The 115,343-nt window shown below is 49.1% G+C and carries 108 protein-coding genes, 2 pseudogenes and 1 riboswitch (2 of these 111 only partly in view); of the genes and pseudogenes, 37 read left to right on the top strand and 73 right to left on the bottom strand.

Annotation, left to right across the window (positions count from 1 at the left end):
• From metG to E6W40_RS24235, 3 genes are all read right to left on the bottom strand, one after another.
• On the bottom strand, window positions 1–361 hold the 5' end (the start) of the coding sequence (gene metG / locus E6W40_RS24245; RefSeq protein WP_136608098.1) for a methionine--tRNA ligase. It extends 1,274 nt beyond the left edge of the window; only the first 361 of its 1,635 coding nucleotides appear in the window; its start codon is at window positions 359–361; its stop codon lies off the left edge, out of view.
• A gap of 433 nt (window positions 362–794) precedes the next feature.
• Window positions 795–2,018, bottom strand: coding sequence for a DUF4179 domain-containing protein (locus E6W40_RS24240; protein WP_136608097.1), 1,224 nt, complete (start codon window positions 2,016–2,018; stop codon window positions 795–797).
• The gene (locus E6W40_RS24235; RefSeq protein WP_136608096.1) at window positions 2,015–2,542 is read right to left on the bottom strand and encodes an RNA polymerase sigma factor; all 528 of its coding nucleotides are present in this window, start codon (window positions 2,540–2,542) and stop codon (window positions 2,015–2,017) included. The genes E6W40_RS24240 and E6W40_RS24235 overlap by 4 nt, the downstream gene beginning before the upstream one ends.
• Before the next feature lie 511 nt (window positions 2,543–3,053).
• On the opposite strand from E6W40_RS24235, the gene E6W40_RS24230 reads away from it, so the two are divergent.
• Window positions 3,054–3,365, top strand: coding sequence for a hypothetical protein (locus E6W40_RS24230; protein WP_168929028.1), 312 nt, complete (start codon window positions 3,054–3,056; stop codon window positions 3,363–3,365).
• Here the strand turns inward: E6W40_RS24230 and E6W40_RS29610 are convergent.
• The 3 genes from E6W40_RS29610 to E6W40_RS24220 form a co-directional block, all read right to left on the bottom strand.
• A complete protein-coding gene (locus E6W40_RS29610; RefSeq protein ID WP_168929027.1) occupies window positions 3,362–3,523 on the bottom strand; it encodes a hypothetical protein in 162 nt (53 codons plus the stop codon). The two genes, E6W40_RS24230 and E6W40_RS29610, sit on opposite strands and share 4 nt — an antisense overlap.
• Window positions 3,524–3,526: 3 nt before the next feature.
• Complete coding sequence (locus E6W40_RS24225; RefSeq protein WP_136608094.1) at window positions 3,527–3,901, bottom strand: hypothetical protein; 375 nt, start codon at window positions 3,899–3,901, stop codon at window positions 3,527–3,529.
• A gap of 150 nt (window positions 3,902–4,051) precedes the next feature.
• The gene (locus tag E6W40_RS24220; protein WP_136608093.1) at window positions 4,052–5,746 is read right to left on the bottom strand and encodes a DUF4127 family protein; all 1,695 of its coding nucleotides are present in this window, start codon (window positions 5,744–5,746) and stop codon (window positions 4,052–4,054) included.
• Between the two features lie 380 nt (window positions 5,747–6,126).
• On the opposite strand from E6W40_RS24220, the gene E6W40_RS24215 reads away from it, so the two are divergent.
• Window positions 6,127–6,765 carry a flavin reductase family protein gene (locus E6W40_RS24215; protein ID WP_425464953.1) on the top strand — a complete coding sequence of 213 codons (639 nt, stop codon included), beginning with the start codon at window positions 6,127–6,129 and terminating at the stop codon, window positions 6,763–6,765.
• A gap of 20 nt (window positions 6,766–6,785) precedes the next feature.
• On the opposite strand, the gene E6W40_RS24210 is transcribed toward E6W40_RS24215, so the two are convergent.
• The gene (locus E6W40_RS24210; RefSeq protein WP_136608092.1) at window positions 6,786–8,003 is read right to left on the bottom strand and encodes a YhgE/Pip domain-containing protein; all 1,218 of its coding nucleotides are present in this window, start codon (window positions 8,001–8,003) and stop codon (window positions 6,786–6,788) included.
• A 57-nt stretch (window positions 8,004–8,060) separates the two neighbouring features.
• A complete protein-coding gene (locus tag E6W40_RS24205; RefSeq protein ID WP_168929026.1) occupies window positions 8,061–8,684 on the bottom strand; it encodes a TetR/AcrR family transcriptional regulator in 624 nt (207 codons plus the stop codon).
• Between the two features lie 174 nt (window positions 8,685–8,858).
• On the opposite strand from E6W40_RS24205, the gene E6W40_RS24200 reads away from it, so the two are divergent.
• Both E6W40_RS24200 and E6W40_RS24195 read left to right on the top strand, forming a co-directional pair.
• Window positions 8,859–9,533, top strand: a complete 675-nt coding sequence (locus E6W40_RS24200; RefSeq protein WP_136608090.1) for a M50 family metallopeptidase — start codon at window positions 8,859–8,861, stop codon at window positions 9,531–9,533.
• 356 nt (window positions 9,534–9,889) lie between these two features.
• A complete protein-coding gene (locus E6W40_RS24195) occupies window positions 9,890–11,269 on the top strand; it encodes an Nramp family divalent metal transporter (RefSeq protein ID WP_211147085.1) in 1,380 nt (459 codons plus the stop codon).
• Window positions 11,270–11,410: 141 nt separating this feature from the next.
• Here E6W40_RS24195 and gndA read toward each other — a convergent pair whose 3' ends face one another.
• The 3 genes from gndA to zwf form a co-directional block, all read right to left on the bottom strand.
• Window positions 11,411–12,829: an NADP-dependent phosphogluconate dehydrogenase gene (gndA, locus tag E6W40_RS24190; protein WP_136608088.1), complete on the bottom strand. Its 1,419-nt coding sequence runs from the start codon at window positions 12,827–12,829 to the stop codon at window positions 11,411–11,413.
• A gap of 33 nt (window positions 12,830–12,862) precedes the next feature.
• The gene (gene fsa, locus E6W40_RS24185; protein WP_136608087.1) at window positions 12,863–13,528 is read right to left on the bottom strand and encodes a fructose-6-phosphate aldolase; all 666 of its coding nucleotides are present in this window, start codon (window positions 13,526–13,528) and stop codon (window positions 12,863–12,865) included.
• 63 nt (window positions 13,529–13,591) lie between these two features.
• A complete protein-coding gene (gene zwf, locus E6W40_RS24180; protein ID WP_136608086.1) occupies window positions 13,592–15,139 on the bottom strand; it encodes a glucose-6-phosphate dehydrogenase in 1,548 nt (515 codons plus the stop codon).
• A 147-nt stretch (window positions 15,140–15,286) separates the two neighbouring features.
• Between zwf and E6W40_RS24175 the strand changes: the two genes are divergently transcribed.
• Entirely contained in the window at window positions 15,287–16,165 is an 879-nt protein-coding gene (locus E6W40_RS24175) for a LysR family transcriptional regulator (protein WP_136608242.1), read from the top strand.
• Between the two features lie 144 nt (window positions 16,166–16,309).
• Here the strand turns inward: E6W40_RS24175 and E6W40_RS24170 are convergent, their stop codons facing one another.
• From E6W40_RS24170 to E6W40_RS24160, 3 genes are all read right to left on the bottom strand, one after another.
• Window positions 16,310–17,884: a sigma-70 family RNA polymerase sigma factor gene (locus E6W40_RS24170; RefSeq protein ID WP_136608085.1), complete on the bottom strand. Its 1,575-nt coding sequence runs from the start codon at window positions 17,882–17,884 to the stop codon at window positions 16,310–16,312.
• A gap of 206 nt (window positions 17,885–18,090) precedes the next feature.
• Window positions 18,091–18,993 carry a hypothetical protein gene (locus E6W40_RS24165; RefSeq protein ID WP_246073157.1) on the bottom strand — a complete coding sequence of 301 codons (903 nt, stop codon included), beginning with the start codon at window positions 18,991–18,993 and terminating at the stop codon, window positions 18,091–18,093.
• On the bottom strand, window positions 18,990–19,547 hold the full coding sequence (locus E6W40_RS24160) for an RNA polymerase sigma factor (RefSeq protein WP_136608084.1): 558 nt from the start codon (window positions 19,545–19,547) through the stop codon (window positions 18,990–18,992). The genes E6W40_RS24165 and E6W40_RS24160 overlap by 4 nt, the downstream gene beginning before the upstream one ends.
• A 394-nt stretch (window positions 19,548–19,941) precedes the next feature.
• Here E6W40_RS24160 and E6W40_RS24155 point away from each other — a divergent pair, with 394 nt between their 5' ends.
• From E6W40_RS24155 to E6W40_RS24145, 3 genes are read left to right on the top strand one after another with little or no spacing between them, the layout of a single operon-like run.
• The gene (locus tag E6W40_RS24155) at window positions 19,942–20,736 is read left to right on the top strand and encodes a DUF6492 family protein (protein WP_136608083.1); all 795 of its coding nucleotides are present in this window, start codon (window positions 19,942–19,944) and stop codon (window positions 20,734–20,736) included.
• On the top strand, window positions 20,733–21,842 hold the full coding sequence (locus E6W40_RS24150; protein ID WP_136608082.1) for a glycosyltransferase family 4 protein: 1,110 nt from the start codon (window positions 20,733–20,735) through the stop codon (window positions 21,840–21,842). Before E6W40_RS24155 ends, E6W40_RS24150 begins: the two co-directional genes overlap by 4 nt.
• 47 nt (window positions 21,843–21,889) lie before the next feature.
• The gene (locus E6W40_RS24145; RefSeq protein ID WP_246073175.1) at window positions 21,890–23,221 is read left to right on the top strand and encodes a sugar phosphate nucleotidyltransferase; all 1,332 of its coding nucleotides are present in this window, start codon (window positions 21,890–21,892) and stop codon (window positions 23,219–23,221) included.
• Window positions 23,222–23,753: 532 nt separating this feature from the next.
• Here E6W40_RS24145 and E6W40_RS24140 read toward each other — a convergent pair.
• The 22 genes and pseudogenes from E6W40_RS24140 to E6W40_RS24035 all read right to left on the bottom strand — a co-directional run bounded on the left by E6W40_RS24140 (window position 23,754) and on the right by E6W40_RS24035 (window position 47,026).
• Window positions 23,754–26,138 carry a hypothetical protein gene (locus tag E6W40_RS24140; RefSeq protein WP_136608080.1) on the bottom strand — a complete coding sequence of 795 codons (2,385 nt, stop codon included), beginning with the start codon at window positions 26,136–26,138 and terminating at the stop codon, window positions 23,754–23,756.
• Between the two features lie 44 nt (window positions 26,139–26,182).
• Complete coding sequence (locus tag E6W40_RS24135; protein WP_136608079.1) at window positions 26,183–27,067, bottom strand: carbohydrate ABC transporter permease; 885 nt, start codon at window positions 27,065–27,067, stop codon at window positions 26,183–26,185.
• Between the two features lie 16 nt (window positions 27,068–27,083).
• Window positions 27,084–27,974: an ABC transporter permease gene (locus tag E6W40_RS24130; protein WP_136608078.1), complete on the bottom strand. Its 891-nt coding sequence runs from the start codon at window positions 27,972–27,974 to the stop codon at window positions 27,084–27,086.
• 86 nt (window positions 27,975–28,060) lie between these two features.
• Window positions 28,061–29,680, bottom strand: coding sequence for an extracellular solute-binding protein (locus E6W40_RS24125; RefSeq protein ID WP_136608077.1), 1,620 nt, complete (start codon window positions 29,678–29,680; stop codon window positions 28,061–28,063).
• 308 nt (window positions 29,681–29,988) lie between these two features.
• Entirely contained in the window at window positions 29,989–30,765 is a 777-nt protein-coding gene (locus tag E6W40_RS24120; protein WP_136608076.1) for a helix-turn-helix transcriptional regulator, read from the bottom strand.
• A 211-nt stretch (window positions 30,766–30,976) separates the two neighbouring features.
• Window positions 30,977–31,318: pseudogene (locus tag E6W40_RS30175) on the bottom strand (response regulator); the annotation flags it as partial.
• Window positions 31,319–31,379: 61 nt separating this feature from the next.
• Window positions 31,380–33,134, bottom strand: coding sequence for a sensor histidine kinase (locus E6W40_RS24110; protein WP_136608075.1), 1,755 nt, complete (start codon window positions 33,132–33,134; stop codon window positions 31,380–31,382).
• Between the two features lie 594 nt (window positions 33,135–33,728).
• A complete protein-coding gene (locus E6W40_RS24105; RefSeq protein WP_136608074.1) occupies window positions 33,729–34,109 on the bottom strand; it encodes a hypothetical protein in 381 nt (126 codons plus the stop codon).
• A gap of 196 nt (window positions 34,110–34,305) precedes the next feature.
• The gene (locus tag E6W40_RS24100; RefSeq protein ID WP_136608073.1) at window positions 34,306–35,601 is read right to left on the bottom strand and encodes an ABC transporter permease; all 1,296 of its coding nucleotides are present in this window, start codon (window positions 35,599–35,601) and stop codon (window positions 34,306–34,308) included.
• Window positions 35,594–36,496 (bottom strand): ABC transporter ATP-binding protein, encoded by a 903-nt coding sequence (locus tag E6W40_RS24095; protein WP_136608072.1) that lies wholly within the window; start codon window positions 36,494–36,496, stop codon window positions 35,594–35,596. Before E6W40_RS24095 ends, E6W40_RS24100 begins: the two co-directional genes overlap by 8 nt.
• 2 nt (window positions 36,497–36,498) lie before the next feature.
• A complete protein-coding gene (locus E6W40_RS24090; RefSeq protein WP_136608071.1) occupies window positions 36,499–37,413 on the bottom strand; it encodes an ABC transporter ATP-binding protein in 915 nt (304 codons plus the stop codon).
• Complete coding sequence (locus tag E6W40_RS24085) at window positions 37,414–37,824, bottom strand: GntR family transcriptional regulator (RefSeq protein ID WP_136608239.1); 411 nt, start codon at window positions 37,822–37,824, stop codon at window positions 37,414–37,416.
• A gap of 135 nt (window positions 37,825–37,959) precedes the next feature.
• Complete coding sequence (locus tag E6W40_RS24080) at window positions 37,960–38,679, bottom strand: hypothetical protein (RefSeq protein ID WP_136608070.1); 720 nt, start codon at window positions 38,677–38,679, stop codon at window positions 37,960–37,962.
• 230 nt (window positions 38,680–38,909) lie between these two features.
• On the bottom strand, window positions 38,910–39,785 hold the full coding sequence (locus E6W40_RS24075; protein ID WP_136608069.1) for a DUF4850 domain-containing protein: 876 nt from the start codon (window positions 39,783–39,785) through the stop codon (window positions 38,910–38,912).
• A 312-nt stretch (window positions 39,786–40,097) separates the two neighbouring features.
• The gene (locus tag E6W40_RS24070; RefSeq protein ID WP_136608068.1) at window positions 40,098–40,562 is read right to left on the bottom strand and encodes a DUF420 domain-containing protein; all 465 of its coding nucleotides are present in this window, start codon (window positions 40,560–40,562) and stop codon (window positions 40,098–40,100) included.
• A 31-nt stretch (window positions 40,563–40,593) separates the two neighbouring features.
• Window positions 40,594–41,505: a cytochrome c oxidase assembly factor CtaG gene (gene ctaG, locus E6W40_RS24065; protein WP_136608067.1), complete on the bottom strand. Its 912-nt coding sequence runs from the start codon at window positions 41,503–41,505 to the stop codon at window positions 40,594–40,596.
• A gap of 99 nt (window positions 41,506–41,604) precedes the next feature.
• Complete coding sequence (locus E6W40_RS24060) at window positions 41,605–41,928, bottom strand: cytochrome C oxidase subunit IV family protein (protein ID WP_136608066.1); 324 nt, start codon at window positions 41,926–41,928, stop codon at window positions 41,605–41,607.
• Between the two features lie 3 nt (window positions 41,929–41,931).
• Complete coding sequence (locus tag E6W40_RS24055) at window positions 41,932–42,558, bottom strand: cytochrome c oxidase subunit 3 (protein ID WP_136608065.1); 627 nt, start codon at window positions 42,556–42,558, stop codon at window positions 41,932–41,934.
• Window positions 42,555–44,405 (bottom strand): cytochrome c oxidase subunit I, encoded by a 1,851-nt coding sequence (gene ctaD / locus E6W40_RS24050; RefSeq protein WP_136608238.1) that lies wholly within the window; start codon window positions 44,403–44,405, stop codon window positions 42,555–42,557. The genes E6W40_RS24055 and ctaD overlap by 4 nt, the downstream gene beginning before the upstream one ends.
• A gap of 81 nt (window positions 44,406–44,486) precedes the next feature.
• Window positions 44,487–45,530 carry a cytochrome c oxidase subunit II gene (gene coxB / locus E6W40_RS24045; protein WP_136608064.1) on the bottom strand — a complete coding sequence of 348 codons (1,044 nt, stop codon included), beginning with the start codon at window positions 45,528–45,530 and terminating at the stop codon, window positions 44,487–44,489.
• Window positions 45,531–45,898: 368 nt separating this feature from the next.
• Window positions 45,899–46,648: a type I methionyl aminopeptidase gene (gene map, locus E6W40_RS24040; protein WP_136608063.1), complete on the bottom strand. Its 750-nt coding sequence runs from the start codon at window positions 46,646–46,648 to the stop codon at window positions 45,899–45,901.
• Window positions 46,649–46,837: 189 nt separating this feature from the next.
• The gene (locus tag E6W40_RS24035; protein ID WP_036651115.1) at window positions 46,838–47,026 is read right to left on the bottom strand and encodes a hypothetical protein; all 189 of its coding nucleotides are present in this window, start codon (window positions 47,024–47,026) and stop codon (window positions 46,838–46,840) included.
• Window positions 47,027–47,384: 358 nt separating this feature from the next.
• On the opposite strand from E6W40_RS24035, the gene E6W40_RS24030 reads away from it, so the two are divergent.
• The 4 genes from E6W40_RS24030 to E6W40_RS24015 all read left to right on the top strand — a co-directional run bounded on the left by E6W40_RS24030 (window position 47,385) and on the right by E6W40_RS24015 (window position 50,378).
• Window positions 47,385–48,407: a serine hydrolase domain-containing protein gene (locus E6W40_RS24030; protein ID WP_136608062.1), complete on the top strand. Its 1,023-nt coding sequence runs from the start codon at window positions 47,385–47,387 to the stop codon at window positions 48,405–48,407.
• Window positions 48,408–48,512: 105 nt separating this feature from the next.
• Window positions 48,513–48,797, top strand: coding sequence for a transposase (locus E6W40_RS24025; protein WP_136608061.1), 285 nt, complete (start codon window positions 48,513–48,515; stop codon window positions 48,795–48,797).
• A 246-nt stretch (window positions 48,798–49,043) separates the two neighbouring features.
• A complete protein-coding gene (locus E6W40_RS24020; RefSeq protein WP_136608060.1) occupies window positions 49,044–49,385 on the top strand; it encodes a DUF4870 domain-containing protein in 342 nt (113 codons plus the stop codon).
• Window positions 49,386–49,481: 96 nt separating this feature from the next.
• Window positions 49,482–50,378: a diacylglycerol/lipid kinase family protein gene (locus tag E6W40_RS24015; RefSeq protein WP_136608059.1), complete on the top strand. Its 897-nt coding sequence runs from the start codon at window positions 49,482–49,484 to the stop codon at window positions 50,376–50,378.
• 68 nt (window positions 50,379–50,446) lie between these two features.
• Here the strand turns inward: E6W40_RS24015 and E6W40_RS24010 are convergent, their stop codons facing one another.
• Window positions 50,447–51,814: a nucleobase:cation symporter-2 family protein gene (locus E6W40_RS24010; protein ID WP_136608058.1), complete on the bottom strand. Its 1,368-nt coding sequence runs from the start codon at window positions 51,812–51,814 to the stop codon at window positions 50,447–50,449.
• A 69-nt stretch (window positions 51,815–51,883) separates the two neighbouring features.
• On the bottom strand, window positions 51,884–52,456 hold the full coding sequence (locus tag E6W40_RS24005; RefSeq protein ID WP_136608057.1) for a xanthine phosphoribosyltransferase: 573 nt from the start codon (window positions 52,454–52,456) through the stop codon (window positions 51,884–51,886).
• A gap of 144 nt (window positions 52,457–52,600) precedes the next feature.
• Window positions 52,601–52,701, bottom strand: a riboswitch (purine riboswitch).
• Window positions 52,702–52,948: 247 nt separating this feature from the next.
• Here E6W40_RS24005 and mscL point away from each other — a divergent pair.
• Window positions 52,949–53,419 carry a large conductance mechanosensitive channel protein MscL gene (gene mscL / locus E6W40_RS24000; RefSeq protein ID WP_246073156.1) on the top strand — a complete coding sequence of 157 codons (471 nt, stop codon included), beginning with the start codon at window positions 52,949–52,951 and terminating at the stop codon, window positions 53,417–53,419.
• A 43-nt stretch (window positions 53,420–53,462) separates the two neighbouring features.
• Here mscL and E6W40_RS23995 read toward each other — a convergent pair whose 3' ends face one another.
• Window positions 53,463–53,768 (bottom strand): hypothetical protein, encoded by a 306-nt coding sequence (locus E6W40_RS23995; RefSeq protein WP_136608055.1) that lies wholly within the window; start codon window positions 53,766–53,768, stop codon window positions 53,463–53,465.
• A gap of 133 nt (window positions 53,769–53,901) precedes the next feature.
• Between E6W40_RS23995 and E6W40_RS23990 the strand changes: the two genes are divergently transcribed.
• Window positions 53,902–54,537: an NUDIX hydrolase gene (locus E6W40_RS23990; RefSeq protein ID WP_136608054.1), complete on the top strand. Its 636-nt coding sequence runs from the start codon at window positions 53,902–53,904 to the stop codon at window positions 54,535–54,537.
• Window positions 54,538–54,578: 41 nt separating this feature from the next.
• Here E6W40_RS23990 and E6W40_RS23985 read toward each other — a convergent pair whose 3' ends face one another.
• Both E6W40_RS23985 and E6W40_RS23980 read right to left on the bottom strand, forming a co-directional pair.
• Window positions 54,579–55,418 carry a TrmB family transcriptional regulator gene (locus E6W40_RS23985; protein ID WP_136608053.1) on the bottom strand — a complete coding sequence of 280 codons (840 nt, stop codon included), beginning with the start codon at window positions 55,416–55,418 and terminating at the stop codon, window positions 54,579–54,581.
• Between the two features lie 128 nt (window positions 55,419–55,546).
• Entirely contained in the window at window positions 55,547–56,356 is an 810-nt protein-coding gene (locus E6W40_RS23980; protein ID WP_136608052.1) for a zinc ribbon domain-containing protein, read from the bottom strand.
• A gap of 308 nt (window positions 56,357–56,664) precedes the next feature.
• Between E6W40_RS23980 and E6W40_RS23975 the strand changes: the two genes are divergently transcribed.
• Together E6W40_RS23975 and E6W40_RS23970 are read left to right on the top strand one after the other, a co-directional pair.
• Window positions 56,665–58,815, top strand: a complete 2,151-nt coding sequence (locus tag E6W40_RS23975; RefSeq protein WP_425464959.1) for an ATP-dependent helicase — start codon at window positions 56,665–56,667, stop codon at window positions 58,813–58,815.
• A 91-nt stretch (window positions 58,816–58,906) separates the two neighbouring features.
• Window positions 58,907–59,275: a hypothetical protein gene (locus E6W40_RS23970; protein WP_136608050.1), complete on the top strand. Its 369-nt coding sequence runs from the start codon at window positions 58,907–58,909 to the stop codon at window positions 59,273–59,275.
• Here E6W40_RS23970 and E6W40_RS23965 read toward each other — a convergent pair.
• A complete protein-coding gene (locus E6W40_RS23965) occupies window positions 59,248–59,448 on the bottom strand; it encodes a hypothetical protein (RefSeq protein WP_136608049.1) in 201 nt (66 codons plus the stop codon). The two genes, E6W40_RS23970 and E6W40_RS23965, sit on opposite strands and share 28 nt — an antisense overlap.
• A 159-nt stretch (window positions 59,449–59,607) precedes the next feature.
• On the opposite strand from E6W40_RS23965, the gene E6W40_RS23960 reads away from it, so the two are divergent.
• Window positions 59,608–60,225: a GTP pyrophosphokinase gene (locus E6W40_RS23960; RefSeq protein WP_136608237.1), complete on the top strand. Its 618-nt coding sequence runs from the start codon at window positions 59,608–59,610 to the stop codon at window positions 60,223–60,225.
• A gap of 70 nt (window positions 60,226–60,295) precedes the next feature.
• Here the strand turns inward: E6W40_RS23960 and E6W40_RS23955 are convergent, their stop codons facing one another.
• From E6W40_RS23955 to E6W40_RS23930, 6 genes are all read right to left on the bottom strand, one after another.
• Complete coding sequence (locus E6W40_RS23955) at window positions 60,296–61,126, bottom strand: M15 family metallopeptidase (protein ID WP_136608048.1); 831 nt, start codon at window positions 61,124–61,126, stop codon at window positions 60,296–60,298.
• A gap of 113 nt (window positions 61,127–61,239) precedes the next feature.
• Window positions 61,240–61,980, bottom strand: coding sequence for a hypothetical protein (locus E6W40_RS23950; RefSeq protein ID WP_136608047.1), 741 nt, complete (start codon window positions 61,978–61,980; stop codon window positions 61,240–61,242).
• Window positions 61,981–62,021: 41 nt separating this feature from the next.
• The gene (locus E6W40_RS23945; RefSeq protein WP_136608046.1) at window positions 62,022–65,108 is read right to left on the bottom strand and encodes a DEAD/DEAH box helicase; all 3,087 of its coding nucleotides are present in this window, start codon (window positions 65,106–65,108) and stop codon (window positions 62,022–62,024) included.
• Window positions 65,109–65,455: 347 nt separating this feature from the next.
• Complete coding sequence (locus E6W40_RS23940; RefSeq protein ID WP_136608045.1) at window positions 65,456–66,748, bottom strand: ABC transporter substrate-binding protein; 1,293 nt, start codon at window positions 66,746–66,748, stop codon at window positions 65,456–65,458.
• Window positions 66,749–66,935: 187 nt separating this feature from the next.
• The gene (locus tag E6W40_RS23935) at window positions 66,936–67,772 is read right to left on the bottom strand and encodes a carbohydrate ABC transporter permease (protein ID WP_136608044.1); all 837 of its coding nucleotides are present in this window, start codon (window positions 67,770–67,772) and stop codon (window positions 66,936–66,938) included.
• Window positions 67,772–68,653 (bottom strand): carbohydrate ABC transporter permease, encoded by an 882-nt coding sequence (locus E6W40_RS23930; RefSeq protein ID WP_136608043.1) that lies wholly within the window; start codon window positions 68,651–68,653, stop codon window positions 67,772–67,774. The genes E6W40_RS23935 and E6W40_RS23930 overlap by 1 nt, the downstream gene beginning before the upstream one ends.
• Before the next feature lie 150 nt (window positions 68,654–68,803).
• On the opposite strand from E6W40_RS23930, the gene E6W40_RS23925 reads away from it, so the two are divergent.
• Together E6W40_RS23925 and E6W40_RS23920 are read left to right on the top strand one after the other, a co-directional pair.
• Window positions 68,804–70,609 (top strand): cache domain-containing sensor histidine kinase, encoded by a 1,806-nt coding sequence (locus tag E6W40_RS23925; protein WP_136608236.1) that lies wholly within the window; start codon window positions 68,804–68,806, stop codon window positions 70,607–70,609.
• Window positions 70,606–72,222, top strand: coding sequence for a response regulator (locus E6W40_RS23920; RefSeq protein WP_136608042.1), 1,617 nt, complete (start codon window positions 70,606–70,608; stop codon window positions 72,220–72,222). Before E6W40_RS23925 ends, E6W40_RS23920 begins: the two co-directional genes overlap by 4 nt.
• A gap of 30 nt (window positions 72,223–72,252) precedes the next feature.
• Here E6W40_RS23920 and E6W40_RS23915 read toward each other — a convergent pair whose 3' ends face one another.
• The 3 genes from E6W40_RS23915 to E6W40_RS23905 form a co-directional block, all read right to left on the bottom strand.
• On the bottom strand, window positions 72,253–73,533 hold the full coding sequence (locus E6W40_RS23915) for an ABC transporter substrate-binding protein (RefSeq protein WP_136608041.1): 1,281 nt from the start codon (window positions 73,531–73,533) through the stop codon (window positions 72,253–72,255).
• A gap of 75 nt (window positions 73,534–73,608) precedes the next feature.
• A complete protein-coding gene (locus E6W40_RS23910) occupies window positions 73,609–74,442 on the bottom strand; it encodes a carbohydrate ABC transporter permease (protein WP_136608040.1) in 834 nt (277 codons plus the stop codon).
• Window positions 74,442–75,323: a carbohydrate ABC transporter permease gene (locus E6W40_RS23905; RefSeq protein ID WP_136608039.1), complete on the bottom strand. Its 882-nt coding sequence runs from the start codon at window positions 75,321–75,323 to the stop codon at window positions 74,442–74,444. Before E6W40_RS23905 ends, E6W40_RS23910 begins: the two co-directional genes overlap by 1 nt.
• A gap of 160 nt (window positions 75,324–75,483) precedes the next feature.
• On the opposite strand from E6W40_RS23905, the gene E6W40_RS23900 reads away from it, so the two are divergent.
• On the top strand, window positions 75,484–76,242 hold the full coding sequence (locus E6W40_RS23900; RefSeq protein WP_136608038.1) for a tryptophan-rich sensory protein: 759 nt from the start codon (window positions 75,484–75,486) through the stop codon (window positions 76,240–76,242).
• Window positions 76,243–76,705: 463 nt separating this feature from the next.
• Here the strand turns inward: E6W40_RS23900 and E6W40_RS23895 are convergent, their stop codons facing one another.
• From E6W40_RS23895 to E6W40_RS23880, 4 genes are all read right to left on the bottom strand, one after another.
• Window positions 76,706–77,086 (bottom strand): RidA family protein, encoded by a 381-nt coding sequence (locus E6W40_RS23895; protein ID WP_136608037.1) that lies wholly within the window; start codon window positions 77,084–77,086, stop codon window positions 76,706–76,708.
• Between the two features lie 45 nt (window positions 77,087–77,131).
• On the bottom strand, window positions 77,132–77,860 hold the full coding sequence (locus E6W40_RS23890; RefSeq protein WP_246073154.1) for an oxidoreductase: 729 nt from the start codon (window positions 77,858–77,860) through the stop codon (window positions 77,132–77,134).
• A gap of 39 nt (window positions 77,861–77,899) precedes the next feature.
• The gene (locus tag E6W40_RS23885; RefSeq protein WP_136608036.1) at window positions 77,900–79,315 is read right to left on the bottom strand and encodes an ATP-binding protein; all 1,416 of its coding nucleotides are present in this window, start codon (window positions 79,313–79,315) and stop codon (window positions 77,900–77,902) included.
• A 150-nt stretch (window positions 79,316–79,465) separates the two neighbouring features.
• Window positions 79,466–79,669 carry a CsbD family protein gene (locus tag E6W40_RS23880; protein WP_136608035.1) on the bottom strand — a complete coding sequence of 68 codons (204 nt, stop codon included), beginning with the start codon at window positions 79,667–79,669 and terminating at the stop codon, window positions 79,466–79,468.
• 218 nt (window positions 79,670–79,887) lie between these two features.
• On the opposite strand from E6W40_RS23880, the gene E6W40_RS23875 reads away from it, so the two are divergent.
• The 11 genes from E6W40_RS23875 to E6W40_RS23825 all read left to right on the top strand — a co-directional run bounded on the left by E6W40_RS23875 (window position 79,888) and on the right by E6W40_RS23825 (window position 90,981).
• Entirely contained in the window at window positions 79,888–80,517 is a 630-nt protein-coding gene (locus E6W40_RS23875) for a TetR/AcrR family transcriptional regulator (protein WP_136608034.1), read from the top strand.
• Between the two features lie 56 nt (window positions 80,518–80,573).
• Window positions 80,574–81,923 carry an MATE family efflux transporter gene (locus tag E6W40_RS23870; protein WP_136608033.1) on the top strand — a complete coding sequence of 450 codons (1,350 nt, stop codon included), beginning with the start codon at window positions 80,574–80,576 and terminating at the stop codon, window positions 81,921–81,923.
• 224 nt (window positions 81,924–82,147) lie between these two features.
• A complete protein-coding gene (locus tag E6W40_RS23865) occupies window positions 82,148–82,555 on the top strand; it encodes a GntR family transcriptional regulator (RefSeq protein ID WP_136608032.1) in 408 nt (135 codons plus the stop codon).
• The gene (locus E6W40_RS23860) at window positions 82,552–83,265 is read left to right on the top strand and encodes an ABC transporter ATP-binding protein (protein ID WP_136608031.1); all 714 of its coding nucleotides are present in this window, start codon (window positions 82,552–82,554) and stop codon (window positions 83,263–83,265) included. Before E6W40_RS23865 ends, E6W40_RS23860 begins: the two co-directional genes overlap by 4 nt.
• Window positions 83,265–84,041 (top strand): ABC-2 transporter permease, encoded by a 777-nt coding sequence (locus E6W40_RS23855; RefSeq protein WP_136608030.1) that lies wholly within the window; start codon window positions 83,265–83,267, stop codon window positions 84,039–84,041. Before E6W40_RS23860 ends, E6W40_RS23855 begins: the two co-directional genes overlap by 1 nt.
• Before the next feature lie 75 nt (window positions 84,042–84,116).
• Entirely contained in the window at window positions 84,117–85,028 is a 912-nt protein-coding gene (locus tag E6W40_RS23850) for an ABC transporter ATP-binding protein (protein ID WP_136608234.1), read from the top strand.
• 39 nt (window positions 85,029–85,067) lie between these two features.
• A complete protein-coding gene (locus E6W40_RS23845) occupies window positions 85,068–86,207 on the top strand; it encodes an ABC transporter permease (protein ID WP_136608029.1) in 1,140 nt (379 codons plus the stop codon).
• A gap of 329 nt (window positions 86,208–86,536) precedes the next feature.
• Window positions 86,537–87,430: an FMN-binding protein gene (locus E6W40_RS23840; protein WP_136608028.1), complete on the top strand. Its 894-nt coding sequence runs from the start codon at window positions 86,537–86,539 to the stop codon at window positions 87,428–87,430.
• Between the two features lie 71 nt (window positions 87,431–87,501).
• Entirely contained in the window at window positions 87,502–89,379 is a 1,878-nt protein-coding gene (locus E6W40_RS23835) for an FAD-dependent oxidoreductase (protein WP_136608027.1), read from the top strand.
• A gap of 107 nt (window positions 89,380–89,486) precedes the next feature.
• Window positions 89,487–89,930, top strand: coding sequence for a hypothetical protein (locus tag E6W40_RS23830; protein ID WP_136608026.1), 444 nt, complete (start codon window positions 89,487–89,489; stop codon window positions 89,928–89,930).
• Between the two features lie 64 nt (window positions 89,931–89,994).
• Complete coding sequence (locus E6W40_RS23825) at window positions 89,995–90,981, top strand: polyprenyl synthetase family protein (protein ID WP_342774731.1); 987 nt, start codon at window positions 89,995–89,997, stop codon at window positions 90,979–90,981.
• 106 nt (window positions 90,982–91,087) lie between these two features.
• Here E6W40_RS23825 and E6W40_RS23820 read toward each other — a convergent pair whose 3' ends face one another.
• The 11 genes from E6W40_RS23820 to E6W40_RS23770 all read right to left on the bottom strand — a co-directional run bounded on the left by E6W40_RS23820 (window position 91,088) and on the right by E6W40_RS23770 (window position 103,115).
• Complete coding sequence (locus E6W40_RS23820) at window positions 91,088–91,969, bottom strand: UbiA-like polyprenyltransferase (RefSeq protein ID WP_136608025.1); 882 nt, start codon at window positions 91,967–91,969, stop codon at window positions 91,088–91,090.
• Complete coding sequence (locus tag E6W40_RS23815; protein ID WP_246073153.1) at window positions 91,947–93,311, bottom strand: aspartate aminotransferase family protein; 1,365 nt, start codon at window positions 93,309–93,311, stop codon at window positions 91,947–91,949. The genes E6W40_RS23820 and E6W40_RS23815 overlap by 23 nt, the downstream gene beginning before the upstream one ends.
• A 33-nt stretch (window positions 93,312–93,344) precedes the next feature.
• Complete coding sequence (locus tag E6W40_RS23810; protein ID WP_136608024.1) at window positions 93,345–95,291, bottom strand: peptidase U32 family protein; 1,947 nt, start codon at window positions 95,289–95,291, stop codon at window positions 93,345–93,347.
• Between the two features lie 25 nt (window positions 95,292–95,316).
• A complete protein-coding gene (locus E6W40_RS23805) occupies window positions 95,317–96,117 on the bottom strand; it encodes an energy-coupling factor transporter transmembrane component T family protein (protein ID WP_136608023.1) in 801 nt (266 codons plus the stop codon).
• Window positions 96,110–96,994 carry an ATP-binding cassette domain-containing protein gene (locus E6W40_RS23800; RefSeq protein WP_136608022.1) on the bottom strand — a complete coding sequence of 295 codons (885 nt, stop codon included), beginning with the start codon at window positions 96,992–96,994 and terminating at the stop codon, window positions 96,110–96,112. Before E6W40_RS23800 ends, E6W40_RS23805 begins: the two co-directional genes overlap by 8 nt.
• Complete coding sequence (locus tag E6W40_RS23795; RefSeq protein ID WP_246073152.1) at window positions 96,970–97,926, bottom strand: ATP-binding cassette domain-containing protein; 957 nt, start codon at window positions 97,924–97,926, stop codon at window positions 96,970–96,972. The genes E6W40_RS23800 and E6W40_RS23795 overlap by 25 nt, the downstream gene beginning before the upstream one ends.
• Window positions 97,927–97,954: 28 nt before the next feature.
• Window positions 97,955–98,503, bottom strand: coding sequence for a Gx transporter family protein (locus tag E6W40_RS23790; RefSeq protein WP_136608021.1), 549 nt, complete (start codon window positions 98,501–98,503; stop codon window positions 97,955–97,957).
• Entirely contained in the window at window positions 98,490–98,882 is a 393-nt protein-coding gene (locus E6W40_RS23785; RefSeq protein WP_136608020.1) for a NusG domain II-containing protein, read from the bottom strand. The genes E6W40_RS23790 and E6W40_RS23785 overlap by 14 nt, the downstream gene beginning before the upstream one ends.
• Window positions 98,883–99,093: 211 nt before the next feature.
• Window positions 99,094–100,635: an HD domain-containing phosphohydrolase gene (locus E6W40_RS23780; RefSeq protein WP_246073151.1), complete on the bottom strand. Its 1,542-nt coding sequence runs from the start codon at window positions 100,633–100,635 to the stop codon at window positions 99,094–99,096.
• 255 nt (window positions 100,636–100,890) lie between these two features.
• The gene (locus tag E6W40_RS23775; RefSeq protein ID WP_136608019.1) at window positions 100,891–101,580 is read right to left on the bottom strand and encodes an ArsR/SmtB family transcription factor; all 690 of its coding nucleotides are present in this window, start codon (window positions 101,578–101,580) and stop codon (window positions 100,891–100,893) included.
• 536 nt (window positions 101,581–102,116) lie between these two features.
• Complete coding sequence (locus E6W40_RS23770; RefSeq protein ID WP_246073150.1) at window positions 102,117–103,115, bottom strand: polysaccharide deacetylase family protein; 999 nt, start codon at window positions 103,113–103,115, stop codon at window positions 102,117–102,119.
• A gap of 97 nt (window positions 103,116–103,212) precedes the next feature.
• Here E6W40_RS23770 and E6W40_RS23765 point away from each other — a divergent pair, with 97 nt between their 5' ends.
• Window positions 103,213–103,551, top strand: a complete 339-nt coding sequence (locus tag E6W40_RS23765) for a L,D-transpeptidase (RefSeq protein WP_136608018.1) — start codon at window positions 103,213–103,215, stop codon at window positions 103,549–103,551.
• Window positions 103,552–103,633: 82 nt separating this feature from the next.
• On the opposite strand, the gene E6W40_RS23760 is transcribed toward E6W40_RS23765, so the two are convergent.
• Complete coding sequence (locus E6W40_RS23760; RefSeq protein ID WP_136608017.1) at window positions 103,634–104,356, bottom strand: glycoside hydrolase family 73 protein; 723 nt, start codon at window positions 104,354–104,356, stop codon at window positions 103,634–103,636.
• Between the two features lie 188 nt (window positions 104,357–104,544).
• Here E6W40_RS23760 and E6W40_RS23755 point away from each other — a divergent pair, with 188 nt between their 5' ends.
• A complete protein-coding gene (locus tag E6W40_RS23755; protein WP_246073149.1) occupies window positions 104,545–105,102 on the top strand; it encodes a GNAT family N-acetyltransferase in 558 nt (185 codons plus the stop codon).
• 307 nt (window positions 105,103–105,409) lie between these two features.
• Window positions 105,410–105,889 (top strand): annotated as a pseudogene (locus E6W40_RS23750) (C40 family peptidase); the annotation flags it as partial.
• Between the two features lie 213 nt (window positions 105,890–106,102).
• Here the strand turns inward: E6W40_RS23750 and E6W40_RS23745 are convergent.
• From E6W40_RS23745 to E6W40_RS23735, 3 genes are all read right to left on the bottom strand, one after another.
• On the bottom strand, window positions 106,103–107,494 hold the full coding sequence (locus tag E6W40_RS23745; RefSeq protein WP_168929024.1) for a sensor histidine kinase: 1,392 nt from the start codon (window positions 107,492–107,494) through the stop codon (window positions 106,103–106,105).
• 11 nt (window positions 107,495–107,505) lie between these two features.
• Window positions 107,506–108,195 (bottom strand): response regulator transcription factor, encoded by a 690-nt coding sequence (locus E6W40_RS23740; RefSeq protein ID WP_136608015.1) that lies wholly within the window; start codon window positions 108,193–108,195, stop codon window positions 107,506–107,508.
• 201 nt (window positions 108,196–108,396) lie between these two features.
• On the bottom strand, window positions 108,397–109,851 hold the full coding sequence (locus E6W40_RS23735) for a SulP family inorganic anion transporter (RefSeq protein ID WP_168929023.1): 1,455 nt from the start codon (window positions 109,849–109,851) through the stop codon (window positions 108,397–108,399).
• A 634-nt stretch (window positions 109,852–110,485) separates the two neighbouring features.
• On the opposite strand from E6W40_RS23735, the gene E6W40_RS23730 reads away from it, so the two are divergent.
• The 3 genes from E6W40_RS23730 (at window position 110,486) to E6W40_RS23720 (ending at window position 113,434) form a co-directional block, all read left to right on the top strand.
• A complete protein-coding gene (locus E6W40_RS23730; RefSeq protein ID WP_136608013.1) occupies window positions 110,486–110,860 on the top strand; it encodes a hypothetical protein in 375 nt (124 codons plus the stop codon).
• A 229-nt stretch (window positions 110,861–111,089) separates the two neighbouring features.
• On the top strand, window positions 111,090–112,292 hold the full coding sequence (locus E6W40_RS23725) for a glycosyltransferase family 2 protein (RefSeq protein ID WP_246073148.1): 1,203 nt from the start codon (window positions 111,090–111,092) through the stop codon (window positions 112,290–112,292).
• A complete protein-coding gene (locus E6W40_RS23720; protein WP_136608012.1) occupies window positions 112,289–113,434 on the top strand; it encodes a glycosyltransferase family 4 protein in 1,146 nt (381 codons plus the stop codon). Before E6W40_RS23725 ends, E6W40_RS23720 begins: the two co-directional genes overlap by 4 nt.
• A gap of 106 nt (window positions 113,435–113,540) precedes the next feature.
• Here the strand turns inward: E6W40_RS23720 and E6W40_RS23715 are convergent, their stop codons facing one another.
• The 3 genes from E6W40_RS23715 to E6W40_RS23705 all read right to left on the bottom strand — a co-directional run.
• Window positions 113,541–114,416 carry a DUF4097 family beta strand repeat-containing protein gene (locus E6W40_RS23715; RefSeq protein WP_136608011.1) on the bottom strand — a complete coding sequence of 292 codons (876 nt, stop codon included), beginning with the start codon at window positions 114,414–114,416 and terminating at the stop codon, window positions 113,541–113,543.
• A 152-nt stretch (window positions 114,417–114,568) separates the two neighbouring features.
• Window positions 114,569–114,865, bottom strand: coding sequence for a YolD-like family protein (locus tag E6W40_RS23710; RefSeq protein ID WP_168929022.1), 297 nt, complete (start codon window positions 114,863–114,865; stop codon window positions 114,569–114,571).
• A gap of 171 nt (window positions 114,866–115,036) precedes the next feature.
• Window positions 115,037–115,343: the 3' portion of a 2-thiouracil desulfurase family protein gene (locus E6W40_RS23705; RefSeq protein ID WP_136608009.1), read on the bottom strand. Its footprint extends 167 nt past the window's final position; 307 of the gene's 474 nt are visible here — the last part of the coding sequence; its start codon lies off the right edge, out of view; its stop codon occupies window positions 115,037–115,039.

Below are 115,343 nucleotides of genomic sequence, written 5' to 3'. Positions count from 1 at the left end.
CCGTCTTCGGATACAAGTACCCTTGCTCCAGCAGCTTTACAAACAATTCCTGAACCGTCTCATGATGCTGCGGCTGATCCGTGCGCGTATACAGGTCATAGCTGAATCCAAGCTGCTTGAAGCATTCGCTAAACTCCTGGTGATACCGCCCGGCAAAATCTCCCGGCGCTATTCCTTCCTGCGCCGCTTGAACGGCAACAGGTGTCCCATGGCAGTCGCTGCCGGAAACATACAGCACATCCTCTCCCTTGGAACGGTAATAGCGCGCCAGTACATCACCAGGCAACAGGCTCGCGAGTCTGCCTAAATGAAGCGAACCATTGGCATAGGGCCATGCCCCGCCGATAAAAATATGTGCCATTTTAAAACCTCCCTTTTTCAGTAGAAACGCAAAAAAGCCCTCATCCCCAAAAGGGACGAGAGCATCAATCTCACGTGTTACCACCCAAATTCATTCATGCCTCGCGGCACTCACCTTATCAGGTACGCCGCAGAAAAGCCACGGTTATACCTTAGCACGTTAACGGATGCGGGGTTCCGGCACAGCCTACATCCGTAACCGGATTCGGTGCGCAGCTCCAAGACCATGTTCCCGTGGGTTTTCCTTTGCTCCTTTTCAGCTTCCGGAGCTCTCTGTTCAAAGGCGTCGCCGCGGTACTCTTCTTTTCATCGCTTTTATTTCGCGTTTGAAGTTATTGGAAATTATACACAGCTGCAATTCTCAAGTCAATAGGGTGAGCCGATAAACCTTTTGAAGTGAAAACCTCTATTATATATCCTGCCGTCTTTTGTTCCTATTTAACCGGTACAACCATTACCAGCTCCGGGACGTAATCCTTCTGCCAATTGCCGTCTTGATCTAATACAGGCTTGCCGTCTGCCTTCGTTAGCAGGTAATAAGGCTTCACCGTAATCGTCTTCGGCGTCCCCGCAAAAGGCGTAAACAACATATTCATCTTGACTGGAATCGTGGTAGAACCCGTTTGTCCAGATCCGCTGACGAGATTAACGATATTCCCCTTGTCATCGACCAAATCATAATGCAGTGATCTAAGGTACACTCGGGTTTTGGGCTTACCAGTCACGGGATCTATTAGAATTGGGCCGCTTCTGTATCTGGCCGGTAAATCCTTGGTTGGACCTATCTGTGTGAGAGTTGTAGCAATATTGATGGTGACCGAGGTCATTTCAATACGATCAACAGAGAACCTGACAAATTCATTGGATTTCGCAATACCCGGTGCCAGAACCATTTTCTCCCCTGGAGATTTTTTGACTACAGTATCCAGTTTGAATGGTTCCGGAATACCGTTCAGACTCGCTTGTACCCTTACTTGCAGTTGGTCCGTGTTAGACTGTGCCTCGCCAATAAGCTTCCCGGAATATTGAATAATGATGGATTGATCGTCTTTACCAGGACCCGATGTCAGCATTGAAAACGCATCTTGACTGGCCAGGGCCGACTTTCCGTTGATCATAACATCCAGACTCTCTAGGAGGTCATCATCCTTTAGGTTTTGACCATCCACATAACTCGAATACAGCGGAGGCCTTAGTCCATCGCTCCCCTCGCGTTCAAGGGCTAAGGCAAGACGCGTCCCATCATATGCCGCTTGGGTTATGCGTAATTGGATTCCATCATGTGTATCACTGCTGCCCAGAGCGGCGGCCAGCCCTTTCTCATCAGCTGTCTGCAGCCCCAGATCTCCGGCAAGCTTGAATACACTTCCAACGAGCGGAACTTGCTTGAGCGCATCGGCCATTCCTGGAGAGATAAATGCACTGGCCATAACCGTCACGCCGATAAAGATTGCGGCCGCACCGGCTGCAACAGCTCCGTGCCGGAATCTTCTTGCCCGCTTATGGCGAAGTGAGTCAGGATAAACGGGAATGCTGCCCGATTCAATTTGCGCATAGAATTCTTCCAAGCGGCCGCGAATCACTTCAGGCATCCCTCCCCCCTCATCTATTCTTTCTTTTTCACATTGTATTTCCGTATCCAGGTTCAACATGCTCATTGAAACTCCACCTTCCCTTCGCCGTTATATTGAAGTGCTTCAATTAATGCCTTCCGAGCCCGGTATAAGCGTGTCTTGACTGCTCCCTCCGAGAGTTCAAGCAAGCTGGAAATTTCTTTGACCGGCATGTCCCGGAAATAGTGCAGAGATATGACCGTCCGCATCGGTTCATCCAAGTGCTCGACGGCCTCCCTCAGTTCAATTTTGTCATATCCTCCGTTCACAGAAGGTTCCAGGACAGACGGATCGATCGGCAGGGTTCGGGATTGTTTGCTGAATATCCGGTTGCATTCATTAATTAGAATACGAAAGAGCCAGGTTTTGAAATAAGCCGTTTCCCGGAGCGACGGCAGAGACTTATATGCATGGAGCATCGCTTCCTGCATGGCATCGGCACAGTCTTCATTATTACGGAGAATGGAACGCGCCATGCTGTATAAATCTCCTTCAACATGTCTCATGGCAGTGACGAAGGCTTGGCGATCCCCTTGCTGGGCTCTTTTTACGTAAAATTGCAGGTCCAAGTCTGGTTTCTCCTTTCAGGTACAGTTTCTGCTCGGTTTCTATATCAATCCATATGCACACACGATTAGTGACCGTAACGGATTCCTATATATTGGTTAGATATCAATGATGCTGCAAAAGGTTACAACCTAATCATGGGGCTATGACCAAGTATCCTCATACTTCTATATTTTGTGAAGTGATTTGCATAGATGGTCCAATATCATAAAATCTTAAAAAGTTTCTAAACAAGAGTGTTTAGGGCGTGGTTCATATGGGTGCACTGGTCAGCAATAAAATGATGAACCGCAGTCTCGGCCTATGCAGAACGTCAGCCTGGAGCACAGGCCGCCCCATACAAATAGTAAAAGGGATTCCGCACGTCTGTTTATTGACGCTCGTGAATCCCTTTTCTATAATCAGCCAAAAATCCGACTTAACATAAGAACATATGTTTGGTATAATCATTTAAGAACAAAGAGGCCCTTTTACGGAAAACGAATGTCGAGCGAATGACTGGAGGGTATCGGATTGAAGATGATGTATCCAAAAATAAGCTCTGCCGCAGGACTTGCTGAACTCAGTTACCAGCTTCCTCATCAAATCAGACAAGCTGCCATCATGCTGATTGAAGCCGATTCCAGCTCGGATTATTTCTACAAGCTGTTTATGGATGACGATCAAATTCAGCTTTTGCTGATTGAGGAAAATGCCAATGAGGATTTCACCGTATGCCACTGCTTTTCTACAGATCAATGGGATCATGAATATGCTTATGAAAGCTTGTCACTCTCTAGCATCCAAATGTTTTGCAAAATGGCACAGGAGCTTAAGATGACTTAGCGTCCTTCTTTTGCCTTCACACGCTCGTATTCTTCTTCAATCGTCTTGGAAAGCAGCTCAGTAGCCGTCATATTCAATTTTTTAGCGGTGTCTGCAAGCATTTGTTTAATATAAACCGGAACATCATAATGAAACTTCACCTTATTACCGTATGCCATGATTTAACCTTCCTTCCCAAACACACTTTGATGCTTTCTTTCAATCAGACGAATAAGCAGCTGGGTAGCAGACATCTCCTGCAGTTCAGCGGCTTCAATAAGTTTTTCTTTAATATCCGGCTGGAATTCATAGGGCAGTTTCAGCTTGGGTTCGCTAAGATGGCCGCTCATGCCCTTCTCAATCTCAATCGCATCCTGAATCAGGCTCTCCAGACGATCCTTCGGGCCGGGCTCGCGTCCATACTTCACCAGAACACGCAGCAGGTAGGCACGTAGTGAAGTCTGGTCTTCTTCTGCTATTTCAATATGCATTTTCCCATCCGGAAAAGTAACATGGCAGTCAATGGTATATCCAAATAAATTGAGATTATATTTCATGATATAACTCCTCTCTTCCGGTTTGTATTATAGTATGCTTTGTACCGTTACGCAATATACTATTCAGCAGATTTGATAAACACAAAAAATAAGAGCAGCCCACCGAGTATACACACGGGCTGCTCTTATTCAATTTCCACGGTTCTCAATTTAGTGTAATGTCACGCCGGGTCCAAGCGTAATTTCAAAAGCACGGTTCCAGATGAAGTCCGGATTCTCGTAATCCAGTGCTGCGCTGGCATATTTCGAATAGTTCCATCCTGACCGTTTGATTTGGCGTATGCTGCGGGATGTGCCCATCAGGAAAGCATTTTTCTCCGCAAGGGTCTGCGTATTGGTCTGCATCCGGTCCCGCAAAAGCTTCACTAGTACTTCATAGTCCTCCGGCGTGTTGAAAAGACGCATATTCTGGTCTGCATATGGAACATTCGTAAACAGAGCATGTGCTCTTGAATAAGTCCGGACTTCAGCAATCGTTAACTTCTTATAGTAGTAATCCTTCAGGAATCGTTTGAACAGCAGCGAGCCATGAGCGTTAACGGCAGCGGCAAGGGACGGTGGCCGATTCTCTGTTATCAAAAAGGTAAAGCGGCAATGGGCCATCCCCAGTGCTAAACCGATCTTATTCCCGGCCGTATTCCAGCCGCTGTACCCCAGGAGTCCCCCGGTCGATTTGCTGTTCAGCAATGCCTGCGTGACCGTTTCATCAGCCGCACCGCCGCCAACAAAATCAATTACGATGGTAGGCATATGATTCATATCATTCGCTTCGACATGACTGACTCCGTCTGCTGCCTGGCTTGCGCTTGTAATCGCAACGATCTCCACGTCATACGGACCGGAAGTGACAAAACGGCCGCCGATCATATCGACATGATGTTGGATATTTTCATGCACGCTCATATACTCATAGGGATTAATAATCGTTGAGCCGTCCGGGCCGAAGTATTTCACGCTGTATCTCGGCTTGGAACCGCAGCGGTGTAAATGGCTCGCCATACGGCCCATAAGGGAATATCCCAGTCCGTCCGCATCGGGAAGAATAATCACACGGTCGGGATTTTGCCCGTCGCTTCCGCCAAGACGTTCATTCACATAACCTTCGAGAAATGCAATCTCATTCGCCTGTACCCCTTGCGTGTAAGAATCATCGACACCAATCGCAAGGAAGTCAATGCAGCCTGCATGGAGGAGCTGGTCCAGAATGTAATAGTTCGATTTGAATTTATGGCGCCGTGCGTTGTAATACTGTTCCTTGTCAAAATGGATCGGGATTCCGAAATTCGTGCCGTAAGGCTTTGTGTCATACCCTTCCAAAATAGCTTCGAAATCCGAAACCGCCAACCGCGGCTGCTGCGCAAAAGCACGCGCCTCGTCATAAGCGCTTTGGGTCAGTCCCTCCACAAAAACCGTCGTAGCCAATCGCATAATCGTATCCAGCACATAAACAGGCTTATGTGGACAAGATTGCTTGATTTCCCGAATGACGTCCAGCAATTCTGTTGCAGCTGGATCATAGTCAGGATAAGTTCCGCCGCCGCTAGTGCGAAAGCGCCTGCTTCCAATCAGTCCTCCGTAAGCGAGCATATCGGTTGAAATGATAAATCCGTCTACCGAAGACTTATGATTCAGAATGAACTGACGGAGTTTCGCTGTGTTGCCAAAGACCGGTGCATAGGTGTTCACCAGCGTAGATCCCGTAGAGGTTGCCTCGGTATCCAGGCGGTTCTTCACATCCTCCGCATCCGGCGTGATAACATGGATTCCTGCTGCTCTCCCTTGTACAATGACATCATCCAGATTCACCGGGCGGTCATCGAGTGGCACATACAGAACTTTTTTCATATCATTAACTCCTTTTTAAATGAAATATTATATTCCGTTACGTAACGCCATATTCATAACTAAAAAAATATATAAGACCATACAGGCTGCCAATTTGACGGGATGCATCACCAGATTTCCGGACATCTGGTACCGCCAAATACGAAGGTTCAGGCAATATTTGGTTATCCTTCTTGAAAATATAGTATCATATACCGTATGGATACGCAATATAAAAATAAGAACTAGTGTTCCTATTTTTGATGATAAAAAACCCAAGGCTGCTTATCTATGGACCGCAGACTTGGGCGAAAGTTTTATTTTGCATTACATCCATACTTCGATGAAATTTTAAATATTACTCATTTACTATAAACAAAGGAACCTATTACCCGAAGGGAATGTTCAACATGACACATATGAATAGTGAAAAAGCTGCTTATGAAATCGAAATGATCAAACCCAAAATCCTTTATTACGGCACCCCCGTGATCCTGCTCAACACGCTAAATGAAGATGGGACGGTTAATATCAGTCCGATCTCTTCCTCATGGGCACTGGGCGAATACATTATCCTCGGCATTGGCATAGGCGGTAAGGCATACGAAAATCTAAAGCATCATCCGGAATACGTCATCAATATTCCTGATCCATTCTTGTGGGAAAATGTCGAGAAACTTGCCCCCTATACAGGCAAGGAACCTGTACCGGATCACAAGAAAAGCCTAGGCTTCGCATCAGGCAAGGACAAGTTTAAGATCAGCGGGCTAACCCCTATCCAATCTGCCACCGTGCAGCCAAGCCGGATTAAGGAATGCCCTTTGCAGATCGAAGCGAAGGTGATGAATATTCGGATTCCAGCCTATGATCCCTTTTTTGCAATTGTGGAGACAGCGGCCATTCAGGTTCATGCCCATAAGAACATTCTGCACAGTGAGAATCATATCGATCCCGATAAGTGGAGCCCGCTGATATATAACTTTCGCCACTACTTTGCATTAGGCGAATCACTGGGAAAGACGTTTCGAAGCGAGACCTAATGTTATTTAAACGACAGTCGTTACACCCCGCTAGGCTGGGCTAAATCTGTTGCTGCCTGCTGCTTAGGTTTGGACTGTTTCAAGACCGAGCATAAAGTCAATACAAGACCGACAGCTCCAAGAATACCCAAGGTCCACTCTGCATCACTCAGATTCAAACCTTGGCGGAAATAGAACAAATCACGCAGTCCTTCAACAGAGAACCGCAGCGGGATCCATGAATACAGCCAATCTCTGCTAAATTGTGGCAGCAGCTCTGCCGGCAGTGTCAGAATGGGCAGCCCGAAAAAGAACACCAGAATGAACAACGGCATCCCGGCAAAGCCAAGCCAGCTGATCACGGCCGTCTGGATCAGGAAGAACATAAAACCCGCAAAGAACAGGAACAAACCAATGCCGGTATAATCGGGAATGGACAACCCAAGCCAACCTCCTGTAATCAGAAGTATGCTTAGAGATGCTATCGCCGTTGTGACAGCTCCCATAACGATTTGAGAGAATCGGATGCTTAAACGATGCAGGCTGCTGCCTGACTGCGTTGCTTTCCCTGCCGCCATAAAGAGTACAATGGTTGAGACCATCGCTCCAAACCACACGAGTTGTGTTAATACGACAGGCGCATTACCATTCGAGCTATGACTGCCCACCGCATTAATATTTTTGGTATTGATGACAATAGGATTGGCAAATGCCTTGGCTTGATCAACATTCAAGGTTCCACCCTTCTGATTCAGCTGACCCAGCATCTGATCTCTGATTTGGCTGCTTGCCCCGGTAAGCATTTGGGATAATATCTGATTGACCATATTGGCTCCCGTATAATTCATGCCCTGGTTCACATATACCGTAATCTCCGGATTTTGCGGCTGCGGAGACATCAAGCTGGACAGCTTCTCCGTAAAGTCCGCAGGAATCATGACGGTCGCATAAGCTTGCTCATGATTCATGACATCCAGAGCATCTTTCTCCGTTTTCATGTTGTCCCACAGCAGCGGAGCGGAATCATCCCCGCTCTGCGGTTTGAAGCCGGTCACTTTATCCCCGATCAGCTTCCCATAATTCATTTGCTGCCCGTTAGGCAGCTTTGCTCCTTGATCATTTTGGACCAGGATAACCGGCATTTCCTTTGGCACCGGATTGACGGATGAGCCAAGCTGGGCAACGCCAAGCAGCAGCATCACGGCAAATACCATAATAACGGCCAAATACGGATGCTTTTGTCTAAAAAAATGTTTCATAATAACCACTCCTCCATTTTCACTAAACGTTCGGTGAATAAAATAACCAAAAAAAGCTCAAGGACGCCAGAGATCGACTGTGAAATGAACCATCTTACGCAGATACGTCTCCAGATCCATCTGGATCACTTTGATAAAGGACACTTCCTTAAATATGGTCGTTATCCCCACTGACATGATCTGGTAGGCTGCAAGCGTGTAATCCATCTCTTGGATTTCCCCGGTCTTCCCGCGTTTTTCTAAGATTTCTGCTAATGCCTGTTGGCGCTGCTGGATCATCTCCGACATAAAATCCTTTTGGTCCGACAGAATGGTCGCGGAATCACGGAACATGATCTGAATAAAATCCCTATCCCCTGTCATTGTCTTTACCATACCCGAAATAAACAGATACAGCCCCTCTTCCAGCGGTAAATCGGGATGTATGGATGCAATCAGCCGGTCCATGCTGGCCATTCTCTCTTCCTGGGATTCATGAAAAATCGTCTCCAGAATTTCCTGTTTTCCCCCGGGAAAATAATGATACAAAAGTCCGTCTGTAATGCCGACATGCTTATTGATCGTACGCACAGAAGTGCCATGAAAACCGTGAAGAGCGAACAGTTCCTTTGCTCCCTGCAGAATTTGTTTTTTTCTCTCTTCTGCTTGAAGATCACGTGATGTCTTTGAAATTCGCTTCAACGCTAACACTCCCTTTTCATTATACGATCGTTCAACGAAATAATACGTGTTTTTTTATCATAAGTCAAATTCATTACAGCCTTTGAATCTGTCTGGTATTTTCTGGCGGGGGCAGGTAAGATATAAATCAAAACCAACAGAAATGAGGGGGAAGCTATTCAAGCTTGGTTAAAAATGATCCTGGTTGTGGTGCTGACCAGCATTTTGACTCGTTTTCTGCCATTCTCCGCGTTTTTCCGCAATGTGGACACACTTGTCCATGAACTGTCGCATGCGCTGGTTACGCTCGTATTGTCGGGTAAGGTCATGGTCATTTATCTATATGGCAATCAGAGCGGAGTCACGCTTTCCTCATTTGCTGAGAACTGGATGTCGATCCCGATTTCTCTTGCCGGATACATTGGCTCCGCCCTGTTCGCCCTGCTGCTGTTTTTCCTCTATGCCAAAAGAAAAGAACGCGCCGGACTTATCGTGGTGACGGTGCTTGCAGCCATCGCCGCAGCACTGTTTGTCCGTAACGGCTACGGCATATTCTGGTGCGCGGGTTTTGCCGTTTTGACTGCCCTCGTTGCTTATATGGCGCCACCCTGGCTGCGAAACGGCTATTATATGCTTATTGCTTTTATCTGCCTGGTCGAATCCGTTGTCAGTCCCTTCGTGATCTTATCTTTATCCCTCTACAATCCGGGCGCTGCGGGGGACGCTGCGAATCTGGCTCAAGTCACGCATATCCCTGCATTGATCTGGTGTCTGGTCTTTGCCGCCATCTCCTTATGGATCGCAAAGCTCTCAACATCAATGCTGTTCAAGCGGGGCTTCGGCGACAAGGCGCAGGCATCAGGCCGGTGATCTACAAGGTAGCAACGAACCTCTACATGACGTTCGTTGCTACTTTTTTTCATGTATGGAATTTTAAATGCTCGCATCGTAAAATCTACGGCTGAGCATTCCATCAAACTCAGTTTGCTTTAACTTTATAAGGGTAGCCGTGGATAGCCAAGCGCATCCATGCCTACCCTTTTCTTCTTACTGCTGCTGTTTTTGCATGATGACTTCCAGCATATACAACGGACAAGGTTTGCTCTAGAGCAATTAATTTTTATCAATAAAAATATATTAGCCATTGACAAAAATGTTTACCTAGGGCAAAATATGATTACAGTATGATTCGGAAACCAAATTTAAAGATGATAGAAGGGATAATGATGGAAAATCCAACTCCACTCAACCAAACACAGCCACGTAAACATCAAATACTCAGCTCCGCAAATGGTCTGAGCCTTGAAGAAGTCAATAACACGGTTTCACTTCCAAAAAATGCAGGATTCTGGAAAAAGCTTGCCGCCTATAGTGGCCCGGGCGCTTTAGTCGCTGTCGGATATATGGATCCGGGAAATTGGATTACATCCATACAAGGCGGGGCACAATTTGGTTATACGCTTCTCAGCATCATTCTACTGTCCAGCCTGATTGCCATGCTGCTTCAAGGCATGTGCGCCAAGCTTGGTATTGTTACCGGAATGGATCTGGCTCAGGCTACACGCCAGGCTACCAGTAAACCGGTTGCCACTGTCCTTTGGATACTGACCGAGCTTGCCATTATGGCGACGGACATTGCAGAGGTCATCGGGGGTGCGGTAGCACTGCAGCTTCTGTTCAAAATTCCGCTTTTGATCGGTGTGCTCATCACCACATTGGATGTTCTTCTTCTTCTGCTGCTGGCTAAAGTCGGTTTCCGGAAAATCGAAGCCATTGTAGCTACGCTCATAGCAACCATATTTATCGTTTTCTTATATGAGGTCATTTTATCGAATCCAAGTATGGGACCTCTGCTTCAAGGCTTCATTCCCAGCCCTGAGATCGCGACCAATAACGGAATGCTGCTGATCGCGCTTGGCATCGTTGGTGCGACCGTCATGCCCCACAATTTGTATTTGCACTCTTCCTTGGTACAAACGCGTCAATTCGAACGTAATCTTGAAGGCAAAAAAGAAGCTGTTCGTTTCTCGACCATCGATTCAAACCTTCAGCTCAGTGTCGCATTCGTCATTAACTGCCTGCTGCTGGTGCTCGGGGCTGCGATGTTCTTCGGGACAACGAGTGATTTGGGCCGGTTCACGGATTTGTACAACGCTCTGGCCGATAACGCCATTGTCGGTGCGATTGCGAGTCCATTATTAAGCACCTTGTTTGCCGTAGCCCTTCTTGCCTCCGGCCAAAATTCCACCATTACGGGGACTTTATCCGGTCAGATCGTCATGGAAGGCTTCATCCGAATGAAAATTCCAACTTGGCTGCGCCGAATGATCACACGGATCATCGCCGTGATTCCTGTCATCATTTGCGTCATTGTATACGGCGGCCGGGAGAATGCGGTAGAACAACTGCTTCTTTACACTCAAGTATTTCTTAGCGTACAGCTGCCGTTTGCTATCATTCCTTTGACCATATTTACGAGCGACAAAAAAAGGATGGGCGAATTCGCCAATCCCCCTTGGATCAAGTATCTGTCTTGGACCATCGCTATTATTTTGTCCCTGCTAAACATATTCCTGATCTACGGCACCTTTGCAGGGATAGGCTAAGCGGTTGAACATCCAGCCGCCGGTTCTGTTTCTCCTGCACATGACGGGAATCATTCACATCAAATAAGAAAAAGGCAATCTCTTGGCCCTGTCATGGACAGAACCGTATAGAGATTGCCTTTTTGATTTGGCTCCTAATTCTTATTCACCAGACTCCATCCATTGAAAATGGAAGGTGCCTTCTTTGTCGACACGCTGGAACGTATGCGCTCCGAAGTAGTCGCGCTGGGCCTGCAGCAGGTTGGCTGGCAGCCGCTCCGTACGATAGCTGTCGAAGTAGGCCAACGCCGATGCAAATGCCGGTACCGGGATGCCGCGCTGCATCGCGATGGACACGACGTTTCTCCAGGCTTCCTGATAGTTGTTCACGACCCAGCCGAAATAATCGTCGAGCAGCAGGTTTTTCAGACCCGGGTTCTTGTCATAGGCCTCCTTGATATTTTGGAGGAAACGAGCACGAATGATGCAGCCCCCTCTAAAAATCATCGCGATGCTGCCAAAGTTCAAATTCCAGTTATACTCCTCAGAGGCGGAACGGAGCTGGGCGAACCCTTGGGCATACGAAGCGATTTTGCTGGCATAGAGCGCTTTGCGCACCGCTTCAACGAACTCTCTTGAATCGCCTGCATATGGAGTCGTCTTAGGTCCGCTCAGAACTCGGCTGGCCTGCACACGTTCTTCTTTCATCGCGGACAGAAACCGGGAAAATACCGATTCGGTCACGATGGAAAGCGGTACCCCGAGATCCAGGGAGCTTTGGCTCGTCCATTTGCCTGTTCCCTTTTGCCCTGCGGCATCCAGAATGACGTCGACCATCGCTTCGCCGGTCTCGGGATCCTTTTTGGAGAAAATATCCGCCGTGATCTCGATCAGATAGCTGTCCAGCTCTCCCCGGTTCCACTCTGTAAAAATGTCATGCAGCTCTTCTGTGCTGAGATTCAGCACATCCTTCAGCAGGTGATAGGCTTCCCCGATCAGCTGCATGTCACCATATTCAATGCCGTTATGCACCATTTTAACGTAGTGCCCTGAACCGCCTTCTCCGATATAAGTCGAGCAGGGATCTCCGTTCACTTTCGCGGAAATGGCAGTCAGGATCGGTTCCACCAATTCATAGGCATCCTTCTGCCCGCCAGGCATTATGGCAGGACCCTTAAGAGCCCCTTCTTCACCACCGGATACTCCAGCTCCGATAAACCGGAGTCCTTTGGCTTGAAGCTCCTTGTATCTCCGCTCCGTGTCAGGGAAGTAGGCGTTGCCGCCATCAATCAGAATATCCCCCTCTTGCAAATGCGGCACAAGCTGCTCAATCAGTGCATCGGTTGGCTGACCCGCTTTGACCATCATCATGATTTTACGCGGCGTCTGAAGAGACTGTACAAATTCCTCGATACTGAACGTACCGACGACGTTTTTCCCTTCGGCCTCGGCCAGGAGTTCTCTCGTCTTTTCAGGCGAACGGTTATATAAAGCGACAGAGAAGCCCTTACTTTCCATATTTAAGGCCAGGTTTTTCCCCATGACGGCGAGTCCGGCCACTCCGATCTGTTGTTTGCTCATCGTTTCTCTTCTCCTCCTAAGTCTCTTGGCTGATTATTTAACGCTATTTTTCCAGTCGGCTGCAAATTTCGCAAGTCCTTGATCCGTCAGCGGGTGTTTCGCGATTTGTTCAATGACGGCAAATGGAACCGTGGCGATATGAGCGCCTGCCATTGCGACGCGGGTCACGTGATCCGGATGACGGACGGATGCGGCGATAATTTGCGCGTCCAGTTGATGCGTGCGGAACAGCTGCGCGATTTTGTCCACCAGCAGTACCCCGTCCTCCGAAATATCATCCAGACGGCCCAGAAAAGGCGATACGTACGTTGCACCGGCGCGGGCCGCAAGGAGTGCCTGGTTGACGGTAAAGATCAGCGTTACGTTGGTTTTGACGCCTTTGGCCGACAAATAACGGCAGGCTTCCAGACCCGCGAGGGTCATCGGCAGCTTGATCGTAATATTAGGATCATGATTGTTGATTTTGATCAGTTCATTGGCTTGGGCAATCATTTCTTCTGCTGTTTCCGCATCCGGGGTCACTTCAGCGGAGACCGATTCCACTTCCGGGACCAGCTGCAAAATTTCAGCGATACGATCCTCAAATTTCACGCCTTCTTTGGCTACCAGGGAAGGATTCGTTGTCACGCCGGACAGTACCCCAATTTTGTAAGCCGATTGAATATCCTGTACATTAGCGGTATCAATAAAAAATTTCATTTAAAAAACCTCCAGTAAATGAATTCGATTTTGATTGCATGGTAGGATCACTGAATAGGAAAATTAGTTGACAGGCACGGGTTCTATTTGTTGATCCTGTACTTGCTCTGCTTGGTTCACCGCTGCAGGAGCAGCAGGCTCGGACGGTTCGTCAAACCACCAGTGGAATCCATCATCAGCAAGCAGCGCATCGGCGGCTGCCGGCCCGTGAGAACCCGCTTCATACGGGTACAGCGGCACCTCATTCGCAGCAAAAGCTTCAAGGATCGGCTGAACCCACTGCCAGGAAAGCTCGACTTCATCCCAGTGAACGAAAAATGTAGAATCGCCGTTCAGCGCGTCATGAATCAGCGTTTCGTAAGCCTCCGGCGCTTCTTCCCGATCCGGATACATATCGATATGTACCGGCTTAAACTTCTCTTTGTGATGCGGATCCCGGGTATTTAATTGAAGCGTAATCCCTTCATTGGGACCAATCTCAATGACAAGCATATTCGGGACAGTCGTCTTATCGGGATGCAGGGAAGAACTAAGCGGTTCTTTGAATTCGATCACGATCCGTGTGTGTTTGGATTGCATGCGTTTGCCCGTCCGGATATAAAATGGAACCCCGCGCCAGTGGTAATTATCGATGTTCAGCTTGGCGGCGATAAACGTATCGTTCATCGACTCGGGCGAAATGCCGGGTTCGGAGGTATAGCCTTGGACCTCTTTTCCTTGAATCGTTCCTGAAGCGTATTGCCCGCGTACGATACGGCTGTGTACATCCTGTCTTTGGAGAGGATCCAGCGCTTCGAGAACTTTTCTTTTCTTGAGTCGTACATCCTCCGCCGAGGCGATGTTATGGGGTGAATGGATGGTCAGCATCATGAGCAGCTGGAGCATATGGTTCTGGAACATATCCCGAACGGCTCCGGCCTGATCGTAGTAACCAGCCCGCTCTTCCACACCCACGGTTTCGTCTGCGGTTATCTGGACGTTAGCGATATAACGGTTGGTCCACAGCGCCTGAATGACGGGGTTCGCTTCCTTCAGCGCCTCAAGCTGCTGTACCATCGGCTTGCCGAGATAATGGTCGATCCGGTAAATCTCCTCTTCGGTAAAAGCTTGGCTGAGCTGGCTGTTCAGCTCCCGCGCGGAAGCAAGGTCATGACCGAAAGGCTTCTCGATCACGAGCCGCTTCCAGCCTGCTGCACTGCCGAGTCCGCTTTCCTCGATTTGGGATGCAATCGTGCCGAAGAAGTTCGGGGCAACGGACAGGTAGAACAAACGGTTTGCCGTTCCTCCTACCTCCTGTTCCCATTTTTCCACCCGTTCGTTTAACTGGACAAAGTGAGATTGTTGATCGATATGAAGGACGTTAAAGCCGAACAAGCTTAGAAAAGCTTGCAGGGTATCATTTTCTTGGACTTCCAATCGGTAAAAATCATGAAGAGACTGCTTCACATGAGCCTGAAAAGTTTCGTCCGAAAGTTCCTTTCGCCCTAGACCAATCACGGAGAAAAATTTCGGCAGCTTTCCATTCATATATAAATGATACAAGGCGGGGTATATTTTCCGTTTGGCCAGATCCCCGGTTGCTCCAAACAATACAAAAGTTATAGGATTCATTTCAATTGCTCCTTCCATCAGGGTTTTATAGCGAGCATGGTGATTTCCGCCCGCAAAACTCTGGTTTCTTTTTCTTTGATTCACTATAATACAAATATGTGGCATACATGTAATCAATATATTTCCGAGGAGCTATAGACCGTGTCTATGACCAATAATGACGAACTGTATAAAGTTTTCTATTGGGCTGCCAAAATGGGAAGTTTAACACAGGCAGCCAAAGCATTATACCTCACCCAGCCCAGCGTTAGTCATGCAATCAAACAGCTTGAAGAACGGGTTGGCGTAACCCTTTTTTACCGCAATGCCAAAGGGGTAGCCCTTACTCAGGAAGGTAAGATTCTTTTTTCATATATTGAGCAGTCCCAAATTCTCATTAACTTGGCAGAAGAAAAAATGGTAGCGCTGAAAAATCTGGACAGTGGCGAGCTGCGGATCGGCGGCAGCGATTCGTTGTTTAAGCATTATCTGCTCCCTTTCCTGGAGGATTTTCATATACAATATCCAGGCATTAAACTTCACCTGAAACATGGCACGACACCGGAAGTCATTTCTTACCTCAAGGATGGGCGGATTGATCTGGGGGTCGTGCGGATGCCGATTGTGGATTCCCTGCTTGAGGTTACCGAAAATATTCAGCTTCAGGACTGCTTCGTAGCAGGTGAGCGTTATGCGGAGCTGAAAGGACAGGTCTTGTCCATGGAACAGCTGATGGAGTATCCGGTAATATTGTTCTCGCGCAACAGTCGGGTAAGGATGGCCATAACGGAGCTCTTCGAAAAATACGGCCACGAGCTGAAGCCAGACATTGAAGTAGGCAGCGTTGACCTGCTCATTGAATTTGCCCGGAGAGGTCTCGGCATCTCTTTCGTCACGCGCGAATTCGTATCCAAGGAATTGAAGGAAGGGTCCCTCTTCGAGATTGAACTGGATGTTGAGGTCCCTCCCTCCAATGTAGGAATGATGATTATGAGAAACATGCCCATTTCTACGGCAGCAACGAAATTTATGGAGATGGTTCGGTAAAAGAAGATGTCGCCCCTATCTCTGCTTGGCTGGTAAACCGTTTCAGTGATGCTTCTTCAAAAAACACAAAAAAAACGTTGTCACCTTTGACAACGTTTTTCTTTATTTATCGGCTCTAATTCTTTTCGTATGAGCAGGAAGAACTTACGCCTCTGTGCACATCTCGCGGATCGTTTGCATGGAGGAATCCCAACGCCAACTTGGAAAATGCCCCTGCAGATGCACCCCGCCATACCATGCATCGATTCCTTTCTTCTCGGCCCAATCCTCCCTTCCATCCATGACGTTCCTGCCAAGCTCCGTTAAAGCAACAACTCGATCTTGAAGCGATATCGATGAATCTTTATAAGTTGGAAGCGGCTTTATGCCGCTGATTTGCAGCAAAGGGTACGGTTCCTGTGACATTTTCATTAAAATATGCCAGTATTCCAAATCTCCCATACCTAATCTGTGGAGCTTATTCCCTGTCTGCTGAAATAATGCTTGCGGAGAATTTATTCCCGCATGAATCATTTCCAGCGTAGTTTGTTCTACAATGCCCAGTCCATTATTGGTAGAGGGGAAGCGCGATAAATGCATTTGAAATGCATCATGGGCAAACGGCAGCGCTGACGTATCTTCCCGTAACAATTGCTGCAGTCGACCTGGATCTTGCGATGCGTAAGCTTCCCAAAATAATCGGCCCAGGTCCAGCTCCTTAGCTCCAATCGACTTCCATGTACCCGACAATGTTTCCATTTGCGCCTCAGAGAGCTGCCCCAGTCCTCGAAACAGCTCAATCCCCGGATACTCTCCGATGCATAATAAGCTCAGCTTCGTGCTTGGCAAAGGATGCTCCGAAAACCAATGGAGCAGGAAGCACAGCATCGTTTGATCGAATAGATCATGCTCAAACCATAATATAATTTCATCGTATCGAGCTGAATCAGCCAAAGCCTTTTCTTGCATGTCTCTATTCTGTATATATTCTTTTTGCGGAACCCCCAAGGTTTGTTCAAGATATTGCGCTCTCTCCAAACGATTGTCCAATGCAGAAGAATCCAAACTTACAGGACCATGAGGATACACCTCTCTCCACACTAAAACATCCCCTTGCACAATGCCCTTCCGCAGCTTCTGCGCCACCGAATCTCCGTTTACGATATGAAGCACATCTTTTCCTCCTTCGTACAAATGGTTGAACACGGAAATGAAATCAGTCACGGGAAGTGCAACTTTCAGCTTGCGGCGAGCATCAAACAGCCGCTTTTTCAGTACCGGTACCGAAGCCCCCAGAAACCCGGAAATCTCTTGAAGGGAGTAGCCCTGAAAATAAAATAATTGAACGGCAATCCGCATATTGGGCGTTAATTGTGCTATAGAATCGTGAACCAGCTTCTGTGCTTCCCTTTTCTCAACAATGTCTGATACACATATGGGGGACTCTGCCGATTCCGCCACTTCATCATAGGGTATTGCCAGGTGCTGCTTACGGCGGATGATACGATAACATTGCCGCACCACAATTGCTTTGAACCATCCTGGAAAAGCTTCTAAGGAACGTAGTTTATTCAAATGCAGAAAAGCTTCCGTGAAAGCTTCCTGCACTGCATCTTCCGCTAATTGAAAATCATGCAGCTTCTCGTACGCAACCGCATTCGCCATTGCTGCAAAATGCCTGACGATATGTTCAAAAGCCTGCCTGTCCCCCTGCCTTGCCTCTTCAATATATTGAAGCATGCTCTTCCCTCCCTTCTTCCGTATTACAACAAAGTGCCAATGGCGTTCACAAAGGTTACCTGAATGTATCGCAATCATTCATCCGAGCAGATCCCGATATATGATAGTATACGACAAAAAGGGGGACTTGCTGCCCCCTTTTACTCGCTCAATTTATATTTCACGGCTTTAACATCCAACTTAATTAACCTCTTCAAGCTCATACATTAGTATAGCGGCAGTGCTTCTTGTTTCAGACCGGTGAAAATATCGCCAGACTGCTCCAGGAAGGAGTCGGGCAACTGATAATAATCATCTCCCATCGATACGACCTTTAACTCGGGAATGATATACATGGACATGCTGGTCCCGTCTTTGAGGTTAAACTTGAGTTGATACGATTTCCCCTGGGATTGCGCCTCGGCAATGGACTCGTATTCTTTGTTGTTTAAGTCTGCCGTTTTGGCATCGTACAGACCTTTAACGATAGACTCTACAGAAGCATGATCCGTAACTTTCTTCAGCACGTCATTCCCCACGTGATTCAGAATATGGATGTCTTGCACATGCTCCTTCAGGTTAGCCATATCCAGATAATCCTTTGCAGTGATCGCGGAATTGTTTACCTTCGCCACGATTTCCGCCAGATAATAGTTTTGCTCATACTTTACCGCAATGCGAAAATGAGATGGAGAATTCGGGATTTCATATAGCTTTCCGCCAACGGCGAACGTCGTAGCATAATCCTTTTCCGCGTATTTGTTTTCATCATGATTCTCGAGGTCACGGTTGATATCAAACTCTAATGTTCCGAGCGATTTTACTGGCTCTGATCCCGTAAACTTAAACTGTGCGCCATCGCTTACAAATGCGTAACGATATCCGTTGTAATTTAGAAATTTACGAATTCCGGTTGGGGACGCTGCCGGCGTCTGCTGTGATATTTGCGGGGAAGCAGGAAGCGGCGTATTTGGAAATTTATAAATAGCAAAACCTAAAACAAGTGCAAGGCAGGCTGCGATGGATCCCCATCTGGCATAGTTTCTTTTCGTGCGCGTCGCTGCATTGGCTTTTTCGATCAGATCGCCGTCTACGCCGCCGATCGCTTTAAAGAGATCTCTATTATTCATTGGACATAACCCTCTTTCTTCAGATATATTTGGAGTTTTTTTCGTGTTCTGAATAGGACTGACTTGGTTTTGCTTTCACTTATCGAAAATCGCGAGGCGATATCCGCCAATGAATCAGAGTACCAGTATCGCCGCAAGAAAATATTTCGATGATCTTCATGAATACTCTGCAGAAACCTGCTTATGGCCCCGGCCATTTGCTCTTCCTCGTACCTGCTTTCAACGTTGTCCGAGGAGGATAAACAATCGTTTAATTCATCAAGGACTGTCTCGAATTCCTTATTGCGCTTTTTAGCTGTGTAATAATCAAATCGGTTCAATGCGATATTCCGCGTGATCCTCCCCAGATAAGACGACAGCTTGTCAGGAGACTTCGGTGGGATTGCTTCCCACGCTCCCAGAAAAGCATCGTTCACGCATTCTTCTGAATCTTCTACATTGGATAGAATGTTATGGGCAATCCGGGTACAATAATTTCTATATTTTTTGGATGTTTCTTCTATTGCTGTTTCATTGCGCGCAAAGTACAATTGTATGATTTCTCTATCTTCCACTCCATCACTTCCGTTCGGTTTGATTAAGGCCTTCACTTATAAAGTAGGAAACGAAGCGCTTTGGTTGCAAACTTATTTTCTTTATCTAATTAAAGACGATATATATCTTCATAAGCTTCGGCATGTGCTGCGGATAATATGACATGGAAAGATGATTAACTGCGGGAGGCTTCATATACAGCAAAGGAAACGGCTTCGATTTCATCCGGCGTGACGACGTGTTTCGGGACCTGTTCCTTAAGATCGCCGAGTCTCTCAAAATGAAAGTGAACCCATTCATAGTTTTAGACCCAAATCCTTACTTTTGTGTGTTTTGCAACCTCACTATACCCATTCCCTTACATTCTTCGAGGCATATGATAATCCCATATATTTGATATATGGAGATGAGCAAATGACAACACCAATTGATGTGTTAATCCCAGCGATTGAGAAGGATCTGGCGACACTCCCCCATGTTATCGATGCCGTAAGAAAATATGTGAAGCACCCTATTCATGAAATCATCATCGTGGCTCCGCGAAAACAAAGAATTCTGGATCTGTGTACGAAAAAGGGGTGTCGATTCGTTCATGAAGATACGGTTCTGCCCATAACGAAGAAGAACATTCATTATCAGTCCAAAACGTGGGATCGGTCAGGTTGGCTTTATCAGCAGCTGCTTAAGCTGGGCGGCGATAAGTTGTGCTCATCCAAATACTATTTGGTGATGGATGCCGACACCGTGCTCATTCGTCCCCATGTCTTCAAGACGGGCGACAAGACCGTGTTTTACTGTCGAAACTGGAGTCAGCCCGAATACTTCCATACGTATAAAAAACTGATGGGAAAAAGCCGCTCTGCTAAATTGTCCTTCGTTACCCATTACATGCTGTTCGAGAAAGCAAAAGTGAAGCAGTTAAAACAAGCGATTGAGTCCAAACATAACTCGAGCTGGCACTCGGCCATTATGAGAAACATGAATAAATCCAAGCAATTTGCTTTCTCGGAATTTGAAACGTATGGTAATTTCCTTTACTCGTCTGAGCCCGGGAAGATGATATTGAAGCAGGCACAGAATAAGAGCTTGCATTTGAGTTTCCCTCAAATCTCACCTTCCAAGATGTCTTCCCTGACCAAAAGCTACCGTTCCATTTCTTTTCACAAACGTAAAGGGTATCTTAAATCTTCCAAGACGGTCGCCAAATGAAGCCCTATGAAGTGGTCTGGAAAGGACCGATACACAAAACAAGCGGTCTTGGCCGTGCCAGCAGAGCCTATGTAAGATCACTGAAGCGGCAGGGCGTAACCGTTAGATTAGGTGCAACAAGCCATCGTAAAAACGGCATCCAAGGCAAAAAGGTACTCATTTATCACCATATTCCGAGTCACATGCAATGGAAAACAGAGCGCAGCGTGTATGATTCCATGATTTTGAATACCGTGTGGGAAACAAGCACGACCCCCAAAGGCTGGCTTTCGCATATGAACAAATTCGATGCGGTGTGTGTTCCCACCCTGCATAACAAGAGAGCTTTAAGGAACAGCGGAGTGAAAGTCCCGATTTTTGTCGTTCCTCATGGGGTAGACACTAAGGAGTTTCATCCGAACAATAAGAAGATGTCTTTGCCGGCTGCGGCAGGGAAGTTTACCTTCGTGTCTGTCTTCGGCTTCCAGCATCGCAAAAATCCGGAGGGTCTGCTAAGGGCATACTGGGAGGAATTTTCCTCTAAAGATAACGTGATTCTGGTGATCAAAACGAACGGATATGCAGTGAATGAAAATGAGAAGTGGATTCAGCAAAGAGTCATGCAATACAAAAAAAGACTGGGGATTCAAAAAGATACCGCCCCTGTTGTCATTATCGGCCAACAGCTCAGTGAAAGCCGGCTCAAGGGCTTATATACGCTCGGTAATGCCTTCGTCCTCCCCACTCGCGGCGAGGGCGTTGGACTGCCCTTTTTAGAATCGTTGGCGAGCGGCGTGCCGGTCATCGCTACAGGTTGGGGCGGGCAAATGGATTTCCTTACGCACAGCAACTCTTTCCTGGTTCCGTATCAGCTGAGGAACCCGTCAAGCAGCATGAACAGCGCCATATCCAGAAAGTTCAGCAACCTGTTTGCGCAAAAGGGACAGCTCTGGGCCGAACCAGATCTGCACAGCCTCAAAAAGCTCATGAGGAAAGCGTACGGGAATCCCGATCTTTGTAAACGGAAAGGACGCCAAGGCCGACGGGATATGCTTCAGATATCCTGGGACCGGGCGGGGGTATTAATGAAAAATGCGATTGAAGAGACCATTCGATCCAAGTCATAAGGATGAAGGTGATATTCCCCAAGGAAGGAGGAATCAGCTTGCGTATTGTGCTATTGTGCGGGGGATCGGGAAAAAGGCTGTGGCCTTTATCCAACGAGATTCGCTCCAAGGTATTTCTTAAGCTTTTGACATCCGAGGATGGGGTCAGAGAATCGATGATTGAACGGATTTGCAGACAACTGGATGAGGTGGGTCTGCTTCCATCCACATGTATCGTTACGCATCAGAGTCAAGTGGAAATTACGCGCAGCTACGTTGGCGAGCACATCCCTATCCTAGGGGAGCCCTATAAAAGAGGAACTTTCACAGCCATCGCTTATGCTGTAAGTTATCTTCACGAAAAGCTGCAAGTAGATCCGAATGAAACGATTTGCATTCTTCCCGTGGACACTTACGTCGATACCGCATTTTTTCGGCTGCTGCATCGTTTTCCCGATGTCCTGTTACATTCGAAGGCAAGTCTCGCTCTCCTCGGAACCAAGCCTATTCGTCCTTCCGATCAGTTCGGTTATATCGTTCCTGTTCTGCCCAAGGAGAATGGCGAATATTCTTTCATCCACCAGTTCATCGAAAAGCCTCATGAGCAGACGGCCAGTCGCTTAATCGAGCGTCAGGCGATGTGGAACTGCGGTGTATTTGCATTCCCTTTAAGATTCATGCTGACGTATTTGAAGGATAAGGGGCTTCCTGTTCAAGCGGAGCATTGGCTGGCTCATTACGAACAACTTGCTAATGCCAGTTTCGACCAGGAAGTCGTTGAGCATACCATGCCTGCTGTTGTCATGGGGTATGATGGATATTGGAATGATCTGGGGAGTTGGATGGCGCTAAGCGGCCATTTGGAGGAGCAAGTGATCGGATCAGGGCGAATATCGGATGATTCCCCGAACACCCATCTCATTAACGAACTGCCCTACCCCATTGAAATCATTGGCGTCCCGGATATCATTGCTGCGGCAAGTTCCGATGGCATTCTGATCGCGAACAAGGATAAAGCCAATCGAATCAAGGAAATGCTCGCGCAAGTGCCGCAGATTCCAATGTATGAAGAGAAAAGATGGGGCTCCTATCAAGTCCTGAATTATTGGAAAGATGAAACGGGAATGGAAGCCATGATCAAGAAAGTGCAGCTCACCCAAGGAAAATATACGAGCTATCACCAGCATCTCGAAAGGCAAGAAATCGTGACGATTGTGACGGGCAGCGCGGAGATTCTCATGGAAGATAGATTATACAAGCTTCAGGCGGGCGATGTTTTACAATTTCCGGCTGGCATCAAGCACGGAATAAAGGCTGTTACCCATCTTGAGCTGATGGAGGTTCAACTCGGTAAGGATCTTGCCAAAGAAGATATCACTCGATTTGAAATAGACTGGTAGAGTGTTCCTTGACCCCATCTTATCGATCTCAGAGATTCCTGATCGCTTTAGCCTCTCAACTCGCTTTATACCGATAATTACTATTGCCGCAATAAATGCCATGATTGCCAGAACGCAAACCATAATCGTTGCTTCCCCATGACTTTTTGCAAGAGACAGATATTCAGTGGTTCCGTCCGAAAGTACGCAACAAATATCTTTACAACTATGATGTTGCTCAGAGTGGCGAGAAAGTCCAGAGGACTTTTCGACGCTCTGTTTTTTTATATGGGAAGCAGATCTTTATGGTTTGAAAATATTGTTCACACCATGAATCTCTCCTTTTAAAAACTCACTTACTAAGCTTTATTAGGTCGCAATGAGTATACTTCTATCTCCGTTAATGTTAACTGACACGCTGGTTCTGGATAATAAAACAGTCAAAAAGATGAAGGCACCCTTTCCGGGTACCTTCGCAATATTCGTTATCATTGTACTGGTTTGCTCTTCATGCAATTTGATGCTCCAATTACGGCTCCGCGTACTAATTTAGCTATACGAACAGATTCTGAATAATCTCGCCATCCGTTCGGATCCAGCAAGTATCCTGGACCTCCGCAAGGCATTCCTTGGATTGATCATGAATATGAACCTTCGCTTCGCCGACATTCAGATGGATCAGTTCCACCTGCGGCTCGGTCGGATAGATATGAAGTACCCCGTCTGCTTCTGTGGCGCTGCAATTCCAGGACAGCCATCGTCCTTTTTCGTCTTTTGCCACATACGCTTTTCCCAAGGACACTTCGGCAAGGCATTTAAAATGTTCATGCACATCGTTATCCTGCAGGTTTTTCTCATGCCAATCCGAGATCATTCCAATATACTGTTCCCCGATGACAAATTCCCGGGAAGGATAGCTCAGCGTATGATGATGCCCCTGCTGCGCCTGGCCCAGATCAGCTGCAATCATCTGCTCGCTGATCTGCCTCGCACGGACATACGGGTCTGGAACGAATGCCCATCTCAACTGGCCCGTATTCATATCTACCATCTGTACGTTGCTGCCCAGCGCATTCATCGTCTGCTCCAGATAAAGCACCTGCCCTGTAAGCAGATATGCATACCAAGTCGCGTAAGTACGCCATGAGGTCCAGCCATGCGGAGAATTCAGCATATTCGGTTGAATAGCCACATCATATTGCGACTCCCAAAAACGCCGCGTCCCCCCTCTTTGGCGGCCGTCCGGAATTATAACATTCGTAAGGCACTCATGCCCCTTCAGCAGCTTGAGCGACGCCTCGCAGTACATATCCCGCATGTGCTCATCCTGCTGCATCAAGGCGAATAATCCAAGCTGAAGCGCACTGCAGCTAATCATTCCGTCCTCATAGGTAAGCTCGCCTTCGGTATCGATATCTCCATCCGCTGCAACCAGTTCATCCATCGCTCTCCGTACGGAAGCCATATGCCGCTCAAGCCGTTCATGCCATGCAGGATCCTGCTTAGCTAAAGATTTTTCGGCCAGAACAAGCTCCATGATGCTTTTGGCCGGGTAAATGACTGATGTGTAATGTGTCCGCCCGGCACGATAAGAACCATCCCGGTCCTGTGCATGGGCGATCAGCCAGTCTGCCAGGTCAGAAGCTTTCCGTATGGCGGCCTCATCCCCAGTCGCTTCATATTGGTCAACCAATACGCCAACCATCGAGCTTACGTTTTGTATCCGGTGTTTAACCAGCAGTGGTTCATGCCGCTCCTCATCGAACATCAGGGGATATATGGAATTCAATATCTTGTCCGTCTGCTCAAGCATGTCATGATCCGGAAGATACCGCTCTGCCGTATACAGGGTGTAAAGCCCGTACCAGCTTTCACAGTGGGAGGTCGCCCGAGGCGGGAAAATAAGCGCCGCTGCCCTCGCCTTCTCCATAAACCAGAGCCAGTGAGGTCTTACAGAGACAATGGCCGCGCTTTGCTTGCCCGAGCCATTTTCCACGCAAATATGAATCTGGCCCGGCACGTCTCCTGACTGTAATAACAACTCATATTTGTCCGTTCCAACAGCTTCCGGTTCTAACATCATCCGCTTCCCATCCGGCATCAAGATCCGTGCCGTTACGCACTCAGAGGAATGAATCGTCATGCGGGTGCATTCCCCCTGTGCGAGCGTCGTCCGCTCAAGCTCAAGCAGCGGGGCGCCGCAGACCGGCGCCATTAACGGCAGCAGACCCTTCAGCTGTTTGAGCGGAGTCATGCGGAGCGTCCACTCTTTCGTCTCCCCCGGGAGCAGCTGATGCAGCGTCTGCGGATGGCGTTCCGGCAGAGGACCTGTGTGAAGGAAATCGAGCGTAAACGTCTCCACGCGATGACCGCCCCATTCCATCTCCCCTTCCATGTAGCCGACGTTGTACTTCAGGCCCCAGGACGCTATGGGCTGCTGACATGAAAGACCTAGCACGGTCCCTTCCGGCCTCATGCAATATCCCCAGAAATGCGTCCGTTCACACCGCAGCAGCGTCGGAAAAAATGTCTCATTCCAATCCGGGAACTTCTCCATATAGGTGTCGATTCCGGTAATCAGACCAAGCGAAACTGGCTGTACCGGAAGTTTCCCCGTATTGACAACGGCTGCTGTCACCGCGAGCTGGCCGTCTACACTGTGATAGCGGAGCGAAAAGTTTAGCGGTCCCGCGTTTCCGGTAAATGAAGCCCCCTCCGTCTCCCGCTTCTCCAGCGTCAAATCGATCACATGCTGTTCTCCATCCCACTCCCCTTGCCAAGTGAACCCGGCATAAGGTCCTTTTCTGAAACCCACTTCGACCCATCCTTCGTCCGACAGCAGTTTCATTCTCTTCACTTGTCCGTTTACGTAAAGCGCTGCCTGCCAGCGGGAGTCTCCGATCTGTATTAATGCATCCTGCGCCGATGACGCCACCATAACGTTTCCTCCTCCTGTGTGTTCGTTTTGTCTTGTACTCCCTGTCATTCTTTAACCGAACCCAGCATAATGCCGTGAATAAAAAACCGCTGCAGAAACGGATACACGATGAGTATCGGCAGCATGGAAATGACAATCTTCGCCGCGTTCAGCGTTTTACTGGACAACTGCGCTGCCTGACGCAGCTCCTCGGTTGTCATGTTATCCGTATTGATCTGCACGACCAATTGCTGAATGTAGGTTTGAAGCGGATAATGCTCCTGCTTGTTCATCAGGATCAGTCCGTCAAAAAAGGAATTCCAGTGCCCCACGATGCTGAACAGCGTGATGGTCGCAAGCACGGGCACAGACAGCGGCAAATACACTTTGAGCAGCATATACCAAGGTCCTGCCCCGTCCATCATACCGGCTTCATCCATATCCCTCGGAATACTCCGGAAGTAGTTGACGAGCAAAATGACGTTAAATACCGGCACGGCGGTCGGCAGAACCAAAGCCCAAATCGTGTCGAGCAGTCCATAAGATTTAATCGTCACGAACCAGGGAATAAGCCCTCCTCCAAACAGCATCGTGAACACAATGAACCACATATAGATGTTGCGGAAGCGGAATTGTTGCGGGCTCCGGGACAAGGGGTAGGCCATCAAAGCGCATATAACGAAATTGATGATTCCCCCGAGCAACACTCGCTCGAGCGAAACGCCGAATGCGGTAAAGAAGGCCCGCTCCTGTAATATCTTTTTGTAGGATGAAAGCGTGAAATCCACCGGCAGCCAGGATACCATTCCTCCGGCAACAGCAGACTTATCGCTGAAGGATACCGCAATCGTATACCAGATCGGAAAGATGCAAAGTAACGACGAAATGACCAAGATAGCTATAATTACAGCGTCCGCCGACCGCGACAACAATGTGACATTTCGAACCATAACGATCCGCCCCCTCTTAGAAAATACGGTAGTTGGCGAATTTGGACGCCAGTACATAAGAAATGATGATAAGCACGAAGCTGATGACCGACTTCAACAGACCGACGGCTGTCGCCAATCCGTATTGGACCTGAAGCAGGCCTGCGCGGTAAACATACGTATCAATAATATCGCCTGAATCATAGACGAGGGGATTGTACAGATTGAATATTTGATCAAAGCCAGCATTCAGCACGTTGCCGAGACTCAGCGTGGCCAGCAAAATAATGGTTGGTTTCAGGCTTGGCAGCGTAATAAATCTCAGCTGCTGGAGCCGGCTTGCGCCGTCGATCGACGCGGCTTCGTACAGCGCGGGATTGATCCCCGTCAACGCCGCCAAATAGACAATCGTCCCGAAGCCAAACTCCTTCCATACGTCACTGGTAACGATAATGCCCGGAAACCAATGGTTGCTGCCTAAGAACATGATTGGTTCGATGCCAACTCCGCTCAGGATCTGGTTAATCAAGCCATCCATAGACAGCAGGTCGGAAATAATCCCCGCCAGAATTACCCATGACAGAAAATGGGGCAGATATACGATCGTCTGAACGCTGCGCTTTAGGAGCACGGTTCTGACCTCGTTCAGCAGAAGCGCGAAAACAACGGGAACGATCATGTTCGCCACGATTTTGAGCACAGCGATATAAATCGTATTCAAAAAAATGTTTCGGCTGTCGGGCAGCTCGAACAAATAACGGAAGTTATCCAGTCCCACCCACTCCGAATGCCAAAAGCCGAGACCCGGTTTGAAATTTTGAAAGGCAATCGTTATGCCGAACATTGGCACGATACTGAATAATATAAGCAACAATATGCCGGGCAGCAGCATCAGGTGGTAATGAAGTTCAAACGGTTGTTTTTTCATGGTTACCTCTCACCTCTTATGCAGTCATGATCGACGTACTCTCCATAGAAGGAAGACCTCGGTTAGCGGAACCGACCCTGCATCGTTTACTCACCAAGCGCTTCCCGGACTTCCTTCGTAATTTGGTCACCGCCCAGTTTCTTCCACTGTTCTACGAACGTATCAAACGAGTCCAATGACTCTTTGCCCATAATGATCTTCAGGAACGTTTCTTTCTCCATCTTATCGAGCGTGGCATTCTTGAGCTCCATTGTTTTGGTGATGGAAGTAAACAGGTTTTCTGCCGGCTTAAGTGGTCCGTGCAGCGGGTCGCTTCCGACGGTGTAGGAATAATACGGCTGCCATGCTCCCAGATCCTTGGTCGGATCGAAGTTCGCTGCCTTCGCTTTCGCATAAATATCCTGCATCTCAGGAATCATATCCTCCGGCTTCGATTTTCCGTTCAGAACATCTCTCAGCATATCGTGCTTCCGGGTCACCGTATCCGCATTTTCAATGACTAGCCGCATCGGCCAATAACCTGGATTCACCCGGTTATCCAGTTGCTTGGCATCCGGATCCGTTCCTCTTTCTCCCGCAACCGTCGTATTCAAGGAAATCATAACGGCTTCCGGATGCGCTATACCTTTTTTGACGACTACAAACGAGCTGCTCACCGGAACCGTGTGCGTATTGAAATTCCCTTCGGCATCCAATGGCGCGGCCAGTGCCACCCAGTTGGATTTCGGATCATTTTTCACCGCATCTCCCAGGGCTCCCCAAGGTAACCACCATGGTCCAAAAAACATGCCGGCCTTGCCTCCGCTCATCAATTCGTAGGCTTCCTTCCGCAGCGCAAATTCCTTGTCGATCAAGCCTGCGGCATACCAATCCCTTAACTTCGCCAAGGCATCCTTTACCTGGGGTTGAATCGAGCCGTAGGAAACCTGCCCTTCTTTATCTTTCATCCAGTAGTCCGGGTAAGCTCCGAAATAACTGAAAATTGAAGCAAATCCATTATCGCCGTATACAAGATCCGTCGGCGATCCCGGCAATCCGACCGTATCCGCTTTTCCATTGCCATCAGGGTCCTTTTCGATGAAGGCCTTGGCGACAGCCTCGATGTCATCCACTGTTTTGGGCTCCTGCAATCCGAGCTTATCCAGCCAATCTTTACGTAACCAGAGGAAGTACGGGGCATCCCCTTGTGGCACGATATTCGGTATAGCCATCAACTTATCGTCAAAAGTTGCTTTTTCCAGCGCCTTGCCGTTCGTCGAGGCATAAAAGTCTTTGACTTGCTTTGAAGCATACTGCTCATAAACTTTGGACATGTCCTCCAGCTGCCCGGCTTCAACCAATTGACGCAGCTCCTTCTCCCCGACAACCATGACGTCCGGGATGTCGTTGCTGGCTATGGCTACTTGAACCTTTTGGGTGAACGGATCTCCGCTTTTGGCTGTGAGCGTATAATCGAACTTAATGTTCGTCTTGTCGAGGATATAGCGCGTGAACTGATTATTGTCAACCGTATCCCCTGCCGGAAGGGATTTATCCTCCGGATTCAGCGGTTTGGCTACGGTAAGCGTCACGGGCTCGGGATATTTATAGAATGGATCTGCCGGCGCCGCTGCCTCCTTCGTCTCGGAAGCACCTTGATCATTGGCTGCACAACCATTCACGATGAGCACGGTACTTGCGAGTAATGCAATCATCCATTTTTTCATGAAAGCTCCCCCAGTCAATTATTTGTTTACGCTTACAGAAGTGAATTCAACGACTCGCGACTGCTCTATAAGCCTTATATCCATTGTATCTCCGGCTCTGCCTCCGAGAGTTTCATTCTTTCCTCAGAACAGGGCTCATTTCGTACGATAAAATGGTCTTGTCGACGTTTGCCAATAAACCTTTCAATCATTTGTGCACCTGCTTGTGCATCGTTTACAACCCTCATGCAGATCAATATCTGTTATACGCAGACGGGCCCGGCAGAACCGCTGTCCTGCCAGGCCCGTCGCTTACGGCTTCAGTCCCCTTATTTCATTGCATTTCGAAACGCGCTGGGAAGCATTCCCGTTTTATCCTTGAATACGCGGCTGAAATATTTTTCGTTCGGGTATCCTGTCTGCATAGCAATCCAATAAATCGGCTTGTCGGTATCCGCCAGAAGCTTTTTGGCCCAGTCAATTCTCGCTTGTCGGACATAATCGTTGAAAGAAACCCCCACAATATCCCGGAAGCACTGGCTCAGATAACTTTGGCTCAGGTTTACTTCCTTTGCGATTTCCCGGAGCGTAATCTCCCTGCTTAAATCCTGGTTAATACTCTGTGCAGCCTTCCAGACGCAGGAGATGACCTCGCGGGAATACGACGGCTTGAACAAATAAGATGCAAGCTCCTGTCTTAAACGGCCGAGCCAGATTTTCCAATCCTGCCAAGACAAAAGCTCGTCCTGCGGAGCTTTCCACGTCTGCGCCGGCACGACGCGTTCCCAGCGAGTGGAGGCCATGACGAACAATGCATCAAGCTGCTGCGGCATCGGCTTCATTTTCTCGAGAACAGCCATATTCTCTGCGAATTGCTGATCGTGAATGACCCATTGCAGACTGGACCACGCTTCTTTTAGCTGCTGTTCCTCATCATGGGAAACCGGCAATTGCTTAACCGCCTCTTTCAGTTGCTCTAGATTCCTTTTCCACAATCCCGCATGACCTGGGTCCCATTCATAGAACATAAACCGGTCCCTGTACTCCTGAAGCGTACTCATGACCTGCTTGCTGCTCTCGTGGCCGATGCCTTCAAGAAGTATCATGATACCGCTCCGCAGAAAAGGATCTGCGAGTCGCCATCCCCTCTTCGAAGGGCTCCTCCCTTTCCTTACAATGGAGCAGCCAAATCCCAGGAACGCATTCCTCGACGGGAAGCCCCTGATAAACCGGACTTTCTGTATTTCGGGTCCCTCCGGCAGAGGCAGATATCCATACCATGGCTAGGTCCGGATTCTCTCTATCGGCCTCCTCATAAATCCGCGTCTGCTGATTCATTTCGTACCGAATTCGCTGCTCGATTCTGCCTAGTACCGCCTCCATTTTATCCTGCTGAAGTTCCGTCTTAGCGATATAATCAATCGCTCCCAGCCGGAGCGCCTCCTGTATGTATTCAAAATCCTGATGAAACGTCAAAACCACTGTCCAAATCCGCGGATAGAGCTGCCGCAACGTCCGAATCAGCTCGATTCCGCTCATTCTCGGCATGGCCAGATCGGTGATCAGCAGATCCACTTCCTGCTTGCTTAGGAATGCAAGGGCTTCTTCCCCATTCCCTGCCTCTCCGGCAACCTCCATTCCGAAATGTTCCCAGGGCATCAGGGAAATGAACCCTTTCCGTACAAGTCTGTCATCCTCAACAATCAATACGCGCACGTGGTCATTCTCCTTTCCCGGGTAGAGGCAGCGGAATCGTAATGATGATGCTTGTCCCTTCCCCGCTTTGGCTGCGAATTTGAATTCCGGCAGAATCGCCGTATTGGTATTTCAATGTTCTGATTACATATGGCATGCCAATACCCATCCCACTCTGTTTATGGGTCGAATGGTCTCCCTGCAGAATCCGGTCCGCTTCCTCCGGCGACATGCCCGCTCCGTTATCGCTGACCTCAATCCGGATGCCAGCCGCTGCCTCGCTGATGTCGACCATAATAAAGCCATCGTCTGCGATGCCGTGATATAACGCATTCTCTACCAGCGGCTGCAGCATAAACCGCGGGATGCGGAGCTCAAGCTGATCGGGCTCCACAGCAATCCGAATATCAAAATGGAATTGGTACCGCACCTCCTGCAGCGCAATATAATCCTTAAGCGCCTCAAGTTCCTCGCGAATGGAGGCCGTTTCGCCTTTGCCCAGATTATAGTGAAGCACGCGGTTCAAGGTGGAAATGAGATGATCGATATCCTCCTGACCGTTGAGCCGAGCCTGCCACCGGATCGTGTCCAGCGTATTATGAACGAAATGCGGATTGATTTGAGAGATCATTTTCTCCACTTCAAGACGCGACTTGTTTCGTTCATTTTCCTTGATATCCTCAATCAACTGGATGACGGTTCCCTTCATTTCATGGAATCGCCGCAAAGAATAATCAAATTCATCCATTCCTGTTAACTGAATATTCCCCGCTGACTGATTATGCGTCATGGACCGGATTTCACGGTTTAACCTGGTTAGCGGCCGGGTCACCGTCCTCCAGATCAGCCAGGCGAAACCAAAGCTGACAAACAAAGATAATACGGCTATTGCCGCAAATTGTAGAAACCAATTGAATATCTCATGCTTGTAAGACTTCATCGGTATGACAGCCACAACCCGCCAGCCCTGATTGCTTGCTTCCTCAAACATATATTGGGTGCCAAACGCTACCTTACCCCCGTTCCCGCCTTGCTCAGCCAGCTTCATACCGACCGGGAAAGATGCAGGTTTCTCGCTGTAAGCAACCCGGTTATCCGTATCGATAATGAGATGGTATACCTCCATCCCATACTGCAGCTTATTGAAGACGGTATCAATCAAGCGATTATCCGTTTCCATGTAGATGTACATCTGATCCAGATCGGGAACATCGATTTTACGCGTTATGGACATCACCGTCCGGTCGAATTGAGCATTAAGTGTTTGGTGCGGGCCATAATAAGTCATGCTCGTAAGCTTCGTAAACACGGGAAGTTGATTCGGATCGAACCCGTCTCTGACTTGCAGATTCGGAAACAGAATCCTGTTCGTGTCCTTATCGTAGTACAGCATGAGTCCGATATTCGGATTGGTAGACGTAAGAAGATTCATCTCCGTCTCAATCTCGCCCGCAAGAATCTTCCGGTCGTACGGATGATCGTTGGTCATGTATGCGTATATATCCTTGCCGACCCGTCCGTCAAAAGCCAGCTGCTGCGAAGCATAGTTCAGATTTCCAAGCACATTTTCCATTGATACTTGCACCTGCTTCAGGTTACTGTGTATTCCGCTTGTGATTTTCGTCTCCAAAATGGCATGCATGGACGTATACGAGATGATGCCTATCAAGAGAAGCGGAATAAAAGTGCTTAACAGGAGTACATGAATAAGCTTTCGTTTGAGAGAAGTGGGCATGATCATCCGGCGTGCCCTTTGAGTGAATTGGGAGAGCCTGTCCATCTCACACCAACCTTCCGCTAAAATATGTAATGGTTTTCATCGCAAATTATAAAGCAATTTCTATGAACAGCCTAGGTCTTTGTAAATGGGGATCTGCTCTGGAACAGGGCGGGATACCTCGGAGCCGACTACGAATGACGGATTATGCAAAAAAAAGAAGACACCCTTTCCGGGTACCTTTGCTAGATTCGCTATGATTATACTGATTTGCTCTTCATGCAATTAAGCGTGACTTTACTTGCTACCTTGTCGTCCGTGGCATTTTGATCAGCCCCAGCAGCACGCACCCCATTCCTTCACCCGTCATCAGTCCGTTCGTGAAATCATTCATGGCCACACCCAGCCGTTCCAGACCAGCGGGGATCAGGATAGAGTCACGTTATGTTCAATTCCCTCCCCCTGCTCCTCATCATCAACTTGATTACTACCATGCTATCAAGTTATAAAAATTACACCTCCCACCAACTAACATTGATGGACAGATGAGCATTGGCTGCTGAATTTTCCAATAGAATGTAATAAGTTTGATTTGTCGTCATGGGTGGAATGACCAGTTCACCGTCTAAATCAATATCTGCTGGTCCTCCTAATTGGTTAATCACTTGAAAAAGTACCGCCACTTGTCGGGTTTGCAGTTTGTGAAACCCAACTTCCAGTGACTACACTCGCATCGGGATATGCCCAATTGGTATTTCGAGGTGTCGCTGATGTTCCACTTACGTTCAGAGTAGCATTACGATAAAGACTAAGAATCGTGTCTGATGATGATGAAGCTTGAATGTTGTCAAAGCGTATCTTCTTTCTTGAATTTGCAGGGACAGTTAATTGTAGTGCCAGGAAACCGTTCGCTTGGACAACGGACTGGTTTCCTGTTGTGATTACATAATAATCTCCTGATTGAGCCGCTGTATAAGACGGCTCCACAGCACCTAAAGGATCTTTGAGGGGATAATTGAAAACATGGTTATTCGGCAACGTTTTCCACCCACCTTCTTAACGTTTGATTAAATATTCTATGTAATCTATCAGAGGAATGCATGTGTCAGTAACCCCGATCATCCAGTCTCTTGAAACCCCATTTCAATACAAAAAAGCAGGTACATCCTCAATCGGATGCCCTGCCTCTAGTCTCAGTTGTAACTATTACTCACAACAACATATATGCATTTCACTAGATCTTATACGCCTTCATCGCCTTGCGAAGCTCTTTGAACGATGGACGTTTGCCGTACATCAGGACACCTGTGCGGTAGATCTTGGCAGACAGCCAGCCAAATACCAGAATCGCTACGATCAAGAGCGCCAGAGAGATAAGAATCTGCCATACCGGTACCTCGCCCATTCCGATTCGCACTAGCATAGAGGTAGGGGCTGTGAACGGGATGAAGCTGGTGATCTTGATCAACATGCTTCCCGGCGTATTGATGCTGAAGATACCGATGTAGAACGTGATAAGCCCGAGCATCGTAATCGGCATTACGGCCTGACCAAGCTCTTCGGTGCGGCTGACGATGGAGCCGACAGCGGCATATAGCACAGCGAACAGGAAGTAGCCGAAGATATAGAACAGCAGACCGTATATCAGCACAGAAAGATTGATATCCGCAAGACTGAGGTGGAATTCCTTCAGCATCCCCACATTGTTCGGCAGCATCACGTTAGCAGCAATGACCACGCCGAAGACAGCAATTTGGGTAATGCCCACCAGGAAAATCCCGATGATCTTGCCGAACATTTGGTTCAGCGGCGATACGCTTGTGATCAGAATTTCCATGATACGCGAGCTTTTCTCCGCAGTAACTTCTGCCGCTATCATATTGCCTGTCATCATGTTAGAAGAGAAGAACAGAATCATCAGGAAGTACACGATAATATAATTCATGATTTTCTGATTATTGTTCTTCTCCGTATCTCTTCCCGCATTTGCCTTGGCATCGTCAGAAATATCAAGCGAGCTCAGCGATACCGGCTTATTCAGGGCAGCAATTTGCTCGGCGGTCAGAGAATCCTTCGTAATCATGGTGGTTTTCACATTTTGCAGCGCTCCCTGCAAATAGGTGTTCAGCCCTTGGCTGATATCTCCTTCACCTGCATATACCACTTTCGGAAAAGCCATATCGGCCGGGTCTTCCTCAAATTTCAGATAGCCTTCAAGCTTACCGTCCTTTACGTCATTTTTCAGCTGATCCTCAGTGCCTCCCTCGTATTTCACAAAAGCATAATCCTTATTGCCCGAAGCGGCTGCATACTTCTCCAGTTCAACCGCCGTTTCCTGCTGGCTTCCATACAAAAGGCCGATTTGCATCGCCTTCCCGTCATCTCCGCCGCTAAACTGCTTGATCAGATAAGGGATGTTCATCCCGATCGTAATAATGATGGCGAGCACCAATGTTGTAATCAGAAATGATTTCGTTTTGACTTTATTCTTATACGTAAACCCGATAATGGTTCCCAAAGTATTATTCATGTGATTCACCCACCTCTTGAATGAAGATTTGGTTCAGTGTTGGCTCTTTGATCTCAAAGCGCTCCACTGTCGTTTCAGCCATAGCATGCTGCAGGATCAGCTGAGCTGTATCCGGTGTGTTGATATGGATATGGTACCCCTGTTCAACTGCTTCCACTGCTTTGACTCCTGGAATAGAATCCAGACGGCTCACTTGACCCTGGGTGTACAAAATCACCTCTTCACGCGGGTAACGTCCTTTAATTTCTTTAATATCTCCTTGCACTACCGTATTTGATCGATCAAGGATGGTGATCCGCCGGCATAGCTCTTCAACATGCTCCATGCGATGCGTCGAGAACAAAATGCTCGTTCCGTTGTTCCGCAGTTCCTTCACTGTCGCCTTGAGCAGTTCCACATTGACCGGATCCAGGCCGCTGAAGGCCTCATCCAAAATCAGGATTTGCGGCTTGTGAACGATTGCGGCGATAAAGCCCATTTTTTGCTGATTTCCCTTAGACAACTCCTCAATCCGCTTATCGTAATACTCCGGAACCTCGAACCGGTCGAGCCAGTAACGCAGGCTTTTATCCGCATCCTGTTTGGACATGCCGCGTAAGCGGGCCAGGTAAACAATTTGATCACTGATCTTAACCTTCGGATACAATCCGCGTTCCTCCGGCAAATACCCCATCACACGTGTCAATTCATTGCTGTAAGGCTTGCCGTGGTAGAGGATATCGCCTCCATCCGGGTAAATCAGCCCCAGCACCATTCGCATGGTTGTCGTCTTACCGGCACCGTTTGCTCCCAAAAGTCCGTAAATCTCGCCTTGCTCCACCTGCAGTGAAATGTTGTTTACCGCCGTCTTTTCCCCGTACTGTTTAAATACATGATCTAATTGCAACGCTACCATGTTTAATCCCCTTTCCCTGTCTGCGTTCCTGCAGGCAGATGGCCTTTTAACCATAGGCTTAATATTTCATCAAGCTCGAGGGTTCTTGTCTTCAGAACCGGTATCCCCGAGTCTTGTAAAATCTGTTCTGTATTGAGGCATTCTGTCGTAATCATCCGGACCACACCTTGCACATCCTGCTGAACCTGGATGATTCCGGGTAAATCCCCGGCAAGATCAGTGCCGCCGCTCACCCAAATCTCTTTCCAGTTATCCATCAGACTGTCCTTCTCCACCATGCCATGCATTTTACCGTGGTGCAACAGCAGCACATAGTCGGCCAGCCTTTTGACTTCGTCCACAATATGGGTCGACAGCAGCATTGTGGCTTCTCCCGATTCCATGTAGCTCCGTAGCTCATCGATCATCAGCTTCCATGCAAAGGGATCAAGTCCCGAGGAGGGTTCATCCAGCAGCAGCAGCTTGGGACGTGGTGCGAGCGCGGCAGAAATCTCATATTTACGCCGTTCCCCTTTAGACATATTCTTGAGCTTGATGTTCCGTGGAACCTTGAATTTCCCGAGCAGCTCTTCAAAATAAGTCTGATCCCATTCCGGATACCACTGTGCCCGAAATTCTGCCGCCTCTTCCGCAGTCAGATTGTCCTCTTCCCTGCTCGATTTCTCTGATACGAAGCCGATCTGACGCCGGACATGCTGCGGAATTTCCTGCTTGTAATTCTCGCCAAACCAGGAGATACTGCCTTGGTCGGGGAAAACAATTTTCAGCATCATATGAATGAGTGTACTTTTACCCGAGCCGTTTTCTCCGATCAGTCCGATCACATAACCTTTGGGCAGCTGCAGATCAATGGGTCCGATTGTCTTCTGCCGCATCCTTTTCTCGATCCCTTTCATTTCTATGGCGATCTCTTCCACTTATGCTTCACCTTCTCTCTTATCCGGATGATACTTGCTGTGCAGTATGGTTAAGAAAAGCTCTTTTAGTTCATCCTCTTCGCACTTGACGGAAATGCCGACATCGACTGCGGAATTCAGCGCCTCTTCGACCGCTTCCCTTCGGAATACTTCACGCTGTGAATCACCAACCTTGGCGACAAATGTTCCGGTTCCCTGTTTGGTCCGCAGCAGCCCCTCGCTCTCCAGATCCTGATAAACCCGGCGAACCGTAATGACGCTGCAATTTAAGCCTCCGGCAAATTCCCTGATGGATGGCAATAGGGTTCCCTCCTTGATTTGTCCGCTGATGATCAGCGATCTTAACTGGGATTCGATCTGATGGTAAAGCGGTTCAGCGCTGTTTTCATTCAGTTGTATAGGAATCCACACCTCTCGCACCTCACCTCTTGCTTCTCGAACAGCTTGCTGCCCGATGCGGCAGTTCTGTAGACGAAGGAGCCCATATTTATCTTAAGTCGTATAATTTGAACTAAAGCTTCTTTAACGCCATCCCGTTCCAATTCGTTACACCAGATCTCGGCTTCTAAGCTTGCGTAATGTTATTTTTGAAAAGAACACCAGGCTTGCCGCTGCTGCTGCCAGCATTACCCACATCAGGGGAGACAGCAGACTCCAGCGGGTTGCCAGTTCAATAGAGTATAACAGCATATTACCACCGCATATTTTAATGACCACCGCTGAGATCACCGCCACAGCTAAAAGCAACAAGGTTGATCTCAGATACGCTTTGCCGTGATTCGAAAATTCCAAATACATATACGGCCCTGACATCATGATTCCGTAACAGATCCATGTGAGAGCTAAAGCAAAATATCCTGCCAGAGACATTTCTATGCGCATCGGCTCGGCAATCCAGTACATTAGGCCGAAGAAGACGATTCCGTTCATGAAAAAAGCCAGAAAAATCTGCAGCAGCCGGTAAGCGATCACGACATGGTCGGGTATCGGCAATGATCTGAAATAGGCCAACATCTGTGTGTATGAATCCTCACTTAAGTATTTGAAGGATCTTCTGCAGAAGTAAAAGCCAAGCATGGGCATCAACAGTAAAAACAATCCGTCAATCAACGGGCTCAAATACTCCGGGGCCCTCATCTGACCTTTGACGGCCATCCCAAACGTATAAGCCATGTAAGCAGCATATACGAAGGCCCAAACAAAATATCTCTTCTCGCCCTTCAAGTCCTTCAGTATCATGGACCAAGCTTTCTTTACGTTTTCCAAACGGCTCTCCCCCGCTCAATCTTGAATATGTGTCAGGTGTGTATATACACCTTGTTAGTGTGCTTACTGTGTATATCTTTATACACAGTATACAGTGTGATTATATTTCCTGCAATAGGTAGATTGATTTTTATTTGGAAAATTTTATTATTAACTCATTATCAAAACAAAAAAAGGCCGAAGCCCTCAATGAGCTTCAAGCCTTATATTACAGCGATTTATGATTCATTCTAATAGACAAAAGCCGCTGGATATCTGGAAAAAAAATTAAGCATGGTTTGTGCTAGCTGTGCCTTTTCTTCAGGTGTCTCAATCTCCAGCAGGGTAAATTGATTGTTATTCTGTTCAACAAACCGATAGGCCATCCCGTAGGTCTTAAAGACTTCCGAATGCTTTTTCAACTTATATTGTACCATGTGCTCATTCAGCTGCTTTCTGCTCTCAAACACAGGCGGGTCTGCCATAAACCCTTTTTCTTCTGCCCACTTCTCCATCTGCGGAAAATAACTCCCAATCATTCCGATAGCACATCCCTGACAGGGTCCGACATCCAGATAAGTCAAATGGATATCCGGATTTGAAGGATCCCGCATTTCAATTTTAGCCGAGCCATTCATTCCCGTCTCCGCTGTGGTAACCTCCCAGTTGCGCGGAGCAAGCATGAGATAGCCATGGCTGCTGCTCTCATTCAGGAAGTATGCCCCCCATCGAGTTAATTCCGAAGGCGGAATGGGAAGATCCTGCAGTACCGGCAGTTCCTTATGCGGAAGATTGGTTGGAACCTCTTCACCATAGAATTTACCGGATATACAGTAGAGAGGAATTTGCCTAATACTTACTTCAGTCGACTGCTTCAGCTTAAGCACACCGCATTGTACCGCGGGCTGCCTGCTCTTACTTATGTCTGGATCTGAATCAGACGGCTTCCCGGATGCGGGCGGCGCTGTGGTCTGATTTTGCTGTCCTGTCTCATGCTGTTGTTCTGCCAACAACGCTTTGGGGTTCGAAAGCGAGGTTGTAAACAGCAATGTCACGATGGCTGCTACAACCAGGACATAACGTTTGCTCTTCTGACTCCCCTGTTTCCAAAAGCCGATACGTTTCATGTGGAATCCCGGACCTTTTCAGTGATTTTGAGGTTCACCCTTATAAACTTTAAACGTGATTAGGAACCATAAAGTTACCGTTTATTTTTTGGCGTTCCTTAATAAATACCCACATTCCAGGTCCAAGAACAATGTAAGCATGTAAACATGCTATATTTTACATCCACTCCTTATAAATGATATTCGCAGTCAAGCGCAAATCCGCCCAGATACTAATATGTGACAACAAGAACAAAAAGACCTTTTCGCGATGCCCCTTACGGACACCTGAAAAGGTCTCTTATGCTTATCTATGAATATGCGGGTAACTTCTTAAGCTCCTAAAATAACTTCCCATACCGGCTTGGTATGTCCGCCCGGATACAGCACGTACAGCAGAACATATACCGCTACTCCGGTGATGGCCGTAATAAACCAGATGGTTGCCGTGACTCTTCCCCACTTCCGGTGCTTCGAGAATTTCTCCTTGAAAGCCAGCACCAGCGTGGTAATTCCAAATACAGCAGCTATGGTAGCCAGCGTAATATGGAAGATCAGGAATATCTGATAATAAACCTTCATCTCGTCCGATCCGCCCCAGGAAGTATTCCCTACGAATGCGGTTCTGGACACGTAGATGATGAAGAACAGGAGCGCGGCAATCGCACCGCAAATCATTACTTTTTTGTGGGCTTCACGCTTTCCTTGAATAATGAGCGCCCAGCCAATTGCCACCAAAATCGCACTAATGACAATAAACGATGTGCTGACGGTTGGCATTAGCATGTATAAATCCATGGATATCCCCCTTACTTCGAGAAATCAGCTCTTATGCCCGATTCAATGAACCTTCGTTAAACTCAGCTGGCGTAATATCGTCTTCTTCTTTATTTTCAGTCTTATACCATTGGAAAAATACTTTTCCCAGCATAGATGCGAAAATAAATTCCTGAATAAACTTCATCACGATTCCGCCAACCTGCTGATCTACCTTTGTGCTCATGATGTTGAAAAAGGTTGGACCGCCAAATGCCTGAAGCAGCTTCGACGGGTCTCCGGATACGCAGTACCCCATTGCCTGTGCCCATGTATTCGGATCGCTGTATGTAGCATACATCGGCTTGGTCGAGAAAATGATCAGACCACAGGCCGGTGTCAACAGTACCATGTTCAGGAAAATAAAGCCGATCTTAGTGAGTCCTGAAGCCTTGTCTTTTTCCGGCAGCGGATTAATCAGTGTCCACCACATTAGGATAGACGCAATAAACAGCACCAGATAATAGATCCGGTGAAGAGCAAAATGCAGCATCACATAGTCATGGACCGCCGGAAAGTGATAGAAAGAGAATAACCCGTTAAACACCACCGCAGCCACAACGGGCCGGGCCAAGAAACCCAGTTTCTTGAATGGATTCACCTTCAGGATCGCTCTCCACAGCCATGCTGGTAAACCCATCATAAGCAGCGGCGGCGCCACCAGATATGACAGTGCCATCGTCGTCATATGAAACGTGAACATCATATGTCCGAGCAGACTGATCGGCCCGCCTTGAGCAAGGTACAGGATAAACATACCGCTGACGAAGCTGATCTTTTTGCTTAACGACACTGGCTCAGCACCCGCAAACCTCTCACTAAGCGGTCCGATTACAACAAAATAAGCAGCCGTCACGAGCAGCATAAATGCGAGAAATAACGGACTGAACAAAGCGCTAAAGCTAAAATATTCTAACCCCAGCATGTTAAAACCTCCTCTCAAGCAGCGTCAGATCTGTCGAAATTGTGACAGCTTGCCCTCATTGAAAAAAAGAGGGGGCCAAAGCCCGCCTCTTTCTCTATTTTACCACCAAACCCAATACAAAGCTGTTACGATCGCAGTACCAGCTACGAAGAATCCGCCAATCATAAACAGGATGGGCATCAAATGTCCCCGATCCTTTAAGTGCATCCAGTAACCTAATTGAACCAGGACCTGAAGCACTGCCATGACCAGGAGCAAAATAACCGTAAAGGCTGCATTCACTCCGCCGGCAGAGACAGCTGCAAAAGCAATGGCTGTCAGAATGATGGAGAAAATGAATACTATGATATGCTTCTGAGGGCCCTCATGACGTTCACTATGCTTAACGACATCATGATTCGCTTGATGATCTGCAGTAGACATGTCTTAGCCCACCTTTCCGAGCAGGTAAACGACCGTAAAGATGAATACCCATACGACGTCGATAAAGTGCCAATACATTGCCGACACATATACTTTAGGCGCCGTTACGACCGTCAATCCTTTTTTATAGAGCTGACCAATCAGGACGGAAATCCACAGTACCCCGAATGCAACGTGCGCTCCGTGGAAGCCTACCAGTGTGTAGAACGCCGAACTGAATGCACTTGTAGTCATGCCGAATTTCTCTGCACGCACATATTCAGCAAACTCATAAATTTCAAGACCCAGGAAGCCCAGACCTAAAAGAACGGTAATCATTAACCATACGCGAAGTGCAGCTACCTTATGACGGTGCATCGCCTGAACGGCGAACACGCTGGTCAAGCTGCTGACGAGCAGGATCAAGGTCGCTGCCGCAGTCATCGGCAGTTGGAAAAGCTCACCTGCAGTAGGGCCTTCGTTCGTTTGATTGCGAAGCGCCAGGAATGTCGCGAACAGGGTACCGAACAGCACGGCCTCTCCACCAAGGAAGAGCCAGAAGCTGAGCACTTTATTGCGGCCTTCCAACGTCGCTTTTTCCGGTTCATGCGGCAAAGCGCCGTCTACCGTTTCTGCATGCGTTGTACTCATGCTTTTACCCCCTCTTCGTCCAGCTCATCCACTTCGATATGCCAGCCGTGATCGTCATACAGGGAACGCAGCAGCATGGAACCGAAAGTAATTAACAAACCAATTATAACAACAATCCAGTTGTTGAAGATTAAGCTCATGAAGGAATTCGAGAATTGTTCTTTACTGAACATGAATCCCAAACCGGCAATGAAAATGCCGACAGACATTACAAATGGCAGAATCGTTGGCGAAGGCATGTGGATTGGACCCAGTGGTTCTGCAGGTGTCATTCCTTTATTGCCAGCCATTTTTTCTTTCCACAAAGCATCGATACCACGAACAAGCGGAATTTGCTTGAAGTTGTACTCTGGTGGAGGGGATGGAATCGCCCATTCCAGTGTACGTCCGTCTTCCCAAGGATCGTCTGCAACACCTTTAGGCTTCGTAGCCGTTACGATTGCGTTGATCAGGAAGATGAGGATACCGATACCCATCAGAATAGCACCGATGGTACTTACCATATTCAGCGTATCGAAGCCTTGGTTAGGCAGATACGTAAATACGCGGCGCTGCATACCCATCAGACCCAGGAAATGCTGTACGAAGAAGGTCAAATGGAAACCGATGATGAAGAACCAGAAAGACAATTTGCCAAGACTTTCGTTGAGCATACGGCCGAACATCTTAGGCCACCAGTAATGCAGACCTGAGAGGAGACCGGATACCAGACCACCAACGATAACATAGTGGAAGTGGGCTACAACGAAATAGGTGTCATGGAACTGGAAGTCGGCAGGAGCCGATGCGAGCATAACCCCTGTTACACCGCCCATAACGAATGTAGGGATAAATCCGATCGCAAACAGATTCGGGCTTGTAAAGCGAATCTGTCCGCCCCACATGGTGAACAACCAGTTGAAAATTTTGATACCTGTTGGTACGGCAATGAGCATTGTCGCAATGGAGAACAATGCGTTCGCAACGGGACCGAGGCCTGTTGTGAACATATGGTGAGCCCAAACCATGAAGCCCAGGAAGGCAATCAGGATTGTTGCAAACACCATGGAGCTGTAACCGAAAAGACGTTTGCGTGCAAATGTTGGTATAACCTCGGAAATAACGCCGAAAGCCGGCAGGATGAGGATATACACTTCAGGGTGACCAAATATCCAGAAGATATGCTGCCAAAGTACGGGGTTACCGCCATTGGCGACTTCGAAGAAATTAGCTCCCAAAATCCGGTCAAACGAAAGCAATACCAGACCTACCGTAATGGCAGGGAATGCGAACAGGATCATCGCAGAAGTAATGAAGGATGTCCATGTAAACATCGGCATTCTCATAAAGGACATTCCCGGTGCACGCATCGTAATGATCGTAGCCAGGAAGTTGATGCCCCCGATCAGCGTACCGAGACCGGCAATCTGAAGGCCGACCGTGTAAAAGTCAACACCGTGCGTCGTGCTGTAAGTAGTTGTCGATAGCGGAGTATATGCTGTCCAGCCCGCATCTGGAGCGCCACCCATAATCCAGCTCAGGTTCAGCAAAATGCCGCCGAACAGGAATGTCCAAAATCCGAGCGAGTTCAGGAATGGAAAAGCAACGTCGCGTGCGCCGATTTGCAGTGGAATAACCGCATTCATCAGGGCAAAAATGACAGGCATTACGCCTAGGAAGATCATTGTCGTACCGTGCATGGTAATCAATTCGTTAAAGGTCTGTGCTGATACGAAATCATTCATCGGCTTGATAAGCTGCAAGCGGATCAACACCGCTTCGATACCGCCAATCCCGAAGAATAAACCGCCAGCCAGTAAATAAAGTATGGCTATTTTCTTATGGTCGACTGTTGTCAGCCAATCCATTAAGCCCTTATGGCGCTTGACACTATGAGCATGAGCCAAGGTTGGTACCCCCTCTTATAAAGATCTTGCTGTTGCTAATGCTTAGTAATTCAACTTGTAGTTAGCCAAGTAATCGGCAATGCCATCGATTTGTTCATCTGTCAGACCCAAATCTTTTGGAGCTGGCATTTTATTGCCCGGTTTCACAGCTTGCGGATCTTCAAGCCATGTTTTGAGGTTTTCCTTAACCGGTTTGCCTCCGTCTTGACCTTCGTTCAGCAAGATACCAGCAACAGATTCACGGGAACCGATGCCTGTAAGGTTTGGAGCTACAGGACCACCTTGGTCACCTACAGCATGGCAAGACAAGCAAGATTTCTTGAACGTTTCGGCCAAAGCCTGATCTTTAGGCAGAACAGCAGGAGCCTTCATTGCTGTTACCCATTTATCAAACGAATCCGGACTTACAGCCTTAACCTTGAATTCCATCAGACCGTGCGAAGGGCCGCAAAGCTCGGCGCATTTACCGCGGTAAACTCCCTCTTTGTCCGTACTGAAGCTAAATCTGTTAATCGTCCCATCCGGGTTGGTGTCCATTTTACCGGACAACGACGGTACCCAGAAAGAGTGAAGAACGTCTGCTGTTTTCAGTTCGAAAGCAATGTTCTTACCCGTTGGCATCATCAGTTCCTGTGCGGTTTTCACGCCATACTGCGGGTATTCGAACTCCCACCAGTATTGATGCGAGGTAACCTTAACCTGCACAGAACCTTTTTCATTGTAATGGTCATCGCCAAAAGCAAAAATCTTTTGAACGGTAGGAACGGCTAGGATGAACACCAGAATAAGTGGAATCACTGTCCAGAGGATCTCCAGCTTAAAGTTTCCTTCTACTTGTTCAGGTACACCAGTTTGTCCCTTTTTCCTGCGGAACTTAATTAAAACGTATACCGCAATTGCAAATACGATGATCAATACCACGATCATAATCATGATTGATAGCTTCATCAAATCGTACTGTCCTTCCGCCACAGGTCCCTGTGGTCGTAATGCCGACAAGTCCTCGCGGCCGCACCCGGCTAAAAGCAGAGAAAATACTGCGAGCAAGGGAAGGAGTCGCTTTACAGCCTGCCACCGTTTCATCATTGATCTACCCCACTTTGTACATTTTCACAGGCGCCGCCAAAGAGTCATTCGGCGGTCAATCACCTGCGCTATAACGGATGAATAGCTACTGTCAATTAAAACAATCACCTATTTAATATAAGTTTAAGGTACTATTTTGTCAATGTTTCTGACCTAGTTCACAAATTGTTCGAAAAGTCTCGAAAGTCGCGCCACACAAGCGTTTGCAATCGTTTCCACTGTGACCTCACACCCACTTCCGCCCTCCGTTTTGCAACCTTAGCAATCCCCTTTCGTATACCCACATTTCATTCCTTTCATTCATATTTCCCCTTTTTCCAAGCTTTGAATCGTCAAATTTCAACAAAAAAAGAAGCCCATGCGGGCCTCTAATTGGTAAGAATCAATGGACCTTCCTTCGTAATGGCAATGGTATGCTCAAACTGCACACCACAGGTACCATCCGCCGTCTGGATGCTCCAGCCATCATCATTCCAGAGCACAGCCCCGGTCGACCCAAGCGTGAATATAGGCTCGATCGTGATGACCATTCCTTCAATCAGCCGCATGCCTTCACCGCGTTTGCCGTGACTCGGCACATCAGGCAATTCGTGAAGCGCTTTTCCGATACCGTGGCCCACCAGAGGCTTAACAATCCCTAACCGCCCCCGTTTGGCTGTCTTCTCTATGATATGCCCGATGTCGCCAATGGAATTGCCGACCACTGCCTGCTCAATTCCTGCATAAAGCGCCTCTTCTGTTCTCAGCATGAGCTTTTGCAGCGGTTTGCTGAGAATTCCCACTCCGTAGCTCCAACCAGAATCGGCAAGCCACCCGTCCTTGTTCACGACAATATCAATGGTCACTACATCCCCCTCCGACAATGGTACATCATTCGGGAAGCCATGGCAGACGGTATCATTGACAGAAGCGCAGGTTGCAAACGGAAAACCCCGGTATCCTTTTTGCTCAGGCGATGCACCGTGGATGGCCAGATACTCTTCAACAAACGCATCGATGGCAAGCGGTGTGATGCCAGGAGCAATCATTTTGGCGATTTCCTGATGGCATGCTGACAAAATACGTCCTGCTTCACGCATATATCCAATCTCTTCCCTGCTTTTCAAGCTTATTTCCATGCTGCTGCCCCTTTCACTCACGCGTTTTGCCCATCACACGGGAATGTTACACTATATGCGATATGAACTCGGTACAGCAGCTTGAAAAGCAAAAAAAACCGTATTTCCGCAAAACAATCTCAGCGGAATACGGTTTATCATAGGCTTTATTTAATTTTTATTGAACAAGTTGGGCTTGCACTGAAGTGATTATGAAACAGAAGAATTCATTCTTCCCAATTCATGCTCCACAACCGAGGTCAACTCTTCTTCGTACCCTCCCATAATATGATACTTCCGGACATACTCCTTCACAAATTTCTTTGGATCTTTTGGTCGGAATATCCGTGTCATTTCCCGCAGACTTTCTTTTACTTCGTTATGACCTTTAGTTGCCATGATAGTTCCCTCCCAAAACACTTGAATGGATTACTCCAATTAAGAGAATGCCGAAAAGACCTTACCTGACATTATGAAGTTAGTCGTTTGCAGTTAGTTATTTAGGTTTGGGCTTGAATGCTCCCGGCTGCCGCTTAAGGTACTGAGAATTAACATACCCCCAGACGGTAAGACTGAATCACTCCCTTCATTGTATCATATTCTTCTGTTGAAAACAGCTTTCCAAAAAAATGAATAGATTAAGTTTTTTTACAATGAATTTTAAGGATCTTATCTTTGATCATCGGTTGATTGGTTTAAGTTCATAATAACGTTTAATATTCACAGCACATTTGCGGCTTTGAGAGGAGACCTGAATATGAAAAGTCAAAGCATGATGCTGTATAAATCGCCATCTTTCCGGACACCCCCTTTTTCTTATCAGCATCCGGAGAATGCCGGCTGTAACCAGCATCTGCTGGACAAGGCCGATGCAGAGATCCGGAGATCCTTTCCGAAGATGAGAAGCTTTCTGGTTGTCCGGCGGGGTCACCTGATATACGAAAAATACTACAATGGGCATGAGAGCGGATCACTCAATGATCTGAGGTCTGCCACCAAAAGCTTTACCTCGATTCTGACAGGGATCGCGGCTGGCCGAAGCCAGCTTCCTGATCTGGATGCGCCGCTTCTCGGAATTCTTGAACGATTCAGGCAGAGGCAGGGGGATCCGCTCCTGCAAGAGGCACTTACCCTCCGCAGGCTCCTGACGATGACCACAGGACTTGCGTGGCAAACCGGCAAGAAGCTCGGGGAGCCGATGATCCACCGCTTTCACCGCAGCAGACACTGGGCCTCCTTTGCGCTATCGCTTCCGGTCATGCCGGAGATGATTGGACGTTTTCAATACAGGAGCATTGACACACATCTGTTGTCTGTCGTCCTTACAGAATGCACCGGCCAGGATGCATATACCTATGCCAGAGAGAATGTCTTTGAACCCATTGGGATAGAGCATGCCGCTTGGCTCTCCAGCCCGGAGGGACACAGCATGGGCCATATCGGGCTTTTCCTCACCTCACGTGATATGGCCAAGCTGGGCGTCTGCTGCCTTGAGGGTGGAAGCTGGCAGGGGCAGCAGATTATTTCATCGGACTGGCTTAACCAGGCGCTCCAGACGCAGGTAGAGGGCTACCCTGCTTTCGGCGATTATGGATTTGGCTGGTGGACAGGAAAAATGAATGGACAGACCTTCAGCTGTGCACACGGACATGGCGGACAGCAGATCTATCTGTTTCCTGAGTCTGAAGCAGTCATCGTGTTTACAGCAGACAGCAAGGTCAGCCGCTGGAAGAATCCCCGGCCGCTGCTGCAGCAATTCATATTGGAATCCATGGACTAGCCAGCCGAAAATCCGGATAAACCATTGTTAGTCAGGGAACATTAATAAGGCAGCTTTACGTCTTCAGCAGAATTTCCCGACAGCGCCATGAAGGAGGACTTTTTTATGAAAAATAAAGATAAAGCGATGCTGCCTGTTTCCCGTGAAGAGGTTGAGGTGGACGGTATCTACACCAATGAGTGGGGCCGTGAGGAATTGCTGCACAGGGGACAAGACTTTCCGGCAGACCCCATGATGGGAACCACAGAATGGCAGCTTAGTGAATTCATCTACGATACCCATTCTGAAGGCCGGACAGACCCTCGTCTGGTACCGAAAGAAAACGATACGGACAAGATCGGCAAGATTACACATCCGCGTAAACAGCAGCAAGGCGGAGATCCTTCTTAAAAAGGAAAATCCACGGGCAAACCCTTTTAAAGACTGAAACTTCACACTCAAGTTTTACATCTGTTATCAGAAGGATTATAGTTTCGATTTCTGATATCATATGCAAAAAGGCATCCTTAAGAGCAGGCTTTCGGATATTTCCGAAAATGCCCACTCGACGGGATGCCTTTTTTTACTTTTCATAACTTGTCTCAGCCGGACATATGTTTATACAACAATCCCGATGTAAGACAAGGAGTGGTAAGTATGTCCCCTTTCTTCAAATCGTCTACAGGTCTGCCTGAAAATATTGCAGCGACACTATGCTATCTATTCGCCTTCATCGGCGGCATCGTGTTTCTCGCACTCGAAAAACGCAGCCGTTTCGTCCTGTTTCACGCCCTGCAGTCCGTGTTTGCTTTCGGAGCCGTTATGATCGCCCATGTTCTTTGCGGCTTTATTCCCCTGATCGGCCCGCTGATTGCAGGGCTTCTCTCCATTCTGACCGTGATTATGTGGATTGTTCTTCTCTTCAGTTCCCTGCAGGGAAAATGGCTGAAGCTTCCCTGGATCGGCGATTTTGCCGAAAAGCAGCTCCGCCATCTGTAATGATCCGCATATGTCCATTATTTCAGGGTTCCCTTTTGACTCCATAATTCTTACAATAAAGACAAAGGGTTCTTTGAATGACATGGGGGAAAACAAATGTATTTGTTCGTAGTCAATAAAAGGTCGGGCAATGGCCACGGCTACCGTACCTGGCTCAAAATCAAGACAGCTCTGGATTCAAAGGCAGTTCGTTACCGCCATCTGTTTACTGAAAGCGCCGGGCAGGCAGCAAAGCTCATTGCCGCTACCCTCTCCGAGCCGGAGAATTGGCAGGGGGTAGCCGTTATCGGTGGAGACGGCACCATTCACAGCGTTCTGCCTGTCTTGAAGGAATTCAACGTTCCGCTTGCCGTTATCCCTGCCGGTTCAGGCAACGATACCGCCCGCGGCTTCGGCATTCCGCATGATCCCCTGTCTGCGCTCGATATTATGTTAGCCGGACAGACCAAAGCAGCCGACCTGATTGCAACGTCGGGAGGTCTGACGCTTACGGCTCTTGCTATCGGATTCGATGCCCAGGTTGCCGAGAATGTGAATGCCAGCCTGTATAAAAAGATCTGCAACTTTTTCCGTGTCGGCCGGGCCGCCTACATCGTCGGCGTTCTGCATACGCTTCTGACCTTTAAACCATGCAGCGTCACGGTAACCTGTGATGGGGTGACAAGCACCTATCCCAATGCATGGCTTACCGCCATTTCGAATGTGAAAAGCTATGGCGGCGGGCTGCATATTTGTCCCGAGGCTCATCCCGGCGACGGCGAGCTGGATATATGCATCGTCCATGGATGTTCCCGGCTGCAGCTTCTCCGTTTGTTTCCAACCGTAATGAGCGGCAAGCATGTTCATCTTCCCTTCGTAAAATTCATGCGCGGGAAGGAAATCTCTATTCATTTCGATCAACAGAGGCTTGCACTTGGCGATGGTGAGAACATGTCCACCGGTCCGTTTGATATATTGGTAGAACCCAATGCACTCCAGGTTTATGCCGTTTAATCTATATAACCCGGACTTTTATATTCGTAATTTCGATACTATAAACTAAAAAAGAAGGGCAAGCACGCTTAAGCGGCTTGTCCTTCTTTTATTGAAGCATCTTCCGTATTCGGGAGCCTTCCTCCCTTAAGTCCGTTGAACAGCAGGTTAAGCACTATGGCTGTGACGCTGCCGGCTACGATGCCGTTGTCCACAAGAATACGGGCCCAATCCGGAAGTGCCTTGAACAGATCCGGACTCACGCTGACGCCAAGCCCCATCCCTACGGAGCAGGCAATAATAAACAGATTCTCAAATTTGTTAAGATCCACCTGTCCTCCAAGCATCCGGATGCCGGACGATACAACCATACCGAACAGGGCAACCATCGCGCCCCCGAGTACCGAGGTCGGAACAAGCTGGGTCAGGGCAGCGATTTTCGGGACAAAGCCGATCACGATCAGGATCCCCCCTGCCACGAAAATAACATCTCTCGTTTTCACGCGGCTCATTTGAACCAGACCCACATTTTGCGAATAGGTGGTATACGGGAAGGAGTTAAACAACCCGCCGAGCACGATCGCCAGGCCTTCGGCACGGTATCCCTTAGCAAGGTCCTTGGAGGAAACATCCTTGTCGACGATTTTTCCAAGCGCCATGAATACCCCCGTTGATTCCGCAATGCTGACAATCGCCACGAGAATCATGGTCAGAATGGATGATACATGGAATGTAGGCGCTCCGAAATAAAAAGGTCTGACCGCATGGAACCAGCTGGCCTCCTTCAGGGGCGTCATGTCCACATGTCCGGCTGCAGCCGCAACCAACGTTCCGATAATCAGCCCGATCAGAACGGAGATGGAGCGAATAAATCCTTTTGCAAAACGGTTCATCAGGATAATGAATACCAGCACCCCAAAGCCAAGTCCGAGATTCAGCAGGCTTCCGAATTCACCTATCGCCTTCGCTTTGTCTCCGCCGCCAAGGTCATTGAGCGCGACTGGAATCAGCGTTACCCCGATGACCGTCACAACCGATCCGGTAACGACGGGCGGGAATAAGGCAATTAATTTACCGAACAGTCCCGAGAACAAAATAACGAATACGCCCGACGCGATAATGGCGCCATAAATAGCGGATACGCCGTCTTTCATACCGATCGCAATCATCGGCGATACAGCCTGGAACGCACATCCGAGCATCACCGGCAGCCCGATGCCGAAAAAGCGGTTGCCCCACACCTGAAGCAGGGTTGCCAGGCCGCAGGCCATCAAGTCAATTGCGATGAGATAGGTCAGCTGCTCTGTAGTAAAATCGAGTGCATTGCCTACGATCAGCGGTACGATGACCGCGCCCGCGTACATGGCCAGGACATGCTGAATGCCAAGCGAGAAGGTTTTGAAAGGATTTCTGTTTTTCATAAAAGCTTTGCGCTGCCCTTGATTGGTCCGTTCCATACGGAATATTCCTCCCAGAAAGTTGGTTTTCATATTATCTGCATAAATGCCGCTGACCCGAATGATGATTTACTCTGCAAAAGTGACGGTTTCGTTGTCGAGGGCGGCGATGCGGACCAGCGACTCTACGCGGTATCCTGCTTCCTTCAGCAGACGGCCTCCAGGCTGGAACGCTTTTTCAATGACGATGCCGATTCCGGCCACTTCCGCCCCGGCTTGCTCTACGATACGGGCAAGTCCGAAGGCGGCCTCACCGTTCGCCAGAAAATCATCAATGATAAGAACACGTTCCCCTGGTTGAATAAACTTGCGGGAAACCGTAATTTCGTTCGATTCCTTTTTGGTAAATGAGTATACCTTCTCTACAAAAATATCTTCTCGCAGCGTCAATGATTTCTGCTTGCGGGCGAAAATCAGCGGTACCTCGAGCTCTAAGGCAGTCATGATTCCCGGAGCAATGCCTGAGGATTCTATCGTAAGTACGCGGTCAATGGACTGATCTGCAAAAAGACGCTTGAATTCCTTCCCCACTTCCTTCATCAGTACAGGATCCATCTGATGGTTCAGGAATGAATCGACCTTGAGTACCTGATTGCTGAGTACAATTCCTTCATTTAATACTTTTTGTTTTAACAGCTGCATTACTTTTCCCCCTTAGAATCTCCTTGCTTCGTATCTTCCGAAAACACGAAAAAAGCCCGTCTCTTCCCGGCACTTGCCCTGCAGGCAGTGCTTCGGATAGAGAGCGGGCTCACGGAAACAACTCAAAGACGTCGGGACAGAAGCCCGACCGTTCGTTATTCCCGTAGTCCGACCATTTCCGGTGATCGGGTAGAGACATGCAGGCCAATTCCTGCACATATACGAGAAGCTTTATGAATTTTTTTCAAGCGTAAAGACAATGCATGAAGTATACAGCATAACCGGGATAAAAAGAAAGAGGTATTTGATGGAGACAGCCAAAAAGCTTCTGATTCAAAGGAAAATACTGATTTCAGCTCCAATCTCGTTTATACTTGAACCCATTCATAAGCAGCTCATGGTATGATGAAATGGATTCTCGATTGATTCACTTTAATGAAATTGTCCCATACTATTCATAGAATCATAGAAAGGTTCCAGGAGGGAAATCTATTGAGAGGCTTTATTCATGAATTCAAGGAGTTTGCCGTTCGCGGCAACGTCATTGACCTGGCGGTCGGTGTCATTATCGGGGGAGCTTTCGGCAAAATCGTTACGTCCATCGTAAACGATATTATTATGCCGCCGATTGGGCTGCTGCTGGGAGGCGTCAATTTTAAGGATCTGATCATTCCGCTTAAGCCAGATATAACTGTTCATACGCTGGCTGAGGCCGAGAAAATTGGAGCACCAGTGATTGCAATCGGGCAGTTTATCAACGTTGTTCTCGATTTTCTGATTGTGGCATTTTGTATTTTTCTATTGGTTAAGGGCATTAATTGGATGAAAAACAAGGAGCACGAGAAACCAGAACCTGAAAAAACGACCAAGGAATGCCCATACTGTATGTCTGAAATTCCCGCGGCAGCCACACGCTGTGCACACTGCACATCCGTTCTCGAAACAGAACCGGAGCATGGCTGAGTTTCCCACGCATGTCAGGAAAGATCCGCGGGGCAACCCGCGGCTACAGGCCTGGCGGTCTTTGCGGCATCAGACTGCCAATGACCTTCTTCAAATCACGGTCTTCCGTGTATTTGGCTTCCCCGGTGTCCAGTTCCGTTACACGGATATATTCGAACTCGGCTCCCGCTGCCGCAGGTGTAAACAATAGTTTATCCGGATCGGTCAGCGCCACATGATAATTCATATCCTTAAACATCTCAATGAGCTGCTGGGTATCTGGTTTTTTCCCCTTTTCAATAAAAAGCAATCCACGCAACCGCTTGATCTCTTGCCTGTATTTCACTTCAAACCGAACGATGCATTCCATATTGATCCTCTCTCTTTCCCTATGAATGTTGGTGTATAGTCTTGCAAACCTTGACCTGCATGAGCTTGCCACAGAACCGGGCCTGGGGGATAATAGTCATAATTTGACTTAACCGGAGGTGTTTTGGGCAGCTATGAGCCAGGAATTATTTGATATATATGATGAACATGATCAAAAAATGGGTACCGTCCCACGGGATGAGGTGCATGCCAAAGGCTATCTCCATCATTCTTTCCATTGCTGGATCGCAAGGGACACGCCGGAAGGACGTAGAATTCTGTTTCAAAAACGTCAGGACAGCAAGGACACCTTCCCCGGTCTCTATGATATTACGGCTGCTGGCCATCTCTCCGCCGGAGAAACCGTCGAGGATGCGGTCCGCGAGGTGGAAGAAGAGCTTGGGATCCCCGTCCGTATGGATCAGCTGACATCCTTCGGCACGATTGACTATTACGCAACCGGCACAGCGGGCGGCAAAGCCTTTATCGACCGTGAAAAATGCTTCGTCTTCGGTTACCTTCTGAATCTCCCGCTCACGGATTACCGACTTCAGCAGGAGGAAGTTGCCGGACTGTATGAAGCAGGTCTGGACGATGTGATCGCGTTATTCGAGGGCACCCAAACCACCATTTCTGCTTCGGGCATCCATTCCGGCCAGGAAAGTAATGATGAGCTGCAAATTTTTGATACCACTTTAAGTTTACAACAATTCGTTCCTCATAAATGTGATGATTATCTCAATGTGTTCAAAAAACTGAAGAAACTTTAGAGATATCGGGCAAATCAAGTATATTTATAGCAAAAGGGCGCCTAGGCGTCCTTTTGTTGTGTAAGCTCCTTCTGTTCCTCCGCCTGAGCGCTGTCGGGTCCAACGTATTTCCGGTAAATCCTTTCATAGCGCGGACCGTATCGCTCAGTGAGCTCTTCTCCGATATCCTGTTCAAGCTCGAACAGCACCATTTCCTGAGTAAAATGATGAAGCAAGAGCTCCACCATCACCGGATGCTCGGTGACAAGCCCCTGCGTTGTACAGTCCTCCCCGCGCATACCAAGCATGCACCAGCGGCGGTCAATAACAAAGGAAAATCTCCGTCCCGGTCTTGCCCCTCTCTCCTCCTGTCCGAGTGAAGGCCAAGGCAGCAGTCTACTAACCGCCTCATCGGCACCCAGGCATGACCAAAGCAGCTTAACCCCGCGCTGCTCGGCTTCCTCCAGACCATGTCTTACGAGTGAGGCTTCTTCGCGCCATACATCAACTACAATTTCATGTTCAGCCCGCTCCAGCTCACGTGTCAGTGTCTCCATGACGTTGCGGTCACCCTCAACGCTGTAGAAAGGCTGCTGATCCGGTTCCACCCGCGGCATTCTCATTTCAATAAAAGACAGCGACTCTTTCACCTGTCCCGATATCATCTGTGTTAATTCCTCAGGCTTCAGCATGCTGTAACGTACGGGCTCCCCGGCGCTGCGCCGTAAAAATCCATGCTGTGATAAGCGCTGCAGGGCAGCGTACACGTTTGACCGTGAAACGCCGAGCCCTTTTGCCACTTCATAGCCGGAGGATGGGCCCTTACCGGCCAGTTCCACCATTATCTTCGCTTCCATCTCGGTGAAACTTAAGTTCCGCAGATGCTGTAGCAATTGTTCCATCATTTTGTCCTCCCAAGCTGCCGAAACCCTTGTCTTCCTTTTGTATCCGGATTGTATACAATCAATCCTCGTATGCATAAGTGCAGAATACATGGTTACTTCATTTGCTTTATGATTTATATCATTCTTTAGATTTGTTCCGCTCCGCAGCGCGGGCACCACTTCGAGCCTTTAGGCAGATCTGCCCGGCATATCTGACATTTCACCAAATCACGCTGCGATTCCACTGGAGCTTTCTCAGGAGAGCCATCGTTGTTCTCCTTCCAGTAGCGAATACGACGGTCCAGCTCCAGCTGGCGTTCACGTTCACGCTCCAGCTCCTCGGACTGCCGGCGTTCGCGTTCATCGGAGTATGCTTCCTCTTCCTCCGGCTCTTCCCAATTCGGGTCTGCTGAGTATTCATAACTCCGTTCCGCGGAAGCGCCCGCTTCTTCTCTGTCATACGAACGATCCTCTTGATAATCTTCGTAATCCTCTTCCTGAGGGGCAGGTTCTTTATAAATTTTAGTCTCCGCATAATCATCGGTTTGAAATGCAGCCGCCGAAGAAGCTGCACGAGATTCGCTGCGTTTCTTCGTTGTCTGCTCTTCGTTCAAATTTCTGCCGCAGGCAGGACAGAAATTGGCGTCCAGCTCGACCGTGCGTCCACAACTGCACAGTTTCTCATTTTTCAACTCGGCAATCCGGCCGCGGATCTCGTCGATCTCTTTTTGGAGACTGTCGCAGGCTTTGGAATGCTTGATCATCTCTCGTTCGGCAAGAGTCAGATCCTCAGCTCTGTACCCTTCATAAAACGCCCTGCCCATTTCCACATAATGAAGCTCCATTTCCTTCTCAACCTCAGCGATCTGCCCATTCAGCTTGCCGACTTCAACGGCACCCTGTGCCTTTTCCGTTGCGCGGTTCGCCCCGTCCTTGATTCGTTGTAAAATATTCATTGATTTTCTCCTCCAATTTCCCAAAATCATCCCATGTAAGAATCAATTTCTACCTAAACTGATTCGTATTGTTTGTTTTTAATATGGTTTTAGTAAATCAAATCCTCATGTTACAAAGATACCATGTCACGCCTTCACTGTGAAATCTACCCATGACTTCCGCTTCAGCCTTCTCGTTTGCTGCCTTCTCGGGGTATAATGGACTGCATGCGTTTGGGTGTTTATATCATACCAAATTTATAGGGCACTTGTGAAAAAAGCAATCCCTTACATCATTTTCAGACTTATATAAGGAGGGTGCAGCCATGGTGAATACACAGCTGACGCTCACAAGCGTACCCGCCCATGTGCCGGCTTCCGCCAAGCCTCCGAAGGCGAGCGACGCCCCAGGCCTCACCAGCCGTGACCTGGTTATAGAACAGGCGCCGGATGCTTTCTTCTTCCGGGAGTTGGAGCGTCACGGCATACTACTCAATGCTCCGCAAATTAAGGCAGTCCGCCACGGCGATGGTCCCATGCTGATTCTTGCGGGTGCCGGCTGCGGCAAAACAACCGTTCTTGCGGCACGCACCGCATATCTGATCGCCGTTCGCGGCGTACCGGCATCCAGTATTTTGCTGGTCACCTTTACAAGCAAGGCAGCCCATGAAATCAAGGAACGGATCGCCCGGATGCCCGGTGTCAATCCTGCAGCAGCCCGTTCCGTGGAGGCCCGGACCTTTCATTCATTTGCACTCATGCTGCTCCGCAGAAGCGGCTGCAAAGAACAGATCATGGGAGAGTTCAACGCACAGCATACGATCATGAAAATGGTTCTGCGCAGGCTGGATCCATCGCAAACCTACCAGCCCGAAACGCTTCTGGCTGCATTATCGGCATGGAAAATGCAGGGGCGAAGTGTGGATGAGCTGCCTGAGAAGACATCCGAGGAAGCTTCCGTCAAACGGATTATTGAAGCCTACGAATCCTGGAAGCAGGAACGGCATTTATGGGATTTTGACGATATCCTGCTGCAGCTGCGGCGGCGTATGGATGACCGTTTGTTCCTCAAACGGCTTCAAAATCGTTATACCTGGCTCATGGTTGACGAGTTTCAGGATACCAATACCGTTCAGTATGAACTGGTACAATATCTGGCCGCAGCCCACCGGAATCTCTCGGTCGTCGGCGATGATGATCAGACCATATATACGTTTAACGGGGCCCGCCAGGAATCAATTCTGGAATTTGACAAGCTCTATCCAGAGAGTAAAATCGTCACCCTTGATATTAACTATCGCAGCGATAGCCGGATCCTTGGCCTGGGAAGCGCCATTGTACGGCATAATCGCTTTCGGCGCGATAAGGTGCTGAAGGCGGCCGGACCTGCAGGGAAAATGCCGTATTATACGCTTCCTGCACATCCCGAAGAAGAAGCCTCCTGGGTGGTCACCCACATTACAGAGCAGGTTCAAACGCAAAATGCCGCATATAAGGATATCGCGATTCTGCACCGCACGGCGGGCAGCAGCCGCGCTGTCCTGGAGCAGCTGCTCCTGCGTGAAATTCCATTTGTGCAATACGGCGGTACCACTGTATTCTATGACCAGTCATTGATCAAGCCTCTGATGGATCATCTTCGGCTGAGCTTGAATCCCCGCCGGATGGAAGCACTCCCCGGCACTCTCGGACCGCTGTATGTACCCAGAGAAGAGGGGCTCGCATATATCTCGGTACAGGAAAAACAGATCCGGAAGAAATATCCGTTGATCCATCTTACTCGTTGGGACAGACTGAAGCCGTTCCAGCAGACCGCCGTGAAGGACAGAATCAAGCTAATCAAGTCGCTTCAGACCATGAAGCCGGCTTATGCCATTCAGGAAATGCGCCGCCTGTTCTACGATAAATATATCCAGGCAGGCGATCCGCTCGTCTATACCCAGTACAAGGAGATGGTCCTTGATTCGCTGGAGGAACTTGAGAGCGCTGCAGCACGTTTTGATTCGGTAGAACAGTTTGTTGCTTATGCGGATGAATTATCCCTGCGTCATGCACAAATGGAATCCCTCAGAGACAAGAATGACGGAAATGCCGTCCAGCTTATGACGATACATCGTGCCAAAGGACTCGAGTTCCCTTATGTATACTGGATTGGAGCCAGCGAAGGCATCCTTCCGCATAGCACCGCTCTGAAGGAAAAGCCACCGGAAGAGATGAAGGCGACGGCTGCTCCCGGAACGACGGAACAGAATGTCAGCGAAGCTGCGCTTGAAGAAGAACGGAGACTGGCTTATGTCGCCGTAACCCGGGCTAAAAAAAGGCTGTATATCAGCTCGCCCGCTTACTATCACGGCAAACCCGCCGCTCCTTCCCGTTTCCTGCTCGAGGCTTACGGAATAAAGAAATCAAAAGACATAACCTCTCCCTCAACACGCCCTGCCGATGATTCAAAAAAGGCGGCTTCGTGTAAGAAAAAGTAAAGCCATTTATGCCATCAACATCACTCTCTAAGGTTTCTGCTAATCGGGATGAGTGATAAATCGGCATAAGTAAGGGAGGGAATCTATTCTTATGGAAAACGATAAGAAGCGCTATTATATTTCTGTAACCCATAATCTGATTCAAGACGTGCCAAACGATTCCACCGAATTTGAAGTGATGATGACTGACGAGCAGGTGACCAGGCTCCGTGATCAGATGGACGAGCTGATTAAAGATGATGAATATACTTTTAAAAGAGCTTTTGTCCCCTTTAAATCTGCCGACCATGATGATGCCACAGAGCAATTCGATGATAAATTAATCGGCGTGTACGCATATCTGCATGATATCGGCGACGACGAGACCAGACGCATGATCGATGAATTGAACATTCTTCCCAAGCTGCATCAAACGGATTACCATGATGACGGTTACGATGATTCCCCTTTGAACAAGTAACCCCAAGCTTGCAGCGATGCATCATAAACCTCTGTTACGAAGATGGCTCCGTCCGGAGCTCCTCTGCGGCAGGGGTTTTTGGCACGCTGTTCCAGCTTTGCCGATGTGAAGTTTTGCCTAAGTTCCCGGTTTTCAGGTACAATAAAACCAGAATCGGGAATTTTTCCGTTCATCCGTTATCACACCAAAATAAAGCAGATATAGGAGAACAACCATTGAAAGAAGAATCGAATCATCCGCTTGTTACAGGTTCTGTCACGTTAAAGGATTTGCAGAAGCTTGATATCGAGAACAATTTGCTGAATCAATTTAATGAGTGGAAGAAGCTGCCAATGCTTTATCAACTCGCCCTGGAGGAGCTCCAAAATAAGATTAAACTTATCAAGACGGAGCTGAAACTTCAGGATGGTTACAGTCCGATTGAACATATCAAGGTCCGGATCAAGGAACCCAAAAGCATCATCAACAAACTGCAGCGCAAGGGCTTTGATTTCACAATGGACAATATTCTGACCCACATTCATGATATTGCCGGCATGAGAATCGTTTGCGCTTTTGTTAAGGACATATACCGGCTTCTCGATCATTTTTCACACCGGGATGATATCCGTATTATCGAAATCAAGGATTATATCGAGTGTCCCAAGTCCAACGGCTATCAGAGCCTGCATGTCATTGTCGCCGTGCCGCTGATCTTGTTTGAAGGTACGCGATGGATGAAGGTGGAGATCCAGATGCGCACGCTCGCGATGGATTTCTGGGCCAGTATGGAACATATTATCTACTATAAATATGACAAACAGGTCCCAAATCATGTCGTCGGTGAACTGAAAGAAGCTGCCGAGGCCGCTGATAAGCTGGATAATCAGATGCTTCGTTTGCGAGAGGAAATTTTGGCGCAGGCCGGAGAGTATGTAGTGGAGGATTTGGAGAAAATCCACGAGGATTAGACTTCTAAAAGGCAAAAGGGACGGAGCAGGCATCATACCTGTTCCGTCCCTTTTTACATAGGAGATAAGCCTACAGCTTAATATTTGCTTCATCAAAATACTCTTCAAGCGTCATACCGCTCTTGGCAACATCCTGCGCCAGGTCTGTACCGATATAGCGGATATGCCATGGTTCGTAGACATAACCCGTCACATCTTCCTCGCCCTTGGGATAACGGATGACAAAGCCGTAATCCGCTGCGTGAGCGGCGAGCCATTGTCCTTCTGCAGAGTCTCCGAAGTTTTCCTCCAGCTCGTTCTTCACACTAGGACTGGAAACATCAATGGTCAGGCCAGTCTGATGTTCACTCGTTCCAGGAACAGCACTCACACGGGATGCGTACTCTTCCCCTTTGGTTTTTACATTATTCTCGTAAATGGACTTTTGGCGTTTGTAGGATCGGTATCCCGATACTGCGCGCAGTTCGATGCCGTCATCCTTGGCTCCGGCAAACAGCTTCTCAAGTGCGTCCGCCGCTTCCTTTCGCATATGACGCTTCTCATGCGGACCGTCAAAGGAAAATGGAACGTTCGGTTCGACAAGATCCGTAGGCTCATAACCATCAGGCAGGCTGCGCTGCTTATTCACGATGACCGTCATGGCCTCGGGATTCGTTACGACTTCCTTCCCGTCCACTTCCTTAATCGTTGTCTGAAGAGCGCTCTCCGTGCGTTTTGCCATAACCGGATCTGCAGGAACCTGCCCCTCCTGTTCACCTTTGCCAGCCCCCTGCAGGGCTTGTCCCTGTTCCTTGCCTGAACCGCCTGTTTTTTCACAGCCGCTGAGGACCGCGGTCGGAATAACCAACGCGGTAATCAGCAGGCATGTCCATAATCCCTTTTTCCATGCTTGTTTATTCATACCCATTCTCCTTACTGTACCTTTCCTCATCATATGTACATTGTACTTGATTCAAGGAAAAGCGGCAAAAAACGTCGGAATCCTGCCAAAGCTGCCACTTCATGTCTTTTACGTTATCCACCAGAGTCCTTGATGCTGCCAAGACTTTCTCTTGCCTTCCCAGCAGCCTCTAATGTGATCTGGCGGATCACTTGCTGCACAGCTTTGACGTTCGGCAGCAGTTCTGTCCAGTCATCCATCTCCAGCTCGTCATCGGGTATAGCAGTCAGGTGTACCTTTACATCCAAATAAGTGGACCCCGGCTCATGCAGTTTGCCCTGCTCCGCCGCTTCCGCAAGCCATTCCCCCGAGGAAGGCCCCGACTTCCCCTTCTCCTCCAGCTTGCTCAGAGCCTCTTCATCCGAAGATTCAGCCACTGCAGGCACTTCTTCCGCCCATTCTTGAAAGACAAAGTTCAGCAGCTGCTCTCGGGCAAGACCTAGCAGAGTAAGCCGCAGCAAGGGTTCGGAATGAAGCTTATGTTCCACTGTCTCCAGGACCATTTGAATATGACGACACTCACTTTGACTGCAGCTGCATTTTGCCTGTTCCAGCCGAGGTACATCATCTGCAGGAATTTCCTCCTCCAGCCATGACGGCTGTTGATTCTTCAGTAAGGCATATAAATCATCAGGATGATCGGCAAGCCGCTCGCAGATTTCAGTCCGCTCTTCCGCCGTAAGCTGCGGGCAGGGAATTTCCACTTTCCAGTATGCTTCCGTTCCCGCTGATTCCGCGTTTGACTTCTGACTGCGGGCCTCTTTGGCGTGAATCCAGCCGGGTACAATACTCAGCTCGAACGGTTCTCTTTTCATTAACGTACCCTCCCGGTCTGCTGTCATTATTGCCTGTCAGCTTACATCCAGTCTTCTCCCTGAAGCGTAATCAACTCCCGGAGCTCATTGTCAGACATTTCGGTAAGCCAGGTTTCGCCAGAGCCGACGACCTGTTCGGACAGCGCCTTCTTATGTTCAATCAGCTCATCAATACGCTCTTCCAGCGTGCCTTGGCATATCAGCTTATGAACCTGGACATTCTTGTTCTGGCCGATACGGAAAACACGGTCCGTGGCCTGGTTCTCAACCGCCGGATTCCACCACCGGTCATAATGTAGCACGTGGTTGGCACGTGTGAGGTTGAGGCCGACACCCCCGGCTTTCAATGAAAGGACGAAAAACCGTGATCCCTCTCCATTTTGAAAATCATTCACCATCTGATCCCGTTCCTGTTTGGAAACACCCCCATGCAAAAAGGACGGCTTGACACCATACCTCTGCTCCAGGCGCGATACAATTAAATGTCCCATCGCCACATACTGGGTGAAGATAAGCGCAGATTCTCCAGTTTCATCTATATTATCGAGAAGATCATAGAGACGCTCCATTTTACCGGAAGATTCCGCCTTGGAACCCTTGGACTCTTCCCTGCCAAGAAGCTGCGGGGAATCACAGATTTGCTTCAGCTTGGTTAGTGAGGACAGCACAAGCCCTTTGCGGGTGATGCCCGTTTCTTTGCCAATCTGCTCCATCACCTGTTCAACCACCGACTGGTACATCGCTCCCTGGACCGGCGTCAACGTGCAGTACGACTTAATCTCAAGCTTCTCCGGCAGATCCTTGCGGATATCCGGGTCGCTCTTCAATCGCCGCAGCATGAAGGGAGCTACAAGCTTATGAAGCTCCTGCAGCTTTCCGGTTCCCGCGTCGCTTGCCGTATAATGCTGCCGGAATGAAGCTGCAGAGCCCAGATAACCCGGGTTTAAAAAGTGAAATATCGACCACAGCTCGCCAAGGCGGTTCTCCACTGGTGTTCCCGTCATTGCAATGCGGTGGGGAGACGACAGCTTCATCACACTTTGAGCCTGCTTTGTGCGGTGGTTTTTTATATACTGTGCTTCATCCAGCACGATGGAGGTCCACGCCATGGCGGCCAAATCCGTTCCATCCCGTCCTGCCAGATGGTAAGTCGTCAAGACAAGATCATGTTTGGCTGCCTCTTGCAGAAAATCCTCACCATGCTGGCGGCGGTTGCCGTGATGAATATATAGATTCAGATCGGGTGCAAACCGCTGCAGCTCGCGCTGCCAGTTGCCAAGAAGCGAGGTCGGACACACGATAAGAACAGGATTTTGATCTTTCTTGTACTGCTCCAGCAAGCAGGTAATCACCTGAATCGTCTTACCCAAGCCCATATCATCCGCCAGGCAGACGCCAAATCCCATATCCCTCATCGCAGACAGCCACTGATATCCCCGCTCCTGATATGGACGAAGGACGCCATGCAGTGAAGCCGGCACCGGTCGTACCGGAACCTTGCGGGGCCCCTCTTCGCCCAGCAGAGACTGGAGGTATCCTGCTGTTTCCAGCCCCATGACCGGAATGCCCTTCCACAGCCTTTCTGCTCCTTCTTCCGCTGACAGATGCAGCCATTCTGATAGATCCATCTCTCCCTCTTCATGCCGCTTCAGATAGCGTAGAACCTGGCGGATTTCCTTCAGGTCCAGCTCTATCCATTCCCCGCGAAACTGCACATAAGGCAGTGCAGCCTCTGCCAGCTCGGCAAGCTCATCACGTGACAGTGTCAACCCGTCAAGCGCTGCCTCCACATGAAAGGACACCAGCTGTTCCATACCGATGACAGGAAGGCCTGGCTTGCTGTCATCGGTTTGCATCTTGAGGGACAGGCCGACCCGGCGGCGTCCCTTCCGGCTCCATTTGGAAGGCATCTGTACCGTCATCCCGGCTTTATTCAGCCGTGGTACAGAGTTCCGTACAAAGGCGACCATCTCTGCGGACGTAAGCTCCATCCCTTGAGGTGCGGGTACACGCAGCGCGGCTGCAATCTCTGGTGATAACGATGCCGCTTCTCCCAGAAGGTTCAGCAGCTGCTCTTGTACATCCTCATATATTTTCCCGCGGCGGTGAATATCCCGTTCCCTGTATCCCCAGATCGCAGCGACCGGCAGCAAGGCTCCAAATTCATCTTGAAATTCCGCCCAAAAGGTTACACGCCAGCGCTCTTGTTCCTCCGTATGGCTCGGCGCAAGGCGGAGCCCCAGCTTCAGCCTGCCCTGGCGGGAATGCTCTTCACCTTCCGGACTCTCCGGAATCGAAGTCCCCCCAAAAGCGGCGACCTCCTCGCCCATGGCGGTTATTTCCTCGGCTGTTCCCTGAACAGCAATGGTCCGGCTCACGGTAAGCAGGCTGTTCCACCACAGCTCTGTCAGCGGTGATGTCCCCCTGCGGTAATCCGCCTGGCAGCGCGACAGTTTGCCCTCCTGCGCACGCACAATCTCCTGCACGCGCGAATGAATCATCGCGCTCAGAAATGAATGCAGCGCAGTCGCTCCCGCTTCCTGCTTCGTCAAGGGTTCGCTCCCGAGGAGTGCAGGCACACCAAGCGCAACCGGAGGCATGGCGGCTGCCAGCTGCAAAAACCGCTCGATATCCTGCGGCTCCTTCAGCTTGGGCTTCCAGCTGCCCGTCAGCGCGAGTACGCCTGCCCGCCGGCGGGTGCCTGCCGCTGTAACCGCCGCAGCACCCGGAGCGATCTGTCCGCGCAGCATCAGCTCCAAGGCAAACTTGGCCGCTTTGGACCAATATCCCATCTCTGCCCCCGGGTCAATGCCAAGCCGCACACAGGCGGGTTCATCCCATGCCAGCAGCATGGAAAAGGCATCCGCAGGTGTCAAAGCAAGCCCTTCAAGGGTCCTGCCCATCAGCTGCCGCCGCTCGCCGCGCCGGGCTGTACGCTGTCCGGCCGTCGGGGAAGGATAACGCAGCTCGGCAAGACGAAGCGCAGCCTGTGCAAAGGGCTTCGCCCCGTCCGTCATGACAAGCGATCTCACAACCTTGCTCCACGCATCCACCTTCGGTTCGGACATTTCTCCTGAAAAACAAAAAAACACATCACCTAGCCATACGCCATATAGCGGTTGATTCATGGTTGTCTCCTGTCGTTTCCGTAATAACACATATACTTCCATCTTATACGAAAACCACTCAATTTAAAAACCGCAATCGTCTTTTTTATATAAAATCCGCGATAAAAGTTCCCTTGAATGATCCCCGTCCTCATCTATAGAGTGTTTAATTTCTCAGCCTGGAAGATACGCAAATCCATAAATATGTTCACAAAAACAAAGCCCGTTCCCCCAAACTTCCGGATAAACAGGCTTTGTTCTTATGGATTACTATTCGGCTGCTTGAATGATGATGATGAAAAGAGGCCCCTTTTAGTGTCAAAAGAGAGCCTCTTTTTTAATAGAAATTATTCCTTCAGGTACTTCGATTATTTCTTCAGGTTATCCCATGTTTTTTGGAAATCTGCCATGAGCTGATCCTTGTCGGATTTACCTGCGATGTAGCTCTGCATGCTGGAACCGAACTCATTCCAAGCACCTTCAGGGAATCTTGCAAACTGCCAGCTCAGCAGCTTGTTCTCTTTGCTGTATTTCAATACTTCAGCGCCGAGTGCACCCAGATCCTGTTCGGTAGCGTTAATGCTTTTGAATGCAGGGATGAACTTGAATTCTTTCGTAATGTAGTTTTTACCTTGATCGGAAGTCACGAGCCAGTTCAGGAATTCCTTCGCATCGTCTTTCACTTTGGAGTTCTTGTTTACAACCCAGTTGTTTGGTACGCCAACCAGCAGCTTGTCATTTTCCTCTGCATTGTCGTTGATCGGCATAGGCAGGATACCAATGTTCATGTTAGGCGTAATTCCGTCAATTTGAACTTGAGTCCAGTTCCCTTGCTGCGTCATTGCCGCTTGTCCGTTTGCGAACATCGTCATTTCCGTGTTGTAGTCGGTCGTCAGCGGGTTCTTGTTGCTGTATTTCAGCGTAAGGTCAAACAGCTTCATGAATTCATCCATTTGCTTGTTGCCTGCGAATTTAGCGGTACCTTTGTTCAAACCATCGATATAGGCGCTAGGATCTTCCTGATGTGCGAAAGGAACGTTCAGTGTATGTTGTCCCAGGATCCAGCCTTCTTGATATCCGTTAACGAATGGAGTGATGCCAGCATCCTGCAGCTTTTGAGCCGCAGCTGTCAATTCAGTGAGCGTTTTAGGCGTTTCCGTGATACCTGCTTTTTTGAACAAATCCTTGTTATATACGAAACCATAGCCTTCAAGGTTCATTGGCATACCATAGATTTTGCCGTCCTTCGTAATTTGATCCTTGGATACGTCAACCATGTCACTGACCCATTTTTCATTGGACAAATCATCGAGTTTATCCACCCAAGTGTTCAAATCCGTGTAACCGCCAACGTTGAAAATGTCGGGCTCTTCGCCGGATGCGAATTTCGCTTTCAGCGCTGCGCCGTAATCGGAGCCGCCGCCAACCGTTTGAATGTCGAGCTTGATGCCCGGATGGCTTGCCTCATAATCGCCTTTCAGCTTATTGAGGGCTTCAGCGATCTCAACTTTAAATTGGAAGATATGAATCGTTTTGGTGCCGCCTTTACTGCTATCTCCGCTTGCGCTCTCGGTATTTTTGTCTGTTTTGGAGCCGCAGCCTGCAAGTACAACTGAAAGAGCGAGCATGGATGCCAGCGTGATTTTGGAACGTCTTTTCATGAATGAATCCTCCCTTTTTTCTTGTCCTTCACATCATTAATCTTTAAGGTCATAAGCTTGAGTTTTTCTTATCTGTAATCGCTTACTCTTTCATTATAGGGACGGGTCCCCGGGATGAGCACTTACGATATTGACGAAACAGGGGGACGGGATTGACCTGTCCAATATCCCCCCGTTTACTTAAACATCAGCCTTTTACAGCGCCCTGCGTAATGCCTTCAACGATATATTTTTGCATCGCCAGGAAGAAGATGATGACCGGCAGAATGCCCAGAACCAGTGCCGGAAGCGCCAGATCCCACTGCTTCGTAAACTGCCCGAAGAATGCAAAGGTTGCAATCGGAATGGTCCGGAGATCTGCACTTTGCAGCACCAGGGAAGGAAGCAAATAGTCATTCCAGATCCACAGTGTGTTCAGAATAATAACGGTAACAAACATCGGCTTCATCAAAGGCAATACAATGCGGAAGAACGTTCCGTAAATGCTGGTACCGTCAACGCGTGCAGCCTCTTCGATCTCAAGCGGAATGCTTTTCACAAATCCGTGGAACAGGAACACGCTGAGCGGAACACCGAAGCCCAGATAGGCGATGATCAAGCCTGGAATGCTGTTCATGAGGCTCAGTGAGCTCATGACTTTCACAAGTGGAATCATGATGGACTGGAACGGAATAACCATCGCAGCCACGAAGATCGTAAACAGAAAACGGTTAAAGCGACTGTTGTGACGAACCATTCGGTAAGCCGCCATCCCACTGAACATGGAAAGCACCATATTGCTGATGACCGTGACGATCAGCGAATTCGTAAATGCTTTCGGGAAATTCGTGATTTCCCACGCTCTCGCATAGTTATGCCACTCAAAGCTCTTCGGCCAGCTGGCCGAATTGGTCAGCAAATCACTGAAGGTTTTGACGGAATTCACAAACAGGAAGTAGAACGGAATCAGGAAGACCAGCGCCAGCAGCACCATAATAATCTCGGTTGCGAGCGTGCCGAGGCGGTATTTTTTCGATACTTCCATCAGGATTCAACCTCCTTGCTTTTCGTTAATTTAACCTGCAGACTGGTAATGATTGCAACGACCACGAAGAAGATAATTGCTTTTGCAGTACCCAGCCCGTAACGGTTATTCTGGAATGCTTCATTGTAAATGTTCAGCGCCACCGACTCCGTCGAACGGAAAGGTCCGCCTTTGGTCAGGGACAAGTTCAAATCGAACATTTTAAAGGACCAGGAAATCGCCAGGAACAGACAAACGGTTACAGCTGGCATGACAAGCGGTACAATGACCGATTTCAGGATTTGCATCTTGCTCGCTCCGTCAATTTCGGCTGCCTCAATGATATCTTTCGGAATGTTGTTGATCGATGAAATGTAAATCACCATCAGATAACCAGCCGTTTGCCATACAAATACGATGATGATGCCCCAGAAACCTGTAGTCGCATCACCGAGCCAAGGCAGGTTGAAGAAGGACCAGCCGGTAGCATCGCCTACCGCAGAGAAGCCTTTAATGAAAATGAACTGCCAGATGAAGCCGAGCAGCAGGCCGCCAATGACGTTTGGCATAAAAAAGATCGTACGCAGCACGTTTCGCGTCTTCAACGGCTTGGTCAATAAATAGGCAAGGAAAAAACCGAGCAAATTGGTTAAAATAATGCCAACGACCGTAAATCTTACCGTAAACCAGAAGGCCTTCCCAAAATCGGGATCTTTGGTTAATATTTGTTTGAAATTGTCGATGCCGACCCAGGTCACTTGACCGGATACACCGTTCCAATTCGTAAAGGAATAATATAGCCCCAGAATGAACGGAATCACAATGATAATGGTAAAAAAGATTGTGGACGGGCCCACAAATACCAGCTGCTGGAGCAGCCCGGATGATTTTTTGCGTTTCATCCCGATCTCCCCTTTTCGAAAATTTCGTACTGTTCGTAGCTTCAGTATGCGGGAATTAGCGATCGAAAAACACGGAGGATCGTGAACCGTTAGGGGGAAAATATTGATATGACGAAAAAAGGCAATTATGTGCACGAAGGTGGTAAACCGATGAAATTCCGCAGTATACGCTCGCGGCTGATCCAGTTCATGCTTCTGGCCACGACCATACCGCTTCTTCTCTCCATCAGCATTACTTATATTCATACCAAGGAAACGATTAAGGAACAGTCGCTCGAAGAGAACAAGCATCTGATATTCCAGGGGAAGACCAATCTGAACAACTACCTGGACAATATCAACAAGGCTTCGCTCGTGGTGTATACCGACACGAATTTCCTGCGGAACCTGCGCAAAATCCCTGATGACTACCGGGCCGTGGCTGAGGTATTTACCCTGCTGCAAAATATCCAAAGCACGATTAACGGGATTGAACGGATCTACCTGCATGCGACCCAGTCGGACCAGTCCACGCTGGTAACGCCTGCTACTTTCCCCAAAAGAGAGTTTCGAAGTGAGCCTTATGTAAGCACCCGACCATATGAAAAATATACAACGGCCGTAGAGCCGACCCATAAAAGCCATGATTATGGTTTCCCCCCGTCTCCAACCTCTTATTCCGAGCGAGATGTGTTTACGTTCCACCGGACGATTACCAATATCCCTTCGGAAAAGGTACTCGGGGTACTGGCGATCGATGTCAGACTCGACGCGGTTGCTGCAATTTGCGAGCAGCTGTTTAATAAGAATAATGAGCAGCTCCTCGTCGTCGATGAGAATGGCAACATAATTTATTCAGGCAGAGACGAGCAGATCGGTCAAAAGCTGAAGGATGAGGTCTTGCTTGAACACATTCATCAGAACCTGACCAGCGGTTCTTTTGAAAATGGCGGAGCCATGCATGTATTTGAGAAGATGCAAACACCCTATACGGAATGGACAATCATTAAAAGAATTCCTAACGCAACCCTGTACGAGCGTGCGACTCAGCTGACCCAGATCAATGCGGCTATCGCCGTCGTTGCCCTGCTCATTATCGTATTCGGTACGCTGTTCATCTCCGTGCGCATTACCGAGCCGATCAAGCGTCTGACCAGCTATATGAACCGAATTCAATCCGGCCAGCTGGACGTCGATATCGACTGGAACAGCCGTGATGAAACAGGTATCATGTTTGCGCGGTTCAAGCAGATGATGAACACCATCAACAACCTGATCTTGCGGGAATACCGGCTGGAGCTAGCCAATAAGACCAATCAGCTAAAGGCTCTTCAGGCGCAGATCAATCCGCATTTCCTGTATAATACACTGCAGTCGATCGGAACGCTGGCATTGCAAAACAATGTACCCCGGATCTATGCTCTGCTCTCCTCGCTCGCCAAAATCATGCGCTACAGCATGAACAATAACGATGCGCTGGTAACCCTCAGAGAAGAAGCCGAGCATGTAAGACTGTATCTCGATTTGCAAAAGGAACGATTCAGCGACCAATTGGAGTTTTCAATCCAACTGGAGCCGGAAACCCTGCGTGTACCCATGCCGAAAATGATCCTGCAGCCACTCGTGGAAAATTACTTTAAGCATGGTCTCGACAATCAGGGCAACCCGGGCAGACTGGATATCACCAGCCGGATGAAGCCGCATGGAGTTTTGGAAATCGTGATTGAAAACAATGGGGAATCCATTCCGCCGGATGAGCTGAAGCATCTGAACTGGCAGCTGGAACGTCAGCAAACCGGAGTTCAAGCCGAATGGACGGATGAAGACGGAATCGGGCTACACAATGTACTCATGCGCCTGCAGCTCTATACCGAGCATGAATCAGCGCTGCATATAGACAATATAAAGCCGCAAGGCGTTCGAATAACCGTAGAAATTCACACCGAAGCGAAGCATACAGAGGAGAATAACGAATGACAAAGGTATTAATTGTGGATGATGAAAAGCATGTAAGAGAAGCCATTAAAATGTTGGCGGATTGGGATGGCCATGGCGTTACCGAGATTCTCGAGGCAGGCGACGGACAGTCCGCCGTGGATATGATTATGGAGGAGTCTCCCCAAATTGTGATGACCGACATGCGCATGCCGCGCATGGACGGGACCAAGCTGCTGGAATGGATAAAAAGCAACCGCCCTGCGGTTAAAACCATCGTGATCAGCGGGTATGATGATTTTGAGCTGGTGCGCCACGCCATACGCAATGGCGGTCTGGATTATATTCTTAAGCCGATTGATCCCGATGCGCTGAACGACGCGCTTGGAAAGGCTGTCGAGGCCATCCGCCTAGAGACGCTTCAAGACTCGCTGAGTGCCCGCAAAAACATGGAGCTGAACCGGATGAAACCGCATTATGCCGACAAGCTTCTGACTGATCTCATCAGCAGCCATGGCAGTAAGGACGAGCTTGCGCGGCAGCTAAGTGATGAATTTGGGCTGCCGGAGAAGATTGATAGCTGCAGCAGTGCCGTGATCAGTACGGCGCAGATGGATCAGGAGCTGCTCGATAAATTCCAGCATATGCGGCAGCTGCTTTATTTTACGCTCACCAATATCTGCAATGAAGTTCTGCTGTCAGGGCAAAAAGGGATCGCCTTTCATCATCTGGGAAACCCGGAAGAGATCGTGCTGCTGATATGGGATGAGACGATGCCGCTGCAAGCAACGCTCGAGGAAATACGCAGCGGTATTGATTTAACGCTGCACCGCCAGATTCATATTGGCGCCGGACCCCGGCAGCCTTTTCCTTCGGGCGCAGCCGGGTCCTATCAGCAAGCGCATCAGGCGCTCTGGCAGCGGAATGCGAGCGAGCTCTCGGGCTGGCTTCACACCAACGCCCCGCAACCGCAAAAACCGCTGCGGCTGGCCTCCCACGAGGAAAGCTTCCGTATGGCTGCACTCAGCGGCAATATGGAGAGAATCAGCGCCGCGGTGGACAGCTGGATGGATCAAGTCCATAAGCTGGGCAAGGTCACACCCGCAGAACTGGAGCAGTGGAACTCGGAATGGGATTGGATGCTGAAGCAGTGGATGGACCGGGATTCCGATCCGGCAAGCCCGGGCCCTGACAAGGACGCATTGCTCGAGCTTCCGCGGTCGCTCCCAATGGATCCGCTGGGGAGAATTTCATACCCACTGTGGAAAGCCCAGTATGAGGGCAGACTGACGGCGGCCAGCCGGATCCTGACTCAGCAGCATTCCCGGGAAAATCACATCATTCATGATATCGCCCGCTATCTGGAGAACCATTATGCCGAGGATATATCGCTGCAGGACATGGCTGCCCGCTTTTTCCTCAGCCGTGAATACATTTCCCGCCGCTTCAAGCAGGAGTTTGGCGTGAACATCTCCGACTTCCTTGCCGGCGTGCGTATCGATAAGGCCAAGCTGCTGCTGCTTAATCCGCAGCTTCGTATCACCCAGGTCGCTGAAATGGTCGGATACCAGGACGAGAAGTATTTCAGCAAGGTATTCAAAAAACAGGAAGGCCGCACCCCCAATGAATACCGGAAGGAGCAGTCTTCCCGTTAATGAACTTATCATTCTTAGGCACAGACATGATCAGCGGAAGCTTAAATTGTCCCAGTTTTGCTGAAACTGATCATACATGCCTTCCTTGGTGACTTTGCCTCCGATATAAGCCTGAATGGCTGCGGCGAACTCTGGAGACATCCCATTGGGAAAACGGAACCAGTTCCATGTCAGCGTCTTGCCGGCATCGGTATATTTCTGCACCTCCATCCCAAGCTGACCCAGATCCTTATCGGTACCCTTGATGCTCTTGAAAGCCGGAATAAACTTGAACCTGCTGGTAATATAATTTTTACCGGTGTCTGAGGTAACCAGCCAGTTCAGGAATTCCTTGGCTTCCTTTTTGACCGGTGAATTTTTGTTAACGACCCAGTTGTTCGGCACACCCACATATAGCTTGTCTCCAAGTGCCGGATCATCGTTAATCGGCATAGGCAGAATACCCAGGTCCAGCTTCGGATTAATGCCGTCAATCTGCACCTGCGTCCAGTTGCCCTGCTGCATCATCGCTGCCTTGCCGCTGGCGAACATCGTAACTTGTGTATTGTAATCGGTTGTCAGCGGATTGGGATTGCCGTATTTCAATGTCAGGTCCAGCAGATTGGACCATTCCGAGACAATCTTGTTCGAGGAAAATTTTCCGGTTTGATCGGTTAATCCCTTAATGAATGCTCCCGGGTCCTTCTGATCTGCGAAAGCCACATTGATATTATGGTTGCCAAGAACAAAGTTTTCCTGATAGCCGTTGGCAAATGGAATAACACCTGCTGCCTTCAGCTTTTTCGCTGCTTCCTCCAGCCCGCTCAGCGTCACTGGACGCTCCGTTATCCCTGCTTTTTTGAATAAATCCTTGTTATATATAAATCCGTATCCCTCCAGATTCATTGGCTGTCCGTACAGCTTGCCATCCTTTGTCATCGGCTCCTTGGCAATATCTTTAACATCCTTCACCCAAGGCTCACCTGAAAGATCCTCCAAGTATTCCCGCCACATCTCAAGCTCGTTATATCCACCGATGTTGAAAATATCAGGCTCCTTCGATGCTGCAAATTTTGCCCGGAGCGAGGCTCCGTAATCACTGCCGCCGCCGACGGTCTGGATATCCAGCTTGACTCCGGGATGGGTCTTCTCATACTCCGCTTTCATCTCCTTGAGCGCATCTGAAATTTCAACCTTGAACTGGAAAATATGCACGGTTTTCGTCCCGCTGCTGTTTCCGCTTCCGCAACCGGCCAAAAGGGCAATCAGCGTCACCCATGTAGTCAGGCGAGCCCATGCAGCTCCGGTACGTATATGCTTGCCTCTTTTCATGCCATGAGTCCTCCTTTGCATGCTTCCTGAATTGTATCCGCCTGTAAGATTCGGAATGGATGGGTTATGATCCCGTTATCCTTTAACCGATCCCTGAGAAATCCCCTCAATGATGTACTTCTGCATCGCCAAAAAGAAGATGACGATCGGCAGAATACCCAGCACAAGAGCGGGCAGTGCCAGATCCCACTGCTTTGTAAACTGGCCGAAAAATGAATACGTTGCGATCGGGATCGTTTGCAAATCGGGGTTCTGCAAAATCAGGTAAGGCATCAGATAGTCATTCCAGATCCAAAGCGCATTCAGGATGATCACCGTTACAGCAATCGGCTGCATGAGAGGAAGTACGATTTTAAAGAAAATGCCGTAGGTAGAACAGCCATCCACCCTGCCCGCTTCCTCAATCTCTTTCGGAACTGTTTTCACGAATCCATGGAACAGAAATACCGACAGCGGCGCCCCAAATCCGAGATAGCAAATAATGAGTCCCGTCCGCGAATCCATCAGGCCCAGCGTGCTTACCACTTTAACGAGCGGAATCATAATGGACTGGAACGGAATGACCATAGCGGCTACAAATGCGCCGAATAAAAGGCGGTTAAACAGCGTGTTCCGCCGTACCATGCGGTAAGCCGCCATGGAACTGATGAGTGCAAGCAGCACATTGCTTACTACCGCTACCACGAGCGAATTCCAGAATACCTTTGGAAACACGGTCAGTTTCCATGCTTCGGCATAGTTCCCCCACAAAAAGCTCTTGGGCCATCCGGCAGCATTCGTCAGAATGTCGCCAAAGGATTTCACCGAATTGACGAGCAGAAAATAAAAAGGCACCAAGAACACCAGCGCAAACAAAATCATAATAATCTCAGCCGCAAACCATTTGCCGCGGCGGCGTGTCGTTTCCATCAAATCTCCACCTCCCGGCTCTTGGTGGTACGCACCTGAATAATCGAAATGATCGCAACGATGATGAAGAATATAATGGCCTTCGCCGAACCCATGCCAAAGCGGCTGATGTTGAAGGCTTCATTGTAAATGTTCAGTGCTACCGATTCTGTCGCCTTAAACGGGCCGCCTTTGGTCAGCGACAGGTTGAGGTCAAACAGCTTGAAGGACCAGGAAATAGCGAGAAACAAGCATACGGTTACCGCCGGCATCACCATTGGTATCGTAATTTTACGCAAGACCTGTCCTTTGGAAGCTCCATCGATCTGGGCAGCCTCGATCAAATTTCTCGGCACATTATTCAGCGAGGAAATGTAAATCACCATGAGATAACCTGCATTCTGCCACACAAATACAATGACGATAGCCCAGAACGCGGTCGATTCTGTCCCTAGCCAAGGCAGATTGAAAAAGGAGAAGCCCGTAGTCTGTCCCATGGCTGCAAACCCTTTCACGAATATGAACTGCCATATAAAGCCGAGCAGCAGCCCGCCGATGACATGAGGCACAAAGAACACGGTGCGCAGCGCGTTTCGGGTAAATAGCGGACGTGTCAGCAGATATGCAAGCATAAAACCAAGAACATTCGTCAGCACGACTCCGAGCACAGTGAATTTGACCGTGAACCAAAAGGAATGCAGAAAAGCCGGATCCGCAGTGAAAATATGAATGTAATTACGGAAGCCCACCCATCCCGCATGCCGGGATACGCCATTCCAATTGGTGAAGGAGTAATATACGCCCAGTAAAAATGGGAAGATAACTATGACAAGAAAAAACAAAGCGGAAGGTCCAACAAAAACCAGCTGCTGCAGCAGCTGAGAGGTCTTTTTGGATTTCAAGCTGCTCACTCCCTCGAAAGTTCAATTTTCCCTTTTATTACCTGCCTAACGAGAAAATGAATCTGGAGAGGTTCTGTTCTACTCCCGGGTTTTGGGGTATATCTTTAGGGAAAAGCTATTCATGAGAGTCTGAAATGATCCATTTGGGAGGCTGATGATCTTGCTGAGGAGTAATCCGTACAAATGGTGGAATCTGCTGGGTTTCATCGCTGTCATTGTCGTGAACACACTTGCGAATACAACCGTCTTGAACGGGCTTAGCACCGGGGAAATATCGGACAAGTACCCGACGCTCATCACGCCGGCGGGCTACGCGTTTATGATCTGGGGATTGATCTATCTGCTGCTGCTCGGATTTATCATTTACCAGTTCCGGAGAACAACGGAATCCCGCGAATCGGTGCAAAGAATGGGTCCCTGGTTTGTACTGAGCTGCATTTTCAACGTTGCTTGGCTCCTGCTGTGGCAGTATCTCTATATCGAGTTGTCGGTCGTTGCCATGGCGCTGCTCCTGCTATCACTTATTATGATATATGTTCGCACACGCCGGATTCACTATCCTACGCTGGGCGAAATGTGGTTCGTTAAGCTGCCCTTCAGCTTGTATTTTGGCTGGATCAGCGTAGCCACAATCGTCAACATTGGAGTTGCGCTGAAGAAGAGCTGGGACGGATGGGGTCTGAGCGATACGACCTGGGCAGTCATCATGCTGTTAGTCGGCGCGCTCCTGGCCATTCTCGTCAGTTATCCGTATCGGGATAGTATTTATCCGTTGGTTTTTGTCTGGGCCTATATTGCGATAGGCATCAAGCAGAAGGATACGGCGGAAAATGTGTTTATTGCTGCGTTCATTCTTGCGGCGATTCTGCTGATTTATGCGATTTATTTGTTCTTTGCGCGGAATCGGGATCGGGATTAGTATTGCCTTAGAGCCTATGGTTGGCATTCTGGTTGATATTCTGGTTGGCGCTTTGTGAGGCGCTCCGGGAACGAATCGTTCCTACAATCGCTGTTGCCCCCTGATTTCATTAATTAACTATTTCATAGTCGAAATCAGGGGACAAATGCGACCGCTTCGCTTTTTCGGAATCGATTCGTCCCCTCCGCTGCCGCGTGCGGAATGCTGCTTTTCAGAAACCAACAAACCCAACAACATCAATGAGATTAACTATTTCCTTTTCAAATCATGCAACAATGGTGTCAATAATATCAGCATCCGTAGCAATAGCCTCAATTATTAAAAATCCAATACATTAGATCCTTCTTTAACGACATCATCATCTATAGACACCTGCGAATTATACCGCGTGACACCATAACCAACACAAAAAGCGCCCGCCGGATCAATCCGGGGGCGCTTTTTATGTGTTTTATGAGATAGATTATTTCAAAGACGCAATCGTTTCGATTTCCACCAATCCGTCCTTTGGCAGACGCGCTACCTCTACCGCGCTGCGGGCAGGATAGGGCTCGGAGAAGAACGAAGCATAAATTTCGTTAACGGCTGCGAAGTCGTTCATGTCCTTCAGGAACACGGTCGTCTTCACGACTTGATCCAGGCTGCTGCCTGCGGCTTCAAGAATAGCCTTTACGTTACTGAGCGCCAGACGCGCCTGCTCCTGCACGCCGCTGCCAAATTCACCGGTTTCCGGATTCAATCCGAGCTGTCCTGATGTGAAGATAAAATCTCCAATTTGAACCGCCTGGCTGTATGGTCCAATCGCTCCTGGCGCAGATGTTGTTGAAATCACTTTTTTACTCATCTTTGTTCACCCTTTCAGATATAGGATTCCGTAAAAAATCCCGAGTTAAAGTATGTATGCTGAATCCGCCGTACCCGTGCCGAGCACATGTATAACATCATTCGGGTACACATGGGTTCCCGTCGTGCTTGTAAGAGCAATAGTCACCATGGCGCGGGCAAGTGTCGCGGCGGGAATTGCCCGATATTTTGATGCCCTGCCCCGCATGAGGGGATCAAGACCCTTCATAACCAGAGCACCTGCCTTTTCACCGAGCCGAAACTCCTTCCGGTCTCCGAGCAGCAGTGATGGACGAAATAAATGTACTCCGGGGAGTCCTACAGAGGATATTACCTGCTCGGCCTCACCTTTAACGCAATTATAGAAAACACGGGATGATGGGTCCGCCCCCATGGCTGAGACGGCAAGAAACTGCTTCACTCCCTGCTGCCTGGATATTTTTGCGGCACGCAGAGGATATTCCAGATCCACCTTGCGAAACTTCACCTGTGATCCGGCCTTCCGGATAGTGGTGCCGAGGCAGCAAAAAACGTCTCTTACACCAAAAAAATGCTCCGCATTCTCCTCCAGCTGTTCCAAGTCAATGATGGTTTCAAGCAGCTTCGAATGCTGGATACCCAGCGGACGTCTCGACAGCACCCTTACCTCTTCATAAGCCTCGCTGCGTAGAAGCTCCTGAACGACTTCCCCGCCAACAAGACCCGTGGCACCAAGCACTAACGCATGAAGTCCGATCTTCCTCACCCCGCTTCCATTGTACCTGTTTGTCCTCATTCTACCTGCTAAAGGCACTCGGTTTCAACCATTCCGAAGCTAAATGGATTCCGCATCAAGTAGAGGCAAATGAAGTGAGAATCGACTGCCTTTTCCTTCCTCGCTCTCCAAATCTATATACCCGCCGAGCAGCCTGGACAAGTCCCTGCTGATGGATAATCCGAGGCCGGTTCCGCCATATTTGCGGTTGATTGAGCCATCCGCCTGCTTGAATGCTTCAAAAATATACGCCTGCTTGCCCTTCGGAATGCCGATGCCGGAATCGATCACGTCAAAGACGATCCAATCCCCACTTTCATCTTCCTTTCCCGTCTGCGCAAGGCGGATGTTGAGCTTCACTTTACCCTCATGAGTAAACTTAAAAGCGTTGGAAAGTAGATTGCGCAAGATTTGCTGCACCCGGTTCGGGTCGGTATACATCGTTTGCGGAAGACGCTGGTCCAGAAGCATTTCAAAAGCAATATTCCCTCTCTCAGCCTCATGCTCAAAGTGCATGCCCAGAAGCTGGGGAATTTCACTGACATTCATATCCTCTTTCACGATCTCAAGTTGTCCGGCTTCCACTTTGGTCAGATCTAAAATGTCATTGATAATGGTCAGCAGCTCCCGGCCTGATTGGAAAATAATCGTCCCGTACTCTGCCATTTCTTCCTTGGTATGGCCCTCGTCTTCCTCACTGATCAGCTGGGCGAAATTAATGATACTGTTGAGGGGTGTCCTTAGCTCATGCGACATATTGGCCAGGAATTCCGTTTTATACTGGGAGGACTGAGCCAGTTCCTTTGCTCTTTCCTCGAGGACGATTTTCGCCTTATGCAGCTCTTCCGCTTGCGCTGACAGCAGTACGTTGCTGTGCTTGATCTGCACCGTCCGATTTCGCTCCAATTGGAAATCCCGCAAAATCAGCGAAAAAATAAGACTAAGCACCAAGCTGAGCGGCAGTGTGACCGGCATGATTTCTATAAAATAGGTCTGCGGCGGAATGACGCCAAGAAATGCAATATCCAGACAATTCAGCAGATTGATTACGATAATTGCGATAAGCCCCTGTGTCATTAAACCGAAATTTCGACGGTTCATCCATACATGAAGCACCGCGGCAGCCACACCCAAAATACAAAGGTTCAGACAGCCGGCTATCGCGGCCTCATTCACTCCGAAGAACAGGCGCGACAGCCCAATACTGGCACCGATAATTACCAGCGTCGGCGGTTCCGAATAGGCAATCGTTGCAATGATCAAAGGAATGATACGCAAATCGAAAATGACATTTTCACTCACGTTGTATCCAAAGAACATACTAAGCCAGCCGCAGAAAATAATGAGCAGCACCGAGCTGATATATTTTATGGATGAAGAGGTCCGGCTGAGCGCATACTTATATATCAAATTTGCCAAATAGGCAACCGTAACGAGCAAAGCGGTATTACCGAGAAATATTTTGGAAAACTCCATGGACTCACTCCTGAACATTTTGCACTAAACATTACTTTCTATCATATCACGATGATGCCAGTTAAACAGGCTTTCCATACAAATAATCGCAAAAAACCCACCTGAAGTTTCAGGTGGGTTTGGGGTTAGGCTATAGAGTCCAATTGAACATTAATCCATATGTGAACGGGACCAATGATGATATTCCTTTTCGGCATCATCCTTGGTATGACCATAGCGTTCCTGCAGTTTGCCGACAAGCTTATCCTTTTCACCATCGATCTTGTCCAGATCATCATCCGTAAGCTCGCCCCATTGTTTCTTCGCTTCGCCCTTCAGCTGGTTCCATTTCCCTTTGAATACGTTGCTATCCATTATGATCAGCTCCTTACGTTTGGTTGGTGTTAATGAAGCGGCGCAAATACCGCCTTTGTATAATTTTATTACCCGTCAGCACCAGCGCTGAATCCCGCCGCAATTGGTACAAAGGCCCATCCGTTGAGCGTGAGTTGGCGGATTGATTTTTAGAAATAAAGGAATTATAATAGAGAAAATTATTTTAGAACGAACGTTCAGTATAAGAGGTGGTTGCCATGAATAAAAAACAACTGTCCAGCCAACAAACGAGACAAAAGGTTGCCGATGCGGCACGGACTTTATTTGGTCAGAAAGGGTACGCCTCTACCTCGATTGAGGATATCGTGACGGCCACGCAGATCAGCAAGGGTAACATCTATTATCATTTTAAAAATAAAGAAGGCCTGTTCCTGTATCTACTGGAGGAATGGACACGGGATTGGGCCGAACAATTCCAGGCCAAAAAAGCGCGCTTCCACACGGTGAAGGAGCAGATGATTGCGCTGGTAGAGCATTTTGTAATGGATGGCTTTCACCACCCCCTTACCAAAGCCAGCAATGAATTTTATGCCACCGAGCTCATCACTTCGCCGAATCAGGACAAAATTGAAGAGATGATGCAAATGTATCTCCGCAACTATGAGGAGCTGCTGGAGGAGGGCATGCAAAAGGGTGAGTTTAAGCCGGATGATGCGCGTCTATTGAGCATGATCCTCGAAGGCATGCTGGCTGGAATTGAGTTTTCTTCCAATAAGCTCGCTTTTCAGGAGGCACGTGAACTTTACCTGAAGGCGATGAATGTATTTTTATATGGCATTACCGGCCTGACCGAAGCCCCTACAGCGGATCAGCCTGCATCAAACTGATTACTATTATAAATCGTTAATACGCTTAACGTCCCTTCGGGGTTATGGAGGACAACATGAGTCAAGAAAAAGCATTACTGCCTGCACTGGAGACCGACTCCGTAGGCAAAGTTTTCGTACGCTACTTAATTCCGTCGCTGGTTGGCATGCTGATGATGTCGATCAACGTTGTCGCGGACGGCATCTTCGTAGGACACCGCCTCGGCGCCCTCGCGCTCGCAGGCATTAATATTGCATCTCCGGTATTTTCTGTATTTTTTGCGATGTCCTTATGGCTCGGCATCGGCGGCGCGACTCTTTATTCGCAGTCCAAAGGCGCCAAGAAGATTCGGCAGGCGCAGCAAATTTTCACCCACTCGCTGATCCTGATCTTCATCCTGACCCTCCTTGTCGCCGTGATCGCCTACCTGTTTCGCGTTCCCCTGGCCTATGCGCTCGGGGCGAACCAGGATACGCTGCCCTTTGCCCTGGAGTACATGACCGTACTGCTGACTTATGGATTTATCATCACCATTCAAAATGCGTTCAGCCTGTTTGTCCGCAATGACGGCAATCCGAACCTGTCCATGATTTCGATGGTCGTATCGGCCGTGCTGAATATCATTCTGAACTATTTCTTTTTATATGTGCTTGATATGAGTGTCAAGGGATCTGCTCTGGCAACCGTTACCGCAACGCTCGTCGGTACAGTTGTACTGTTCGGCCATTTCCTGCGCAAGGACCGCTCCCTTGCATTCGTGAAGCCTTACTTCTCCTGGAAGCTGGCTGTCCGTACACTGACGATCGGCTTTCCAAGCTTCATCTCCGAGGTCGGCTTATCGGTATTCACCATCGGCTATAATGTCGCTATGGTCCGCTGGGCCGGAACCGCAGGTGTTGCCGCGTTTTCAGTGCTGAATTACGCTCACAACGTCATGCTCATGCTGTTTCTGGGAATAGGCTCGGCAATTCAGCCGCTCATCAGCTATTACCGCGGGGCCAAGCTCCGCGTTCGCGAAGTGAAGACGATCCGGATTGCCGTGGCAACAGCCTTTATCTCAGGAATTGTTGTCTTTCTCTTCGGTCTGGCTGCAGCCAACGGAATTGTGTCGCTGTTCGGCGATTTTTCGGAAGAAGTCCGATCCCTTGCCGTCAATGGCATCCGGTTGTTCTTCACGGCCTATATGTTCATGGGTATCAATTTCGTGATGATGACCTACTTCCAGGCCTCGGAGCAGGTGAAGGTGGCCGTCTGGATTACCCTGTCGAGGGAAATTATTCTGATGGTCATTTTCCTGCTGATCCTGCCCCATATCTTCGGGACCAACGGGATTTGGTTGTCCATCCCGCTATCTGAATGCGTCGTTGCGGCTTGTATCTTTATCTATGTCAAAAGAAAAAGCCATTCCCTGCCTGCTCTGCAGTAATTGCTAAGGCTCCCGTAACTGCGTTCAATGTAATCTAGTTTTAACACAAGCACTTATTCCATATTCATTAAGCCCGCTGACCTATTTCCCTTCTGGGGAGGGCAGCGGGCTCTTTTTTATAAATTTCCGGTGTTCTTTTCATTTGCCTATTGTATTAGGTGTATTAAGTGATATAATACACTTAGATCACTGGTCGTACCTTTTGTACGATAGGAGGAGCGTTTATGGAAGAACAACAGGTTGGCTCTCTACATTTTCAAATAGACTTCAGTCAACCTTTATATGAGCAAATACTGGATCAGGCCAGAAGCGCAATTGCAAAAGGAGAGATCGCCTTGGGAGATAAAATGCCATCGGTAAGAGAATTGGCGCAGGAGCTGCGGATGAATCCGAACACCGTCATGCGCGCCTATCAGGAGCTGGAACGGGACGGCTTGACGGAAAAACGCCGCGGACAGGGAACCTACGTAACCTCATCCCCGGAGCATGTGGCCTCCTTTCGGACGGCTCTTGCTGCCCGGTACATTGACAGCTTCATGGAACAGATGGAAAGTCTCGGATTTGCATGGGAAGACATTGAGAAATACATTCATCAGAAAAAGGATACGCCGCTGGGGGGAAACGGTTTATGACACCAAACATTGTTGAATGCCATCAGGTAACCAAATGCTATGGCAAGAAAAAAGCACTGGACCAGTTGGACATTGCCATTCCCTCAGGCCGGATTACGGGAATTCTTGGCCCGAACGGCTGCGGCAAGTCAACATTATTCCGTACGCTGACAGGGTTGGTCAGACCGGATGCAGGCCGGATCGAAGTGCTGGGCAAAACCCCAGGCTGGCAAACCAACCAGAACATTGCCTATCTTCCCGACCGTGCGCGCTGGTATCCGAATCATAACGCCAGACAGGCGCTCGAATGGGGAAACTCCTTCCTTCCCGGCTTTTCCATGGAAAGAGCGATTCAGCTTACGAATTACATGGAAATCGACCTGGACATGAAGGTTGGCGGCATGAGCCGTGGACAGGAAGCCCGGATTCTGCTCATCCTTTGTCTCGCCCGCGATGTGCAGATGATTGTGCTTGATGAACCCTTTACCGGCATCGATGTCATCTCCAGAGAAGCTATCGTAGCCAGTCTCATTGATTATCTGGAAGATAGTCAGCAATCCGTCTTGATCAGCACCCATGATATTCAGGAGGTTGAAGGCCTGTTCGACTACACGGTGATGATGAAGGACGGACGCGCAATCTGGTCCGGCAATACGGAGGATTTAAGAGCAGAATACGGCTCTCTGCGGGATGTATTCCGCAAAATGTACATGAAGGAGTGGAACAGGTGATGGATTCGGCTGTTTTCCGGAATTTGGTCTGGCATGAATTAAAAGGTAAGGGGAGCTGGAAAAAGCAAAACCGCTCACGCGTCTCCAAAAGCTGGTGGCTTGCCTATTGTATGATTATTTTCATCGCGCTCATCGTTACAGCGACTTATTTTGCCGTGAATAACACGCTGCAGGTGAACTCAATCTGGTATGTTACCATGGGCTTTCCTTATATGGTCTTCTTCTGGGGTTACGGATGCGTCAAACGCGAATGGGAAAATGACACGTACGGCTGGTGGCTGACCATGCCATATCCGCGGACCAAGCTGGTCATGGCCAAATGGCTGGGCATCTGGCTGAAGCTCTTAGCAGGAATTGTGATCGTATTTGTCGTCTTGTCGGCCTACGTCCTGATTCTTTCGCTGGTGCTTCCCAATTACTCTCTTGCAACCGTTGGCTCCTTTATGATCACCGGGATCGATTGGCTCACGCTTGTCGCAGGCTTCAGCCCGCTCATTATCTCGCTTGGCATCCTGACGTCCATCATCCAATACAGCACACTTCGCCCTATTTCTCCGGTGGTGTGGATCGTGTTTATGTCGGGTTTAAGCTTGATTTTCCAGCTGCCGGACGTGGTTATTCCAGAAAATATGATTCAGCAGGAAACAATTCATTTTGAAGCCGAATGGTTCCCTTACTCATGGGAGACGCCTCTCATCATGGGAGCGAGCTGGATCCTCACCTATGTCGTACTTCGTTTTACGGCATACCTGCTAGAAAAGAAATTGGATTTATAGGAGGTCAAAATGATGGCTCAAGTAATGATCAACCCACAGGATACCTATACACACGCTGCGCCTAACAACGATTATATGCTCGAAGTGAATGAGCTCAAGAAAACCTACGCCAAAAAACAGGCACTTGAGAACGTCACCTTCTCTCTTAAGCCGGGAACCTCGTTTGGGTTTCTCGGACCGAATGGCGCAGGGAAATCGACAACCATGAAAATACTGACCGGTATCGTGAAGGCCGACAGCGGCTCGGCCAAACTTTTCGGAAAAGACGTAACCCGTGAACCTGATGCTGTGTCCAAATTTATCGGTTATGTCCCGCAAGATATTACTCTGTATGAGAAGCTCAGTGCCTACGATAACCTTGAATTTTTTGGAGAAGCATATGGCGTCAGCGGCAAAGAGCTCAAGCAGCGGATTCATGACGTGCTGACAAGAACAGGACTTCTGGAGCGTTCCAAAGATATTGTCAGCACCTTTTCCGGCGGCATGAAAAGAAGAATCAACATCGCAGCAGCCCTGCTCCATCGGCCTAAACTGCTCATTTTGGATGAACCTACGGTGGGAATTGATCCCCAATCCCGCAATCATATTTTCGAGTTAATCAGGGAACTGAACCGCGAAGGCGTAACCATCATTTACTCCACGCACTATATGGAGGAAGTCGAAGCTCTTTGCGATGAAGTCGCCATTATGGACCAGGGATCGATTAAGGCCATGGGACCGCTGGGGGATCTGCTCGAGCAGTACGGCCAGAATTCCATTTACCTGGAGGTACCTGGATTAACCGAGCTTCCGCAAGATCCCGATGTAACCTCCTTCCGTAAGGAAGGCTCCGGCTGGCTGCTGGAAACGGAAAGATCTGCAGCTGTCATGCAGCGTCTTCTGCGCCAGGCTTCACAGCATGCGTGGGACGTGAAGCAGCTCGAAGTCGTCCGTCCATCGCTCGAAAGCGTGTTTTTGAAGGTGACAGGAACGGCACTGCGCGATTAAATAAACCCAATATAATGATCGATAAAGGAGATTCGGAACATGAAGGCTATGATTATCAAGGAGCTGCGGCTCATCGGCAAAGACCGTCGCAGCTTCATTTTCCTCCTCTTGATGCCTATTATTTTCATCGTGATGTTCGGGTCTGTATTCAATCAGACAGACGGAAGCTCCATCACGCTGCGTACGATTGATCAGGACCAATCCGCTGCATCCAAGGCATTGATCGGACAAATGCAAAGTATTATGGATGTGAAGCAGCTCCCTGCAGATAACCTGAATGAACAGCTCGATAAAATCAAGCAGGGACAGTTCTCCTCGATGCTGGTGATCCCAAGCGGCTTTGAAAATTCCATGAAGGAAGGCCAAGCCGCGAACATCAAGCTCTACCAGGATCCCGCCTCCCAAACAGAGACAGCTCCCATTCAGGCGATACTTGGCAGCATCTCCTCCCAATACCGCGAGCAGAAGCTGACGACCATGCTGATGGCTAATGGCGAGTCCAAAGCCCAGGCGGAAGCCGCCCTCGCGTCACCGATTCATATCGAAAATGTATCTGCGTCCGCAGACCACTTTAACATGATCGACCAGGTCGTCCCGGGGATGACCGTCATGTTCGTATTCTTCATTATGATAACGATGGCCCGCCGCTTTTTCGAGGAAAAGAAAACCGGACTGCTGTCACGTATCCGAACCACCCGTATCAAACCGCTTCACTATCTGATCGGCATGTGGTTCCCTTTCGTGCTGACCGTCATTGCCCAGTGTATGATCCTGTTTGCCTTCGGACATTTGGTCTATGGATTGAGGCTTGGAGATATCGCCGCGTTGTCGGCTGTCGTGCTCTGCCTTAGCATTGCCGGTACTGGAATCGGCCTTGGTCTCTCCTTTCTGGTTCCTGGTGAAGGGGCAGCGATGGTCATCACACAAATTATATCCATGGGGGGTGCTATGCTTGGCGGCTTATGGGTGCCTTCCTATCTCCTGCCGCAGACGGTGCAGACGGTCGGACATTTCCTGCCGCAGTTCTGGGCACAGCATTCCTTGCAGGATATCATCGCGCATGGTGCGCATCTGAGTGACATCTGGGGCTCGGCGCTGATTCTTCTGACTTTCGGTCTCGCCGGACTTACCATTGCACTGATCAGACTCCCCGGATTTTTACGCTCGGCAGCTAACTAAGTAAGCTCATAATAATTGACATGAATAACCTGAGACGGACACGAGAGTGTTATCCGCTTCAGGTTATTTTTTGTTTCACATCCCCGCTGTTAACTGCATACATTAGGATCATTCCCAAGAAAGAATAATACTTTAACTATTCGTGATTATTTTCACATAATTGATTTGAGTTCCTATGCTACAATGCGATCGACAAGAGAATTTGGAATATCAACATGCTTAATTACCACGATTTTAGCCCAGCGTTATTCTGCGCATAAGGGCGTCTTGATTACGGTTTTAACATTTTATCATAGATGTCATCAATCGAATATTGGAGGTCAATAGACATGAACAAGAAATGGTCCATTTTATTATCAGGCGCCCTGATGGCGGGTCTCCTCGCGGGCTGCGGCAGTGACAAGGATACCAAACCGGCAGCCGATCCAGCCCCTGCGGCCACCGACACGAAAGAGACAACAGCAACTCAGCCTGACGATGGAAGCTACAAGGACGGCACTTACTTTGCCGAAGGCAGCATGGATGAAAGTAGCGGCTGGCAGCCTTATGTCGTCCTCTCTGTCGAAGGTGGCAAAATTGCACAGGCGGATTGGAACTACGTAAGCGCCAAAGGCGGACCCGACAAAAAAACGGTGGATAAAGCAGGCAAGTATGGCATGAAAGCCGGCGGCGGGTCTTCAGAGTGGTATGAACAGGCCGAGAAAGCAGAGAAATATCTGATTGAGAAACAGGATCCTGCTGCCATTGCGGTCAAGGATGACGGTAAAACTGATGCGATTTCAGGAGTGTCCATACATGTGAAAGATTTCACCACACTAGCTGAACAAGCGATTTCGAATGGACCTGCAGCCCCAGGTACTTACAAAGACGGCTCATATCATTCCGAAGGGGATGCTTTCGACAAGGAAAGCGGCTGGAAGCCAACCGTTGATATCACCGTGGCCAATGGCAAAGTCATCTATGCCTACTTCAGTGGCGTGAATGCCAAGGGTGAAGATAAGCAGACGGTTTCCAAGGAAGGGAAATACGGCATGAAAGCCGGTGGAGCACAGGCTGAATGGCATGAAGAAGCAATCAAGGCACAGGAGTATCTGATTGAAAAGCAGGATCCGGCAGCCATTACGCTCAAAGATGACGGAACCACCGATGCCATTTCCGGCGTCAGCATTCACATCAAGGACTATGTGACCCTGTCCCAAAAAGCGCTTGAAGCAGCAAAATAATCAGCAAGCAGACCTCCGGAAAAGCAAAGCAAGGTCAAGTTACGAATTGAGTCAAACGAGGTGAGCATTCTATGAAAAGAATCGTTTTGCTGGGCGGCGGTTACGGCGGTGTCCTTACAGCCAAGAAACTGGCGAAGAAATTCAAGAAAAACAGCGACGTGGAGATTACACTGATTGACCGTAATCCCTACCATACCCTGCTGACCGAGCTGCATGAGGTGGCGGCCAACCGTACACCTGAGGATGCGGTCAAAATTGAATTAAAAAAGATATTCGAAGGTCAAAAGGTACAGGTTGTGCTGGATGAGATCCGCCATATTGATTTCACTTCCAAAACGCTTGAATCCCGTAAAACCAAGTATAAATACGATTATCTGGTCATCGGCACCGGCTGCAAACCTACCTTTTTCGGCATTCCAGGCGCCGAAGAGAACAGCTTTACTCTCTGGTCATATGAGGATGCGATACGGCTTAAAGAGCAGATCAGGGAGATGTTCGGTGAGGCTGCCAAGGAAATCGATCCTGCGATCCGGAAGAGCAAGCTGTCCTTTGTTGTGGTGGGTGCAGGCTTTACCGGCGTGGAGCTGGTTGGCGAGATGGCCGAATTCCGTGATGAGCTGTGCAAGGAGTTCTTTATCGATCCCAAGGAGGTCCGCCTTGTTGTCGCGGATATGGCTCCGAAAATTCTGCCGATTCTCCCGGGTAAGCTGATTGCCAAGTCGGAGAAACGTCTCTCGCGAATGGGCGTTGAGGTCATTACGAGCGCCAAAATCACCCGCGTGGATTCTCAGGCCGTCATTATGGGCGATGAACGCCTCCCGGCTCAAACCATTGTTTGGACGGCTGGGGTCGAAGGTTCGGATCTGGTGGGCACGCTCGATGTGCAGCAGCAGGGCCGCAAACGGATTGTGACGAATGACAAGCTGCAGAGCGTGGATCATGAAAACGTGTATGTGGTTGGCGATAATATTTTCTATATTCCAGAGGGTGAGGAGCGGCCCGTTCCACAGATGGTTGAAAATGCCGAGCAAGCTGCTCCGGTCATTGCCCATAACATCCATGCCGATGTAACCAACCAGCCGAAAAAATCTTACAAGCCAGGCTTCCACGGTACGATGGTCTGCATCGGCAGCCATTACGGCGTGGCCAACGTCGGTCTGCCAAACCGCATGTTCATGATGAGCGGCTTCATGGCGCTTTTCGCCAAGCATTTTATCAATATGTTCTATCTGTTCACGGTAGCAGGCTTCAATAAAGTATGGTCTTATATGATGCATGAATTTTTCCATGTGCACAACCGGCGCAGCTTCGTAGGTGGACATTTTTCCAAACGCTCGCCGAACTTCTGGCTGCTGCCCCTGCGGATTTACGTTGGATACATGTGGCTTTCGGAAGGCCTGGAGAAGCTGTGGAAGATCATTGATAATCCATCGCGTATCTTCCTGATCCCTCCCTCTCCGCATGCTGCGGATGCAACTTCAGCAGCCAGCCAAGCCGTGGATGCGGTAGCCAAAACCGTGGATGCCCAATCGGCAGCATCGGCCGTCACCAATGCTAAAGATGCTGTAGAGGCACTGCCTGTGCCGCATTTCATTACTAGCATCATGAACGGATTTATGGATCTCTTCTTCTATCAATCGAACGGTGATTATACGGTGCTCGCCAAGGTGTTCCAAACGGGTATGGTGCTTGCTGAGATCACATTCGGCATTCTGCTCATCGTCGGATTGTTCACTGCCCTTTCTTCGGCCGCTACGATCGCCATGGGCATCATGATCTGGAGTTCGGGCATGGCTCCTTATGAAATGCTCTGGTACCTCGCAGCGGGAGTCGCATTAATTGGCGGGTCTGGCAGCGTATTCGGACTGGACTACTACGTTCTACCTTGGCTGAAAAAACATTGGAAACGAATTCCGATCGTGCGGAGATGGTATCTGTACACGGATTAACGAAAAACGAAATCGCCAGGGATGGAGTAATGTGCAGAGTGCGCACGTTGCTCCATCTTCATTTAAGTATCTCTTTCAGAATGATTGGACTAGGGGGTGCTTTATAGATGACTGAACTTATAGAAAATACCCTACAGCTGTTAAACTCCTCGTGTGCTCCGGAAGTTATGGCCGTACTGGATCCGAACCCGTCAGAGCTGATGGAGGCCGCTTCCATACTTGAGCATTACAGAATACCTGATTCCCGCAGCGTCAAGCTTCTAGCCTTGTTTGTCCTGCTGGAGCTGGCCCGAAAGCGGCATGCCAACGTATGCTTCACGAGTACCTGCCTCACACGAAAAATACTGGACGGCGATTATTTTCAGAGCCTCTATATTCAGCTTGCCATGCAATTTGAAGAGATGGAGCTGGTGCGTTACCTCGCTCCGCAGCTTAAAAAATATTACATCCGTCAGGCGCTGGGTAAGGACGAATCTGAGCCGCTGACATTCACGCTGCAGGCTTATTTGCAGGCCGAACAGGCTGCGGCGCGTAAAAATCGGGCCATCTAGTACCTCATCAAAAGCCCGGAAACCGAAGAAAAGACAGTGATATCAAGACTTGGAGGAATGAGAGATGAGGCTGTCCCTGCATGAAGCCCTTCAGATCGATATTAAGCGGATTAATCGTGAAATTGAGAATATCATCCAATACGATAAGGATGTTCCCCGCACCTCCGTGCTTGCCCGCAGCGTGCTGCAGCTGATCCGCTCCGGCGGCAAAAGACTTCGCCCTATGCTCGTCATTGCCGGCAGTCGTTTCGGCAGCGCAGTGCCCGGACGCCACCAGCTCCAGCTTGCCGCTGCTGCGGAGTTCATTCATGCCGCCTCACTGATTCATGATGATATTATCGACCGTTCAGACCTGCGGCGCGGCGCCCCCTCCCTGCATTCGCAGACCGGCGTGGCGGAAGCTGTTCATATCGGAAATTATATGTCAGCAAGGGTCGTCGAGCTGCTCTCTGTCTATACTTCGGATCATGACCGCTTTGTCCATGACCTGTCCTCCCTGGCAACGGCCCAGCTTTGCATCGGAGAATATGCTCAGCTGGATCATACCTATGACTATGACCTGAGCCTTGCACAATATCTTGAAAAAACACGGTGCAAAACAGCCCAGCTCATGGCGACATGTCTTCGTGTAGGTGCGTTGTCCGCAGATGCGCAGCCAGAAACGGCAGGCAGACTCTACCGCTTCGGCGAATCCTTGGGCATGGCTTTTCAGATTGAGGATGACATTCTGGATTTTACGGCTACTGCAGAGTCTCTCGGCAAGCCGGCAGGCAGTGATCTCAGACGGGGTCAGGTGACACTCCCTGTCCTGTATGCGCTGACTGACCCGGTCCTGGCTCCTCATATCCGCGCCATTCAAGCCGATTCCTCGGAAGAACTACTAGAGTATGTTCTGCAGGGTATCCGTTCCGGAGACGCGCTCGCACAGTCCGAGCAGATGCGGAGACACTACCTTCAAAAAGCAAAAGAAGCCGCAGAGCCGCTTCGGGGTCATCCGGCTTTTGAACAGCTTGAAGTACTGCAGCATTATTTCGGAGGGAAAACAGCATAGTGTTCAGATATGATAAAAGGGCGGTTCCCAAGCGGATGCTTGTGGGGACGGCCCTTTTTGATGTCGCGTTTACGCGATGGCTATGATTATTATGGCAATTGTGAAATTATTTGATTAAAAAGAAGTCCATGAGCGTGAAGAACAGGATTACCATGCTGATGATCTGATTCAGATGGTAGGAGGCTATTTTCATCATGCGTGTATTGCCCGGACGGATGATCCCATGCTCCGTCATTAGCAGCACGATAGCAATGAAGAGCCCCGTCAAATATAGCCAGCCGAGCTGCTGCGTAAAGTACAGCAGGATGAGCAGAATCAGCATCACCAGATGCATCCCTTTGGACATCAGGAGTGCATTTTTCAGACCAAAAAAGCTGGGTATGGACCAGAGGCCGTTGGAACGGTCGAACTCAATATCCTGGGTTCCATAAATGATATCGAAGCCGGCGATCCACAGCATAACGACCGTCCCCAATACGAAAGGCGTGAAGGCAAACGAGCCGGTTACGGCAAACCAGGCACCGATGGGCGCAGACGCAATGACAAAACCGAGATAGAGATGACTTAGCCATGTAAAACGCTTTGTATAGGAGTAGGTTGTAATCAATACAATTGCCACGGGCGAGAGCGCCATACACAGCGGATTGAGCATCGAAGCCGCAACGATAAAAACCAGGTAATTGACCGCTACAAATACGGCCACCTCCCGGGTTCCTAGCAGGTGCCGGGGCAAATGCCGATCTGCCGTCCGGGGATTGGCGGCATCAAAGCGCCGGTCGGCAAGGCGATTAAAGGCATTCGCCCCGTTGCGCGCACCGATCAGGGCGATCAATCCCCACAGCATGACATGCGCGGACGGCCAGCCTCCGGCAGCCCATATCATGGAAATCATGGCGAAAGGCAGTGAGAACAATGTATGCGAGAACATAACCAGCTCGCTGAACTGCCTGGTCTTATGCAGCATCTTATGAACACCTGCAGCCTGCATGTTCTCTCACTCCCCTTTTCCCGGATACCAAAAATGGCTCCGAATGATCCGCCTCTTGACGAATAGTCGTCAGAACCTGATCCAGTGCATCCAGCATGAGGCGGATGTCCTCGCCTGTAATGACCAAAGGCGGCTGGAATGCCAGCACATTGCGGTGAATGCCATTTTTGCCGATGATGAAGCGGCGCTCCTTCATGTCCTCGAGCACCCGGTCAACCAGTCGCGCGCTCTCTTCCGGTGATCCGCCGGATAACTCGGCTCCAATCATAAGCCCGCTGCCCCGGACATCGGCAACCAGCGTATCATGGCGCTGCTGCACCTGCTTCAAGCCGGCATGGAGCGTCTCGCCCAGCAGCTTCGAGCGGCTGACCAGTCCGGCATCCCGGATGTAATCAAGGACAGCCAGCGCGGTAACAGCCGCAACCGGATTGCCACCGAAGGTGGAGGCCGACGGCTGGTTCATTGAAGCTGCGATAGCATCGGTTGTGGAAAATGCCGCAACCGGAACGCCGTTACCCAGCGCTTTGGCTATCGTCATGATGTCCGGAGTTACGCCAAAACGCTCCATGGCGAACATCTGCCCGGTCCGGCCGAAGCCGGTCTGGATCTCATCGGCGATAAGCAGAATGCCGAAGCGGTCCAACCGTTTTTTGACCTCATGGAAATACTCTGAAGGCGGGATGATGATGCCCCCGTTACCCTGGATAGGCTCCACGATCATAGCAGCAATGTCACTTCCGCGCTGCTCCAGCACCCGATCCAGTGCTTCCAGAGACCGCATCGCTGCTTCTCCTTCCGTAAGCCCCGGCTGGAAAGGACGCGGGATGAATGCAGTGCTTCCTTCCAGAAACGGATCAGAACGCCACATCGCAAGCCCCGTCACCTCCATCGTCAGATGGCTGCGCCCATGAAGACTGTGCTCCAGTGCAATAAAATCTCTGCGACCGGTATATCTCCGTGCCAGCAGCAGTGCCCCTTCATTGGCTTCCGTGCCGCTGTTTACAAAAAACGTCCTTTTCAAGCCCTCTGGCAGTACTTCAGTCAAACGTTGTGCGAGCATAGCATTCGGCTCCGTCAGATAGATCGTTGATGTATGCTGCAATCGCTTGAGCTGCGCAGCGGATGCCTCAGCGATCACGGGATTGCAATGTCCGCAGGCCACAACGGAGACACCGGCAAAAAAGTCGGTATACCGTTTGCCGCAGGCATCGAACAGGTACTGCATCACGCCGCGCACAATGAGCGGCGGCTGCCGGTAAAAATGCTGCGTGCACGGATAAAAATAATCCCCGCGCAGTTCCAGAATCTTTTCCGTATCCATTGCTTTCAAGATTTCAGACATGGCCCATTCCCCCTCCGGTTCGTTTAGGATCGTTTAGTTGAACTGCAGCGATCCGAGTGTATAGCCGGCAAATACAGGCCGTAGAATGCTGGATTCTGCAGCCTTCGTTCCCGCTGTCAGCTCCAGCGCTTGCCGATACGCCCGAATTACAGCCTGCAGATCATGCACCTTATAAGGTGCTCCCTCAATCCGGAAATAAGACACCCCCGCCTCCCTTAGCTCCGGTAAAATGGAGAGAAAACAGAGCTCTTTGCCCAGCAGTAAATGATTGCGTCCATGCTGGTCCCTGTAAACCGGATTCTCGCCCTTATCCGTCATCAGCACCAGGATATCATTATCGACATAACGGTTATCCTCTTCACCAACCGGCTCCATCAGCTCCGTATTTTCGTACAGATCATGCTCCATATACATCACCGTAGGGGAACCGTGAACGATCATTTCCAGCGGCACACGGGAATGCGTGAGCAGCTCGGCGAGATGTCCGGCGGTCATTTCCGCCGATACGGTTAGCCTATCCAAGCCCTGCTCCCCATAAAAATCAGCCGCGAGCTGGTTGTAAATATTCAGGCTCGTATCTCCGATCAGAGGGTAGCCTAGACATTTGAATGCATGTACCGCGCCCAGATTGGTAATCAGCAGCCCGTCAAGCGGCAGCCGTTCACGGCTGAGCAGCTGCATATATTGTTCAAAGTGGAGCTCCGTCATCATCCGCGGCAGCCCCAGATAAATGCGCGAATTGCCTTTTGACGCGCAGAGCGATTCGATATCCTTTAGGGTAAACGGCAGGTCCGGAAGAAAGACATCCCCGGAGAGATACAAATCATCCACTTCCTCTTCAAGCGCCATCCGGGCTTGCATCATATTGTTGACTCTTACCGCCAGTCTGGCCGCTGCCTTTTCCTGGCGGGGTCTGTCCGCCGCGTCCTTCACGCTGGATAGACAGGTCCGGATCTCCGATATCCGCTGATCGGAAACCTCGCGTTCTGGCGTTGGGGTACTGAACACCCGCCCTGTACTGTAAAACTTGCCCGTCCCTTCATAGCGCCGGTTTATATTGGCGAGCCCCGGCTTACCGAATGCATACGCGGTTGAAAAATCCCGTTTGCGGTTTTCATATAAACACTTTGCATCCTTCGTTCGGTCGAACCCAACAGGATCCGCTATATAGCGATCAATGGCATCGGCATAGCTGTTTACGAGCATCAGGATGAAGGAAGCGTCCCGCATCCGTCCTTCAATTTTGAAAGAACATATTCCCGCCTCAATCAGCTCTGGAATATGCTCATACATGTACATGTCCTTGACTGCAAGCGGATACTCGGCAGGATAGATGCTGCCGTCTTTCTTCACACGGTAATCCCACCGGCAGGGCTTCATGCACTTGCCCCGGCTGCTGCTCATTCCAAACACATAGGAGCTGTAATGACAGTTGGCACCATGAGCCACGCACATATCGCCATGCATGAAGTATTCCAGTTCCATTCCGCTTGACCTTTGAATATAACGCGCGGTTTGCAGATCCATTTCTCTGGAGGTAACGACGCGCGTAACACCAAGCTCCTGCAGCGCCTTAACCATCTCCAGGTTATGCACGTTCATCATGACCGAGGCATGAAGCGGTAGGTCAAGCCCCATGCCGCGCACCAGCGACAGCACTGCAAAGTCTTGTATGATCAAGGCGTCCACACCGGCCTGTTCGAGGAAAACTAGATACTCCCTCGCTTCCTGAGCCTCCGCTTCGCTCAGCAGATTATTGACTGTCACATATACCTTTTTGCCAAGCGAATGGGCGATCTGTACCGCCTCTGTGATTTCCTCCAGTGTAAAATTATAGCCTTTGCGCATCAGACGCATATTGAAGGCGGGTCCTCCCAGATAAACAGCATCGCAGGGCGCCTCGATCACTTCCTTAAAAATCTCAAACGTACCAACGGGCGCCAGCAGCTCAATCTCTTTTTTTCCAAACCAGCGTGACACAGCGATCCCCTCCACCATCTCTTTTTTAGTTAAAACCTATCCATATTACGACGAGACACATCAGAACAAATGCACCCACAAACCATGTTTCCCCTTGGCCCCAGACCAAAGGACGGTACCTTGTGCGCGGCGCCCCGATCCGGTAGCCCCGCGACTCCATCGAAGCGGTCAAATCCTCTGCCCGCCGGAATGCGCCCACGGTCACTGGAACCAGCAGCGCCGTCAGCATACGTGCTTTGCCCTTCCAGGGCAGCTCTTTTAAATCCGCACCGCGCGAAGCCTGCGCCTTCATTATCGTCTGAGCCTCATCCAGAATTGCCGGGATGAATCGCAGAGCAATTCCCGTCATGAGCGATAACCGCTCCGCAGGAATGCCTGCACGTTCAAACGGTCTCAGCATTCCTTCAAGTGCCTGATTCAGCTGTCCAGGTGATGTCGTAAAGGTCAGCATAGCCGTAAAAGACACAAGCAGTCCCATGCGCATTACCGCATACACGCCTGCCGCCAGACCTGCCGAATCCAGATGCCAAGAGCCAGCGGCGACAAGAACGCTTCCACCTTTGACGGCAAGACATTGCACGATCAATATGAACAGCATCAGCACGCGCAGCGGCCTGGTCGCTTTGAGATACATGCGGAGCGGTATCCGGGTCAAGATCATGATCAGCACCGAGAAGGCGGTCAGGCATAGCAGCGCAGGCCATGACCTTGCAGCCATCACCATCACCGCATAGAGAAGCATGGCGGTCATTTTGGCCCGCGGATCCAGGCGGTGCACAGGCGAGCCTGTATCGATGAGTCTGCCAATCAGCAGTTTTTCACGCATAGGCGCGCGCCTTCTTCGCTTCCGTAAAAGCAAGCTGGGTTAATCGCTCAGCCAGACCGGAAGGACTGAGACAAGGTTCCTCAGTCTGCAATCCATAGGCTTCTTCAAGCTCCAGCCAGTATTGGATGGGCTGCGGAACAGACAAACCGTAGCCCGGAAGCTGCCGTGCTTCATCAACAAGCCCGCGTGTTGTCCCCTGGAAGACCGCCCTGCCTTCATGCATTATCATCCAGAGGTCCGCATAGGGCAGCAGCTCATCAAGCCGGTGCGTGACGATGATGACCGTTTTGCCTTCTTCGCGGCAGAGTCTGTGAAGCAGCTGTGTGAGCTCCATCCGGCTGACCTGATCCAGGGTTGCTCCCGGCTCATCCAATACCAGGATATCCGGATCCATCGCAAGCACGGAGGCAATTGCCGCCTTACGCCGCTGGCCCCCGCTTAGCTGCAGCGGATGGCGGCTCAGCAGCGCCTCATCAAGGCCCATCTGCCCCACTGCCTTCCGGGCCCGTCTTGCAGCATCTTCAGGCGATGCTCCAAAATTCAATGGACCAAAGATCAGGTCCTCCTCAAGCGTCGCGGCAAAGAGCTGCTGCTCAGGAAACTGAAATACAAGCCCGACCCTCCTGCGCAGCGATGCCAGCTTCGGCGGCTTTCTCCCGGCAATCAGCGTTACGTCCAGTACTCTCACGGTCCCTTCCGTAGGGAGCAGGATCCCGTTTAGCAGCTGAAGCAGTGTCGATTTCCCCGAGCCCGATGCACCGGCGATACCAGTCAGAAGGCCCTCCGCAAGCTCAAGATTCACATCCTGCAGCGCAGTCTGCCGGAGCAGGCTGCGTGCATCATACGTATAGCTCACATGCTCCAGCTGAATGGCCATATCCTTTTCACCTCCGAGCCCGGATTAGGAGAGCCATCTGTCATGCCCTGCTGTGCGGGCATCATTCCCCGCTTCTCCAGCTCCAGGGCGAACCGGATTCTAAAAGGCGGCTCCATCCGGCACAGCCGCAGCAGGCCCACATCCCGGAATAGCTCCTGCGGTGCCAGGTCGGCTGCCAAACCTCCCTGATGCATCACCAGTACGCGCTGCGAAGCAGCGATCTCCTCCGCATCATGCGTAATGGACAGCAGCGTGTAGCGGGCCTCATTGTGCATTTCCAGCAGCAGATCCAGCCAATCCCTGCGTGCCTTCTCATCCAGCATGGAAGAAGCCTCATCGAAGATGATCAGCTCGGGTTCCATCGCCAGAATGGCTGCTATTGCCGCACGCTGCTTCTGTCCTCCGGAGAGCTCTTGCGGATGGCGGTGAAGGAGATCGCTAATGCCAAGGCGTGAGGCGTACCCACTGATTCTGTTTCGCATTTCCCCGGCATCGAGGCACCGCCCTTCCATGCCAAATGCCATATCCTCCTCCACCGTCGCACCGATGAACTGGTTATCAGGATTTTGAAATACCATCCCCACCTTCTGCCGGATTTCCCCAAGCGTGCCCGGCTCAAGGCGGATTCCACCGATATAAATGCGTCCATAGCTGGTGCGAAGCAATCCGTTCATCAGACGGATCAGCGTGGATTTCCCGCAGCCGTTCGCACCCACCAGCGTGACCCATTCCCCCTTGCCGATGGCGAGGGATATATCATGAATATCTGCATGCTGCCCATCATAGGCAAAGGACAACTCCTCCAGCACCACCATATCTGTCACGGCTTTCGAGCTTCCTTCTGCAGGTATATCCTCGCCGGCTGCTGCTATATTTTCCTGGTACCCCGTTAAAACAGGGCTCTTATGCTGTATATTCTCCATTGCATTCATATGAACTTCCCCCTTGCGTGCAGATCACTTAAGCCTTCATGAACGGATCAAACAAGGATAGCCTTGATAAAGAAGTGACCAGATATCGAACGGCGATCCCCACCAGAATGCCTGTGGCAATGCCGCTGATCAGCAGCGCCGGCAGATAGTAGAAAATATTCAAGGTGGAAAAGACGATGGAGGCTGCTGCAAGCTGCCCAATATTGTGGGCGATCCCGCCTGTGATGCTGATACCGACAAGGCTCAACCTGCGCCGGCCAAGCTTCATTAGAAATGCCATGACCGCAAAGCTGAACAGTGAGCCGAACAGGCTGAACAACAGGCTCGAGAAGGTTCCGAAAATAAAAGCAGTTAAAATGGTCTTCAGCACCACCAGCATCAGCGCATCCCTAGCCCTTAAAAAATACAGACAAGTCAAAATCATAATATTCGCGAGACCCAGCTTGGCACCCGGAATCTGGATGTTCACCGGAATCATGGATTCAGCAATGCTGAGCACAACCGCCACCGCGGCAAAAATCGCAATCATGACCGTCCTTTTCAGGACAAGCGATGTTTCTTCATCAGATAATGGCATCCGTACCCTCCCCTTCTCCGCCCGTGCCTTCAACTTCGACGATGACCCGGTGCGGCAAGCAGACAATGGTGTCCCCCTTCTTGGTTTTGAAGCCGAATGTCAGACATATCTCATCCGGACAGTCAGCGTCCACCATCTCAATCCCGTAATCCTGCACTTTAATCAGGTTGTAGCCGCGCTTGGTCCGGATTTCAACCGTCTGTTCTTCCTTCGTAAGCGTGACGGTCTGAAATACCTTTCCCTCTACTTTAATCACGGCTGTCAGCGGAGTATTGTGATTTTTTTCACTTATCTGACCGCCTTGAACCCATCTTGGAACCATCAACAGCAGGGCGGCCGCCAAAATCACGGAAATAAGCAGCAGGTCTCCACGTTTCATAGCGCGAAACTCCCTTATTTTTTAAAGTTTCAAATCTTAGATGCCCCCATTATAGCTGTGTTCTGTCAAAGCTTCAATGAGCGAAGTCGATGCAAATTATTATTTGTTATGAATTTCACAAAATGATCACTACCCTGAATTGTCTGCAAAACAAAAGCCAGTCCTCCAAAATAAAAAGCGTCCGCCGTTTCCGGCGGACGCTTTCCTTTTGTTATGCCCCATGCTTGGGTATGGAGGGCAGCTGCTTCCTCATATGATCCACAAAAACCTTCGCAAACACCGGGTCCCACTGGGTGCCCCTGCCTTCATCCAGAATTAACAGCGCAACAGATGATGCCATTCCCTTGCGGTAAGGACGGTCGGATGTCATCGCATCATAGGCATCTGCCACAGCAATGATCCGCCCGAGCAGCGGTATTTCTTCTCCCGCAAGACCGTCCGGGTATCCCTTGCCATCATAACGCTCATGATGGGAGCGAACACCGGGCAGCAACACGGCCATGGCATCCTTCGGTTCGATCTGAAGCAAAATATTTTCCCCGAGGCCCGGATGAAGCTTAATCTGATCAAACTCCTCATCCGTCAGCCGCCCCTCCTTCAGCAAGACGGTATCACGCACACCTATTTTCCCGATATCATGCAGTAGTGCGGACTTGCGGATCACCATAAGGTCCTCAGGGGACAACCCGCAAAGCCTGCCAATCAGCTCTGAATATTCAGCCACACGGAGCGAATGACCTGCGGTATAAGGATCGCGAGCATCCAAAGCCACGGCAAGCGTAACAAAATAGCTGTCCAGCATAGCCTGACTCTGCTCTTCTCTTGTCTGTAGTGCGCCCACCATCATGTTGAAGCCGGCAACGAGTTTGGAGAATTCATCCGAGTAAATATTCTGGACCTTCGTCATCCGCCCTTCCTTGATATCATTTATTGCGTCGTACAGCTTGGAGATAGGGCGCTCAATATCCTGCGTAATTAACCGCGCCCCTGTATACGCGAAGGCAATGTCGATGATCAGAATGAGACCTGCCCAGCCCCAGTAGTTCTGAAACATGGCGCTGTCCAGACTTTTCAGACGGATTTGCGCTGCCAGACTGAACAGCAGCAGTGGTGACATGCCGATCAGCATACCGCTGACAAGAAACTTGGGACGAATGGACAAAAACACATGGCCTTCCGGATCCAGTTCAACCTGGAACCTCATCTTTGCCTGCATTTTCAATTCAATCAACAGCGGGCGAATCGCAGCCGTAGACAGAAAAAAATCAAACATGGCGTGCATACTGGCTACCAGGGCTGCCCCCAAGGCCGCTACGGCCAGGTAAAATGCCGGAAAGTCCAAAAGCCCTTTGGACAGCATCCAGGCTGTAAGGAGCACTGCCGGAATGGACAAGCCTAGCAGATGCGGGACAAGAATCCGGTAAACGGACAACAGCGGCAGCCGGTGCGTCTGCATGTAGGCTTTTTTCAGCTCATCCAAATCAGCATCCGGCGACAAAAGCCCTCTCCTTATGGGAGCCAGATGACGGTAAAAGACAGTTAACTCTGCTGCAGCCATAAAGACGAGTGAAATCAGTAGAATGAATACGAGACGTTTATATTCATCCGGAGGTACGTCAAGTGTCGTCAAAACGATTGCGCTGCCTACAACCAGAACGGCCAGCAGCGAACCAATCAGATAATTGCGCAACAACTTGTTCAGAAACGACCGGTAAAGCTTTATTGCCCCCGGACAGGCGGATTCGGTATTCATACAATAGAGCCTTCCTTTAAATAAGATAGCTATATAAAATGAACGAATTGGTTCATTACTACTATAAATATCGGTCGAAAGGCGGAAAATTGTGACAAAAATCTTGTGAAACGTTTCGTTTTTCTCGATTTTCTCCTCTTTTTTTAAGTCTTGGCCCTCTATTTTGTTGTAAAATACATATTTTCGCCCTTCGGCTTACAAAAAAAGAAGACTGCAGCGATTGCTCATTGCGTCTTCTCCTATTTTCACCTATATTCATATGTCACTGATACCAAAATCTCTCTTCAGTCCGGCCCTTCCTTGCTCTGTAACGATAACCGCCCGTCCGGAAGCAGCCCTTTCAATCCATTTCATTTCAAAAAGGCGGGATACAACGGCATGCCCGAGCGTCCCTGCAAGATGATGCTGCCGCTCACTCCAGTCCAGGCAAATCCGGCTGAAAGACCTGCGCTGTTTACGCAAAGCAGGCAGATCCAGACCAAGCTCTGTGAAAAACCGTTCCCCCTCTGGAGTCACGGTAAACTCCTCTTGCCCCTTTTCAATATACTTGTTATCCATCATTGACTGGGTCAAGCGGACACCCAGCTTCCCTGCCAAATGATCATAACAGGTCCGGGCTTCGCATAAGGCTTTCATCTGGGTAGATTGCCTTAGTGACCTAATTTCAGCTGGTTTTGAAATCGTAAGGAGCGTTTCCAGAATTTGTGCAATTTCTTGTCCCGCCAATTTATAATAACGATAGCGTCCATGCTTCTCGGCCGTGACCAGCATGCCAGCGGTCATTTTCGCCAAATGAAAGCTTGCGGTCTGAGGCGTGATGCCTGCCTCTAAAGCCAATTCACTTGCGGTATGAAAACGTCCATCCATAAGACTCGTTAAAATCGCTGCCCGTGACGTCTCTCCGAGAAGAGAAACAAGCTCTGCCATCTTCGGATTTGCACCCATGATCTTCACTCCCAGTTTAGCATTCCATACTTCGATGATAATGGAAGTGTCTATAGTTCACAATAATATCGGAATGAGGACTTCCGCGGAAATCTCCTGAAATCAAGGCGAAGGGCGAGCTTCGAGGGTAAGAAACCGCCCCCTGCTCTTGCCATTTCATTACATCTATGATATTATTAAATATTGTAAGTTTCATTTAACCCCATATTCGTTCCTCGCAAGAAGAATAACTCTTCGTGACCACGAAGTTTTAAATTCCTATTTTGAATAACCCAAACGAAGTATGAGTTTATGTAAAGACGAAATTCTGATTCACACTGGCGCGGTCATCGGAGCCGCAAGGACAAAAGAGAGGTAGGGCTTTTGTTGTTTTAGAAATGTCATTATTCTGTTACACAACAAGAAAACCAGGAACCGGCTGCAGTCTGTTGTGAGACTGTCAGGGGTTAGATAGTTGGCGTCGTGCTGCGCCAGACCAAAACATAAACCCCCGGGTGGGCTGCTAAAGGCAGCTTCCCGGGGGTTTTCCAATTATTCTATACCTTGTAGCCTTTGATCGGCGATTTGATCGGTGCGCCCCTCTTCATATATTCAAGGAGCGCTATCGGATTGTTATCCATTCCTCCGGCATTGACGCGATAGCCGATATATTGTCCCGGACTGTTGATTCCCTGCTTGACGGAAAAGGTGACTTGAATGCCAAGGTTTTGACAGATATCGATTACAGACTTGGAGTATCCACCGTAAGGAAAAGCAAGAATATTACGTGTATTACCGATCTTTTCCCGCAGAATCTGATCGGACAGCCCCAGATCACCGGTCACGCGCCGGTCATATTCCTCATTACTTTCCACATGATGCAGCGTTTTGTTATCCGCCGGTCCCATCAACATTGGCTCGGCGCGATCCTTCCTTTTGCCTGCAATCCGGATATAGCCGTATGCATGAGAGTCGTAGGTATGGCTATAGAAGTCAATCCCCATCCGATGCATCGCCTGTACCTGCTGCCAGTCAAGCTTGGGAATGCCCGGAAGCTTCTTGCTGCCTACCGTGGCGACAATCAGGAAGTTGGTAGCGGGCACATGATACTGCTCCAATATCGGATATACATGCTGGTAGAACGTCTCATAGCCATCGTCAAACGTCATCAGCACCGCATTATCCGGCACCGGCCGGCGTTTCGTAATAAAATCGGCATACTGCTCCATCGTAATCCAGTGGAATCCGTTCGCCTTCATGGCATCCAGCTGCTGCTTGAAGACCACCGTGTCCAGACTTTTGATGTTGGTGGGATGCGGCCGCACATCATGATACATCAATACAATGACTTTATTTTTATAATAAATGGCATCGGGTGTCGGTCTGGTAGAAATAAAACCATGAACCCGGACGGCACTTGATCCTTCCTTATTGTGAACCGCAGTGCTCGAACGGACCGGATGATAAACATAGGGACCTTCTCTCCAGATAAACAAGGTGGCGATCAGCAATAAAACACCGAAACTACTGTACTGCAGTGCCTTTTTACGGCGCATGACATTCATAACTCCTTTATCCGAAAAATATTTCACGCTTGTCAGTGATTACGTTCCCCATACTACTAACATACTCTGAAATTAAGGAGTGATGCAAATGCCGAATTACCGGATCATTGTCGATCTTTCTGACCGCATGCTCTACCTGCTGGACGGCGATCAGGTTACCAAAGCCTATCCTGTTGGTATCGGTAAAATGCTGACCAGCACACCGACAGGCGAATACAGAATCATCAATAAGCAGGAGAATCCCGGCGGGCCGTTTGGCGTTCTCTGGATGGGCCTCTCCAAGCCGCATTACGGCATACATGGAACCAACGATCCTGCATCCATTGGACATGAGGTCTCGCATGGGTGTATCCGAATGCAAAATGAGGATGTACTGGATCTTTCGTCTTATGTACCAGTAGGAACGCGTGTCACAATCCGGCCGTAACCACCGTGAGAATCCCTGAGGGCTGGCTTCCCGCAGGGATTTCGTATTGTTGATCAGAAATCTGGCAACGTTCAGCAGCTGCTCACTTGGAGCTGCCGGGATTGTTCACCCGGATGCCGTTCTCATGCCTGTACTGAATCACCAGCTGCCGCCAATAGTCATAGCTTCCCTTATCATCTGAAATAAATGGTTTATAAAATTCATAAGCATCCTTCGCCCAAGCCGGACAGGGCATATTCAGCAAGGCATCCTGCTGCTTCATCCATTCAGCCTGCTTCGTTACCGTAGCTTGCAGTGCATCGAATGCCGCTTTTTCTTCCTTCGTCATGGGCTGCTCCCCCTCTACTTGGGCATCATATTGATATAAGTTGTACTGATCCATCATTTGAATCAGCTTATCCGCATACTGCGGGTCCGTCGCATAGCCGGCTTTCGCAATCATTTTCGCCGCCGTTCTGCCGTCCGTATTTAAAGCCCCGGCGTAACGCCGGTCCCCCGCCACTCCACTTACGATGAGCCGCGAGTGATCCTGAATGGATTCTTCCCAGCTGTGGTATGCGCGAAAATAGGCATAAATTTTGACCAGAGCCCCTTTAACATACTCCGAGGTCAGCATCCGGACACTACCGGCCGGTCCCCCGCCTTTGATGCCAAATAAATTGCCCGCTTTGGTTGTAAGGGCGCTTCCGCCCCATGAAGATTCGAGTGCAGCTTGTGCGATCGTGAGTGAGGCCGGAACACCCGTCTTAAGCTGATCTGCGGATGCAAGCGGTGCTATTTTCGCTATGAAGTCAGCTTTCTTCATCCCCTTCCACCCCCTTTCCCCATCTACTTCTATTCAATGCTAGCCTGCTGGGGGCGGCTTGTACGGGCACACCCTGCAGCAGAAATGAACGAGCCTGATTTCTACCGCAGCGACTTGATCTTGTAGTTGCGTATTGCCCTGCGACTTCTTACAATAGAACCATATGGTCACGGAGGGTGGGTACATACATGAATATGAATGCCACGAAATGCATTATTATAGAGCAGGAGATCAAGCCGGGAATTCGCGCCACTCAGGCTGGACCGGAGGATAAAGAAGCCGTGAACGCTCTGATGATTCAGGCAGCGGCTTGGCTGCAAAGCAAAGGATCCAAGCAGTGGCATGAGCTTCTAGCTGGTGAAGACAAACACGGGGTAACCAATGCGATTGACCGCGGCGATGTGTTTATTTTCAAACAGGATGACATCATGGCCGGCATGGTTATTCTCCAGCAGCATGCGAGCAGCTGGGATCGCTCACTCTGGGGTGAAGAAGGCCATGAACCTGCGGTCTATCTGCACAGGTTGGCCATTAACCGTGAATTCGGCGGTGAGCAGCTCGGAAGTGCCATACTGCAGTGGGCAGAACGTGGAGTCCGATTCCCGGACAAGGACAGAGTCCGGCTCGACTGTATCGCATCCGTACCTGCGCTGAACCAGCTGTACAGCGGCGCCGGATTTACTTATAAGGGTCAAACGCCAAGCGGCTTTAATCTGTATGAGAAAATGCAGCCGTCCGCACGTTGACGCATCATTAAATACAAAGAATTCAGTATACGAAAGGCGGCCTCCGTTGACGCGGAGACCGCCTTTTTCATGCTCAATATTGAGTTAATTTCTCAAACAGCCTCATTAAATGGAAAGTTAAATCGTGATGGGGTGTCAATGAATGTATCGTGAGAAAACTCTCATGCAATTCTCATTTTATCCGGCAAACTCAAGCCAGCTCTAATCCCATGAAGAATGCAGTAAATAGTGGGATTTTTTTATATGTTATTTTGGAACCAGGTGATCGATGCCTAAACACATATTTCCGAAGGAGGAAGTTACAATGATGAAACCACCAAAATTGGGTAAACTGCTCCTAGGTACAGGTCTTAGTCTTTCCATATTATTATCAGGAGGTACGGTGCTGCTAATGCCTCAAGCTGCCCATGCTGCCGCAGCAGAAACCTCTACATCCCTTGCGGATCAAATCTTTGCTACAGGTAAGCAATTTCTGGGAGTTCCTTATAAATTCGGTTCAAAATCAGGTGTAACGAGCACATTTGATTGTTCTTCATTCACGCAATATGTATACAAACAAAATGGCATCACACTTCCACGGGATTCAAGACAGCAGTCCACCGCAGGAACCTATGTGCCAAGAAATCAACTCAAACCCGGTGACCTTATCTTTTTCTACACGCCTATACACCATGTGGCAATCTATATCGGAAATGGACAAATTTTGCATACCTATGGCAAACCCGGAGTAACCATTTCCGATCTTAGCTCATGGGAGTCCCGGATTAATACAATTCGCCGTGTATTGCCTGACGATGGACAAGCCGCCAATACCCGTGCAAATTCATCAACCGATACAAGCTCCCAACCTTCGACAGATGCACAGACCGATAAAACCGCCCCGCCTGCGACAAACTCAAAAAGTGACCAGCAATCATCATCAGATAACACTAAGCATAAATACGTAAATTCGTCCCGTCACTCTCACCAGCATAAATACGAACATCAAGATTAATGTTCATTATTTACTATAAACCGGGAGGTACACCGAAAATATGCTGCCCTCCCCCGGTTTACTGGTTACAGAAATCCTGCCATGAAGGTTCTTCACCAATTCTTTAGCTATGGATAAACCAAGGCCTGTTCCCCCTGTTTCCCGGGAACGGGCCTTATCCACGCGATAAAACCGATCAAAGATTTTGCCTTGATCCTCATAGGGGATGCCTATTCCCGAATCCGCTACAGTGATACAGATTTCATTATTTTCCTTAAAGACCCGGACTTCTATCGCCCCCCCGGCATTCGTGTAGCGTATGGCATTTTCAAAAAGAATCACAGCCACCTGCCTGAGCTGCTCTTCATCACCCAGAACATACATATGAGGGTTTAATATTTCCTTTAGTGATATTTTCAGATCTCTCCGCCACAGTTGCCGAATGGCATCTTGTACCGTATGGCTCACATTCACTTTATCCTTTTTCATTTGAATATTTCCGGTTCGCGCTAATGTCAGTAATTGCGTCATCAGCCGCTGCATGCGCCGGCTTTCCTGATCTAACGCTTCAATCGATTGTTCCAAAACTTCGGGATTCTGTTTGCCCCAACGTTTCATCATCTGCACATGACCCCGGAAAGCCGTCAAAGGTGTGCGTAATTCATGGGACGCGTTCGACACAAAGCTTTTCTCGCGTTCAAACTGTGCTTGCAGCTGATCCAACAGGTCATTGATAGTCTGCGCTAAATCCTTCAATTCCTTTGGAATCGGCGGAACGGGAATACGCTCCTTTACATCCGTGATTTGGCCCATTCGTCTCAAAGCATCCATGATAGCAAATAAGGGCCGCAGATTTTTTTTGGTCAGACGATAGATCAGGTATGAGCCAGCAAACAGACTGACAATACCTGTAATACTAATGACTTTTACAATCAGCCATAATAAGTACACGATATTGTCTAGCTGCACAAGAATATGGATGGTGACTTTTTGTCCGTTCATTGCATTCCCCAAGACCACGTCCTGGATCGACAGCCCCTGGGTCTGGTCCCATAGAAAGAGCTTCACCCAATTGAAGTCTGCCTGCTCTTGATCCACTTGCAGGTTATTCGCACCGCCACGGGAATGGGCTAAGACACCGCCATCCGCATTTGCCAGTGCCACTTCATAATTGGCATGATCCGGATACAATATTTCATCCAGCATATCCTGCCAATCCGTTTCCATATATCCTAAAGAATCTATGATCTTTTGTTCTACAGCATGCAGCTCCTGCTTGGTATCTTGAATGAGAAAGTAACTCACAGCACCCATGATGCATGTTCCGATGAACAAGATGATAGCCATCAGACTCAGCACATACCAAGAGGTAAAGCGAAACATCAATGAATGAGTTGCTTTCTTTATGCATTTAATCATTCGTTTGTCCTTTAACCCGATCTAAGAACATATCCAACACCCCGGACGGTATGAATTAATTTAGGATGATAATTCCGATCGATCTTGTTCCGCAGATAACGAATATACACGTCTACAATATTCGTCTCTCCTGCAAAGTCATATCCCCATACGACAGATAATAGCCTGTCTCGGCTGATAACCTCTCCCTGATGCTGCATCAAGAAATACAGCAAATCAAATTCGCGCTGCGTCAAATCGATTCGAACTTCCGCCCTTGTTACAAATCGCTTTTTGACATCCAAGATTAAATCCTCCATTTGGAGAACATCTGATTCCGAATGATTCCTCTCGTGAGTATGGCGTCGTAAATTGGTTCGAACTCTGGCTAATAACTCTTCAATCTCAAATGGCTTGGTAATATAATCGTCAGCCCCGGTATCTAAACCTGCAATTTTATCTCCCAAGTAGTCACGTGCCGTTAATAATATGATTGGAACATCGCTTGTTTTTCGTATCCTCCTGCATACCTCTAACCCGTCCAGTTTTGGAAGCATCCAATCTAAGAGGATCAGGTTCCAGTCTTTCTTTTGAAAATATTCCAGTGCCTGCTCTCCGTTTACAGCAACGGTCACCTCATACCCCTCATGCTGAAGCTCCAGTTGAATGAACTGCGAGACGTTATGTTCATCTTCCACTAGTAAAATATAGGACGGTGACATTTATTCCACCTCATAGGATTAATTATCCTTAGTGTATCCTCATGTTCATGAAACATGCGATGTTTCGCTAGAGGAAATTCGATAAGAATTCTCCCACGATGCGGACAAAAAAAGATGACTCCTGATCATTTCAGAAGTCATCTGTATGCTTGTTTAGTCTGAAGCTTCAGAATTACAGAAGCCGATTTATAATGTGAAATATTAATGGGATGAATCCGGTGAAAGGCCGATTTTATCCATGATACGTTGGCTTTCCTGGTTGATTCCTTTTACAGCGACCCGTTTTCCCAGAGATTCGTACTTATCAACCACTTTCGAAAGGGCATTGGTTGCCGATTGGTCCCACAGATGGGAGCGGCTAAAATCAATCAACATCAGTTCCGGGTCATCCTGGTAATCAAACAGCTGGATAAAATGCGACATCGTGCCGAAGAAGAGCTGTCCTTCAATACGGTATACCTTGATTCCTGCCTCGTTTATTTCTGTAAAGGCTTGAATCCTGGCCATTTTCCAGCCAAACCGCAGCGCGCTCAAGATGACGCCCGACACGACACCCAAAGCCAGATTCGAAGTGGCAACCACAATCGCTACGGTCACGATCATGACTACGGTATCTCCAAGCGGTACTTTTTTCAGTGTCCGCAGTGAATTCCAATCGAATGTTCCGACGGACACCATCACCATAACACCCACAAGCGCAGCCATTGGAATAACCTTCACAACGCTGCCCAGGACGATAATCAAGAACAGCAGGAACACGCCTGCCACAAATGTTGAGAGCCGCGAACGCCCTCCGGATTTCACATTGATCACCGTCTGTCCAATCATTGCACATCCGGCCATCCCGCCAAAAAATCCGGTAATGATATTGGCGATGCCCTGGCCTTTAATCTCACGATTCTTATTGCTTCCCGTATCGGTCAATTCATCCACCAGATTTGCCGTCAGAAGCGATTCCGTCATTCCAACCACCGCCAAAGCCAGAGCATACGGCAGCACGGTCAGGATCATATGAAAGGACAAAGACACCGAAGGAATATGAAACGAGGGCAAAGTCTGCGTAATGTTTCCCATATCCCCTACCGTTCTGACATCCGCATGCGTTAAGACGGATACGATGGTCATGACAATGATAGCCACCAGTGCTGAAGGCACAGCCTTCGTCAACAGAGGAAACAGATAGATAATAAGCAGCGTTCCGGCAACCATTAGGTACATCACCCAGGTGGCACCTACAAAGTTCGGCAGCTGTGCCATGAAGATAACAACCGCCAGCGCATTCACGAATCCAACGATCACGGGCTGCGGCACAAAGCTTATAAACCGTCCGAACTTCAGCGCCCCCATCACCCACTGTAAAATCCCCGTCAATACGGTCGTTGCAAATAAATACTCGATTCCATACTTCGCAACAATAGGCCCCATTAGGGAAGCCATGGCACCGGTCGCCGCCGAGATCATGCCTGGACGCCCGCCAAAGAATGAAATAGAAACAGCAATTAAAAATGATGCGTATAATCCGACCATCGGGTCCACCCCGGCCATAAGAGAAAATGCGATGGCCTCGGGAATAAGCGCGAAAGCAACGGTCAATCCCGATAATAGATCTCTTCTGACATTGCTAAAGAAGCCTTGTTTAATCCAGTTTAAAAACAAAGAAATAACCCTCCTATGATGTTTGACTTAAAGCGTCCGTTCGTCTTCCTCTAACAGATTGCTGCTTATGGCTCCCCACTCTCAGGTTTGCCGGGTCCGATTTTTCACTTTTTACATTATAAGCATGGAAATAGTTAATTCCAAAATGGCATGTAAGCGATTAAACATATGATAATCTTCACTATTCTTTTATATTCTCTTTCTTTATCATCGTTTTGAAATGAAAGCAGTAACATGCACTAGCAGTTATGTGAGGAAGAGGCATGACCAACCCTTACATTACTAGAAATGAGCATATCCCCCGCTGTTTCTATCACGAAACATCCTTTACCATCTGAATATATTAATAGAAACGAAGATGATATCACATTTTCGTTTATCCGCCATCCTCAGTCTTCACTCAGCTTCCCCTTGCACGGCAAAAAGTCTGCGGCCCGCTCATCCGCAGGCTTTTTGCGCTGGTGTCCATCGAGACCCGCATGTATCCGGTTGGCAGGAATTCATTTCTCCTTTGACCTGTTTATCCGTCAACCTGCATTCATAAATACGCATATACCCCGCTGCTTCTGCCTCGAAACTTCATGCTTCGCTTGAATATATTAATGATAGAAAGGAAAGAAAGGAGTGATAGATTATGCCATTTACCACCGGAATGATCACCAGCACAAGAGCAACAGGTACCGCTGCGACCAATATTGTAGTTAGCGTTCGTAATGTGGACGCCATCGATGCTACCATTTTAGTTCAAGTGTTCGGCGTTCCCTATTCTACGCTGACCTTGACCCCGCACTATGTCACCTCATATATTGTGCCTGCCAGTTCTTCCGATATCCGTGAGTTCTATATTGCGGGTAATGTCGCTTATGAAGTACAAATAGATAACCTCAGTCCTTCGGCTGAAGTTGTCTTCTCCACGTATGGAATTGACGAATTCGGCAATATTGTTACGGAACAGCGTGTACTGCAATCGGAGTTAACGTCTATTGCAGCTCTTTCACCTGTTTCTTAACATCCTCACGCCCCACCTTCTAAGAATCGCTTATCCGCCTTAGTGAAGCTTCGCTCATATAATTCCCTTTTCTCAAATAAGAAGGTCTGCGGCCGCTCATCCGCAGGCCTTTTCTGTTATTTTTGTCTGAACACATGGTTAACCGCACAAGCAAAGCCTAATTCTGGCGATACAATGATAGTATATCTCGACGGAAGTGGTGAACGCCTTGACGGATGTGGGAGTTGTCATGCCTGTATACAAACAGAAACCCGAGTTTCTGAAAGCAGCGCTTGAATCCATATTGAACCAGACACTGCGTCAATTCCGGCTTATCATCGTTATTGACGGCGCTCCTGAAATGGAGCCCCTCATCCGGATGTTCGCAAACGATGATCCCCGCGTGGAGATCGTCTCCTATCCCATAAATCAGGGAGTCCCCCACGCGCTCAATACCGGGTTTGATGTGCTGTTCCAGGATCCCGCCCTCCTCTATTTAACCTGGGTATCCAGTGATAATATTTACAGGCCGGAGTTTCTGGCAGTGCTGCGTAACTCGCTTGCCAAAGGACCCGAGAATTTGGGTCTTGCTTATAGTTCATTTCAGAACATCGATAATCACAATACACCTCTGTATGATGAGGCTGCCCTAACCGCGCTTCGCCAATACCAGGGACGTCCCAAAGAGAAGCTGCTCGATTCCTCCATCGTTGGCGTCTCTTTCATGTATAAAGCGGTATACGCCAAAATGGTGCAGGGCGGCTACAGCCTAGCACCCGTGGAGGATTATGATTACTTTTTAAAACTAACCGACCACTGCGATATTCGTTATATTCCAGTCGAACTCATGGATTACCGGGTAGATTCGACCTTCAGCGTTTCATCGCAATTGAAATCAACTGAGGCTCATAGGAGATGGAGATATGCCTTCCACCTGTCCAGACATCTAGCGAGATGCCGCAGAGGCATTCCGCCGGAGATAGCTCTTCTGATCCCGCTGCGGGAGGCCTCTCCTGCAGCCGTTGAGCGAATTGAAGACCTCTACGAGCAAACCTTCAGCAATTATGTTTGTTGTATCCTTGATCTATCCCCGGACCAGCAGGTTAACAACATGCTTTGCCAAATTGCCCATCCGACGACCATCTTTGAATGGCATCCCTATCAATCTGCAGCTTCCGCTGCCAGAATCAGCATTCTTCAGAGGCACACCCCCTATGCTATGCTGCTCGATTTGAAAAAATTTGGTTATTTGACCGATCTGGAGATTCTTCACCAGCAGTTGAAAAAGTCACCGCCTTACGCATTTTCCAGCTGCTATACTCCCGATTATACCGAGGTCGGATACCGAACAGGACTTTTAGCCGCCCCGGCTCGCAGCAATGAACTATTTTACACGCAGGCTCTGTCTGAATTGCTTCACCAGCATGCCGCACCTTTCGGTGAGCTTCCATGAAAATACTGTTTACCTTTTTCAATCCCAGCGGTGGTATGGAGACCTTGAACCGAATTCGCAGCAACGCCTTAAAGGATCATGGAATCGAATCCCATCTGTTGTACAATATTGATGGAGAAGGACGCCAAAATATTAAAGATATCCGCACGATCGTTACCAGCGACTCCGATACCATCCGAAATCTCATTGAGCTGGAAAAATATGATGCCGTTATCGTATGCTCGGATATTCACATGCTAATACAGATCAGCAGCTTTGGTTACGGCGGACGTCTTATTTTTGAATTTCAGGGGCTTGGAACACCCGAGGAAGCTACACAAATTTTGCAGAATTTCAAAGATGGGATTAACCGTCATGCCGATGCGCTGCTTTACCCCCGGACCGCGCATCTGCGCCGCCTCATGCGTTCCTTTTTTCCGGATATTCAGCAGTATTGCTTTGATGACCCGCTTGACTGCAAAAATTTCGGATATACTGCCTACCCGCAAAAGGCCTATCCCATCATAGGCTGGATCGGGCGCATACAGGCCAACAAAAATTGGCGGGAATTTCTTCAGATGGGTCAGCGGCTGATCAGGCTTCATCCCGGTCTGTCCCTGTGGCTTTTTGATGACGACACCTTGTCTGACAGCGCCGAATTAACCGGTTACCATCAAATCCTTGAGGCGGATCCGCTTCTATCCTCCCGGCTCTTCCGTTATTCCAATATTCCACATGAGCTGATGGCTGATTACCTCAGCATTATCGGGGATTCAGGAGGCCTTCTCGTATCCACCTCCATCCGCGAGGGTTTCGGATATGCAGTGGCCGAAGCCATGATATGCCACTGCCCGGTGCTTTCCACGGACTCCGGTGGTGTAAGAAGATTTATTTTTCATAATAAAACCGGAAAATTTTATACGCGTGGCAATCTGGATGAAGCCGTAAAGGAGGCCCTCTCGCTGATGATCAATATCCCCTTACGAAACCGGCTGATCCAAAGCGCAGAGGCGCATATCCACAAGCATTTCTCTGCTGATTTGTATGCAGAACATTTCATCGCCATGCTGTACCGGCTTGGTGCGGTTCCTTCTACCTTTCCAGCACCTAAGGGCAAGGAGCAACAACGTCCTAACGATGATGCAAACGAAAATCGTTCATAAGGAATAAGCTGCCCCGGTAAGATACCGGGACAGCTTATTATGGTTTCGTGCTTCTTTGCGGTTTTCTTATTAAGCTTAACGATCAACAGCGTGGCATACTGCACCCTTATTCTACGGAGATTGCCCCGATCGAAGAGGACAGCGTGATCAATGGACCGCCTCCATTGATATCGCTGCTGCCCTTGGATGCCCCGGATATGATGCCGAGTTCACTGTCCAATTTCAGCGTATACGCAAGGCTATCCGCAAGAGTCGCATGGATGCTGCCCACATCGGTTTTTACTTTGAGGCTGCTGTCCTTCTCCATTCCGCTGATACCGAGCTGAACACTGCCAGCTTCCGATTTGATGCTGGACTTGCCTTTGATTTGAGCGCCATTGACCACGATGGCACCCACACTATTATCCACCTGATACTTGCCGCTCACATTGTTCATCGTAATTTGGCCTACGTCATTCTCAATCTCAAAATCCGTAATCGACGCGGGTACCTGCACCTCATAATCAATCATCAATTCAGAGTAACCGTACTTTGACTGCGCCCAGTCCCAAAGATTATCGTTTGGATTCCCCTTCGGATTCGTCACGATTTCCAGTTTTCCGTTTTTTGCTATCAAGGTGGTTTCAGCCTCATCTACGATGTTCTGGTACGATTTTTCATTCAAGAACCAGATCGTCGTCTTCACGGATGCCTTATTTCCTGTCCCCGGCACAACCGTGATGTTGCCTACCTTATGGTCTACTTGCAGCACCGTTTCGGATCCCATCTCCCGTTCAGCGGTCAACTCGATATGCTCACCGTTACTCTTCATCCGGTCACCGATGCCATTCACCGTTCCTACAACCGAGCTTCCCGCAGCAGTCGCAACCTCGTGCGCGTCCTGCCTGACCTTTTGCACGGCGTCATCCACCTCGTCACAGCCTGCAAGAAGCACCGCTGAAAGGATGGCCGCGGCTCCAATCCCCTTATACGAAATACGCATTTTTGTTTACCCTCCATCAATCACTGGTTATGTATGGTATTCATTATACCGATTAAAACCAGGAGTGCATCTAGCCGGAGACCAGTGTACATACTAGACCTTGGTCTGGGTAATGAATGCGGATGACAACGGTATATGTCAACATATCTATACTAGGCTGATGGCTGCACAGAACGGATGTCATCGAACCTGATCCACTGCCAGTCATCCTCTTCACGCAGTTTAATTTCCTTCAAATATGTATTAATCACCGTCACGAACCCTCTTAGCTGGCTGGTTCCATGCGCCGTATCTACCGTCAGACTTATTTTCACATGCTTCTCAAGCGACCGGGAAAGCTCACGCTCCACAAACGACCAATCCTCCTTCTCCTGCACGGCAGCGGCCGTTCCCGGTTCATTCCCTGTCAGATCTGGAGCCGTCATAGGGGATAGATGCTGTCTGTTCAAAATGATCATCTCCACTTATATTTTTAGAACAAGTGTTCTTATTATACTGCGGACCCCGCCCTTTTTGCAATGTGAAAAAAGCCCTGAATAGGAAATGCGCATTTCCTTTTCAGAGCTTCCTGATCAGGTCAAAATCCGAGCTAAACCGATAATATCGGCTCATTCAAAGCATTATATCTCGCCCGATTGCTCCAGCCTTCCCAAAAAAATTTGTTCCGAAACGACCTCGATGCCTTCCCGTTCCAGTAAAGCCGTGGTGACTCCGTTTCCAGGTATTTTCCGGTTCTCGAACCGGCCGTCATAAATCATTGCACTGCCGCAGGAAGGGCTGTATTCCTTCAATACGACCATCGTTGCACCAAGCTCGCGAATCTTCTTCAGCGCCGCATGTGCTCCCCCGATATACATATCACTGACATCCCTGCCGGACTTCTCAATCACCCGGGCTCGTCCGTCAAGCACATCAGCGCCGGTTCCG

The organism is Paenibacillus dokdonensis, from assembly GCF_004916975.1.
GTDB classification, from domain to species: Bacteria; Bacillota; Bacilli; order Paenibacillales; family Paenibacillaceae; genus Paenibacillus_AQ; species Paenibacillus_AQ dokdonensis.
Note: the sequence above shows the minus strand (reverse complement) of the source record. Positions and strands in the feature narration are given on the sequence as shown.

Bases quoted from the DNA above. Each gene is read 5' to 3' on its own strand.
- E6W40_RS24150 (WP_136608082.1), top strand. From the start codon at position 20,733: ATGAAGCCCTATGAAGTGGTCTGGAAAGGACCGATACACAAAACAAGC.
- E6W40_RS23860 (WP_136608031.1), top strand. From the start codon at position 82,552: ATGACACCAAACATTGTTGAATGCCATCAGGTAACCAAATGCTATGGC.
- E6W40_RS24110 (WP_136608075.1), bottom strand. From the start codon at position 33,134: ATGGACAGGCTCTCCCAATTCACTCAAAGGGCACGCCGGATGATCATG.
- E6W40_RS24020 (WP_136608060.1), top strand. From the start codon at position 49,044: ATGTCCCCTTTCTTCAAATCGTCTACAGGTCTGCCTGAAAATATTGCA.
- E6W40_RS24005 (WP_136608057.1), bottom strand. From the start codon at position 52,456: ATGCAGCTGTTAAAACAAAAAGTATTAAATGAAGGAATTGTACTCAGC.
- E6W40_RS23910 (WP_136608040.1), bottom strand. From the start codon at position 74,442: ATGGAAACGACACGCCGCCGCGGCAAATGGTTTGCGGCTGAGATTATT.
- E6W40_RS23865 (WP_136608032.1), top strand. From the start codon at position 82,148: ATGGAAGAACAACAGGTTGGCTCTCTACATTTTCAAATAGACTTCAGT.
- E6W40_RS23960 (WP_136608237.1), top strand. From the start codon at position 59,608: ATGCTTTATCAACTCGCCCTGGAGGAGCTCCAAAATAAGATTAAACTT.
- E6W40_RS24070 (WP_136608068.1), bottom strand. From the start codon at position 40,562: ATGGATTTATACATGCTAATGCCAACCGTCAGCACATCGTTTATTGTC.
- E6W40_RS23725 (WP_246073148.1), top strand. From the start codon at position 111,090: ATGCCTGTATACAAACAGAAACCCGAGTTTCTGAAAGCAGCGCTTGAA.
- E6W40_RS23755 (WP_246073149.1), top strand. From the start codon at position 104,545: ATGAATATGAATGCCACGAAATGCATTATTATAGAGCAGGAGATCAAG.
- E6W40_RS24075 (WP_136608069.1), bottom strand. From the start codon at position 39,785: ATGAAACGTATCGGCTTTTGGAAACAGGGGAGTCAGAAGAGCAAACGT.
- E6W40_RS24060 (WP_136608066.1), bottom strand. From the start codon at position 41,928: ATGTCTACTGCAGATCATCAAGCGAATCATGATGTCGTTAAGCATAGT.
- E6W40_RS24015 (WP_136608059.1), top strand. From the start codon at position 49,482: ATGTATTTGTTCGTAGTCAATAAAAGGTCGGGCAATGGCCACGGCTAC.
- E6W40_RS23985 (WP_136608053.1), bottom strand. From the start codon at position 55,418: ATGGAACAATTGCTACAGCATCTGCGGAACTTAAGTTTCACCGAGATG.
- E6W40_RS23760 (WP_136608017.1), bottom strand. From the start codon at position 104,356: ATGAAGAAAGCTGACTTCATAGCGAAAATAGCACCGCTTGCATCCGCA.
- E6W40_RS23830 (WP_136608026.1), top strand. From the start codon at position 89,487: ATGACTGAACTTATAGAAAATACCCTACAGCTGTTAAACTCCTCGTGT.
- E6W40_RS23895 (WP_136608037.1), bottom strand. From the start codon at position 77,086: ATGAGTAAAAAAGTGATTTCAACAACATCTGCGCCAGGAGCGATTGGA.
- E6W40_RS23965 (WP_136608049.1), bottom strand. From the start codon at position 59,448: ATGAACGGAAAAATTCCCGATTCTGGTTTTATTGTACCTGAAAACCGG.
- E6W40_RS23835 (WP_136608027.1), top strand. From the start codon at position 87,502: ATGAAAAGAATCGTTTTGCTGGGCGGCGGTTACGGCGGTGTCCTTACA.
- E6W40_RS23950 (WP_136608047.1), bottom strand. From the start codon at position 61,980: ATGAAAAGAGAACCGTTCGAGCTGAGTATTGTACCCGGCTGGATTCAC.
- E6W40_RS23785 (WP_136608020.1), bottom strand. From the start codon at position 98,882: ATGAAACGTGGAGACCTGCTGCTTATTTCCGTGATTTTGGCGGCCGCC.
- E6W40_RS23790 (WP_136608021.1), bottom strand. From the start codon at position 98,503: ATGCCATTATCTGATGAAGAAACATCGCTTGTCCTGAAAAGGACGGTC.
- E6W40_RS23890 (WP_246073154.1), bottom strand. From the start codon at position 77,860: ATGAGGACAAACAGGTACAATGGAAGCGGGGTGAGGAAGATCGGACTT.
- E6W40_RS23805 (WP_136608023.1), bottom strand. From the start codon at position 96,117: ATGCGTGAAAAACTGCTGATTGGCAGACTCATCGATACAGGCTCGCCT.
- E6W40_RS23880 (WP_136608035.1), bottom strand. From the start codon at position 79,669: ATGGATAGCAACGTATTCAAAGGGAAATGGAACCAGCTGAAGGGCGAA.
- E6W40_RS23920 (WP_136608042.1), top strand. From the start codon at position 70,606: ATGACAAAGGTATTAATTGTGGATGATGAAAAGCATGTAAGAGAAGCC.
- E6W40_RS23795 (WP_246073152.1), bottom strand. From the start codon at position 97,926: ATGAATGCAATGGAGAATATACAGCATAAGAGCCCTGTTTTAACGGGG.
- E6W40_RS24055 (WP_136608065.1), bottom strand. From the start codon at position 42,558: ATGAGTACAACGCATGCAGAAACGGTAGACGGCGCTTTGCCGCATGAA.
- zwf (WP_136608086.1), bottom strand. From the start codon at position 15,139: ATGAATCCTATAACTTTTGTATTGTTTGGAGCAACCGGGGATCTGGCC.
- E6W40_RS24215 (WP_425464953.1), top strand. From the start codon at position 6,127: ATGTTCAACATGACACATATGAATAGTGAAAAAGCTGCTTATGAAATC.
- E6W40_RS23990 (WP_136608054.1), top strand. From the start codon at position 53,902: ATGAGCCAGGAATTATTTGATATATATGATGAACATGATCAAAAAATG.
- E6W40_RS23925 (WP_136608236.1), top strand. From the start codon at position 68,804: ATGAAATTCCGCAGTATACGCTCGCGGCTGATCCAGTTCATGCTTCTG.
- E6W40_RS23740 (WP_136608015.1), bottom strand. From the start codon at position 108,195: ATGTCACCGTCCTATATTTTACTAGTGGAAGATGAACATAACGTCTCG.
- E6W40_RS23815 (WP_246073153.1), bottom strand. From the start codon at position 93,311: ATGTCTGAAATCTTGAAAGCAATGGATACGGAAAAGATTCTGGAACTG.
- E6W40_RS23955 (WP_136608048.1), bottom strand. From the start codon at position 61,126: ATGAATAAACAAGCATGGAAAAAGGGATTATGGACATGCCTGCTGATT.
- E6W40_RS23930 (WP_136608043.1), bottom strand. From the start codon at position 68,653: ATGAAACGCAAAAAATCATCCGGGCTGCTCCAGCAGCTGGTATTTGTG.
- E6W40_RS23875 (WP_136608034.1), top strand. From the start codon at position 79,888: ATGAATAAAAAACAACTGTCCAGCCAACAAACGAGACAAAAGGTTGCC.
- E6W40_RS23840 (WP_136608028.1), top strand. From the start codon at position 86,537: ATGAACAAGAAATGGTCCATTTTATTATCAGGCGCCCTGATGGCGGGT.
- E6W40_RS24170 (WP_136608085.1), bottom strand. From the start codon at position 17,884: ATGCTTCAATATATTGAAGAGGCAAGGCAGGGGGACAGGCAGGCTTTT.
- E6W40_RS24130 (WP_136608078.1), bottom strand. From the start codon at position 27,974: ATGAAAAAACAACCGTTTGAACTTCATTACCACCTGATGCTGCTGCCC.
- E6W40_RS24220 (WP_136608093.1), bottom strand. From the start codon at position 5,746: ATGAAAAAAGTTCTGTATGTGCCACTCGATGACCGCCCGGTGAATCTG.
- E6W40_RS24100 (WP_136608073.1), bottom strand. From the start codon at position 35,601: ATGAATAATACTTTGGGAACCATTATCGGGTTTACGTATAAGAATAAA.
- map (WP_136608063.1), bottom strand. From the start codon at position 46,648: ATGGAAATAAGCTTGAAAAGCAGGGAAGAGATTGGATATATGCGTGAA.
- E6W40_RS23980 (WP_136608052.1), bottom strand. From the start codon at position 56,356: ATGAATATTTTACAACGAATCAAGGACGGGGCGAACCGCGCAACGGAA.
- E6W40_RS24165 (WP_246073157.1), bottom strand. From the start codon at position 18,993: ATGAATAATAGAGATCTCTTTAAAGCGATCGGCGGCGTAGACGGCGAT.
- E6W40_RS23935 (WP_136608044.1), bottom strand. From the start codon at position 67,772: ATGGAAGTATCGAAAAAATACCGCCTCGGCACGCTCGCAACCGAGATT.
- E6W40_RS24225 (WP_136608094.1), bottom strand. From the start codon at position 3,901: ATGAAATATAATCTCAATTTATTTGGATATACCATTGACTGCCATGTT.
- E6W40_RS23775 (WP_136608019.1), bottom strand. From the start codon at position 101,580: ATGGGTGCAAATCCGAAGATGGCAGAGCTTGTTTCTCTTCTCGGAGAG.
- E6W40_RS23945 (WP_136608046.1), bottom strand. From the start codon at position 65,108: ATGAATCAACCGCTATATGGCGTATGGCTAGGTGATGTGTTTTTTTGT.
- E6W40_RS24195 (WP_211147085.1), top strand. From the start codon at position 9,890: ATGGAAAATCCAACTCCACTCAACCAAACACAGCCACGTAAACATCAA.
- E6W40_RS24135 (WP_136608079.1), bottom strand. From the start codon at position 27,067: ATGGTTCGAAATGTCACATTGTTGTCGCGGTCGGCGGACGCTGTAATT.
- E6W40_RS24095 (WP_136608072.1), bottom strand. From the start codon at position 36,496: ATGGTAGCGTTGCAATTAGATCATGTATTTAAACAGTACGGGGAAAAG.
- E6W40_RS23745 (WP_168929024.1), bottom strand. From the start codon at position 107,494: ATGATTAAATGCATAAAGAAAGCAACTCATTCATTGATGTTTCGCTTT.
- E6W40_RS23820 (WP_136608025.1), bottom strand. From the start codon at position 91,969: ATGCAGGCTGCAGGTGTTCATAAGATGCTGCATAAGACCAGGCAGTTC.
- E6W40_RS24125 (WP_136608077.1), bottom strand. From the start codon at position 29,680: ATGAAAAAATGGATGATTGCATTACTCGCAAGTACCGTGCTCATCGTG.
- E6W40_RS23780 (WP_246073151.1), bottom strand. From the start codon at position 100,635: ATGAATACCGAATCCGCCTGTCCGGGGGCAATAAAGCTTTACCGGTCG.
- ctaD (WP_136608238.1), bottom strand. From the start codon at position 44,405: ATGGATTGGCTGACAACAGTCGACCATAAGAAAATAGCCATACTTTAT.
- E6W40_RS23855 (WP_136608030.1), top strand. From the start codon at position 83,265: ATGGATTCGGCTGTTTTCCGGAATTTGGTCTGGCATGAATTAAAAGGT.
- E6W40_RS24140 (WP_136608080.1), bottom strand. From the start codon at position 26,138: ATGGTGGCGTCATCGGCGCAGGATGCATTAATACAGATCGGAGACTCC.
- E6W40_RS23870 (WP_136608033.1), top strand. From the start codon at position 80,574: ATGAGTCAAGAAAAAGCATTACTGCCTGCACTGGAGACCGACTCCGTA.
- E6W40_RS23995 (WP_136608055.1), bottom strand. From the start codon at position 53,768: ATGGAATGCATCGTTCGGTTTGAAGTGAAATACAGGCAAGAGATCAAG.
- E6W40_RS23800 (WP_136608022.1), bottom strand. From the start codon at position 96,994: ATGGCCATTCAGCTGGAGCATGTGAGCTATACGTATGATGCACGCAGC.
- E6W40_RS23765 (WP_136608018.1), top strand. From the start codon at position 103,213: ATGCCGAATTACCGGATCATTGTCGATCTTTCTGACCGCATGCTCTAC.
- E6W40_RS23825 (WP_342774731.1), top strand. From the start codon at position 89,995: ATGAGGCTGTCCCTGCATGAAGCCCTTCAGATCGATATTAAGCGGATT.
- E6W40_RS24030 (WP_136608062.1), top strand. From the start codon at position 47,385: ATGAAAAGTCAAAGCATGATGCTGTATAAATCGCCATCTTTCCGGACA.
- ctaG (WP_136608067.1), bottom strand. From the start codon at position 41,505: ATGCTGGGGTTAGAATATTTTAGCTTTAGCGCTTTGTTCAGTCCGTTA.
- E6W40_RS24155 (WP_136608083.1), top strand. From the start codon at position 19,942: ATGACAACACCAATTGATGTGTTAATCCCAGCGATTGAGAAGGATCTG.
- E6W40_RS23850 (WP_136608234.1), top strand. From the start codon at position 84,117: ATGCTCGAAGTGAATGAGCTCAAGAAAACCTACGCCAAAAAACAGGCA.
- E6W40_RS24025 (WP_136608061.1), top strand. From the start codon at position 48,513: ATGAAAAATAAAGATAAAGCGATGCTGCCTGTTTCCCGTGAAGAGGTT.
- E6W40_RS23845 (WP_136608029.1), top strand. From the start codon at position 85,068: ATGAAGGCTATGATTATCAAGGAGCTGCGGCTCATCGGCAAAGACCGT.
- coxB (WP_136608064.1), bottom strand. From the start codon at position 45,530: ATGATGAAACGGTGGCAGGCTGTAAAGCGACTCCTTCCCTTGCTCGCA.
- E6W40_RS23715 (WP_136608011.1), bottom strand. From the start codon at position 114,416: ATGCGTATTTCGTATAAGGGGATTGGAGCCGCGGCCATCCTTTCAGCG.
- gndA (WP_136608088.1), bottom strand. From the start codon at position 12,829: ATGAGCAAACAACAGATCGGAGTGGCCGGACTCGCCGTCATGGGGAAA.
- E6W40_RS23915 (WP_136608041.1), bottom strand. From the start codon at position 73,533: ATGAAAAGAGGCAAGCATATACGTACCGGAGCTGCATGGGCTCGCCTG.
- E6W40_RS24120 (WP_136608076.1), bottom strand. From the start codon at position 30,765: ATGATACTTCTTGAAGGCATCGGCCACGAGAGCAGCAAGCAGGTCATG.
- E6W40_RS24210 (WP_136608092.1), bottom strand. From the start codon at position 8,003: ATGAAACATTTTTTTAGACAAAAGCATCCGTATTTGGCCGTTATTATG.
- E6W40_RS23940 (WP_136608045.1), bottom strand. From the start codon at position 66,748: ATGAAAAGACGTTCCAAAATCACGCTGGCATCCATGCTCGCTCTTTCA.
- E6W40_RS24035 (WP_036651115.1), bottom strand. From the start codon at position 47,026: ATGGCAACTAAAGGTCATAACGAAGTAAAAGAAAGTCTGCGGGAAATG.
- E6W40_RS23770 (WP_246073150.1), bottom strand. From the start codon at position 103,115: ATGCGCCGTAAAAAGGCACTGCAGTACAGTAGTTTCGGTGTTTTATTG.
- E6W40_RS24175 (WP_136608242.1), top strand. From the start codon at position 15,287: ATGACCAATAATGACGAACTGTATAAAGTTTTCTATTGGGCTGCCAAA.
- E6W40_RS24240 (WP_136608097.1), bottom strand. From the start codon at position 2,018: ATGAGCATGTTGAACCTGGATACGGAAATACAATGTGAAAAAGAAAGA.
- E6W40_RS23885 (WP_136608036.1), bottom strand. From the start codon at position 79,315: ATGGAGTTTTCCAAAATATTTCTCGGTAATACCGCTTTGCTCGTTACG.
- fsa (WP_136608087.1), bottom strand. From the start codon at position 13,528: ATGAAATTTTTTATTGATACCGCTAATGTACAGGATATTCAATCGGCT.
- E6W40_RS29610 (WP_168929027.1), bottom strand. From the start codon at position 3,523: ATGGCATACGGTAATAAGGTGAAGTTTCATTATGATGTTCCGGTTTAT.
- E6W40_RS23720 (WP_136608012.1), top strand. From the start codon at position 112,289: ATGAAAATACTGTTTACCTTTTTCAATCCCAGCGGTGGTATGGAGACC.
- E6W40_RS23970 (WP_136608050.1), top strand. From the start codon at position 58,907: ATGGAAAACGATAAGAAGCGCTATTATATTTCTGTAACCCATAATCTG.
- E6W40_RS24200 (WP_136608090.1), top strand. From the start codon at position 8,859: ATGATCCTGGTTGTGGTGCTGACCAGCATTTTGACTCGTTTTCTGCCA.
- E6W40_RS23730 (WP_136608013.1), top strand. From the start codon at position 110,486: ATGCCATTTACCACCGGAATGATCACCAGCACAAGAGCAACAGGTACC.
- E6W40_RS24010 (WP_136608058.1), bottom strand. From the start codon at position 51,814: ATGGAACGGACCAATCAAGGGCAGCGCAAAGCTTTTATGAAAAACAGA.